The organism is Pseudobutyrivibrio sp. 49 (genome assembly GCF_900100545.1).
Lineage (GTDB): Bacteria > Bacillota > Clostridia > Lachnospirales > Lachnospiraceae > Pseudobutyrivibrio.
In genome coordinates, this window is the sequence record NZ_FNDP01000012.1 from 1 (window position 1) to 83,604 (window position 83,604).

Here is an 83,604-nt window from a genome sequence, read left to right on the forward strand (position 1 = left end):
GCTCGTTGCGACATCTGTAGCTTCAATTATTTCTGAATGAAGCTTAACTTCTTTAGCGATTGTGGTTGGGTCTTTTCCAAGTGCTGAACCAATGCTTTTAAATGTAGAACCGCATGTGATTTCTTGTTCAATATAAGTTCTGTCAGTAAGAGTTAAATGACGTTGTCTTTTCTTTTTGTTTGCCATAATTAATTCTCCCTGGCAGACAGATAACCACTTACAATCATGAATAATAAAAAATGCTTGTGCAAGACTAAATTCCAGTTTGAGAGAAAAAAAGCCCATAAAACCGGAATTTAAAATTTCACTTAAGGACAATTTTAACAATTTTAGCAATCTTTAAACCAAAATATAGGGTATATTTATGGACACCAACTTAGGTTACCCTGTACATAGTTACAGTTGACACAGGGAACCTATGGAGGTGTTTTTATGAAAGGATATGTTGTTTCAGAAGGTTATATGGGACTAGTTGATGGTGTATATGAGCTTTTTGCTACAGAAGATGAATACTATGAATATGTTGCTTAACTTTATTGTTCTATAAATTATCTTTACATCCAACTCAAACTACATAATAATATATTCATTGACAGTTCATGACAGGAGGGGCATAAAATGCAATCAGACAAAGATTTAGAGTGGGAGTTAACATCCTGCGAGCATATAGTGGAAGATGAGTATATTGATTTTAGAAAATGTGCATACAAGCTTCCAGATGGAACTATCTTCGAGCCATTCTATAATTATAGTAGAAGAGATTACGTTGTTATCGTTGCAACAGATGAAGACGGTAAATTCATTTGTGTAAAGCAGTTCCGCCACGGTATTAACAAGGTGACTGTTGAGTTTTGTGCCGGTGGACTTGAGAGACTTGATGGCAAAGAATATGGAAGCTGTAATGATCCAGCTCAGGTGGAAGATGCTTTGGAAGCGGCAAAGCGAGAACTGCTTGAAGAGACTGGCTATGCGTCAAATGATTGGAAATACATTTTCAGAGTTCCTTCCAATGCTACAATGGCAGACAACTATGCGAATATCTATGTGGCGAAGAATTGTCGTAAGGTTGCAGGGCAGAACCTTGATGATACAGAATTCCTGAACGTACATCTGTATACCAGACAGGAAATTGATAATCTGATTCAGTCAGGGGATTTTCCACAGATGTCCCACATACTTGCACTTTTGCTTTCGGAAAAATAAGGATTAAAAAAGCGGGTACCCTGTGGTATCCGCTTAAATTCTATATTTAATTCTATTATTTGTTGAAGGTATTAGGAGTCATATAAATTCCCCAGTTGGCAGACTGTGCATACATCTGATCTTCCTTCTGTTGAATACGCTCGCTTATACTCTCAATCAATTCTTTACTAATCCCTTCGGCCTTAAGGTCCTGGAATAAACTTACATCAAACATCACAGATCCCCTCCTTGCAAAAGTTATATATAAAGTAATTGCTTTGCTTTTTCTATAGTCATTATAACACCACAAATAGTTAAAGTGTGAAAGAACTGTGATTTAAATGTGAATTTTAAGACAAAAATAAACAACTGTCCGTGCATGACGAACAGTTGTAAAATTCATATCATTTGTTGTGGAATTAATTCAATGATGAAAGATAATCCTGAATAGCTGCAGTATCGATGTCATAGTACTCATATGTAGCATTCTCGGAAGCTGAATCCTGCACCTTTGTATATACTGAATATCCAACCCAACCTAAAATGGCAATTCCAATAACTGCAACAATTGCGAGGCTTAATACTTCCTCGATTTTTTTCTTTCTAAGTGTTGATCTACGATTCTTTTTATCTAATTTCTTCTGATCTACCTTCTGTTGACTCATTTCTTCTCCTATTTGTCAGGCCCTAGATTTTCCCATGGAAGACCCAACACAACTATAAAATATAGTAACGCAACAGATATGTATTTTCAAGGATTATCGAGTCTTCTTGAGAATAATCTCTATTAAAACACAATACGTTGTGATACACTTTTATTAGTGTATTTAGACTAGGATAACTATAGGTAAAAGGAGAGAATTAATGAGCAAAGCTGATGTGATTTTTAAGGCTATGTGCCGTGATATCTTGGAAAATGGTACTGATACAAAGGATGAAATTGTACGACCAATCTGGGAGGATACAGGTGAAAAAGCCTATACTATCAAGCAGTTTGGTGTTGTTAATAAATATGATTTAAGAGAGGAATTCCCAGCTCTTACTCTTAGAAAGACTGCCCTTAAGACTGCCATGGATGAGATTCTTTGGATCTATCAGCGCAAGTCAAACAATATCAAAGATTTAAAGGGCCACATTTGGGATGAATGGGCAGATGAAAATGGTTCTATCGGTACAGCATACGGTTATGTTGTAGGAGAAAAGTTCGAATTTAAGGGCGAAATGATTGATCAGATGGATTATGTCTTAAAGCAGCTTAAGGAGACACCTTATTCACGCCGCATCATGACTAATCTTTATCAGTTCCACGATTTGGCTACAGGCCATCTTGATCCATGCTGCTATTCAGCTACATATAATGTTACTAAGGACAAAAATTCAGATAAGCTTGTTTTAAACATGGTTTTAAATCAGCGTTCACAGGATATTCTTGCAGCTAACAACTGGAACGTGTGTCAGTATGCAATCCTTCTTATGATGGTTGCACAGGTTAATGATATGATTCCAGGTCAGCTTATCCATGTTATTGCAGATGCACACATCTATGACAGACACGTGGATATTATCAAGGAGCTCATCGAGCGCCCAGAGCTTCCAGCACCTACCGTTCGCCTCAATCCAGAAGTGAAGAATTTCTATGACTTCACCACAGATGACCTTATCGTAGAAGGCTACGAGGCTGGAGAACAAATACGTAATATACCTATAGCTGTTTAGGAGGACATATGAATTTAATAGTTGCAGTAGATAGAAACTGGGCAATTGGCAAGGATAATAAGCTTCTTGTGAGCATCCCAGATGATATGAAGTTTTTCCGTGAGACTACTACAGGAAAGGTGGTCGTCATGGGACGAAAGACACTTGAAAGCTTCCCAAATGGCAAGCCTCTTAAGAATCGCGTGAACATCGTGCTCACCCGTGATCCTAATTATCAGGTGAAGGATGCAATCGTTGTTCATTCGAAGGATGAGCTTGATAAGGAGCTTGCAAAATATAATTCCGATGATGTTTTTGTTATCGGTGGAGAGAGTATTTACAGAATGCTTCTTGATGATTGCAATCGAGCATTTGTTACATACATTGATTATGCATACGATGCAGATACATTCTTCCCAAATCTGGATGAAAAGCCAGAGTGGAAGCTTGCAGAGGAATCAGAAGAGCAGACATATTATGATATAGAGTTTTATTTCAGAGCATACACAAAATAGCAACCGCAAACCAGCACCTACAGTGAGGACATAATAATGGCATTGAATATTACAGGAAGAAAGTTGTTTGTTAAGGCGTTGAAGGAAGAGGGAGTAGACACTATTTTTGCCTATCCCGGAGGTATGATTACGGATATCGTGGACGAGCTATATAAGACCGAAGGAATCAGGGTCATTTTGGGTCGTCACGAGCAGGCTCTTGTACACGAGGCCGAAGGCTACGCAAGAGCTACGGGCAAGACTGCCGTCGTACTGGTCACCTCGGGTCCAGGAGCTACAAACACTATCACCGGTATTGCAGATGCTTATTATGACAGCATCCCTATGGTGATTTTCACAGGTCAGGTGCCACTTCATCTCATTGGAAACGATGCTTTCCAGGAGGTGGATATCGTCGGTATGACACGTTCCATTACAAAGTTTGGCGTGACAGTTCGTAACAGAGAGGATATGGGACGTTTGTTAAAGATGGGATTCCAGATTGCTTCCACAGGAAAGCCTGGTCCGGTTCTCATTGATATTCCAAAGGATATTCAGGTGACTTCTGGTTCTCCGGATTACCCAGATCATGTTGATATCAGAGGATATCATCCAAATGAAAATGTTCATATCGGTCAGCTTAAGAAAGCTTATAAGCTTTTAAAATCAGCAAAAAGACCTTTGATTATGGCAGGTGGCGGTGTGCGTATTTCAGGAGCAGAGAAAGAGCTTCAAGCCTTTGCTACAAAGATGAATATTCCTGTTACTACTACAGTAATGGGTAAAGGTGTTATGCCTGAGGACAGCCCACTTTACATCGGTAACTGTGGTATGCATGGTAGATTCGCTGCCAATAAGGCGGTCACAGAATGCGATGTGCTGTTTTCTATCGGTACTCGTTTTAACGACAGAATTACAGGCGACCTTGAGAAGTTTGCTCCAAAGGCGCAGATTGTTCATGTGGATATTGCATCTGCTTCAATCTCAAGAAACGTAGTAGTAGACGTTCCAGTTACAGCTGATGCAAAGATGGCGTTGGAGAGACTGGTTGAATATGCTGAGGAGATGGACACTGAGAAGTGGCTTGATATTATCAACAGATGGGAAACTGAGCATCCTCTTTCTATGCCAGTTCCAAAGGTTGGTATTTGTCCACAAACCATTTGCGAAGCAGTCAACATGGTTTTCTCAAATGCAAATATTGTAACGGATGTTGGCCAGCATCAGATGTGGGCCAGCCAGTTTATTAAGCTTAAAAAGGGACAGGAATTTATTACATCAGGTGGTCTTGGTACCATGGGATTTGGTTTCCCAGCAGCAATTGGAGCGGCTGTGGGCAATCCTAAAAAGCCAGTAGTATTGATTACTGGTGACGGTGGTTTCCAGATGAATATGCAGGAAATGGCTACAGCTATGACAGAAAAGATTCCTGTTGTTATATGTATATTTAATAATTCGAATCTTGGAATGGTTCGTCAGATGCAGCAGCTTTTCTATGGTAAGCGCTATGAGATTACCAATCTTGCAGCAGAGGATGGCAGCTATTATCCAGATTTCTTAAAATGGGCCGAGAGCTATGACTGTCTTGGAATCAGAGTTACAAATCCCGCAGACGTCGTTCCGGCACTAAAAAAGGCCAAAGCAAATAAAGAGGGTCCAACAGTTATCGATTTTATAGTTTCACCAGATGACTTAGTTCTTCCAATGGTTAAGAGTGGTACACCACTTTCAGACATGATACTTAAATAGCATTTACTGAGGTAGAGGACATGGAAAAGATGAAAAACAGATGGATAGCTTTATACGTTGAAAATCAGGTTGGTGTACTTGCAAAGGTTTCGGGGCTTTTTTCAGCAAAGTCATACAATCTTCAGACCCTTACAGTTGGCACTACAGAGAGAGAGGATGTTTCCAGAATGACCATCTCTGTAAAGGCTGACGATGTAACTTTTGAGCAGATTAAAAAGCAGTTGAATGCGATGGTGGAGGTTATAAAGGTCATTGATCTTACCACTATTCCAATTCATATGAAGGAGATTCTTTACGCTACAGTTTCTGGGCTTGATGTTACAGGAAAGACAGAGGCATTTCAGATTGCAGAGGTATTTGCCAGAGGTGGAAGCGTTAAGATTTGTGATATAGGAGGGGATTCTGTTCTATTTGAATGCACCCTTACAGAAAACAAAAATAATGAGCTGATTTCTCTACTTAAATCGAGATTTAAAAAAGTGCAAATCGTTCGCGGTGGAGCGGTTGCTGTGGAGGCTATCAGCCGTTCTAACAGGTAGGACAATATGGGGGAACGTTTTAAAAAGAGAATTGTATCTGTGTTGGCATTGGCAGTTGCGGTGTGCCTTTGCTTTAGTAGTTCGGTACAGGCTTCTCAGTCTGAAGTAGACAGACTGAAGGAAGAATCTAAGAACGCTACACAAAAGGTAGATGACATTAAAAATAAAAAAAAGCAGGCACAGGATTCAAAGGATCAGCTGCAGGGTCAGGCGGATAGTTTGGCTGGGCAGATTACAAGTCTTAATAATCAGATATCCACCGTAACAGGAGAAATATCTGAGACTGAACAGAATATAGCAGTGGTTGAAGCAGATTTGGAAACTTTGTCTGGTGAAATAGAAGAAATACAAAATTCACTGGATGTTCAAAAAAATGCAATGAAACTTCGTATAAAATATATGTACGAGAACAGGACTACAAATACTCTGGTGAATTTCGTGGAAAGTGGCTCCATGGCAGAGTTTTTGCAACGTTTGGAGTACATGGCTCAGATTACTGCTTATGATCAGAAAGCTATAAAGAAATTTGAAGCAACACAGCTTGATTTGGAAGAAAAGAAGGCAGAAGTAGAAGAAAAAAATAAACAGCTTAGTGCATATCAAGATACACTGATTTCGAAAAAAAGTCAGCTGGGTACATTGGTGGGCACCACCACCTCGGCGCTTAATACTACAAATGGTCAGATCGCTGATACGCAGGCTGCCATCGAGGAGCTTGAAAGGCAGCAGAAGGAAGCTGAGGAATACGAAAAGAAGATTCAAAAGCAGTATCGTGATGCTCAGTTGGCACTGGCCCAAAAACTGGCTGGTGAACATGGTGCATATTCAGGTGGATATAGCACAGACGATGAAGAGACATTATTACTTGCGGCATTGATTCAGGCAGAGGCAGATAATCAGGGAGCCGATGGAAGATTGGCGGTAGGCTCTGTTGTTATGAACCGTGTTGCAAGCTCAAAATTTCCAAATACAATTGCCGGAGTAATTTATTCTCCGGGCCAGTTTGCACCTGTTGCATCAGGACGTGTTGCTTTGATACTTGCCAACGGTCCAAACAGTGGTTGTCAATACGCTGCCGCTCAGGCAATTGCGGGAAATACTAATACTGACGCGTTGTTTTTCTTTACTGTAAGCTATGCTCAGAATCTTCACGACAGACAGGTTGCAGAAGGTAAGGAAGGATTCCTGGATAGAACAGAGGGTGTTACTATAAACGCTCACTATTTCTACAATTATAAATAGTCTGTAAATAGGCTATTTCATTGAAAAACTAGAACTAATAAGCTAGAATAAAATCCTAGCTTTGAAATTAAAGAATGTTTTAATTAATAATTAATAAGGAGGTCGCATATGGCAACACCACATAATGAAGCGAATAAAGGGGATTTTGCTAAGACAGTTCTCATGCCTGGAGATCCACTTCGTGCAAAGTTCGTAGCAGACAATTTTTTAGAGGATGTTAAGTGTGTAAACACAGTTCGTAACTGCCTTGGTTTCACAGGTACTTACAAGGGAGTTCCTGTATCTGTAATGGCTAGTGGAATGGGGATGCCTTCTATCGGTATTTATTCATACGAGCTTTTCGCATTTTATGATGTAGAAAATATTATCAGAATTGGTTCAGCAGGAAGCTACACAGATAAGCTTAATGTTCTTGATGTAGTTATTTCTGAGAGCGCATTCTCTGAGAGTACATTTGCTAAGTTTACAAACGGAGTAGAGGAGAAGACACTTTACCCAAGCAAGAAGATTAACGATATTGCTATTGCAAAGGCTAAGGAGCTTGGCATCAACGCAAAGGTTGCAAAGGTTCACTCTTCAGATCAGTTCTACACAGCACCAGAGATGGGCGGCTGGAAGGCTGTTAAAGAGCGTTGCGGTTGTGATTGCGTAGAGATGGAGAGCTTCGCTCTTTTCAATAATGCAAACATGCTTGGTAAGAATGCTACATGTATGCTTACAATTTCTGATTCATTTGTAACATCAGAGGAGATTCCAGCTGAGGAGCGTCAGAAGTCATTCACAGAGATGATGAAGCTTGCTCTTGAGACAGCTATTGCACTCTAATAACAATTAAAATTTCTAACACCTGGTAACATTAGTTACTGGGTGTTATTTTTTTACCTCAAAATAGTAAAGAAATTGTTAATAATCCATATATGAAAATTTTGTGAAATATGTTAGAATGTCTAACGTTATGAGAATAATTGGAAAATTCTTTCATATCTACTAGATATTTTCAATTCACTTGAAGGGGAGATTGATTTCCAGAAAATTAATACTAAATTTAATAAAGTTAGGTTCAATAGATGATACGCATTATTATACTCCTAGTTATATTAATACTGATTCTTCTTGGAATAGGCGGATACTTGGTTACACGCAAAAAGACCTCATATAAAGCAATAGGTGCGTTAGTAATATCAGCTTCATTAATCATTAGCATCTATGGAATATATTTTTACGTTAATAGTGTAAAAGCTTTAGAGAAAATAGCCAATCAGACTACTGAAGTAACTACTTACGGAATCTATGTATTAGGCGATTCCAAGATAAAAAATATCGACGATTTCAGTAATGAAAAAATAGGCGTTGCCAAGGATATTACAAACGAAGAGTTGTCAGAAACTCTGAAGGAGTATTCCTTTGATTTGAGTTCTTATGATAGTCAGTTGGATTTAATTGAAGGGCTTAAAAATAGAGAGTGTTTAGGCGCTGTCTTGAGTACATCTTACGTGAGTATGCTTGAGGAAAATGATGTTATTAAAGAACTAGGTGTGGAGCTTAGCTTACTGGATGAAGTAGACGTTTCAAAAGTAGTAGAGGCGTCAGCGGTAATCACACCTGAGGAACCATTTATTGTATATATCAGTGGTAAGGATACTTGGGGACATATTTCAGTGTCCAGTCGTTCTGATGTAAATATTCTTGCGGCAGTTAATCCTGAAAAGAAACATATCCTTCTTGTTTCCACCCCAAGAGATTATTATGTTCCACTTTCAATAGCTGATGGTGCCATGGATAAGCTTACTCACACAGGTATCTATGGAATAGATGTATCTAAAGACACAATGGAAATGCTTTATGGCTTGGATATAGACCATTATTTTAAAGTGAACTTTAGCGGCTTTGAAGGCTTGATTGATGCCATGGGTGGTATTACTGTCTGGTCCGATTACGATTTTGATGTAGAAAATATAAGACATTTTAGTAAGGGCGATAATCAGCTGACTGGACTAGAAGCCTTGGCTTTTGCCAGAGAAAGACATTCCTTCCCAAGGGGAGATATAGTCCGAGGCGAAAACCAAATGAATGTAATACAATCGGTTGTTCAGAAAATGACTTCTAAAAGTACATTGATGAATTATGCAGAGATTTTGAATAAATGCGATGGCACTTTCGCCACCGATATATCAACGGCTGAGATAGCGAATTTGGTTTCATATCAATTGTCAAATCCAGGAGAGTGGGAGATTGAGAAACTGAGTGTTGGGGGTACAGGCTCACACCAACATGTTTACTCACTTGGTAAGAAGTCTTATGTAATGAAACCAAATGAAGAAGATATAAATAACGCTAGAGAGAGAATTAGAGAAGTATTAGAGGAAGAGTAACGGGAGAAATATTTGTGAAAGCTTTAATCGTTTCGTCTGTTTATGGCTTTTTATCCAAATTTGAGAGACAAAATGTTGAGCTGTTGGAAGGGATGAACATCGAGGTTCTTTATGCCTCAAATTCTAAGAATGTTGTTTACGAAGATAATGATGATGTACTAAAGGAATTAGGGGTTAGATATCATGACATTCCAATTACGCAGTCACTAACAGATGTTAGGGCTAATATTAAGGCTACCATAGCCTTAAGAAAGCTTATTAAGAGAGAAAAAATCAATATTATTCATTGTCATACGCCAACAGGCGGTATGGTTGCAAGACTTGCATGTCTGGGAATCAAAGACGTGTATGTAATTTATACTGCTCATGGTTTTCACTTTTATAAGGGTGCATCAAAGCTGCGCAATCGTATTTATTATTTGGCAGAGTATTTTATGAGCAGAAATACAAATGCACTTGTGACGATTAATCATGAAGATGAGACAGCTGCTAAAACTATGCGTGCAGATTGTGTTTATCGCATTCCTGGTGAGGGGGTTGACTCAAAATATTATTGTCTTACCGATGAAGAAGACAAGATAAAAGAACGAATAAAGCTAGACATTAAAAAAGATGATTTCTTTGTAATTAGTGTTGGCGAAGTAAGAAAAAATAAAAACCAGAAAAAGATTATTGAGACTATACGATATTTTGAAAACAATAATCCTAATGGAATGAACATAGTATATGGAATTATTGGAAGTGGTAGTCAGGAACGGGCATTAAAGAAATATGTCAAAAAGTATCATCTTGAACACAGTGTTAGATTCTATGGTTACGAGGTTGATATAAGAAAGTTCCTTCGAGCTGCTGATGTCATGGTATTTCCATCTATCAGAGAGGGACTGGGAATGGCTCCTCTTGAAGCTATGTTTACAGGTCTTCCAGTAATTGCTTCAAGCAATAGAGGTTCAAAAGAATATATTAAAGACAAGAAAAATGGCTTGTTAGTATACGAAGATACGGTAGATGCATATGCTAAAGCGATTCAGCAGATGTATTTATATAAGCTAGAGCATAAAAAATACAACAGAGAGAATATTAGAGAATCAGTTACATCCTTTGAAAAATCAGAATCAGAAAAAGTTATGAGAAAGGTTTACGAAGATGCCTGCAGTAAGTGTAATGTTTCCGGTTTTTAATTGTGAAAAAGCATATTTGAAAAAAGCGGTTGAGTCTATTCTGCGTCAAACTTTCACGGATTTTGAGCTCATTATTTTTGACGATGGATCAGTTAATGACGTAAAGAAAGTTATTAGCGCTTATGCAAAAAAGGATTCAAGAATAGTATTTCTCAGAGAAGAAGAACATCATGGCCTGGCATATGGTCTTAACAGAATGGTGAAAGAGGCTAAAGGACAATATTTAGCTAGGATGGATGCAGATGATATCAGTGCTCCTGACAGATTAGAAAAAGAATTTAAATTTTTGGAGGCTCACCCTGAGTATGGATTTGTTGGGGGAAACCTGCTCCTGATGGATGATGATGACAGGGTGTATGGAAATCGAAAGTATCCTGAGAAGCCAGAGGAAAAAGACTTTCTGAAGTTCCAGCCATATGCTCATCCAACAATGATGTTCAGAAAGAGCATCTTAGAGATGGATAATCCATATGGAAGTGCAGAAAAGCCTCGCCGAGGTGAGGACTACGAGCTGCTTATGAATCTTACTGCTGCCGGAATACGAGGATACAATCTACAGGAGAATTTGCTTTACTACAGGGAGACAATAGCTAGCTATAAACGTAGAAGACTAACAGATCAGATGGCTGAAGTTACCATCAGATGGAATGGATTTAAGAAAATGGGATTGAATCCATGGCATGAAATTGGATATGTAATAAAGCCTATTGCGGTATGGATGGTTCCTGACAAAATTGCTTTTAATATCAGGAATAGTTCCAAGGGCTAAGGGAGTTTAGACTTTTGAAAGAGGATAAAGAAAAGCAGGTTGTTTTTCAAACTGGAAAGAATGTCTTTGCACCAGTATTAAATAGTTACGTTTTATATGTACTAACTGATGCAATGAGTAAGGGAATCAAAACCTTATATTTTTTGGCGAGAGATGCATACTTTGATTACCTGATAGCAGAAAAATATGTTAAAGAGTTTGATCTGGATATTCAATGTAAATATCTATATGTTTCAAGGTTATCACTTAGAATTCCTCTCTATCATTTAGATATTAATCAGGCATTATCATATATTACCTTAAGCGGTGTAGATGTTACGCCGACTAAGGTGATTAATCGTACTGGGCTTTCTTCACAGGATAAGCTCATAGAAAAAATAGCAGATTATCTTGGTGTAGAAAAAGATGAACAAATACCAAGACACAGGCTGGGGGAATTAAAAGATTTTTTAGCGGAAGATGATGAGTTCATAAATCTTCTTGTTGAGAATTCTAAAAAGGAGTTTTCCAAGGCCCTTAATTATCTTAAGGGAGAGGGACTAGGAACAAAAGAAAAAATAGCAGTTGTAGATAGTGGCTGGGTTGGTTCAATTCAGCAAAGCCTGAATGCTTTCCACAATTATCTTGGTGGAAAAGAGCCTTTAGAAGGATATTACTATGGCTTATACGAAATACCTTCTGGGGCTGAAGAGCAATATTATCATTCATTTTTGTTTGGACCAAGATCCAGATTAAAAAAGAAGGTAGCTTTTAATAATTGTCTGTTTGAGTGTGTTTTTTCTGCACCACACGGAATGACTACAGGATATAAGGGGGAAGAGGATAATTATGCTCCAATTTTATCCACTGTATCTAAAAGGCAAATTGACTATTTGAAGCAAATTGAAAAGCTTTTAAGGGATTATCAGTCTGAGGTTGTTAATAAGCACAACAGCTTTCAGGAGATATGTGGATTATTTAATAATCCTTCGGCTCAGAAAAATATAGAAAAAGAATTATTTAGATTCATGGCAAAACCTTCCTATGAGGAGGCTGAGGTGTTTGGAAAACTACATTTTTCAGATGATGTGATTGACTACAACAATGCGGTTTTGGCATCAAAGCTTTCTGAAAGAGATTTGATAGATAATCATTTTTTAGTGAGAGTTTTTCTTGAGTTGAGAGAGATGATTTTTGGACAAAGGTATGTTGTTAATATATCGGGGTGGTACGAGGGCTCAGTTATGCTTTACTCGAAACCATTCAGAAAGCACCATCATTTAACTGCATATAACCATTACAAATATTATATGCAATATAGTAAGCAAAGACGCTGGATAAAAGAGCGTGAAAGAAATGAGAGGACATAATGATATTAGGAAATAGGAAGAGGAGAAAAATAGCTGAAAATAAATCTTCTAGAGGCAATAAGTATTTTAAGGATTCGTTTGAAGTTGAAGATTTGAGTGAACTAAAGGAATCTGAAGAAGAAACAGTCATCTCTGTGCAAAATGTGACAATGAAATTTAGGGTTGCCACACAAAATGTATCTGGCATAAAGGAGTATTTTATACAACTTCTAAAAAGGAATATTACCTATAGAGAATTTAATGCATTAGATGATGTTAGTTTTGACGTCTATAAGGGCGAGGTAGTTGGAATTATTGGAACAAATGGTTCGGGTAAATCTACAATTCTCAAGATTGTTTCCGGTGTGTTGCGTCCTACCGATGGAACCGTAAAAGTTGATAGAAAAAAAGTTCAGCTTCTTACATTAGGTACAGGTTTTGATATGGAGCTTACAGGACGTGAGAATGTTTATTTGAACGGGGCTATAATCGGATATTCGCGTGAGTTTTTAGATGCACATTATGATGAAATAGTAGCCTTTGCTGAGCTTGAAGACTTTATGGATGAAAAAGTTAAAAATTATTCAAGTGGTATGGTGAGCCGTTTGGGATTTGCTATAGCAACAGCAGGTGATGCTGCTGAAATTTTAATTCTTGATGAAGTACTTTCTGTAGGTGATGAATTCTTCAGAAAGAAGTCACTTGCTCGTGTAAAGGAAATGATTCATGGCGGCAGCACAGTTCTTTTGGTAAGCCATAGTATGCCTACTATCAAGGAGAACTGTTCAAAGGTTGTATGGATAGAAAAAGGTAAGTTAAGAATGATAGGAAAGCCAGAGTTGGTTTGCAAGGCATATCAGCAGATGCGCGAAACACCTCAAACGACTTCAACTAAGGCTAGTGAGGTGTCCTAGTATGGAATATGGATTGAAGCAATATATCTTTGTAATACGAGAACTTACATCTAGAGAAATAAAGAGAAAATATTCCAGATCAGTATTAGGCATTCTTTGGAGCGTATTACAACCTTTGTTGTTTATGTTTGTTATGACAGCAGTTTTTAGCGGCTTTACTTTAAATGATATATCATACCCAGTTTATTATCTTACAGGATATACAACATGGTCTATGTTTAGTATTGCTACTACTACTGCCATGACAGCCTATGAAGATAATAAATTATTATTTCAAAAGACAAAGCTTCCTAGAGAGGTCTTTGTTCTTTCGCGTGATTATACGTCATTGGTAAATCTTGGATTTTCCTCAATAGCATTACTACTCGTGCTTATATTTTTCAAAGTTCAAATTAAATGGACGGTTGTTGTATTTTTTATAGATGTGATTTTTGAGTTGATTTTTACTATAGGTATTTCATTCCTACTAGCTACGATATATGTATTTTACAAGGATATAAAATTTATTTGGCAAAATATTATTGTTATGTTAGTTCATATGATTGCCATTTTTTATCCAATAGAGAGATATCCTGATTCTGTGAGAGAATTCACAGCACATAATCCTTTATTTATCTATCCGGATATAGCACGTAAAAGCATTATAAATGGAACATGTGAAGTGGACCAATTGATGGCGATGTTTATGTGGGCAATTGGGGCATTATTAATTGGTTTAATCATATTTAAGCTGGCAGAGAATAGCATTATTAAAAAAATATAGTGGGTGAAGTATGGAAAGAGTAAAACAATATTTTTTTGTTCTGCAGCAAATTGGATACAAAGAACAACGAAAAAAAAGTTCAGAGACTAATTTGGGAGTTGTTTGGAATGTGTTAAATCCACTGTTGTATATGGTGATTTTATCTACCTATTACAACAATATCATTATTCATGATATAGATAGATTCCCAGTTTTCGTTTTCACCGGAATCACAATTTACAATTTTTATAATTCTGCAACCAAGAGTGCGATGAAATCGCTAGTTAATAATAAAAATCTGTTGATAAAAACTAAATTACCTATTGAGGTGTTTGTAGTAAATAGCATTTACTCAGGCTTTAGGGAGTTTTTATTCTCCTCTATAGCGCTAATCCCAATATGTATATATTATCAAGTACACATAACCTGGAGAGTTATTTTTGTTATCCCTATATTAATTATTACCGCCAGTATTATAACTAGCATAGGAAGAATTCTAGCAATTTGTTATACGTTTTTTGGTGACATTGAGTACTTGTATTCTGTATTAATGTCCATGTTGGTATTTGTATCAGGTACATTTTTGCCGATGGCTAATTATCCGGAGAATATCAGATATATTTTGACGTATAACCCGATTTTCCTATCAATCTTTTTGTATAGAAATAATCTTATGTATGGACTACCTTCACATTGGTCTGTATGGGGCAAGTTTTTAGGTTGGTTTGTGGTGCTTCTGGTTTTATCTCGTCTTTTATTTGATAAAAAGAAGGACAGTTGTGTAAGCATGCTATGATTTCTAAAAAAATATTATTAGTAAGTTTTGAAATGACATACTCTGGTTCACCTGTTGCCACCCTAAAAATGGCACGGGTTTTGAGAAAAATGGGATACCAGGTTGATATTTGGACATTAAATGAGGGACCATTTGCAATTGAGTTTAGCCGGGATGGCTTTGAGGTTAAAAATATCAATTTCCCAGCAGATGCAGGTCAGGAATTAGAAGATCTGCTAAGTGAGTATAAGCTATGTATCTGTCATACAATTTTTTGCTCAGAGATAGCCTGCTACATTCAACGAATTGTTAACACCGTTTTGTATATTCATGAGGCAGGCAATATTAGTGACCTGATTGATGATTGTGATATTAATCTGGATGACTTTTTAAATATTAAAAGATATTGGTGTGTCAGCGAATACGCAAAAGAGAAGATATTAGAAAAATATAGTCTCAATAAACTGGATATTCTACCTAACTATGTAGATAGATATTTAGTGGATAGAAAACCACGCTCAGATACAAAGCTTAGATTATGTATCGCAGGAACAGTGGAATATCGCAAAGGTTTAGATGTTGTGGTAAAGGCCTTGGACTTATTGCCTGAGGAAAAACAGGAGTGTGTTGAGCTGCACGTAATTGGAAGAATTCCAGTGTGGGCAGAAAGCTATGCATCAGATAATTTGAATCACAAATGTATTCAATATCATGGTGAGATTCAGGATGTCAGTACACTGTTTGATTTATATGCATCAATGGACCTGTTCATTGTAGCTTCAAGAGATGAATCCTGTTCATTGGTGGCATTGGAGGCTGCCATGTTAAAAAAGCCATTATTAGTGACTGAAAACACAGGAGCTAAATATGTCCTTGATAATCCAAAAATGATTCTTAAAACAGAAGATGAACGTGAACTTGCAAATGGAATAATGAATTTCATGGAGAATCGGTCATTAATAAGCTATGAGGGGAATAAAAATTATAAAAGATATAAAAGAAAAGCATCCTTAAGGAATTATAAAAAACAGCTTAAACATAATATTTATAAAATAAAATTTTCATTATAGGGAGGATTTTGAAAAATGAATGAAAATGTAGAAATATCTATCGTTGTGCCAGTGTGTAATGTGGCTGCATATTTGGGAGAATGCCTGGATAGTATTTTAAATCAAACATTCAAGAACTTTGAGGCTATTTGCGTAAATGATGGTTCCACTGATAATTCACTTGATATTTTACGTGAATACGAGAAGAAGGATAAGCGAATTAAGGTTATAACCAAGGCAAATTCTGGATATGGAAATACCATGAATGTTGGTATGGATGCTGCACAGGGTAGATACATTTGTATCATCGAGTCAGATGATTATGTTGATAAGCATATGCTTGAGAGATTATTTGATTCTATTGAAAAGTACGATGCAGACGTAGTTAAATCTGACCATTATATCTTCTCTACAAAGAATGGAAAGAATAGAAGCACATTCCAGCCAGTATGTCCTGAGGAGTACTACAACAGAGTATTGAACGTTACAGTATGTCCTGAGATTTTCACATTCACAATGATGAACTGGACTGGCATATATAAGACAGAATATTTACGTGAGAATAACATTAGACATAACGAAACTCCTGGAGCTAGTTTTCAGGATAATGGATTTTGGTTTCAGGCAATATCTTTGGCTAGTAAAATTGTGTTCATTAATGAGGCATTCTACTACTACAGACAGGATAACCCAAATTCTTCTATCAACAATAAGAAGAAGGTTTTCTGCATTTGCGATGAGTACAAATTCATGCGTGAAATATTAGATAGTCACAAGGAGTTTGGCGAGGAAGTACATAAGCGTTTCTTTGAGAAGAAGCTCTTTAATTATCTGAACTCATACAACAGAGTGGCTATCGACTACAAGCTTGAGTTTTTAGAGCATATAAGTAAGGAATTTGAAGAAGATTTAAAGGACCCATTATTGAGAATTGAGTCTCTTGATCCATGGATTTTCATGCAGGTGAATCGTATTATTGACTCTCCAAAGTTATTTATGATTGAGGATTGTTCGGTTAGATATAGAGATAAATACAATGAGTGCCATGAAAAGCTTATGAAGATTAGAAATTCAGAAGAGTTTAAGAGAGGCATTAAAGTAAAAGAATTACTACATGTTAATTAATCGAAAAAAATAGAACGGAGAAATAAAGGTTATGGATAATGAAGTAATGGTTAATGAATCAAATGACGTAGAGAGTGAATACAATCCTGTAATATCAGTAATTATTCCTGTATACAACGCTGAGAAGTACGTAAAAAAATGTTTGGAAACTATTATAAACCAGTCATACTGGCATCTTGAAATCATCTGTGTTGATGATGGTTCTACTGATCATTCATTGGAGTTATTGGAGTTATTTGCCAAGAAGGATGACAGAATCAAAATTATTAAACAGAAGAACTCAGGGCCTGCTGCTGCCAGAAATGCTGCACTAAGAGAGGCTACTGGTGATTTCATTAGCTTTGTTGATGCAGATGATTATCTGGAATACAACGCATATGAGATTCTCATGAACAAGATAAAAGAAAATAATAGTTGGGATTTGGTTATTTTTGGTGGAAATGTTGTTGGCGAGCCTAATGATTACATTTCAGGAGTGTTAACTACACAGTACAGCGAGCATATTAATTGCAGACCAAGTGAAATAATCTTTAGAGAAAAGGCTGCCAAGCCATTCCTTTGGTTGCATTTAATCAAAAGAGAATTACTAACAAATCCTACAGAGTTGTTCTTTGATGAAACAATGAATTTGGGAGAGGATCAGATATTCCAATTCGGTTACGTGCCACGTGCTAAAAATGTTCTTGTTATTGAGGACAAGTTATACAACTACAGAATTACTAAAAATGCATCATTAATGCAGTTGTATAGCCACAGACGTGTTAAGAAAACTGAAATGCACTTTGAAATCATTCGAAAAGTCGTAAGTGAGTGGAAGGACATGGGCTACTATGATTCAAACAAGGATGAGCTTTGGACATGGGCTGTTAGTTTCATTTATTGGACTATCATAGATTTCCCTGTAGAGTATAGAAAAAAATATGCTCAGGAATTTGTGGACCTTTTTGAAAAGGAAAATCACGAGGGTGCTTATATCATTCTTGAATATGAGATTGACCATTACGATGAGATGCGTGAATGGACTCTAAACGATTATTCAGAAGAAAAAGAGTTAGCCAGATTAATAAAAAAGATTGAGCATGATAATTATGAGGTTCAGGAGACTCTTAAATCAAGAGCATTTAAGATTGGAAGAATATTAACACCTGAAAGCAAGCGCTTAGACTTGTCTGCTTTTTAATCGACACAGACGATACTAAGAAAAGAATGGAATGATATAAATGGATAAATCAATTATTAATGTAAAAAGAATAGATTGTACTGGCTGTGGGGCGTGTAAGGTCGCATGTCCTGTGGATGCCATCAAACTAGAGTATGACAACGATGGATTTTTATATCCAGTAGTAACTGACGCCTGCATTAATTGTGGTAAGTGCGCAAAGGCATGTCAGGTTATACATCCAGTGGAGAAATATCCTACACCTAAGGCATACGCATTTATGGCTACACAGCAGATTAGAGAAGTAAGCTCCTCAGGTGGATTATTCTCATTATTAGCTACTTATGTCATTGGTCAGGGTGGTGCAGTTTTTGGTGCAGTATATGGAGATGGATTTAAAAGCGTATACATGACAAAAGCTGAGACTATCGATGAGATTGCTCCAATGAGAGGTTCTAAGTATGTATTCTGTGAGACAAGAGATACATATAAGGAGGCAAAGGAGTTACTTGAAGCAGGACGTCAGGTACTTTATACAGGAACTCCTTGTGAAATCGCTGGATTGAGAACATATCTTGGCAAAGAATACGACAACTTATTATTAGTGGATTTTGTTTGCCACGCAGCAAATTCTGTTAAGGCTTATAAGGCATGGCTCAAGGAAATTACTGAAGGAAAAGAGCTTAAAAAGCTGGATTTCAGAGATAAGAATTTTTATAAGTGGTCAACGCCAGCTGTAGCATATTTTAAGGATGGAACAGTCAAGAAACAGCCATACAACGAATGCTTCTGGTACAACGGATTCCTTGAGGGTGTTATCAATAGAGATAATTGTGCTCATTGTGAGTACGCTTGTGCAGAACGTGTTTCAGACATCACCATGGGTGATGCATGGCAGGTTTCACGCATAAATAAAGATTATAGTGATGGTATAGGAACCTCTTTAGTTCTGGTAAATTCTGAAAAGGGTGAAGAGATATTCAATAAGATTCAGACAGAGTTAAAGAATATTATCACATTATGCGAAGAGATTCCATTGGAGGAAATCAGAAAGTATAACGGAAATATCAATTTCCCTCAGAAGCAGAGCCCAGCAAGAAAGTTCTTCTTCTCTCACTTAGATTCCATGGGTTATCACAATGCGTTATGGTATGGCAGAGGAAGAAGATGGGATTTCGGTCTTGTAGGCTGGTGGTTTGCATCAAATTACGGAAGTGCTCTCACATATTTTGCACTTGCAAAGGTGTTAGAGAAGATGGGCAAGGCTTCTATCTTTATTCCTATTCCAAAGCTGGATGGAACACCTTGGGATGATGATACAAAGAATGTTGAAGCCTTTATCGGAAAGCATTTTCGTATTGCTAAAAAGAGAGACAAAGAGCATATGCATGAAATGAATCATTTTTGTGATGCCTTCATGCTTGGCTCAGACCAGATGTGGAGAGAGTCTACAACAAAGCTTGTAGGACATACATTCTTCCTTGATTTCGTAGCTCAGGGAAAAAAGAAGATTGCATGTGCACCTTCATTTGGCGCTGGCAAATATTCAAAGGATGCCAACCTGAGAATGGAAGCATCTGTTTTGCTTGATAGCTTTGATGCTGTAAGTGTCAGAGAAACAAGTGGTGTAGATATTTGCAAAGAAGTGTTTGGCGTAGAGGCTCAGCAGATAATCGACCCAATTTTCTGGGTAGATACAGATGTATATGACGAAATTGCAGAGCAGTCAACAGTGAATGATCTTCCAGAGAAGTACCTGTTTTGCTATGTGCTTGATCCAAATGACGAGAAGGTTAAGATTGCAGAAAGAATTGCAGCAGAGCGTAATCTTGAGGTTATTACAATTCTTGGAATGCGCGAAGCTAAGTATACTCGTGATAAGTGGACTGTTGGAAGAATTATTGATAATGCTTCAGTGGAAGACTTCGTAAATGCGATTCGTAAATGCGAATATATGTTTACAGATTCACACCATGGTGTTTGCCTTGCAATCAAATACAATAAAAATTACGTTGCCATTGGAAATGTGGCAAGGGGCTTAGACCGATTTACCACTGTAGGTGGATTGTTAGGATTAAATGAAAGAATTATTTCTCTTCCAAATCAGGGAGAGGATGATGTAGTTGCACTTGCAGATATTGATTACGCACCTGTTAACGAAAAACTTTCATATGAGATTAACCGTGGAATAACATGGATGGACGAAGCTATAAAGCGACCAGTAAAACCAGAGACACCAATGTATTCAATGCTTCGACGTATAGTGTCTTTAGAGAAAGAAGTAGCGGCATTAAAAAACAGATAGGAGTGTAAGACAATGTACGATTATTTGATTGTAGGCTCAGGTCTTTTTGGAGCTGTATTTGCAAGACAGGCAACAGACGCAGGTAAGAAGGTTCTCGTTATTGATAAGAGACCTAATATAGCAGGTAATGTTTATACAGAGAAGATTGAGGGGATTCATGTGCACAAATATGGTGCACATATCTTCCACACAAACATGAAGCATGTTTGGGATTATGTTACTAAGTTTGCTACCTTCAATCGTTTCACTAATTCCCCTGTAGCAAACTATAAGGGAGAGCTTTATTCTCTTCCATTCAACATGTATACCTTCAACAAAATGTGGGGCGTGGTTACTCCTGAGGAGGCTGCAGCCAAGATTGAGGAGCAGAAAAAAGAGGCAGGAATCACAGAACCTAAAAATCTCGAGGAACAGGCTATTTCACTTGTAGGAACAGATATCTATGAGAAGCTTATCAAGGGATACACACAGAAACAGTGGGGACGTCCTTGCACAGAACTCCCAGCATTTATTATAAAGAGACTTCCTGTGAGACTTACTTTTGACAATAACTATTTCAACGCTCTTTATCAGGGAATTCCAGTAGGTGGATATACAAAGATGGTTGAGAACATGCTTGATGGTATTGAGGTTCGTCTCAATACAGATTACTTTGAGAACAAGGCAGAGCTCGATGCACTTGCAAAGAAGGTAGTCTACACAGGTCCTATTGATGCATATTATGATTTCAAGCTTGGTACACTTGAGTATCGTTCAGTCAGATTTGAAAATGAGACACTTGATAAGCCAAACTTCCAGGGTAATGCAGCAGTCAACTACACTGATGCAGAGACTCCATGGACAAGAATCATCGAGCACAAGTGGTTTGAGTTTGGAAAAGATGATGAAGGTAATGATATTCCTAAGACCATCATCAGCCGTGAATACAGCTCAGAATGGAAGCCAGGTGACGAGCCATACTATCCAGTTAATGATGAAAAGAATGGCAAATTATACCAGCAGTACAAAGAGCTTGCAGACAAGGAAGAAAAGGTTCTCTTTGGTGGTCGTTTAGGAGAGTATAAATACTACGATATGGATGCTGTAATCGATTCAGCATTAAAGTTCGCAGATAAAGAATTATAATGAGACTTAAAATATATAATGCATTAGTCAATAAACATATTGGTATCAAAAATCGATATCATGCCTTCCATGACAACTCGACTGGACTGGTTAAATTGTTGTCTTACTTTTATCTCCTTTGGCTAAATTTTGCATATTACTTTTTATTTATGCATTTCCTTGGGAAAGATGATAAGACCAAGACCTATGAGTACAAAAATGTGGAATATAAGACTTCTGAGATGGGACATTTCAAGAAGGAATTTCCATATATAACCGTCGAAAGTTTTGTGGAAAAGCTTTCAGGGTATGATGTGATTTCCTTTGATATTTTTGACACTTTGATATTCAGACCTTTTTCTGAACCAGCAGATTTGTTTTATTTGATTGGCTGCAGATTAGATTTCCTCAACTTCAAAGATCTTAGAGCGCGTGCTGAATATGAGGCAAGGATAATCAGAGCAGATAAACTGAAAAAGCAAAAGAAGTACGTTGATTATGAGATTGATATAAATGACATCTGGAATCGTATGTACGATATTACTGGTTTGGATGCAGCTAGAGGAAAGGCCATCGAAGAAGAGCTGGAATATGATCTTTGCTACGCTAATCCATTTATGCTTAAAGTTTTTAAGCGCCTTCAAGAAATGGGAAAGCGAATCGTTATTACTTCGGATATGTATTTGACCAAGGATTTCCTTATCAAGATGCTTGAGAAAAATGGTTATTCCGGATACGAGAATATTTTCATTTCCAACGAATATCATAAGAGCAAAAGTGACGGACGTCTTTATGAAGTGGTTAAGAAAAAGATGGGCGAGGATTTGTCTTATATCCATGTGGGCGATAACACTCACAGTGATATAAAGATGGCCCAGAAGAGTGGCTTCAAAACTCTGTATTATCCAAATGTAAACAGATCGACCTTACTATACAGGACCTTTGATATGTCACCTATTATAGGCGGAGCTTACAGAGGTATTGTAAATAATCGCATCTATTCTGCGACGGATGAAAAGGCCGCTTCTATGGAGTACGAATACGGATATATTTATGGTGGACTTTTTGCCATGGGCTATTGCTCTCATATTCATGAATATGCAAAGCTTTACAACATCGACAAGCTTCTTTTTTTATCACGTGATGGAGATACCTTAATGCAGGTATACGAAATGATGTATCCAGAAGAAAAGAAAGCAGGGAAGTTGGAGTATGCTTATTGGTCAAGAAAAGCAGCCACTATCCTTACTTTTGATTTGGATAAAAATGATTATTTCCGTCGATTCCTTTACCACAAGGTAAATCAGGATTATAAGCTTTCTGAAATATTATCTTCCATGGAATTGGATTCTTTGGCTGATAAAATTGAAGGCTATACCATCGGTAATAGAAAAGTAGACCTGATTGGCAAAGAAGGAAGAAAGATTAAACTTCACCTTGATGATGAGCTTACAGTTAAAAATGTGGAAGTTGTAAGAGTATTCCTTGAAGAGAATGCCAACAGAATCATTGCTCTTTATCAGCAAAGAGACAAGGCTGCAAGAAGATACTATGAGAAGATGCTTTCTGGCTCACAAAGGGCACTTCTTGTGGATATAGGCTGGGCAGGCAGTGGTGCCATAGCTATTCGCCGTTTGTGCCGCGAAAAGTGGGATATTCCTTGCGACATCGTAGGCATGATTGCGGGTACCAACACGGTTCATAATGCTGAACCTTATCAGACAGAAACCTTCCTTCAAACAGGCGTAATGAACGCTTATCTATATTCTCAGAGCTTTAATCGTGACCTGTTGAAAAAGCATGATCCGTCAAAGGAGTATAACGTTTTCTGGGAATTAATTCTTGGCTCTCCTACAAAGCAATTTAAGGGCTTTAAATTGTTGGAGAATGGTTCGATAGGTTATGATTTTGGAGATTACGATGATAATCTTGATGGCATAAAAGAAACCCAACAGGGAATCTTTGATTTTTGTAAAGACTACCTTGCCTCCTTTGGTTCACCAGAGAATGGTCTATATAAACAGCTGTATAGAATCAGCGGTAGAGATGCATATTCACCATTAATTGCTGCATCTGGAAACAAAGAAGTATATCTTAAAACTATACGAGATAAATTTAAATTGGAACCAAATGTCGTATAAAAATTTATCAACACCGTGTGTCAAATCGGACACATGGTGTTTTTTATATAAATGATACTAAATCGGTAGGAAAGCAACAGAAAATTTTCGTTTCTGAAAGTTCTGTTAAATATTTATTAATAGAAGGTTAATCTTTGGTATAACTACTGTGAACTTCCGTTTTTAAGCTATTTCACATGCTATTCTTTGTAAAAGAACTATTATTTATCCCCCTGTAGTTTGGGAGGAACAGGTTATGTGGAATAAGCTATTTAAAAAGAAAAATTTACGCTCATTATTAGGCGGTACTCTCATTGCAAGTATTATTATTTTTAGTGCGGTGGGAGCCATTAAAAGCTATCTTGATTCATCCTATTTACTTAGTATCAAGGAAGATGCTGTGCCTTTGGCAATGCAGGGAATTTACAAGTATTGTCCAACCAGCATAAACGGACAGGTACTGTATTGTTCTAATCAGGCGACGCCCGGAGAGGTAAAGGATGGCATATGCTTTAATGAAACTAAAGTCATGTCTACCACGGCAGGTTCGTGGGATTCTGTGCAGGTATGCGATCCCTCTGTTGTAGAAGGTAACTTTATTTATATGGGAAAACCGTATAAGTATTTGATGGCATATTTAGGCTGTGCCACATATGATTGCACCGCTAATGAAATTGGCTTTGCAGTATCAAATAATCTGGCAAGCTGGCGTAAAACTGGACGTGTAGTAGAAGCTATCAGAGATGGACACTGGGGCGTAGGTCAGCCATCGTTGATAAACTATAACGGTATAATTTATCTGTTCTATACCAGCGGAACTGTATCCCAGACCACAACCTTTGTAGAACAACTAGACTGCACTGATTTAGGAAATGTACAGCATCTTGGAAAGAAACAGATTACATGCAGCTATGACTTTATAAGCAACGCTGATTTTGCCTTTACAGATGATGCATTATATATGACCTGTGACACACATCCTTTCCCTGGTGGAGCTTTGAACTTTATATCTGGAACACAATCAGTTTATATGGCGCCATGGAATGGAACCTTCGAATCACTAGATAGCTTGGCATGGGATAGAATAGCATTGATTGGAGCAGAGACTACCGGTCATGGACGTAATCACAATGGCTGCTTCTCTAGAGATGGTTCGGGAAGACTGGCAGCAAGGGTATTATATGTATCAACAGCAGATGAGATAGGAACCTGGAGCCAAAATCTGTTTACTTACAGATTTACGGCGGTGGCCTTTTAAATGGCTTGTTAAGAATTTAACGTAAATTTTCATACGTATAGACACAATTTGGAAACCGTAGATATATACTGCGGTTTCCATTTTTGCGTAAAATCAAGGTTTTTTGATAATTATTTAACGAGCGGAGTGTGAGAATTGAACGAATAGAATTGATATATTCTGAAAATAACTTATTCTGTGATTATTCTGTGAAAATTTTTATTTGAAAATGTGTCTCACATATGATAAGATTTTACCATCGACGGCGTATTGAGGTTTATTTTTTTTGTCCGAGCTCGTTAAAAAATTAACAGTTTGAGCAGTGCTAAATTGTACAAAATGCACAAGCTGGTAATAAAAGGAGCTGAGATATTTAAAAGTAATGCCCGCAATCGACCGAAAACAAACAAAAAGTATTTCTTAAAAAGGAGAAAGAAAAACATGGAAAAAAAAGTAGTTATTGCTAGCGCATGTAGAACAGCCATTGGTACAATGGGCGGATCACTTAGCAACACTCCAGCAGCAGACTTAGGTGCTATCGTAATTAAGGAAGCAGTTAAGAGAGCTGGTATCAAGCCAGAGGACGTAGATCACGTATACATGGGTTGCGTTATCCAGGCAGGTCTTGGACAGAACGTTGCTCGTCAGGCTACATTAAAGGCTGGTCTTCCAAATGAAGTAACAGCAGTTACAACAAACGTTGTTTGTGGTTCTGGTCTTAACTGTGTTAACCAGGCAGCACAGATGATTATTGCAGGTGATGCAGACGTAGTAGTAGCAGGTGGTATGGAGAACATGTCATTAGCTCCATTCGCACTTCCAAATGGTCGTTATGGTTATAGAATGACATGGCCATCAAACAGCCAGGGTGCTTTAGTAGATACAATGGTAAAGGATGCTCTTTGGGATGCATACAATGATTACCATATGATTAAGACAGCTGATAACGTAGCTGAGCAGTGGAAGCTTACAAGAGAAGAGCTTGATGAGTTCGCTGTTAACTCTCAGAACAAGGCTTGCGCAGCTATCGAAGCTGGTGCATTCAAGGATGAGATTGTTCCTGTAGAAATCAAGAAGAAGAAGGAAACAATCGTATTCGATACAGACGAAGGCCCAAGACCTGGTACAACAATCGAAGGTCTTGCTAAGCTTAAGGCTCTTTATCCAGACGGAGTTGTTACAGCTGGTAATGCTTCAGGTATCAACGATGGTGCAGCTGCACTCGTAGTTATGTCTGAGGAGAAGGCTAAGGAGCTTGGTGTTAAGCCACTCGTTACATTCGTAGCTGGTGCTCTTGGCGGATGCGCTCCAGAGATCATGGGTGTTGGTCCTGTTCCAGCAACAAAGAAGGCTCTTGCTAAGGCTGGTCTTACAATCAATGATCTTGATGTATATGAGGCTAACGAGGCATTTGCAGCACAGTCTGTAGCAGTTGGTAAGGAGCTTGGCTTCGATCTTAACAAGCTCAATCCAAACGGTGGTGCTATCGCTCTTGGACATCCAGTTGGAGCTTCAGGTGCTCGTATCCTTGTAACTCTTATTTACGATATGATTCACAACCCAGAGTACAAGAAGGGTCTTGCTACTCTTTGCATCGGTGGTGGTATGGGATGTGCTACTATTATCGAGAAGTATGAAGGTTAATTTAGAAAGTATTTAATTTTAAATATACGGAGGACATTAAAATGAAGGTAGGCGTAATTGGCGCAGGTACAATGGGCCAGGGCATTGCTAAGGCATTCGCTCAGGTTGATGGCTATGAAGTAGCTCTTTGCGATATTAAGCAGGAGTGGGCTGAAGGCGGAAAAGACAAGATTGCTAAGGGTTATGCAAGACTTGTTGAAAAAGGAAAGATGGAGCAGGCAGCAGTAGATGCTATCCTCGCTAAGATCACACCAGGTCTCAAGGAGAACCTTTGCAAGGATTGTGACCTTATCGTTGAGGCTGCTTTCGAGAATATGGAAGTTAAGAAGACAACATTCAAGGAGCTTGATGAAATTGCTAAGCCAGAGTGCATCTTCGCTTCAAACACATCTTCACTTTCAATCACAGAGATTGGTAACGGTCTTAACCGTCCAATGATTGGTATGCACTTCTTCAACCCAGCTGACAGAATGAAGCTTGTTGAGGTTATCGCTGGTGTTAACACACCTGCTGAGACAGTAGATGCTATCAAGAAGATTTCTGAGGAGATCGGAAAGACTCCTGTACAGGTTAACGAGGCTGCTGGTTTCGTAGTAAACCGTATCCTTATCCCAATGATCAACGAAGCTGCTTTCATCAAGATGGAAGGTGTTTCTGATATCGCTGGTATCGATGCTGCTATGAAGCTCGGTGCTAACCACCCAATGGGACCACTTGAGCTCGGTGATTTCATCGGTCTTGATATCTGCCTTGCAATCATGGACGTTCTTTACAACGAGACAGGTGACAGCAAGTATCGTGCTTGCCCACTTCTTCGTAAGATGGTTCGTGGTGGTAACCTTGGATGCAAGTCTGGTAAGGGATTCTACGTATACAACGCAGATCGTACTAAGACAGCAGTAGATGCACAGTAATTAAAAAAAAGGAGATTCAGATCATGGATTTTACATTAGATAAGAAGCATGAGATGGCTAGACAGTTGTTCAGAGAGTTCGCTCAGAACGAAGTTAAGCCAATGGCTCAGGAAATTGATGAGACAGAGCAGTTCCCACGTGAAAACGTAGAGAAGATGATGAAGTACGGTTTCATGGGTATTCCAATTCCAAAGGAGTACGGCGGACAGGGCTGTGACGTTCTTACATACGTTATGTGCGTAGAGGAGCTTTCAAAGGTTTGCGGTACAACAGGTGTTATCGTTTCTGCACATACATCACTTTGCTGCGATCCTATCCTCACATACGGTACAGAGGAGCAGAAGCAGAAGTACTTAGTACCACTTGCAAGTGGTAAGAAGCTTGGTGCTTTTGCACTTACAGAGCCAGGTGCTGGTACAGATGCACAGGGCGCTCAGTGTAGAGCTGACGAAGATGGAGATTCTTGGGTACTTAACGGTTCTAAGTGCTTCATCACAAACGGTAAGGAAGCTGATGTTTACATCGTATTCGCTGTAACAGATATCGTTGAGGATGCTAAGGGACGTAAGTCTAAGAAGTTCTCAGCTTTCATCGTTGAGAAGGATACACCTGGATTTACATTCGGTACAAAGGAGAAGAAGATGGGTATCCGTGCTTCTTCTACATACGAGCTTATCTTCCAGGATTGCCGTATTCCAAAGGAGAACCTCCTCGGCGCAAGAGGCAAGGGCTTTGGTATCGCTATGCACACACTTGATGGTGGACGTATTGGTATCGCTGCTCAGGCACTTGGTATTGGCGAAGGTTCAATCGATGCAACAATCGAGTTCGTAAAGGAAAGAAAGCAGTTTGGTCGTCCAATCGCTGCATTCCAGAACACAGCATTCCAGCTTGCTGATATGAAGGCTCGTATGGATGCTGCTAAGTATCTTGTATACAACGCTGCTTGCACAAAGGACGTTTACACACAGGATCACAAGACAAGCTACTCTATCGAGGCAGCTGAGGCTAAGCTTTTCGCAGCTGAGGCAGCTATGGCTGTTACTACAAAGGCTGTACAGCTTCACGGTGGTTATGGTTATACAAGAGAGTACGATGTTGAGCGTATGATGCGTGATGCTAAGATCACAGAAATCTACGAAGGTACATCTGAGGTTCAGAGACTTGTTATCTCTGGCGCTATGCTTAAATAAGATTGTTTATTATCGTGTAAATAAAAGGAGATTAAATACATGAATATCGTAGTATGTATTAAACAGGTTCCTGACACAAAGGGCGGCGTAAAGTTTAACCCAGATGGAACTCTTGATAGAGCATCAATGCTCGCAATTATGAATCCAGATGATAAGGCAGGTCTTGAGGCTGCTCTTAGAATTAAGGATGAGACAGGCGCAAAGGTTACAGTTCTTACAATGGGACTTCCAAAGGCTGATGATATGCTCCGCGAAGCACTTGCTATGGGTGCTGATGAGGCAGTTCTTGTTACAGATAGACGCCTTGGTGGTGCTGATACTTGGGCTACATCTTCAACAGTTGCAGCAGCAGTTAAGAAGCTTGATTATGACCTCATTATCACAGGTCGTCAGGCTATCGATGGTGATACAGCTCAGGTTGGTCCACAGATCGCTGAGCACCTTGCACTTCCAGTTATCTCTTATGCAGAGGATATCAAGGTTGAAGGCAACAGCGTAATTGTTAAGCGTCAGTATGAAGACAGATATCATGAAGTAAAGGCTCAGATGCCATGTCTTATTACTGCACTTTCAGAGTTAAATGAGCCACGTTACATGACTCCAGGCGGCATCTTTGATGCATATGACAAGGAAGTTACTGTATGGGGCCGTGATGATCTTACAGATCTTGATGATGCTAACATCGGTCTTGCTGGTTCTCCAACAAAGATCGCTAAGGCTTCTGACAAGGTTCGTAAGGGAGCTGGCGAGAAGGTAGCTCTTGACCCTAAGGAGTCAGTAGAGTATATCATGAACAAGCTTAAAGAGAAGCATGTAATTTAATAAGAGGAGGCAAAAAGAATGTCATTAGAAGAATACAAGGGCGTAGCTATATTCGCTCAGCAGGTTGATAATAAACTTAGCTCAATTGCCTTCGAACTTATCGGCAAGGCACATGAGCTTGCAGCAGATTTAGGAACAGACGTTACAGCAGTTGTACTTGGTAAGGATATCGCAGGTCTTGCAGATAAGCTTGGCGAGTACGGTGCAGACAAGGTTGTTCTTATTGACGATCCAGCACTTGAAACATATCGTACAGAGCCATACGCACAGGCTCTTACAGCTTATATTAATGAGTACAAGCCAGAGATCATGCTCGTTGGTGCAACAGCAATCGGTCGTGATCTTGGTCCTACAGTTTCAGCTAGAGTTAAGACAGGTCTTACAGCTGACTGTACATCACTTGAGATTGGTGATTTCCCACTCGTAGCTAAGGAAGGACAGGAGCAGAAGCACAATCAGCTTCTTATGACTCGTCCAGCATTCGGTGGTAACACAATCGCTACAATCGCTTGCCCAGACAACCGTCCACAGATGGCTACAGTTCGTCCAGGTGTTATGCAGAAGCTTCCTAAGGAGGCTGGTAGAAAGGCTGAGGTTATCAACTTCAAGCCAGAGCTTAAGGAGAACAACAGATTCGTTGAGATCCTTAACATCGTTAAGAACGTTACAAACACAGTAGATATCATGGATGCTAAGATCCTTGTATCTGGTGGTCGTGGTGTTGGTTCTCCAGAGAACTTCAAGCTCCTTGAGGATCTTGCAGAGGTTCTTGGTGGAACAGTATCTTGCTCACGTGCCGTTGTAGATTCAGGCTGGAAGCCAAAGGATCTTCAGGTAGGTCAGACAGGTAAGACTGTACGTCCTAACGTATACTTTGCAATCGGTATCTCTGGTGCTATCCAGCATACAGCAGGTATGGAAGAGTCTGATATCATCATCGCTATCAACAAGGATGAGACAGCTCCTATCTTTGATGTAGCTGATTACGGTATCGTAGGAGATCTTAACAAGATTGTTCCAGCTCTTACAGAGGCTCTTAAGGCTGAGCTCGCTGCTCAGAACTAATTTCACGATTTATCGAGTTTACGAAGAAAAATCGTGAACCCCGACAATCCCTTCACCGAAGGTGAACTTAAAATGGGATTGTCTCTTAAAAAAAGGGGCAATATCTATTCTTAACAAAGATTAGATTTTTCCTATAATTTCTTTCTTTAATTTTTTTAGAGGCGGGTCCATTGGACTCGCCTTTAGTATTTATAAGTGGTAAAATCAACATATGAACAGTTCAAAAATCGATATGACTCATGGCCCTCTCTTGGGCAAATTAATTATCTTTACTATCCCTATTATTTTGTCAGGTGTGTTGCAGCTCCTTTTTAATGCAGCTGATGTAATTGTTGTGGGCCGTTTTGCGGGCGAAGCCAGTCTTGCAGCTGTAGGCTCTACTAATTCTTTAATAAATCTCATGACAAACCTGTTTATAGGTATGTCTGTTGGCGCTAATGTTTGCGCAGCCCAGTTTTTTGGTGCGGGACATTATGACGATGTAAAGAAAACAGTTCATACCAGCACTGCTTTTTCGTTAATTTGTGGTGTTGTTCTTATATTTATTGGTTTGTTTGGTGCAAAGCCAATGCTTACCATTATGGGCTCACCAGCTGATGTAATGTCTCTGGCGACTCTCTATGTTCGAATTTATTTCCTAGCTATGCCAGCTATAATGCTTTATAACTTTCTTGCGGCAATTCTTCGTTCAGCAGGAGATACTAAGCATCCACTTATCTTCCTTACTATAGCAGGCGTGATAAATGTTTTATTTAATCTTGTTTTAGTTATTGCGTTTAAGCTTGGTGTGGCAGGTGTTGCTATTGCTACAGTTACATCAAACTATATATCGTGCATCATGCTTGTGGGCTTCTTTAAAAAGCAGGAGGACGCCTTGAAGCTTGAATTTTCTAAGGTTAGCATAGATAAGAGAATATTAAATCGTATTATAAGAATTGGGCTACCTGCCGGAATTCAGGGCACGGTGTTCTCATTATCTAATGTTGTGATTCAGTCTGCTATAAATTCCTTTGGTACTGCTGTTATCGCAGGTTCATCTGCCGCAGCGAGCATAGAAGGATTTGTATATATTTCAATGAACTCAGTTTCTCAGACCACAGTTACCTTTGTAGGTCAAAACTATGGTGCTGGAGATGAAAAGAGAGTTAAAAAGGTTATATTTGAAAGCTTGGGAATAGTTACTGTAGTTGGATTAATTATGGGCAATTTGGCATATGGTTTCTCAGGGCCGCTTTTAGGGGTTTATACGGACAGCGCAGATGCCATAGCTGCTGGTACACTTCGTCTATTCTGGGTTTGCTGCCCATATTTTCTTTGTGGAGTCATGGATACACTTACAGGCGGACTCCGCGGCTTGGGCAATTCCACATTACCTATGATAGTCTCATTGCTTGGAGCTTGTGTCACAAGACTCATTTGGATAGCCACATATTTCCAGGTTCATCACACACAAAATGTTTTGTTCTTCTCATACCCTGGTAGCTGGCTACTGACTCTGACAGTCCACAGCATCTGCCTTACAATCCTGTATAAGAAGTGGGTACAGAAGAAGAATTCGGAAATTCGAATTTAGGAGGTTTTTACATGTATTGGAAGGAAATGCTTTCCGCTATCGCAAAGCCGGATAAAAACGCCAAAAGATATGAGCTTTCCACAGACTTTAAATATACAGGTCTGCAGGAATATCCGCGCCCTCAGATGCAGCGTAAATCCTATATAAATCTGAACGGTCAGTGGGATTATCGCATTATAGATGGCAAAGGGCAGGTGGTATGTGCCGGTCCTATAGAGGTTCCATTTTCTCCTGAAACAAGGCTTTCAGGGACAGAGAGGCATATCCTTCTTCCAGAAGAGACTCTTGAGTATACCAAGGTTTTTGATATTGATAAGATAAAGAATAATAAACATCTTCTGATTCATTTTGGAGCCGTTGATCAGGTGGCTCAGGTATTTCTTAATGGTATAAATCTTGGCATACATGAGGGAGGGTATACCTCCTTTACCTTTGACATTACTGATTATGTGGTGGAGGGAGATAATGAGCTGAAGGTAAAGGTTCGTGATTATACAGATAAGGTGGGTTATGCCCGTGGAAAACAGAGCCTTGAGCCATGCGGAATGTGGTACAGCGCCCAGAGTGGAATCTGGCAGACAGTATGGATGGAATGGGTGCCTGATGCTTACGTCAGCAAGATTCTCATTACGCCAGATATCGATAACGACAGACTCACACTGGAGCTTAAGGTTTCAGAGATGAAGGGACAGGTGAAGATAGATACATCAAATCCTGATTTAATAAAAGAGTTTAGCGTAGATAAGATAAGCGATGACAAACTGCTTGTGAGAATTGAACTAAACGATTATAAGCTTTGGACACCGGAAGATCCGCAGCTTTATTTCATAAATGTACACTATGGTAAAGATAGTTTTTCTACTTATTTTGCTATGAGGCATTTTGGAGTAGAGAAAGATGATAAGGCTATTCCACGTCTAAGTTTGAATCACAAGCCATTATTTATGAATGGAGTTTTGGACCAGGGATATTATCCAGAGAGTCTCATGACGCCACCTAGCGATGATGCAATGATTTATGATATCGAGACCATTAAGGGGCTTGGTTTTAATATGATTCGTAAGCATTGCAAGGTGGAGCCTATGCGTTGGTATTTCCACTGTGACAGACTTGGAATGATAGTGTGGCAGGATATTGTAAATGGCGGTACAAAGTACGATATGAACATGATTTGCAATATTCCTACAGTGGTGCGTCCATTTGGAAATACAAAGGATAAAAATCGACTTTTCTTGAGATTTACAGGGCGAAATACAGCAAAATCCAAGGAAGTTTGGCATAAAGAATGCAGAGAAATTATGGAGCAGCTGAGAAATGTTCCATCCCTGGGACAGTGGTGCCTTTTTAATGAAGGCTGGGGTCAGTTTGATGCTAATGATTGTCTGAAATTCGCGTTGAAATTTGATGATACAAGACCTATAGATGCTGCCTCAGGCTGGTTCCATGAGGGATGCGGAGATGTTTTCTCTGAACATAAATACTTCGAAGAGCTTAAGGTAAAGCTTGGTCAGCGACCTTATGTTATATCAGAATATGGAGGTTTCTCACTTAAGGTGGGAAATCATGTGACCAGAGATGTAGTATACGGTTATAAGAAATATAGTCATCAGAAGGATTTGCAGGATGCCTACAACGAATTGATGGCAAAAATAAAGTCCCTCGAATTTGAGGGACTTGCAGGTGCTGTGTTTACTCAGGCCACCGATATAGAGGATGAGGTCAACGGCCTCATTACTTACGATCGGAAGGTGCAAAAACTGTATTAAACCAGCTTTGTGGGAATGCCATTCCAAGAATGATTCCCATTACGATAGCACCAGCTGTCTTAAGTGTAGACAGACCTGACTGACTGAAGTTGTTCATGTCATTCATGATTAAATAGAATGAAGTATAGTAGATTCCTGCGCCGGGTACCAATGGGAAAATTCCTGATATAAGGTAAACGGTGACAGGATTCTTTCTTTTTGAGGCAATAGCTCTTGAAAAGAAGGTAAGGGCTAAAGAACCAACAACATTTCCAAGAGTAGGAGCGCCAAGTGCGTTGGAAATAATTGAATAGAAAATCCAACCGATGGCACCTGAAATACCACAATACCAAAGCTCAGAACGAGGAGCCGAGAAGACGATGGCAAAGGCAACCGTTGCCACCATGGCGACTACAAATTCAATAATATAATTAACGTACATATAAGAAGGCACCTCCTCCGCAAATCTGAACTATTGTGATAACAATACCTACGCCAACTGCGATACAGAAGGCAGTGAGGAGGGCGTCAATTAATCTTATTGAGCCTGAAAGATAATCGCTATTAATGAAGTCTCTGATACTGTTTGTAAGTGGAATACCAGGAACAAGCGGCATGATTCCGCCAATGATAATCTTATCGGAATGGATAGGAAGTCCTGTAAAAGCAAAGGCAAAGGCCAATACAGAAATAACTATACTTCCAAGAACATTAGTGACGGTTTTGGAATTGTTCATTCCTGCTTCAAAATGAAGGAATATGCGAAGTAGACATCCAACAATTGTAGCGATAACTCCGTCTAATGCAGTACCTCCAAAAAGGTATGCGAAGCCACCGCAGCCGATTCCTGTTGCAAGTATCATTACAGGAAGATTATAGCCAGGAAGTTTTTTGTATTCCGCAAGCTTTACCCAGGCATCTTCTATAGAAATGTTCTTTGCACAAACTTCTCTGCAAAGACTGTTAAGCGCTGCAATTCTTGCTAAGTGCATAGGGTACATAGGTACATGACGAATCATTGAGCTGGCATGCTCTGTCACCTCATCTGCACTGGCGAAAATTCCATTACTGAGAACGTAAACGTCACAGTCAGTAATATCATATGAATTTAAAATGGCAAGGACACTGTCCTCTACCCTGTAAACCTCTGCGCCATTTCGCAGGAGAATATCTCCTAATTCAACGGCAAAGGATAAGACTTTTTGTGTATCTGTCATAGTGTCTCCCTTAGAAATTATTTCTCAAAATGATTATGTATGAAATTTGTTTTTTTTTCAACACCGGTGGATAAATTTAACGATTGTGGATAACTTTGTGGGAAAAATTTGTTCGTTGATTTATGACTCACTTGGGTTGAAAAGATTGCTGAGACCTTGTGGTTTCTAGATTCAGGAGACAGAAGATTCAGATATTTAACACTTATTTGCGCACATGATTGAACTTGTCCTCAATTCAGAAAACATAATTGTGGATAATGTGGATAACTGACACTTTCAGTTGAATCAAAAAACAACTGCTGATTAGTCAGGGATATTAATATACCAGTAAAAAGATGTATCAATAAATATACGCAAAATTCGAAACGATTATGTTATACTATTCTGCGGATATTTTTCATATAAGATATGTAAATATATAATAAGTAATACAAAGTAGGAGGTCTAATAATGGCAGAGAATAGTTCATGTTCTTCAGCAAGCAGCTGCTCACGTGGCTCCTGTGAAGGATGCCCATCAGCAGAGGCAGCAAAGGCTGGAGTTAGAAATACAGCTTTTCTTGAGGCACCAAATGCTAATTCAAATATTAAGCATGTAATCGGTGTAGTTTCAGGTAAGGGTGGCGTTGGTAAGTCACTCATCACATCATCACTTGCAGGTGTTATGGCACGTGCTGGCTATAAGGTAGGTATCCTTGATGCCGATATCACTGGTCCATCTATTCCAAAGATGTTTGGTGTTCATGGTCCTGCAGCAGCAAGCGCAGAGGGCGAGATGCTTCCTGAGATTGCTGAGGATGGCACAAAGATTATGTCAGTAAACCTTATCCTTGATGATGAGGAGTCTCCAGTAGTATGGAGAGGTCCTGTTATCGCAGGTGTTGTAAAGCAGTTCTGGACAGACGTAGCATGGGGCGAGCTTGATTATCTCTTCGTAGATATGCCACCAGGAACAGGTGATGTTCCACTTACTTGCTTCCAGTCACTTCCAGTAGACGGTATCGTTATCGTTACAAGCCCACAGGAGCTTGTACAGATGATTGTAAAGAAGGCTTACAACATGGCTGATATGATGCATATCCCAGTTCTTGGTCTTGTAGAGAATTACTCTTACATCAAGTGTCCAGACTGCGGAAAGAAGATTGAAATCTTCGGTGAGAGTCATATCGATGAGGTTGCTGCTGGTCTTAATATCCCAGTTATTGGAAAGCTTCCAATGGATAGAGCATTTGCTACAGCAGCTGATGCAGGTCGTATCTTTGACGTAGAAAACGAGTACCTCGTTAGTGCGAAAGAGATATTAGAGAAATTATAAATTTAGATGAGCTGGTAGGAAACAAGCTCTTAGATTTCTCAAGCGAATCGTGTTAGATGAGCGGAGAAATACTAAGGCTTGTAGCCGTGACCAGCGGATTAAAGGAGAGAGAAAAATGGCACAGAATCCAGTAGTTACAATTGAGATGGAAAATGGCGATATCATGAAAGCTGAGCTTTATCCTGAGATCGCTCCAAACACAGTTAATAACTTTATCAGCCTTATCAACCACAACTTCTATGATGGTGTAATCTTCCACAGAGTTATCAATGGCTTTATGCTTCAGGGTGGAGATCCAGACGGGACAGGAATGGGTGGCCCAGGCTACTCTATCAAGGGTGAGTTCTCAAATAATGGTTTCAAGAATGACCTTAAGCACGAGCCAGGTGTTCTTTCAATGGCACGTACAATGATTCCTGATTCAGCAGGAAGCCAGTTCTTCATCATGCACAAGACAAGCCCACATCTTGATGGCGAGTACGCTGCATTCGGTAAGGTTATCGAGGGTATGGATGTTGTTAATAAGATTGCAGAGGTTCCTACAGATTGGTCAGATCGCCCAACAGAGGAGCAGAAGATGAAGAAGGTTACAGTTGAGACTTTCGGTGTTGAGTATCCAGAGCCAGAGACAGTATAATTCTATTTGCAATTTATAAAATATCATGGTATTATAACGGCACGCTTTTGGCGTGTCGTTTTTTTCGTTTTATATTCTATAAGTCATTCGACTGTGTTTCACAGGAGAAATATGAAATTTAATACTATTTTTTTATGCTGCACGGTATGGGCGGTAGCTGGAGTGTTGGCTATTGTTTTTGCTCTTATGGGAAGTCTTAAAGAAAAAAGAAAGCATTCAGTTAAGATGATTTATTTAAGGCAGTTTATATTAATGGCTCAAAGCGGTAAAACCTCGGGAGAAATCATTAAGGAGCTATACTATTTCTTTGTTGGTAATGAGCCAATGAGAAAAATTATGCTTAGGGCAATGAATATGCCAAATGTCAAAGGTCTGGATTATATTAATAGAAAAATCGGGTGTGATCCAATGAAGATTCTGCATGGGTTTCTGATAAAAAGGGAAGCGCAAAACAGAAGCAGACCACTGCCTTCGATTCCAGATGATATTATTCAATATTTCATTGATTTGACAGACCAGTGGGAGGAAGATTATCAGGAGACACTGCGTCTAAGGAGACAAAGAAAGATTAGAGGTACTCTTGAGATTTGCGCTTTCATGCTGGTGAATTATCATCTATATAGCTGGTTGAGAACGGATTTGAGTTTGTGGATATTTGCAATTGTAAACACCCTTGGTGTGGTTTTCTTTATTATTCTTGAAAATGAAAAGACCCAATCGCCATCCAGAGGAATACAGGGACTGTATCATCTGGCAAGTGGAATGGGTCTCATAATCAATATATTTACTGTTGTGTCTGGGTGGCTTGGGCAGGTAGCTTGATGCGAAGCTTTGTGATTCGCTTTTTTTCTACTGCAAGCACACGGATGATGGTGCCATCCTCGGAAACATAGGTCTCACCCACATTAGGGAAATGGTCGAAAGCACCTACTATGTAGCCGCCGATGGTATCGTAATCATCACTTGTAAAGCCCAGTGGAATCAGCTGGCATAAATCTTCTAGATTCATAGAGCCCAGCACCTGATATTCTCTGTCGCTGATTCTAACAAGAGGATCTTCCTCATCTTCATCATATTCATCACGGATTTCGCCTACGATTTCCTCCAGCAAATCTTCAAGTGTAATCATGCCAGAAAGCTCGCCGTATTCATCTAATACGATAGAAAGTGAAGCGGATTCTTCACGCATTTCATCGAAGAGGTCTGATACGTTTTTCATTTCATAGGTGAAGTAGGTATCTCTCAGATAATCTCTTACAGAGAAGTTATCTGAAGGGCCAACCCCAAGAAAATCCTTCATGTTGATGATACCCAGAACCTTATCGGTATCTGGCTCGCAGACAGGAATACGTGTATACATATCCTCTTTGAATACGGCCATCAGCTCATCATAAGTGATATCAGCATCCACCATTGTCATGTCGATTCGAGGAATCATAACCTCCTTGGCACATGCATCTGAGAAATCAAACACCTTGTGAATCATGGTGCGCTCATCCTGTTCAATGGCGCCACTTTCATGGCTTACATCTACCATGGTACGGATTTCTTCTTCAGTGATGGTCTCATCCTTGAAATCTGGGTCAATGCCAAAGAGCCGGATAAAAAGACCAGCAAGGAAATTAACGATGGCAATCACAGGAGTGAGTATCCACATGAGACCGCCTACTGCAGGTGCATATCTGAGGCTCAGCTTAGTGGAATTTAATGTAGCCAGAGACTTAGGAGTAATCTCACCAAAAATTAATATCAATAGAGTAAGAATTCCTGTGGCAATTCCAGCACCATAGTTGCCAAAAATTTGAATTGCAAGAGTGGTAGCAAGTGATGACGCTGACAGATTAACTATATTATTCCCAATAAGGATGGCAGAAAGCATCTTTTTGGGACGGTTAATAACGTTTAACACTCTAGAAGCTTTTTTGTCTCCATCATCAGCCATGGTCTTAATCTTAATTTTATTTACTGTTGTCAGAGCTGTTTCTGCTGATGAAAAGAACCCAGACAAGCCCAAAAGAATAAAAAGAATTATCAACTTAATTAACAAGTGAACATCCAAATGTAAAAATCCTCCTTAAAACACAAAGATAATATCTCTATTTGCGACATATTATAACACATAAGGATAGAAGTGGGGAAATTTACATGAACTGAATTTAATGCATATTTAGTATAGTATTTTCTCTTAAATTGCTTTAAAGTTATTATTAGATTTTTTTAGAGAGAAGAAGAGTTTATGAAGAAAAAACTGCTTATATTAGCATTAGCTATAGCTGCAACAGCCGGTTTTGCTGGATGCAGTAGGTACAATCAAAAAGAGATTGAGCTTAGAGACCAGGGCATAGCAGCCATGGATGAGGGTAGATATGAAGATGCCATTGCACTTTTTGATGAGGCCTTGGGGTGTTCCATTGGAACGGTGACAGACCTGGAGCTGGATGTAGATTATTTTAAGGCAGCAGCCCAGTTTAAGAATGGACAGTTTGAGGATGCAGCCACTACATATTCATACCTTATTAAATATGATGAGAAAAACTATAAGCCATATTTCTTAAGGGGCAGCATATATGCCAGCGAGGGAGAGATTGGTCAGGCTATCAAAGATTATGATGCTGCAGTAGCCATAGATGAGAAGAACTACTTACTTTACATAGAGATTTATGAAAACCTTAATGCTTTGGGATATACAAATCAGGGACTTGCCTATTTGAACAATGCTTTAGAGGTCACAGATAAATCTCCTGAAGCAAAATACTTTAAGGGTAGAATTTATTACATGCTTGGGCAGACAGCGGAGGCGGAGAAGCTTCTGAAGGAAGCCATCGAGAAGGATGTAATAGATGCAAAGCTTTATCTTGCCAAGATTTATCAGGACACTGGGGATTATGTTTCAGCCCAGGATCTTTTGGAAGAATATGCAGAATCCGATCAGGTAACAAGCGATGCTCTGGGGACACTTGGAGATATTGAATTATCCAGTGGCAATTATGACAATGCGCTGGGTTATTATGACGCTGGGTTGAGTCTCGATTCCATCGGCAATATGCCTCAGCTCATGAAAGGCAAGGCAGCAGCCCTTGAAAAGCTATACAGATTTGATGAAGCAAAAGAGGTTATAACACAATATCTTGAGTCTTATCCTAACGATGAGGAGGCAGCAAAAGAGTTAGTGTTCTTACAAACCAGGTAATTTTCTGAAAAGACGCACTACAATATGTGGTGTGTCTTTTTTGTGTTTAAATACTAAATATTGTGTGTGTTGAATCGTGATTCTACTTAGAAAATTATCAAAACTCAAAATCAATTTTAGGTAATTATGACGAAAAACACTATATATGGGTTTAATCATTGACCCACCACCCTATATTTTGTAAACTATAATCAGTCGAGAAAACCTTGGAAGAACGCTTTAGTTAGGACATCGGACAGGTTCATTGGGGAGTCCTTTTAGGGGAGATTTTAATATGAGAAAGGAATATTGGTGAGAAGAATTGTTTGAAGTTGTAAAAAGAGATGGGGAAATTGCAGAATTTAATTTAGGCAAGATTAATGATGCCATCGCAAAGGCATTTGAGGCTACTGGGAAGGAATACAACGACGATATAATTGGCTTACTATCACTTCGTGTTTCAGCAGATTTCCAGAGTAAAATCAAATCTGGCAAGATTTCTGTTGAGGATATCCAGGACTCTGTTGAGAACGTATTAGAGCAGACTGGATATACTGACGTTGCAAAGGCTTACATTCTATATAGAAAGCAGCGCGAAAAGATGCGTAACATGAAGTCTACCGTTCTCGATTACAAGAACGTTGTGGATAGCTATGTTAAGGTAGAAGACTGGCGTGTAAAAGAGAACTCTACAGTTACATATTCTGTAGGTGGTCTCATTTTATCTAACTCTGGTGCTATTACAGCTAATTACTGGCTTTCAGAGATTTATGATGAGGAAATCGCCAATGCTCACCGTAGTGCAGATATTCACATTCATGATCTTTCGATGCTTACAGGCTACTGTGCAGGCTGGTCATTAAAGCAGCTTATACAGGAAGGCCTTGGTGGCATCACAGGAAAGATTACATCAGCTCCTGCAAAGCACCTTTCAGTACTTTGCAATCAGATGGTAAACTTCCTTGGTATCATGCAGAATGAATGGGCAGGAGCACAGGCTTTCTCTTCATTTGATACTTACCTTGCGCCATTTGTTAAGACTGATAATCTTTCATATGAAGAAGTTAAGAAGTGCCTTGAGGCATTTATATATGGTGTAAACACACCTTCACGTTGGGGTACACAGGCTCCATTCTCAAACATCACTTTAGATTGGACAGTACCAAACGATCTTGCAGAGCTTCCAGCTATCGTAGGTGGCAAGGAGCAGGACTTCAAATACAAGGACTGCAAGAAGGAAATGGATATGGTCAACAAGGCATTCCTTGAGATTATGATTGAGGGTGATGCTAATGGACGTGGCTTCCAGTATCCTATTCCTACATATTCTATTACTCGTGATTTTGATTGGTCAGATACAGAGAACAATAGATTATTATTCGAAATGACAGCTAAGTATGGTACACCATACTTCAGCAATTATATTAATTCAGATATGGAGCCAAGCGATGTTCGTTCTATGTGCTGCCGTCTCCGTCTTGATCTTCGTGAGCTTCGCAAGAAGTCAGGTGGATTCTTCGGTTCAGGCGAAAGCACAGGTTCAGTAGGTGTTGTTACAATCAACCTTCCTCGTATTGCATATCAGGCAAAGGATGAGGCAGATTTCTATGCTCGCCTTGATAAGCTTATGGACATCAGCGCTCGTTCACTTAAGATTAAGCGTGGTGTTATCACAAAGCTTCTTGATGAGGGATTATATCCTTACACAAAGAGATACCTTGGTACATTTAACAATCACTTTTCTACAATCGGTCTTATCGGTATGAATGAAGTAGGTCTTAATGCTAACTGGCTTCGTGCAGATATGACTAGCGAGAAGACACAGCAGTTTGCAAAGGATGTTCTTAATCACATGCGTGAGCGTCTCTCTGATTATCAGGAGATGTACGGAGACCTTTACAATCTTGAGGCTACTCCAGCAGAGTCTACTACATACCGTTTTGCAAAGCATGACCGTGAGCAGTTCCCAGACATTATCACAGCTGGTAAGGAAGGCGATACACCATTCTATACAAACAGCTCACACATGCCAGTAGAATATACATCAGATATCTTTGATGCTCTTGAGGTTCAGGATGAGCTTCAGACACTTTATACATCAGGTACTGTATTCCACGCTTTCCTTGGCGAGAAGCTTCCTACATGGGAGTCAGCAGCAAACCTTGTTCGCAAGATTGCTGAGAACTACAGATTACCTTATTACACCTTGTCACCTACATACTCAGTATGTAAGGAGCATGGCTACATCTCTGGCGAGCACTACACATGCCCACACTGCGGAAAGCCAGCAGAGGTATACAGCCGTATCACAGGCTACTACCGTCCAGTACAGAACTGGAACGAAGGTAAGACACAGGAGTTCAAGAATCGTAAGCTTTACGATATCGCAGGTTCTGTATGCCGTCGTGCAGGAGAGCAGTATCAGGAGCGCGTAGCAAAGGAAATGCCTAAGGTTAATCTTGAGATTGTATCAGAGGAGCCAAAGACAGGTGTTAAGTATCTCTTCACTACAAAGACATGTCCAAACTGTGCACGTGCAAAGGAGATTCTTGAGGACGAGGAGTACATCCTTGTAGATGCTGAAGAGCAACAGGATCTTACAAAGAAGTATGGCGTTATGCAGGCACCTACACTTGTAGTTGTTAACGGAGATGACGTTAAGAGATATGCTAATGCAAGCAACATCCAGAAGTATGTTGATGAAAATTAGTCAATAAAATCGAGATAATACACAGGAGATGTGGCTATAATGCTACATCTCCTTTTTTGTGTGATTCTTATGTAGAAAACTCATGGCAATAAAACACGTTTTTTGGCAAGAAAGTCGGATTGACCCTCTTAGATAATCATGATAAATTATCATTTGTGATAAATTTGTGAAAAAAGTATGTCCTATATGCGGAAATGACACACAATTGAGCTTTTCGTATAATTTGTCACGAAGTATTGAGAAAGGGAAAATGATATTGAAAAGGCACTTCAAAATCGCCACGTTAAGACGGCTAGTGGCGTTGACGATGCTTTCGGCATTGTTATTTAGTAACACCGCCGTATACGCCGATACGGTCAGTGAAGGCGAGCCTTCACAAGAAGAAGTAGTAAGCGAAACAGGTAATACAGATAGTTTAAGTAGTACATCATCAAGTAATTCTAGCAATAATCTTAACAATACCGTTTCTGGTACAGACATCACAGAAGACAACAACAGTAATACTACAACAGAAGAAAATACAGATTCAGATTCATCTGAGAGAACAGTTTCTTTAGATCTCTCTGATGATGAAACTTCAGACACTCTTGATTTAGCTTCTATGCTCACAGAGAGCAAGACCAATAAGTCTAAGACAGAAAAGACTGAGGAAGAGAAGAAAAAGGAAGAGGAAGAGAAGAAGAAAAAAGAAGAGGAAGAGCGTAAGGCTCATGAATGGGACTGCTTCTGGGGCAACCACACATGGGAGAAGCAGGACGAGTTACATACCTTCACTTGGAGAGATGGCGTTCATTATCATGAGGATGTTTACAAATGTAAATATTGTTCAGAGGTAAAGTACGACAATCGCCAGCAATGCACCTTTGAAGGCGACTTCAAATATGATTCATGCTTCGATAATACTTGCAGAAATGGAAGATATTATCACATCGAGTCTAGAGCATGTACAGTGTGCCACGAGCAGAAAGAAACACAGTACGTAGAATGCTCAAGCGAAGAGCTTTCATATAAAAGCAAAGAGTCTCATAACCACGTGGTATCTGGTAAGTGCGCAGTATGCGAAAATGATTTCCACTATATAGAGAATTGTAATTTCGTTTCTGTAGAAGGAAATGAGAAGCTTAAGCGTTGCGATAAAGAGGGCTGTTTAAACTTCGAGGATTGCAGAGAATCTAAGCCAACTATTGACGCTGAAGGAACATTAGTATCTGGCGGTGCTGGCACATACGATGAGGATATCGACTGTGTAATCTTTGATGGTCAGATGCAGGTTAAGGTTACAGCTACAATCGAAGCTCTCAATGACGAGAAGCTCGAGGATGTTAAATCTGCACTTTGGGCAACACTTTGTGTTACATCAAATAAGAACACAGAATATATCAAGTTAGAGCCAACTTCCTTTTCAAAGGGCGTTGCTGTATTTAACTGGAAATCAGCAGAAACATATAGCAGCACAGCATATATCTCTGGTGTCGAGGTTGAGTATTCTCTCGGAGAGAAGCTTAAGGATGGCAGCAGAAGCGATGTACAGAGAACTGGTAATGATCACAAGGCTCTCAACTACATTCTTAGAAATGTAAGTGAAGATTGCGCTGTAGCTGATTTCACTAGCAAGGTTACTGGCGGAAATGGCTGGGAGCTTAACGCGTGTGATATCAACAAGACATGGTACTCAAAGAATGTTAATAAGGATGATTTAACAATCACTTATTCAGGCAGAACTGCAGCTCCTGTAAAGGCTGATACAGCTACAATCGAAGAGGTAGATGCTAACGGAAAGGCACTTTCTACTGCTAAGGTAAAGGCAACAGTTGAATCTAAGCCTAAGAAGGTAGTAGTTGGTCACTTCTTATTTATCATCCCTATTTACGACATTGTATATGAAAATACAATCAAGGGTGTTGTTCCAGCTGATAAGGATGGCGAGCACCTTTACAGAGTAAACTTTGAGGTACAGGGATATAAGTACCACTCAGTAGATATTCATACATATATTGATAATACAGCACCTACATATAAAGATGCTGAGTACAAGTCAGAGGCTAAGAGATTAAATGGCAAGTTCTTCAACAAGGCTGTAGAGTCTACAGTTAAGGTTGATGACGCTCATCTTAGCACATGCTCATACATTGAAGTATCTGGCGCAAAGTCATTCTTACAGAATGATGCAAAGAGCATTAGCCTTTGCACAGATAAAGAAGGCGTACACACAGTTACTGGTACTATCTATGATTTAGCAGGAAATAGCACAGAGATTAAGAACCAGAAAGAGTTCGTTATCGATACAACTGCTCCAAAATATGAGAAGCCAGTTTACACATCAAAGGCAGAGAGATTAAACGGAAAGTTCTATAACGAGGACGTAAAAGTTTCAGTAAAGGTTTCTGATTTATATCTTAGCCAGGAATCCTTCATCGAAGTATCAGGCAAGCAGGCAAACTTAGCAGAGGATGCTGATACAGTAGAGCTTGTTGTTAAAGAAGAAGGTGAGCATACAGTTATCGGTAAAATCTACGATTTAGCTGGAAACTGTACAGAGATTAAGGATCAGGACGAATTCATCATTGATAAGACTGCTCCAGTTCTTAAGATTACCTTTGATAATCATAATGCTAAGAACGAAAAGTACTATAAAGCAAACAGAACAGCTACATTCGTTTTCACTGATAAGTACATCGATGAGAAGGAAGCTAGCATGAGCTTTGTAAAGCTTAACGAAAAGGAAGGCAAAGCTACTGTTAATGAGATGAAGGGCTCAAACGGTAAGTACGAGGGCTCAATCGTATTTGACAACGATGGTTTCTACTCAATTGGTGATATTACATTAGTTGATAAGGCTGGTAACAAGTTTGTATTTGCTGAAGGTAGCGAGAAGGATTACAACGCTGAGTTCGTAATCGATAAGACAGCTCCTACATTAAAGATTACATTCGATAATAATACTCCTGATGAAGAACACCAGAAGTATTACAAGGCTGATAGAACAGCTACATTTGTTTTCGAGGATAGAAACATCGATAGCAAAGAAGCTAACATGAGCTATGTAAAGCTTAATGAAAAAGATGGTAAGGCTACAGTTAACGAGATGACTGGAGCTGATGGTAAGTACAAGGGTTCTATCGTATTCGATAAGGACGGTATTTACTCAATTGGTGAGCTTACCTTTGCTGATAAGGCAGGTAACGAGTTTACATTCACTGAGGGACATGACAAGAATTACAACGCTGAGTTCGTAATTGATAAAACTGTTCCAGAGATTAATGTTGAGTTTAACAATAACAACGCATTAAACGGCAACTACTTCAAGGCTGCACGTAAGGCTGAGATTACATTCACAGAGAAGAACTTCACAGCTGACCGTGTAACATACGAGAGAGTTAACGGTGACTTAAGTGTTCTTCCAGGTCTTCAGACATACTCAAATAAGGGTACTAGGAACACAACACATATCGACTTCGATAAGGATGGTCGCTATGGCTTCACACTCGTTTGCAAGGATATGGCTGGTAATGTTTCAGAGAAGTTCATTTCAGACGAGTTCGTAATTGATATGACTCTTCCAGAGATTGAGATTTCTGGTGTTGAGGATATGTCAGCAAACAATGGCAAGGTTGCTCCTGTAGTTGTTTCTAAGGACGCTAACCTTACAGATGCTTGTACAGAGATTTCCCTTGTTGGTTCAAACAACGGAAAGGTTACACCAAGCATTTCAAAGACAAATGGTACAGAGACATTTACATACTCATTTGCTGATATGGCACATGAGAAGCAGAATGACGACCTTTACACATTGTCAGTTAAGCTTACCGACCTTGCTGGTAATACAGTAGAGAAATCAGTTAAGTATTCACTTAACAGATTTGGTTCTATCTTCGTTCTTAGCGATGCAACAAAGGCTATGGTTGATGGTTACTATGTAACAAAGCCACAGGATGTTGTTATCACGGAGATTAACGTAGATAGCCTTACAAAGAAGGAAGTTTCAGTAGCTTTCGACGGTAGCGTTAAGGAGCTTAGAGAGGGGGCCTCATTTACAACAAATGACACTACAAACTCTAACGGATGGCATTCAATCAGCTACAACGTTGGCAAGGCAAACTTCAAAAAGGACGGTATTTACTCAGTAACAGTATTCTCTGAGGACAGAGCTTCTAACAAGCAGAGTAATCAGTCAAAGGATGCTGAGATTGAGTTCCTTCTTGATAAGACAGCACCAAGTGTTATCGTTTCAGGTCTTGAGGATGGTGGAATCTACGAAGAGGAGAGCCACGACTTCTCAGTAAACGTAACAGACACAATCGGTGTAACAGATATGAAGGTATTCTTAAATGACGAGAAGCTTGCTAGCTTCACAGCTGCAGAGCTCAATGAGAATGGTGGTACAGCAGTACTTACTATTCCTACAAAGGATGATTACCAGAAGGTAACAATCAAGTGTACAGACGTTGCAGGCAACGTTGCAAAGCTTGAGTACAACAACCTTCTTGTATCAGTTAAGGCTGAGGAGTTATTACTTGAGGACAACCTCACACCTACAGCTAAGCTTGATGCAGGTATTCCAGCAGTTGCATCTGCTCTTAGATCATCTAAGACTCTTGTAGCAGGAATCATTCTTATTATTGCAGCTTTTGGTTTAGCAGGAGCTACTGTTTATAAGAAGAAAAAGCACTAATTAAAATATTTTTGTTACTGCTCACGGTCAGATATTCTGACTGTGGGCGGTAGCAATTATTTAATAATTTGAACCAATAGCTGAGCCTTCAGTTATTAGCTGAGATTATTAATAATGTTATGAAATAAAAAGGAAGAGTAGGAGAAAAAAATGAAATTATTAAAGAGACTTTGTACATTCCTCGTTGCTATGGGGATTGCCTTAGCACCAGTAACACCTGTTGCAGCAGTAGACAGTGTCGTAGATGCAGAGACAGCTAAGCAGGGCGTTGTTCAGGTAAACACAGTTATCGTAGATGAGAATTCAGAAAAGCGTCTTGTTATCGGTGGTGCAGGATTCATCATCGGTGATGCAGAAGGCACTGAGTATGTTATTACAAGCAAGCACATTGTTAGCCCTGATCAGGAGACATTAGGTGCAGCATGCCAGTACTATGGATTAGTTAGCGGCAACGATACTTCTATCAACCTTAGAATTGCTACAGAGGTAGTTATCGAGGGGGACGTTGTATTAAACGCTTCTGTACTTACATCTAGCAACGAGCTTGATATGGTAGTGCTTCAGCTTCCACAGCCTATTTACACAAGAACACCACTTAAGCTTCTCACAAACAAGAAATATGACGTAAATAATCTTCCATATGGTGAAGAGGATGCTGTATATGCATTAGGTCTTCCAGAGATGGTTTCATATGAGTCAGAGACACAGTATTACTCTGATCAGCAGGTTCAGATGTCTTACGGTGAGATTAAGAGCCTTGGCATGTTCGAGGGTGTTCAGGTAGTAGAGAGTGATGCTGCTACAGATTTAAATAATTATGGTGGTCCACTTGTAGATCAGAACGGATATGTCATCGGAATGAATTTACCAATGCATGACGGTGAGAACAGCTGTGCTTTAGATTCTACAAAGATTGCAAAGATTTTAGATGGACTTGGAGTATCTTACTCTCAGGTAAACAGTGTTCCAAAGGACGAAGTAGAGGATGAGGAGACTGTTGAGGCTAAAGCTAAATTTAAACAGCCAGTAGCTACTCCAGCAGCAAAGTCTAACAAGGGCATTTCAGAGACAATGATAGTTGTAATCAGCCTTGTAGCTGTATTCGTCGTTGTATGTGGTGTGGCAGGTCTCATTCTTTTCTTTGTAAATAGAGATAAGAGTGATAGTGCAAAGCCAAAGAAGGAAAAGAAGGTATACAACGGTCCAGTTTTCGATATGGATACTACACCTAAGAGTTCAGTAAAGATGACTGCATCAAAGACTCCACAGCGCAATATGTTAAACATGGCTCAGCCTAAGACAGCTGCAAGTGATGAGACTACAATTCTTAGTGCAGTACCTTCAAACGATGGCGAGACATCATTACTTAGCGAGGAGCTTAACGTACCACAGAATCTTGGAACTCTTGTTAGAAAGAGAACATCTGAGAAGATTTCCCTTTCTAAGTCAGATTTCGTTATCGGTAAGGACGCTTTACATGCTGATTACTGCATCGAAAAGAACAGCTCAATCAGTAGAAAGCACGCCATGATTACAAGCGGAAGAAATGGTGCTTACATTCAGGATTGCAATTCAACAAACGGTACTTTCATCAATGGAACAAAGCTTGAGAGCGAGCGTGCCGTACTTTTAAATAATGGAGATATTATCAAGCTTTCAAATGAAGAGTTCGAGTATCTTGCATAGGAAATAAATTATGGGTTTTAAAGTAGATGCCTATTCAGATATAGGCACCAAAAAAAGTGTTAATCAGGATGCTTTGTTAATAAAACAGGCAAAGGCCGCAGGCTATGGGAATATCTGCATGGGTGTTCTCTGTGATGGCATGGGAGGTTTGTCATGTGGAGAAGTAGCAAGTTCAGCCTTTGTTAACAGGATGGACACTTGGTTCAAAACAGAGCTTCCACAGTTACTTTTAGATAGAAATATAACTGAGCCATTGAAGGGAACAGCTGATATTAGTTCTACAGGTCATCTCCTTACAAAGGTAGAGGGGCAGTGGAAAAAGGTTGTCACAGAAATGAATGACAGGCTCAAGGTTTACGGAAATGAGAACGGCATTCGCTTAGGTACAACTGTTGTAGCAATCATCATAGTCGGAGAAGAATACATGACTATGAATGTCGGAGATTCCAGAGCATATCGCTTCAATAAAAAGCAGCTTGCTCAGGTATCTCACGATCACAGCTACGTTCAGCAGCAGCTGGAGCTTGGCCGTATGACAGAGGCGGAGGCACTGGCAAGCGATAAGAAAAGCGTGCTTTTACAGTGCATAGGTGCTTCGGAAAGTGTTTCGCCAGATTTCTTCACAGGAAAAATAGAGAACAATATGAATTTCCTATTATGTTCAGATGGACTTTGGCGAAAGCTTGTAGAAAAAGAGATTATGGGCATCGCCCCACAACGTAACGGTATTAAGAAGTTGACCGAAATGGTTATGAAGCGTGGAGAGACAGACAATATTTCAGGTCTTATTATCTCCATTTAAGATTTAGAGTTATATGTTAGAAATTGGATCAGTAATTGATAATAAATACAAGATATTAAATAAAATTGGCCAGGGTGGAATGAGCGTTGTTTATTTGGCCATGAACGAAAGAGCCAATAAGCAGTGGGCTGTCAAAGAAATCCGTAAGGATGCAGCAGCTGCGTCAGAAATCAATATGGCCAGCATCAAGACAGAGACAGAGATGCTTAAGAATCTTTCCCACCCAAACCTTCCTAGCATCGTAGATATCATCGATCATGAGGATTCAATCCTTATCGTTATGGACTACGTGGAAGGTAATACACTTAGCAAGGCTGTTAATGAGCTTGGCCCTCAGCCACAGGAATATGTTATTGAGTGGGCAAAGCAGCTTTGTGATGTGCTCGGATATTTGCATTCGCAGAATCCACCTATCATCTACAGAGATTTAAAGCCGGGCAATATCATGCTTAAGCCAGACGGTACTATAGTCCTTATCGATTTTGGTACAGCCAGACAGTATAAGGAGGAGAATCTTGAGGATACTACATGTCTCGGTACCAGAGGCTATGCAGCACCAGAGCAGTTCGGCGGTCGTGGACAGACAGATGCCAGAACAGATATCTATTGCCTTGGCACTACTATGTATCATCTCGTCACAGGGATGAATCCTAGTGAGCCTCCATACGAAATCAGAAATATACGTTATTGGAACGAGTCTCTTTCAAAGGGATTAGAGCAGATTATCGCAAAGTGTACTCAGCTCGATCCAGAGAAACGTTACCAGAGTTGTAATGAGGTGCTTTATGCCCTTGAGCATTATGATGAGCTGGATGAGACCTACCGTAGAAAGGAAAGGGTAAAGCTAGGTATTTTCCTTACCACAGCTTTCCTTGCCATTGCATCAGGAATTGGTTCCTTATCATGCTACAGCTATGCTAAGCACGTGCAGCAGGTAAATCATGACAAGCTTTTAGAGGATGCCAGCCGTGGTGTTACAGCAGCGGATTCAAAGGAAGCGCTGATTAATTCCATCGCGGTATATCCATCACAGGTAGATTCCTACATCAACCTGATTGATAATGTTTATCTTGCAGATGAGAACTTCTCAGCAGATGAGGCAGCGGAGCTTCGTGAGATTCTTATCAGAACAAGTGGAAAGAACACTTACGAGCAGATTCTTGCTCAGGATGCTGATAGCTACAGTCTTTTTGCTTACAGACTTGGTCTTGCTTACTACTACAGCTACGAGGGTGAGGGTAACAAGCAGCAGTCAGCTTATTGGTTTAAAAAGGCAGCAGAAGGCAATCTTAACCCTAACCAGATGGAACGTGCTAAGCGTCTTGGAGCTATTGCAGAATACTATGTGAACTTAGGTGCTGTTGATAAGACAGGTGACAGCGAGGTTACATATAAGAACTATTGGGATGACTTAGTAGCCCTTTGTAAAGGTAATATCACCGAGTCCGATAATGCCAACACAGCACTTGCAATCTATAAGGAGATGGCATCTCAGATTTGTGTAAGTGCTAATCAGTTTAAGAAGGCAGGTGTGTCTACATCAGATATGCAGCTTCAGCTGATGAACATAGAAAAGCACGTTAAAGAAGATATTGATAGCGCTTCTGAAAAATCAGAGCGTGTTGTTGAATTGGAGCAGGAGCTTGCCACAAATATTGAAAAGGCAAAGCAGACTATTTCAATGTTAGAGTAGGTAGATTTATGAATTTACAAACAAACGTAGAAACAATTACAGAACAGACCCAGCTTTTTCAGGGTATAGCAATCATTTTGCTTGTGGTAGCAATAGCACTGTTTATAGCATCAATTGTTATCTTTATAGTATTCAATATCCCACATTCTTTCAGAGTTCTGACAGGAATGGGAATGAATAAAGAGATGAGTCGTGCAGCTTCTGGAGAAAGAAAAAGAGCTAAGGCAACACTTAGCTGGGGCAGCTCAGATAATCTTAATAAAAATGCAGCAATAAGCATTTCAAGTGCATTGAATAATGCCGAAGAGGATGCTACAACACTCCTTGCAGACGAAGAGACAACCCTACTAAGCAATGGAGATGACACTACAGTGTTGAACAGTGACGAGACAACAGTATTAGGCTGTGATGAAACAACAGTACTGGGCTGTGACGAGACAACTGTTTTAGACAGTGATGAAACAACAGTACTTACTGGAATAAATGATATTTTCCAAATGGAAGATGATATCAAGATTACAGGAAGTAACATGAATATTTAGGTTTTAGGAATACACAATGAACGCATTAATTGACAGGGGAATTATTAAGGAAATTGCTAGTGGCAACAACTTCGAGTACATCATCACAGGTGATGCGACTTTTGTTGATACAGACTACAAGGTATTACAGAGTCAGAGCAATGACATATTTGTTAAGTGCATGAAGATTACAAGAAATGGATTGGTTGATTTGTGCTATCTCGGTAACGACTACCGTACATTAGCAGGAATGTTGCCTGGCCTTTCTTTAGAAAATGCCAATACCATTGTGGCAGAAATCTTGTCATGCATCACAAAGGTAAAGACAAATGGTTTTCTTTCATGTCAGAGCATGGTGCTCGATAAAGAAAAGATTTTTGTTGATCCGAACACCATGAAGGTAAAGATGGTTTATGTACCTGTTAGTGAAAAATTGTTTTCCACAATGACAGAGTTTGAGGAACATCTTAATAACATTATCAACGAAATATCTCCTGATTTTGATATGGCCGACATTCCAGTGGTACCACAGCAAGTATATGTTAGCGGTAACACAGGCAATCTTTTGGGAGCAATGAAGCTCACAGCCTGTGATGCACCTTATCCATTTGAAATCCGTATTACAGAGGATGATGTGCTGATTGGTAAGAAAGCAGATTTGGTTGATAAGGTCATTGATTTTAACAGCGCCATAAGCCGCCGTCATTGTCGTGTGATAAAGCAAAACGGCACATTCTTCATTATGGATGAGGGAAGTGCAAATGGTACTTTTGTAAATAATGTCAGAGTTGAGATGGGACAAAAGCAGCCATTACAGCAGGGAGACATTGTACGCCTTGCAAATAGTGAATTTAGAGTGAATTAAAGGGGTGTAATATGGCAAATCCAAAGGTAATAATTGCGGATACAGATATTAATTATATTGCACCGCTTCAGTACAAATTTATTACTGATTACTTCAACAATATAGATTTAGAGATTATTACAGACAGACAGTATTTTGAAGATTATTTTTCAATGCCTCGAAATGCTGAAGTTCTTATTGTTTCAGAAGATTTATATAACCAATCAATTAAGCGTCATGACATCAAAAACGTATTTTTGATGTCAGAGCATATGGATGATGGAGCTACAGGCGATTTAAGTATCAATCGTCTTTACAAATACACAAGTATCATGGAAATCTTTAGCGAAATCGTGGCAAAGAGTTCCAAGGAGCTTGCTACAGGCGTAGTAGAGAAGAAGGAAACACAGGTGATACTTGTTACATCTGCATGCGGTGGGGTTGGTAAGACTACAGTGGCAATGGGAATTGCTGCCAGTCTTGCAGAAGGGTACCAGCGTGTTTTGTATATTAATGCAAGTATGCTTCAGAATTTCCAGTATCTTCTTGATAACGAAAGTCCAATTACGGGAATAGAGATGTATTCATCTTTGTATAACCCTACAGAGAATGTTTATCTAGATATAAAAAAGGAAATACGTCAGAACATATTCGACTATCTTCCAGAGTTTAAGGCAGCACTTCCATCTATTGGAATCGATTATTCAGTTTTCCTGAAAATCGCGTTATCTGCCAAGAAAAACAGAGATTATGACTTCATTATCATTGATGCAGATTCAATGTTTGATGAAGAGAAGCTCAATATGATAGATGCTGCAGACAAAGTTATTGTTGTGACAGACCAGTCAGTAAATTCAGTAAATGCAACAAATCATTTTGTTGCAAATGTAAATGGAGTGAATTCTGAGAAATACATATTTGTATGTAATCGTTTTGACAAGGATTCATTCAATGCATTGCTTGCAACAGAGGTTGTACCAAAGTTTGGTATTACTGAATATATCGCTGAAATTGAAACAAATTCATTCATTAAGCCTAGCGAGCTGGCTATGAATAACAGTCTCAGAAAAGTAGCATTTTTAACGATGTAAGGTGATTTGAAATGGATAATAAAGTAGTAGTTATCTTTAACAATTTAAGTAACAACGAAACAGCAGATTTGGAGATTCCAGTTGATATTACAGCAAACGATTTGGTAGTGGCACTAAACACAGCATATTCCCTTGGAATAGATATATCAGATCAGAAAAAATGTTATTTAAAGGCAGAGAATCCATTTGCTCTGCTGAAGGGAAGCAAAAGGCTTTCTGAATTTGGTGTTAGAAATGGTACAGTAATTAACTTTACTGAATAGGTTATACAAGATGGAATCTAATAGATATAGGATTATTTTATCAGGTAAAAGTTTTTATAAGGAAATAGAGATATCCCCTGACATTCAGACAATACGTGTTGGAACAGGTATCGAGAATGATGTTCGACTTAACAAAGAATATTTCTTTGAAGAGTTTGAGTTGGTCCTAACTAAAAAGGATAACTGGGCCTTGATTTGCTCAGATAATCTTTATATTAGTCAGGGGGATTCAAGAAAGCTTCTCACAAAAGAGTTTTCTCATGGTGATAATGCATCGATATGCTACCAGAGTTCAGGAATTGAGCTTTTTAATATAGAGCTGTTAATTGATTTTGACTATGAAAAGAAAAAATATGATTTGGCTATCGACTTATCAAATCAGCAGTCTGTATGTATCGGTGGCAGTGGTGATTGTCATGTAAGAATTAATGACGATTATATTGGTAATGACAGCATAATCATTGAAAAGACCAATAAAGGATATGTGGTTACTGACAGAAATACCAAGTATGGTGTACGTGTTGATGGGATTAAAATCAATTCACCAACAGTTTTGTCAGAGAATGATTTTGTATCCTTTGCATCTTTTGGAATGTGCTTAAAGGGAGATTTGCTTTATTGTGATTCTGAAAAGGTTGTTAATCTTAATTCAGTTTCCAGCAAAAAAGTTTCTTTAGATACAAACGAATTAAAGTATCCTAAATTTAACAGAAACCCACGATTTAAATCTGTTCTCCCAGAGGATGAGATTGAGATTCTTGATCCACCTGAGGCACCTCAGAAGCCAGAAGGAAACATTGTTCTTCAGCTTCTTCCAGCCATTCTAATGCTTGCTGTAACAGTAGTGTTGCGTGGCCTTATGGGAAATGGTGGCGGAGCATATGTATGGATTAGTGCTATTTCAATGACTATTGGTATTGTCACATCTGTAATCGGAATTATAAATGCCCGAAAAAAATATAAGACTGATACAGAAGAGCGATTAGCCAGCTACACTGAATACATTGAGAATAAAAAGGTCTACATCGAAGAGTGCAGATGTAATGAAGCAAAAATGCTCAATGATACCTATTACTCAATCGAAAAAGAGAAAGCTTTTGTAAGGGATTTTTCTGATTCGTTGTTCGACAGAACTACAAAGGATGAAGACTATTTAGTAGTTCGTTTGGGAAATGGTAACAAGGAGGCTGTTCAGAAATTAAGCATCAAAAAGAAGGAAGAATTAAACTGCACTGATGAGCTTCTGAAGGTTCCTACAGAGCTTCAGGCACAGTACAGGGATGTTCATAATGTTCCTATTACACTCGACCTAAAAAAGAACAATGCAGTTGGTGTAATTGGTAGCAGAGCCGACCTTAACACCTTCATCAAAACACTTACAACTGACCTGGCAGTAAGACAGTATTACACAGATACCAAACTTTTCTATGTTTTGGATGAAGAGGATGTTGAGGACTTTAAGTGGCTTAGATTTTTACCTCATGTAAAGAATGAACAGCTTAACATGAGAAACATAGTATATGACTCAGATAGCAGAAGTATTCTTTTCGACTTTTTATATAAGGAGTTATCAAGCAGGGAGGCGTCTGAGCAGACACATCCAAATTACGTAATCATGGTATATAGAGATAATGGAATTAAGAATCACCCTATCTCAAAATACATAGAGTACGCAAATATGGTTGGTGTTTCATTTATCTTCTTTGAGGAACATAAGGAGCTTCTTCCAAGTGGATGTAACAGTGTGGTTCAGCTTGAAGGCACACGCGGTATTGTTACTGATACAGAAGATAAAAACAATGTTGCTCGTTTTGAGTACGAGGTTGTCAATACAGGCGATGCAGCATTTATTTCAAATAAGCTTGCTCCAGTGTACTGTGAGGAGGTAAGCCTTGAAGGTTCACTTACAAAGAATATTACACTTTTCGAGCTTATGAATATCCTTAATGTTGAGGATATCAATTTAACAAAGAATTGGGATGAATCCCAGGTATATAAATCCATGGCAGCACCTCTTGGTGTGAAGTCAAAGAGTCAGGTGGTAAGCCTCGACTTAAATGAAAAGCAGCATGGTCCTCATGGTCTTGTTGCGGGAACAACAGGTTCTGGTAAATCAGAAATCCTGCAGTCATACATTCTTTCAATGGCTACACTTTTCCATCCATATGATGTTGGATTTGTAATCATCGATTTCAAGGGTGGTGGTATGGTAAATCAGTTTAAAAAACTTCCACATTTGATTGGTGCTATTACAAATATTGATGGTCGAGAGATTGACAGATCTCTTTCATCAATTAAGGCCGAGCTTAGAAAGAGACAGGCACTATTTGCAGAGCACGATGTAAACCACATTGATGCTTACATCAAGCTTTTTAAGAAGGGTGAGGCAAAGATTCCGCTTCCACATCTTATTCTTATAGTTGATGAGTTCGCGGAGCTTAAAATGGATCAGCCAGAGTTTATGAAGGAGCTTATTTCTGCGGCTCGTATTGGTCGAAGCCTCGGTGTTCATCTTATTCTTGCGACACAGAAGCCAAGCGGTGTAGTTGATGCACAGATTTGGTCAAACTCAAAGTTTAAGCTTTGTTTGAAGGTTCAGAATAAAGAGGATAGTAATGAAGTATTAAAGACTCCTGTTGCGGCCGAAATCAAAGAGCCTGGTCGTGCTTACTTACAGGTTGGTAATAACGAGATATTCGAATTATTCCAGTCTGCCTACAGTGGAGCACCTGCCACATTTGATGCAAGTGCACAGCAGAAGCCATTTACAGTATATTCGTTGGATTTGGCGGGCAAGCATACTCCTGTATACACACGCCAAAAGAGCAAGTCTAATGATGAGGCTGAGACACAGCTTGATGCAATTACAAATTACATTGCAGAATACTGTGAGGAAAACAATATTAACCGACTTCCTGGAATATGCCTTCCACCATTGGAAGAAACTATCGTATATACGGATTCAGAGAAGTCTCATAGTAATATCGATGTTGTTGTAGACCTTGGTATTTATGATGACCCAGATAATCAGTATCAGGGAGTTGCCCAGCTTAATATTTCAACTGGCAACACAATCATTATTGGTTCATCTCAGTATGGCAAGACAAATCTTTTACAGATGATTATAAGAGCCATAGCTACAAATTACAGACCATCTGAGGTCAATATGTACATTTTGGATTTCGCATCCATGGCACTTAATGTATTTGCGGATTTGAATCATGTAGGTGGCGTAATATCAGCAGCTGATGATGAAAAGCTTAAAAACTTTATCAGAATGATTTGTAAGGAAATGGCACGAAGAAAAGAAGTTTTTGCAGCCATGGGTATTACATCATTCTCTTCATACAAAGAGGCGGGAAATACAGACATTCCTCAGATTATCATCATGGTTGATAACTTCCTTGCACTTAAGGAGCTCTATGGTGAATATGAAGATGACATTATCAATATTTGCCGTGAGGGTGTAGCTTTAGGAATTAGTCTTATTTTTACATCCATCCAGACTTCTGGAATTAGTTACAAGTACATGAGCAATTTTGCTAACAGAATTTGCCTTTACTGTAACCAGAGTGATGAGTATAGCACTGTATTTGACAGATGTCGTATGTCACCTAAAAACGTTCCTGGTCGATGCTTATATTCTATTGATAAGACAATATATGAGCTCCAGACTTACCTTGCTTTTGAAGGAGAGAAGGAAATCGACAGAGTCCAGAAGATTAAAGAATTTATTACAGTTAGCAACTGCAATAATCCTAATGAAAGAGCAGTTAGAATTCCAGAGGTTCCTAATGTTCTTAATACAGAGTATGTTAAGGAAAATTACTTTGGTAACGGAAATTATATCCTTCCTGTTGGTATTGATTATGACAGCGTTGATTTTGTGGAGCTGGATCTTCTTAATACATACACAATGGGTATTACCGGACGAAAGGGTTATGGAAAGGCATCTCTTGCAAGGTACATTGTAAATTACCTCCAGAGAAATATCTTCAACTTTGAGTCGAAGGTATATGTAATTGATGGATTTGAGCAGAAGCTTAAGAACCTTTCTTCGATGGGAGTAGTTGAAAAATATACAGTTGATTTAAATGACTTCGAACTAATCCTTGAAGAAATCGAAGCAGAGCTCATAAGAAGAATGGATATGGTTAAGACATTGGGATTCGATGCTATTAATAATGAGCCACTTCTTATGGTTATGGTTCACAACAAAGAGATATTTGCCACTGATGGAATAAGCAAAGCGGCAGTTGAGACATATAAGCGAATCGTTAAGACATACAAAAACATGAAGTTGTTATTTGTATTCTCAGATGTAGAAAATGCATCAGGTGGATTTGGCGCTTCAGAAATGCTTAAGCAGACAAAGGAATTCAACATGATGATAGCAATGGAAGATATTGGTGCTATTAAGAATACTGATATTCCAACTGGAGCTGCAAGACAGTTTAAGAAACCTATTGAGACCGGCGATGCATATGTCATTAAGGGGCAGGATATTTCAAAAATTAAAATTGTTTATGATGGAGAATAATTATGGCAGAAAAAGGCACAAAAGCATGGGGGAATGATAATTCAGAAGGAAACCTCGAGTATCTTGATTCAAAAGCCTTTGGTGCAGCGATTGAAAAGTTTTCTAAAGGGGTCACCACCTACAACGATATAATCGAAGGAATCAAAACTACAACTAGTACTCTTCTGGAAAACTGGAAAGGTGAAGGCCGAACTCAGTTTGAAAAAGATTACAATGTTATTTTTCTTCAATTGAAGGATATAGGTGATATCTTATACGACCTGAGAGATGCATTAATATCAGCCCAGGCAGAATATGAAACTACAGATGATACATACGCAAAATCATTAACTTATAAATAAGACTACGAGGAGACAAAATGGGATTATCAGAATTATATGCTCAGCTCTCTCATCTCAATTCTAGAAAAAGAGAACTAGAATACGCTATTGGGATAAACAAAAAAAGGTTATCTGAAGTAGAGGCGATAAAAAAGAATTTAATATCATTTGTCAGTAGAAACTATACTGATGTTAACAGTTCAGCAGATGGAATCGACAGAACATTTCATGATGGTCTGGATGGTCCAGAGACAGTATACAAAATTCTTTTTACTAACAAGAGCTTATATGAGCAGGATAGTGCAGGTGACAGTAACTTATCTTCATGTGTGACAAATCTTACTACAGAAATAAAAAACACTACTGATAAGTTAGAACAGTTGAGACGTGAACTGGATAGTGTAAACTCATCTATTCGCACTACAGAAGCTGCAATAGCGGCAGAAAAAAGAAGGCTTGAAGAGGAAGCCAGAAGACAAAGGGAAGCTGAATTAGCGGCAGCTTCAAAAAGGGGTTAATAATGTCAGCATTAATAATTAATTACTCGGAATTAGCACACACTGAAAAACACGCCAGATCTGTGGTAGACAAAATAGATAACTACATTTCTGGTCTGACAAAGACAGGTACTAAATGTGGTTCTGTTACCGGAGGAAGTTCTTCAGCACTTACATCAGCTCAATACTATATTGATGCAAAGGTTGCTGTGCTAAACAAAAAAAAGGAAAGATACAACGATTACGCTAATCAGATTCATACATTCTCGGAAAATGCAAAGAGAATAGACAAGGAAGTAAAGACAGCCATAGTAAATGAACAGAAAAGCTTTCTTTCAGCACACGAAAATTTAAAGATAAATTCTGTCAAGGCAGCCTTTATCAATTTCCTAACAAGTATGAAGAATTTTTGCCCTGTATTTGATTTTATTGGAACCATGTTCCAAAAGGTCTTTGATAAAATCAAATCCATTCAAGAGGCAATACAGGAATGGTATTACTTACAGGGTGGTCGTGAAAAGCTAGCATTCTGGGGAGCTATAGCAGGTGCAATAGCGTTGATTCTCCTGGCAATAGCAGCATGGCCAGCAGAGATTGGAATAATTGCTATAGCAGGATTTATTGGTGCAGTTATAGCCGCCATAAATGGAATAGTTAATGTTATAACGTCCTATAAGGCATGGAAATCGGCAGAATCTGGTGATCCGTTATGGGCTAAGCGATATGGCAAGATGGATAAATTGAGTGATGTATTTAGAAGCAGAAATCATCATAATAAGTATCTTAATTTAATCTCGGATTGTGGTGCTGATTTAATCGATACAGTTGAATTTGTGTGTGATGCCATCGACATAGTTGGCACAATTAAGAATTTTGACTTCAAGGCAAATATTGAATGTATCCAGAGAGCCTTCAACAAAGAACATGGCTTATTAAAGTATATGTCAGTTACTAAGTGGAAGAGAGTAAAAACTGCCAACGGATTGGAATTAATACGCGATATTGATAAAGAAACTCATATTGCAAAAACAGAAATAACACTTAATTCATTCCTTCACGGAGCACGACAGGTACTAAGAAATGAAAAAGTTTATGATGATGCCAGCTCATTCACATGTGAAGCTCGTAGACTGGCTGGCTGGTATGATTCAAACGGACAAATCGGCCTTCGTACACTTTTATGTAAGAACTTTAAAGAAAATCTAGTATATGACTGGAAGTCATTAAAATATACAGTTAGCGGTGGATATAAGTTAAAGATTTGCGAATTTACTAATGACGTAAAGAGCTTCAAACATATTAATGACACAATATCAAGCGTCAAGAAGTTTACAAGCAGTGGAGATTTAATTAAGAATTCCAAAACATTAGGAAAAGGCATTAACACTGTCAAGAATACATATGAAACTATTGAAAAAATCTCTGTTGGCAAATACAAATTCAAGGAGACTATTATTAGTAATTTCCAGGAGGCAATTGGTTTCGATGGTTTAAAGAAACCAGCTGATAAGGTTGTAAAACTAAAGGGAAAAGCTGAAAAAATAATTAAAAATAGTGTAGCTTACGATTTATGTTTTGACTAAAGCGACACCAGTTATTAGAGGAAAAAGATGAATAAATATTATATTAATCAAAAAAACAAAAAATATTACCAGAAGATTTTTATAAAGAATTTCCCGGATTACAAATGGAAGACAGTAGTAGCAGATATATTCTTTTTACTTGCGATTATCGCCTTTTTAGCATTGCCTGTTATGTATATAGTTCTTACAGATTCGTTTGAAGTGGAAGTGTTAATAGAATTTCTTGGCGGTTCAGTAATTTTTGGATTAATTCCTTTCTTAATCGGATTGTTAATCAAGGACAAGACATTTAAGGATTTACTATGGAACACTGTGAATATTGACTACGAAAGCATTGAAATTACAGAAGACAGCATTATTCATACCTGGCATAGAAAAGGAGACCAGGCTGAGTCAATGCTTGAATACAATATTCACCATGATTATATCGAATCAGTGCATTTAGATAAGGCTTCTAAAATGCTAACAATAGTAGGTTCAGCTACTATCACACCATATGAGAATTATGCAGCCAAGCAGGTTAACAGCCAGTATCCAGCTTACTCAACATCATACAAAAATATAGAGCAGTTTTTCATTGCAGTAGATGATACCAAAAGTGAAGCTGAAATCATGAAGTTAATCAAAGCAGTAGCCGAGGAGAGATATTCTGAAACCTAAGAAGCTTTACAGGTTTATCCTTAGGATATTTAAGAGGTTTACAAAAATGCTTTTGAGAAAGAGAGGTTTTATATATGTCAAAAGCAGATTTTAATGAATACATGATTCAGGCCAAGTCATTACTTGGTGCTGAGAAGTATGAGGAGGCTTTAACTTATTTAGATAAAGCTGAGAAAGAAGAGAACATGGATGAAGAGCTTTACCTTACAAGAGGTATTGTTCTTGCCAACTTAAGCCGTTTTGACGAAGCAAAAGCTGAATTTGAAAAGGTACTTAAGCTAAAGAAAGATAATGGTTTGGCATTGTTCCATATGGGCAATATCGAGATCCTTATAGGCAACAGAGCACAGGGTATTGAATACTTTAATAATGCAATTGCTTATGGTTTTGATGATGCACAGGTATATTACAGCCTTGGTCTTATGCATGAGGAAGATGGAAATGATGAGCTTGCATTAAGAAATTATTCAAAAGCCATCTTAAAAGACCCAACAAGAGCTGATATAAGAATTAGAAAAGTTAGAACTCTTGTTAATAACAAGATGGAAAAGGAAGCCTTGTTCGCATTGGATGAGCTGATTTTATCTAATCCAGATGCTTTTGAAGGTTATCATATGAAATATTTACTTTTGGTTGACCAGAAGAAATATGATGATGCTGCAAAGGTAATTGAAGAAGCAATGACTCTTTTCCCTAAGGATACAGAGTTTGCTTTGGATAAGGCTTCACTTATGGTTGCCAAGGGAGATCTTGACGCTGCTTTGGCTTACATTGATCAGATAAAAGAAGAGATGGAAACTACTCCAGAGATACTTCACGGTATGGAGATGCAGAAGTCTCGTATCTATTCAGCTAAGGAAGATATGGGAAAGGTTGTTGAGCATCTTGAAAGTGCAAGACAAATCGCTTTAGAGAATAATGTTAATGATTTTGAGGAATCATATCTTCTTATGAACTGCTACGTTAGCCAGAAAGCATATGAAAAGGCAATCGAAGCAGCCAAGCATTTAAAAGAAGCTGAAGGACAGGATTATTATTCTTTAGCAGCACATTATTATGAGCCTTACGCTCTCAAGCAGATGGGAAAAACAGAAGGTGTTGACCAGATGTTTAATGATGCAATTGACTATTACAGAAGCGTAACATTGGAGAATCCATCAAACGTTGACGCATATGCATTTAGAATAATGTGTTTAAGAGAGATTAATAAATTTGATAAGGCACTTGAGTTAACTGACTATCTTGTCACAGTAGCAGACCAGTTGCCAGAAACACATGCACTTCGCGCTGCAATCCTTAATGATTTAGGAAGAACAAAGGAAGCAGAAGAAGAGAACAACAAATACCTTAGTATACAGGCTAACTTATAAAAGTAGTGGAGGGCAAAATGCTTTATATTGACAATGAAGCAATTCAAACTGCAAAAGACCAATATTACCAACATGAACTAGATATGGATGAATTAAAAGTCGATTTAGAAACAGCTATTACTGAGCTGCGAAAGTCGTGGAAGTCTGATGCAGGCGATAAGTTTTTTGAGAAATTTGACGATCAGTGGGTTAAGAATATGTCAGATTATATTGTAGTACTTCAACATATGCAGACTAATCTTAATACTGCAAAAACAAAATATCAGGATATTTACGATGAAGCTGGTCGATTAAATTTATAAATTATTATTTTTTATTTTTAGGAGGAACAAAAAATGGGACAGATTAGAATCACACCAGAAGAATTAAGAGAGGCTGCTAACTTCTTACAGCAGAAGCAGGAGGCTATCAACAGCGAGGTTAGCGAGTTAAAGTCAAAGGTTGACGAAGTTACAGGAAACTGGGAAGGTGCTGCACAGAGCCAGTTCGTAGAGTCATTCTTAAGCGATATGTATCCAATGTTACACGAGACAATGCCACAGATTATCGAAGGAATAGCTTCACAGATGAACGGTGCAGCTGATGCAATCGAGCAGGCTGACCAGGAAGTTGCTAACGCTTTCAAGGGCTAATATTTCCAGAGAAAGAGATTTTAAATGACTAATTATACTATCAATAGCAAAATATATATTCCACTTACCAAAGGACAATCCTTTATAAAGATCCTCTACAGAGGTGTCTTTGTCATGTACACACTAATCGTTCTATTCCAGACCTGGATTGAAGGATTTAGCTGGTACAGATGTCTTACACTTGTTATGGCTTATTGCATTGTAAAAAGTCTTTTTGCAAGATTTTCAGAAGGATATCAGCATACTTTGGCAGAGATGACTATTTCAGACAAGCTAATAGTAATAGACTATATTAATACTGCTTATAAAGGTGAACAGGCTTCCGTTAAGGTTGAAATTCCAGTTGACGGTGTTTCAGCTGTTGAATATAGTGAAGAACTTAGCGCATTGAGATTTGTTGGAAACATTCAAAAAAGTATCCCAGCTCAAAAGAGTCAGGAATCAGTGAATGACTGGGTTGTTTACATTCAGGAAGGTATTTCTGATATTATCAATTCAGTTGAAGAGATTACCTCTCTCAAGATAAATAAAGTGGATGATGTAATTGATTAGTAAGCTCTGTTATTTAGAGATAAAATCTAAGGGAACCTCTCGACGAAGAAGAGGTTCCCATTTTTTTACATGGTTATAAACTTATAATCATTCAATCCATTTTATTTTACATTTGACCAAATCTTATATTCTACGTTAGGATTTACACCCTTCTTTTCAAATAACTCGCTAACAGTTACGAAGGTGTAACCCTGATTTTTAAGACCTTCAATAATCTGTGGAAGTGCATCTACAGTCTGGCTGTTGCCCTGGAAATCGTGAAGGAGAATAATATCTCCATCCTTAGCTGAGCTAAGAACTGAGTTTACTCTCTGAGAAGCTGATGTGCTTGACTCCCAGTCGTTGTGCATGCTTCCCTGAATGAAAGGAAGGTCAATATTCTGATACATTGTGTTGTTTACAGCAATGTATGGAGGTCTGAAAAATTTAACATCTACGCCTACAGTGTTCTTGATAGCTGATGCTGTCCAGTCAATCTGATTTTTGATCTGGGAAGCATTCATTCTTGTCATGTCCTCGTGTGTGTATGAGTGGCATGCAAGCTCGCAGCCCATGTTTACCTGACGCTGCATGATAGCTCTTGTGTTTGAGTTAACATTCTGGCCAATAAGGAAGAATGTAGCCTTAACACCATACTTTTCAAGAACATCAAGAACCTGACTTGTAGTGCTGGAAGGACCATCATCAAATGTAAGTGCAATAAGCTTCTGGTTTGTTGTGTTTGTATTCTGATTGTTTCCTGTATTAGAAGAGCTGCTGTTTCCAGTTCCTGCTGCAGCACCTGCGCCGGCACCAGCTCCTGCTCCACCAATTGCAAGATAATCAAGATAAGCATCCCACTGACCATCATCAGCAGTAACCACAAGCTCTACAGTCTGATTACCAGTACCGTGGCTTACATTCTTGATTGTGTACTCTGCTGGGTAGTTATCTCCATAATAGAAAGTACCCTTGTTCTGGCCACCAATCTTCAAATCAACGCGAGCCATCTTGTTATTGTTAGAGCATCCGCGAAGTGTGAAATCGTGTGTGCCTGAAGCAAAGTACTGTGTATATTTAACTGCGTCATTATTAGCATAGAGGGCTACTCCGTTGAAAGGAGAAGAGATGTTGCCAGTGTACTGGCCACTCTTTGTCATGTTTTCGCACTGAACTACAGTTGCGCCAGAAGAAGCTCCTGTATTACCAGAGTTTCCAGAACCACCCTGGTTACCGCCCTGGTTTCCAGTGTTTCCACCTTGGTTACCGCCCTGGTTGCCAGAACTGCTAGAAGAACCACCGATTGTCATGTTGTTCTTATAAACGCTGGCAGAACCGCTACTCTGATATCCTTCGATATTCAATGCAGCTTCGTAAAGCTTACCGCATCTCATACCCATGTTTTCCCAAGCCTTAAAGTGCTCTGATACGCTAATTGTACCGCTGGTTCTCTTAGAGGTACGAACGCTAAAGTACTGTTTAAATGTAGTGTCACCCTGAATAGAAGGTGCGTTGTATCTAGTTGTTTCATAGACATCATATGTGCCGCCATCTACCTGGATCTGACCCTTTGGTGTTCCTCCTGGTGGACGCCATGTTCCCCAACTGTCTACGATGTAATACTCAACAAGCGGGTCTACAGTCCAGCCATAGACACAAAGATAAGAATTACCGTTAGGTCTGTAATCACAGCCGTAATCAAAGGTAATATTTCCTATCTGCTGATAAGTCTGTGTACTATCGAATTTTTTACCCTTTCGGAAAAGAGCATTGTTAATGTTGCTCCATGAACAATCGAACGTTCCCCCAGCGTTCAAAGTCATGCTAGTGTTTCCCGAATCTTTCCATAACTCATAGTCATACCCATCCTGGGTACCTGTCTTATTGTTGTAGATTGTGTCAGCTGCATGAACTGTCATAGATGGAACTACCATCGCAGCTGTCATAACAATCGCCAACAACGCCGCTGTTAATTTGTTTTTCACTAATTACCTCCTCACTTTTTCATATACATCGTTCGTTTATAACCATGTAATTATTTTAAGTGTAGAATATGCCACAAAAACGGGACAAATTATACTTAAATACCCGAAAGATTATATAAATGTTTCAGAAAAATTACAAGGATATTACACAAAAATAAATTAATTTAGAAAAAGCTAAAGAAAAATGAGATTTTTTTAGACGAAATTAAATCACATTTATACTTTAACTCGCTAAAGCGTTATGGTAAAATGTATGCATTAGTCGGACGATTATGTCGAACGGAATGTTATTGAGGAGGACTACTATGAAAAAGAAAATTATTTCAATGCTTATGATTATGACCATGGCAGCAGCATGCTTCGCTGGATGTGGCGGCAAGAAAGCAGAAGATAATGGCGCAGGTGCTGACACAGCTGCTGATGGAAAGGTATATAAGGTTGGTATTATTCAGTATGTTGATGATGCATCTCTTAATCAGATTGTAGACAATCTTGAGAAGGAGCTTGATGCTATCGCAGAGGAGAAGGGTGTAACATTTAACTACAAGGATTACTACTACAATGGTCAGGCTGATTCCACAACTATCAACCAGATTGTTACAGAGCTTATCAATGATGAGGTAGATGTACTTGTTCCAATCGCAACACCTACAGCGATGATTTGCCAGTCTGCTACAGAGGACAATCAGATTCCAGTTGTATTTGCAGCAGTATCTGATCCAGAGGGCGCAGGTCTTGTAGCTTCAAACGATGCACCAGGTGCCAACATCACTGGTACATCAGATGCTCTTAATACAGAAGCTATTCTTGATTTAATGCTCGAGCAGGATAGAGATTTACAGAAGGTTGGTCTTCTTTACGATAAGTCACAGGATTCTTCAACAGCTCCAATTAAGGCTGCTAAGGCATACCTTGAGAATGCAGGTATCGAGGTTGTTGAGAAGACTGGTACAACAAACGATGAGGTTATGCTGGCAGCAGATGCCCTTTGTGCAGATAAGGTTGGAGCAGTATTCACACCAACTGACAACACCATCATGACAGCTGAGCTTGCTATCTATGAGAAGTTCATCGATGCTGGAATTCCTCACTATTGTGGTGCTGATTCCTTTGCGCTCAATGGAGCTTACCTTGGATATGGTGTAAACTATGCAACACTTGGTTCTGAGACTGCAAAGATGGTTGCAGAGATTTTAGTGGATGGCAAGGAGCCAGCTACACTTGCTGTTAAGACTCTTGATAATGGTACAGCTACTGTTAACACAGAGACTGCTGCAGCACTTGATTTGGATTACGAAAAGCTTCGCGATATGTGCGATGGCTTCGTTGAAATCCAGACATCAAAGGAGTTCAAATAAATTATTAGGGGTTTAATGTAATGTCAGGTATTTTTACAATTTCGATTTTTCAGAGTGCTTTAGAACTAGGGTGTATTTACGCCCTAGTTGCTTTAGCACTTTTTATTTCTTTTACAATTCTTAACATCGCAGATTTGACCACAGATGGATGCTTTACATTAGGTTGTGCAGTAGGTGCTGTGGTTACTCTCGCAGGTCATCCATTCCTTGCACTTATAGCAGCAATGATATCTGGTGCTATGGCAGGTTTTATTACCGCATTTTTACAGACAAGACTTGGTGTGGAATCAATCTTAGCAGGTATTATCGTAAATACGGCTCTGTATACTATTAATATTGCCGTCATGGGATTCTCATCTCTTATTAATCTGTTCGGTTGCGATACTATTTTCTCACTTGGAAAAGATGGATTCGTAAATACGATATTTGGAGACTGGTACAAGGTTGTGACAGTAGCTCTTATTGTGGCTGTTATTGCATTGGCACTCTGGTGGTTCCTTGGAACTACACTTGGTATGTCTATTCGTGCTACAGGTGATAATGCGGAGATGGTAAAATCATCATCTATCAATCCTACCTTTACAATCACTGTAGGTCTTTGTCTTGCCAATTCACTTACTGGCCTTTCAGGCTGTCTCATTGCCCAGTATCAGAAGTCGGCAGATATCAATATCGGTACGGGTATGGTTACAATTGCGCTGGCTTCACTTATCATCGGCCAGACTCTTATTGGCAATAAGGGAAGTACAATCAGAAGAATCTTGGGAACTATCCTTGGTTCCGTTCTTTATAGATTTATCGTGGCAATCGCTCTTAGAATGAGTGTGCCAGCAGAGGCTTTAAAGCTTGTTTCTGCAATAATAGTTGCAGTTGCAATCGCAATGCCTTATGTTAGAAAGAAGGCAGCCCTCAAAAAGAGAGAGTTTGCTAACTATAGAGGTAACAGGGAGGTGAAGGACAATGCTTAAAATCGACAACATCTCAAAGACCTTCAATCCCGGCACCGTCAATGAAAAGGCGGCACTTACCAATCTTTCTTTAGATTTAAAGGATGGAGATTTTGCTACTATCGTTGGTTCAAACGGAGCAGGCAAATCTACCATGTTCAATGCCATTGCAGGTACCTTCATTGTTGATGAGGGAAATATTTATCTTGATGGGGAGGACATCACCTTTAAGAAGGAGCATGTTCGAAGCAAGGTTATAGGTCATCTTTTCCAGGATCCATTAAAGGGCACTGCGCCAAACATGACCATAGAGGAAAATATGGCATTGGCTTACTTACGTGCAAGCCATGCTTCAAGCCAGTATTTCTCACGAATCAGCGGCAAGGATAAAGCAAAGTTCAGAGAGCAGCTTTCACTTCTTGGTATGGGCCTTGAAGATAGAATGAAGCAGCCAGTTGGATTATTATCTGGTGGTCAGCGTCAGGCTCTTACACTTTTGATGGCTACATTTGTTACACCTAAGCTTTTGCTTTTGGATGAGCATACAGCAGCCCTTGATCCAGCCACAGCTGAAAAGGTGCTTGAGCTTACAAAGAATATTGTGGCAGAGCGTGGCATTACCTGTCTTATGGTTACCCACAATATGCATCAGGCACTTGACGTAGGAAACAGAACCCTTATGATGAATGCTGGACGAATTGTTTTCGATACTTCAGGCGAAGAGAGAGCAGGACTTACCGTAAATGATCTGCTTGAGAAGTTTAAGGTAGGCGCTGGAGAAGAATTAGATAATGACAGAGTACTTTTGTCTTAGTTTTTTGGGCAATTTAGCACTTTAATTCGATAAAGTATTGGTATACAATGTTAAAAGTTATTTCATACGAAAAATATTAGAACAATGAGGTTTTGATTATTATGAAGAAGGTAGTTAAATTCGGCGGTAGCTCACTTGCGGACGCCGGCCAGTTTAAGAAGGTTGGCGATATCATCCGCGCTGATGAGAATCGCGTGTTTGTAGTTCCATCTGCACCAGGTAAGCGCAACAGCAAGGACACAAAGGTTACAGACATGCTTATCGGTACCTATGAGGCTGCTAAGGCAGGCAAGGATGTTAAGGAGAATCTTAAAGCTATCAAGGCTCGTTACGACGAGATTATCACAGGTCTTGAGTTAAAGGATTTCTCACTTGATGAAGACTTCAAGGAAATTGCAGCTCAGATTAAAGAGGATTTATCACTTGATTATCTTGCAAGCCGTGGTGAGTATCTCAACGGAAAGATTATGGCTAAGTACTTAGGCTATGATTTCATCGATGCAAAGGACGTTATCTTCTTCAATGAAGAGGGAATGCTCAATTCCTACAAGACAGAAAAGACAATGGCTAAGGCTCTCGAGGAGCATCCACGTGCAGTTATCCCAGGCTTCTATGGTTGTGGCAAAGACGGAAAGGTAAAGACCTTCTCACGTGGTGGTTCTGATGTGACTGGTTCTATCGTGGCAGGTGCTGCAAAGGTTGATGTTTACGAGAACTGGACAGACGTTTCAGGCTTCTTGATTTGCGATCCACGTATCGTTAAGAATCCAGTAGGAATGCAGACAATCACATACCGTGAGCTTCGCGAGCTTTCATACATGGGCGCAGGTGTTCTTCACGAGGATGCTATTTTCCCAGTTCGTTCAGCAGGTATTCCTATCAATATTAAAAATACAAACAAGCCAGAGGATGATGGTACTTGGATTGTAGAGTCTACAGCTCAGAGAAATGAATACGTTATCACAGGTATCGCTGGTAAGAAGGGCTTCTGTACAGTACTTATCACAAAGTCACTTATGAACTCAGAGGTTGGTTTCTGCCGAAGAGCACTTCAGGCTTTCGAGGACAACGGAATCAGCATCGAGCACATGCCTTCAGGTATCGACACAATGACAGTTGTTGTTCATGAGGATGAGTTCATCAACAAGGAGCAGGCAGTAGTTTCTGCTATCCACCGTAACTGCTCACCAGATTCTATCGAGATTGAATCAGACCTTGCACTTATCGCAGTTGTAGGTCGTGGTATGAAGAGTACACGTGGTACTGCAGGTCGTATCTTCTCGGCCCTCAGCCATGCACATGTAAATGTACGAATGATTGATCAGGGCTCTTCCGAGTTGAACATCATCATCGGAGTTCAGAATGAAGATTTCGAGGCTGCTGTGAAAGCAATCTATGATATCTTTGTTCTTACAAAACTTTAAATAAAAATGTTAGCTCTAGTCCTAGACTAGAGCTAATTTTATGTTATACTATTCTAAGTTTAACGGAGGGTAATGTATGAGTCTCATCATTAAAAATGGCAGGGTGCTAAACCCACCTACAAATACAGACGAAATATTGGATATTAAGATAGACGGGAACATTATCTCAGCTGTTGAGGCTGAGATTGTTCCCGTCTCTTTTGATGAAGTAATTGATGCAGCGGGCTGCTACGTTATGCCAGGCTTCATCGATATGCATGTCCACTTCAGAGATCCAGGACAGACTGCAAAGGAAGATATCGAGACTGGTTCAAAGGCAGCAGCACGAGGCGGTGTCACCACAGTTCTTGCTATGCCAAATACAAAGCCTGTTGTGGATAATCCAGAGCTTGTGAAATATGTTCACGATAAGGGTGCTAAGGTAGGTCTTACACGAGTGCTTCAGGTAGGTTCTGTTACAAAGGGCATGGAAGGCAAGGAACTTTCTGATTTACAGGGGATGATTGATGCGGGAATCCCTGCTATTTCAGAGGATGGCAAATCTGTTATGGACTCAGGTCTTTACAGAGAGGCAATGAAGCTTGTTGCCACAGCTGGCGTGCCAGTGCTTGCTCACTGCGAGGATATCAATCTGGTGCAGGGGGGTGTTATGAACATGGGCGCTAAATCTGATGCCATGGGAGAGAAAGGTATCAGCAATGCTGTGGAAAACATCATTGAAGCCCGCGACATAATGTTGGCAGAGGAGACTGGTGCCACACTTCATCTGTGTCACTGTTCCACAAAGGAGAGCTACCAGATTTTAAAAGAGGCAAAGGAAGCAGGCATCAAGGTGTCCGGCGAGGTTTGCCCACATCATTTCACACTTACCGAGGATGACATTGTGCCAGGAGATGGCAATTACAAAATGAATCCTCCTGTTCGTACAAAGGAAGATAGAGAATTTCTTAGAAGAGGTTTGGCTGAGGGCGTTTTTGAGGTCATTTCTACAGACCATGCGCCACATACTGCCGAGGAGAAAGCTAAGGGCTTTGCTTCGCCATTTGGTATTGTCGGCCTTGAGACCTCTGCAAGTCTTACATACACAGAGCTTGTTTTATCAGGCCTGATTACACCACTTACAATGGCAGCTTATATGAGCAGCAATCCAGCTCGTATCTTGGGTCGCGACGATTTAGGAAACCTCGCGCCAGGAAAGGCAGCCGATATCACAATTTTTGACCCTACAATTTCATATGAGATTCATGCCGCTGATTTTGTTGGTAAATCTAAAAATATGCCTTACGAAGGCCGCAAGGTTCAGGGTAAGGTTGTTAAAACAATATATGGAGGAAGAGTAGTTTATTATGATTCAGAAGCTAATTAATCAAATCCAGGAAAAGAATGCGCCAATCGTTGTGGGACTTGATCCTACAATGAAATTAATGCCAAAGAGCTTAGTTGATAAATACATCAACGAGTACGGCCAGACCTTGGAAGCAGTGGGAGAAGCCATGTTTGACTACAACCGTCAGATTATGGATGCCTGCGCAGATTTAATTCCAGCAGTAAAGCCACAGATTGCCATGTACGAAAGCTACGGCATTCCTGGCATGATTGCATATAAGAAGACAGTTGATTACGCTAAGGAGCTTGGTCTTATCGTTATCGCTGACATCAAGCGTGGTGACATCGGTTCAACATCTACAGCCTATGCTCTTGGTCATCTTGGCTCAGTTCAGGTTGGCGATTACAAGTATCAGGGCTTCGATGCAGATATGGCTACTGTAAATCCTTACCTTGGCTCAGACGGTGTAAAGCCTTTCGTAGATGTTTGCAAGGAAGAGGACAAGGGTATTTTCGTACTTTGCAAGACTTCTAATCCATCATCAGGCGAGTTCCAGGACAGACTCATCGATGGCAGACCTCTCTACGAGCACATGGCTGAGAAGATTGAGGACTGGGGAATGGAGACAAGAGAAGGCTACTACTCAAATGTAGGTGCAGTTGTTGGCGCCACATATCCAGAGCAGGGCGCAAAGCTTCGTAAGCTCATGCCTCACGCATACATCCTCGTTCCTGGCTACGGTGCACAGGGCGGAAGAGGAAAAGACCTTGTACACTTCTTCAATGAAGATGGTCTTGGTGCTATCGTAAATTCCAGCCGTGGAATCATTGCAGCATATCAGCAGGAAAAGTACGCTTCCTTTGGAGAGGCAAATTTCGCAGGTGCCAGCCGTGCAGCAGTTGAAGATATGCTTGAAGACATCAGAGGAGCTTTGAAGTAATGAAGATAAAAGAAAAAGCAGTAGTATTATGGCAGGAGAAACTGGCCGAAGGCGTTTACAGCCTCACACTTGAAACAAGCATTGTTGACCATGCAATTCCGGGCCAGTTTATCAGCATTTTTTCAAATGATGGCAGCAAGCTGTTGCCACGTCCAATCAGCATCTGCGAAATCAACAAGGATTACGGCACACTTCGTGTGGTTTACCGTGTTGTTGGTGCAGGTACAGAGAAGTTCTCTCATCTCAAGATGGGAGATAAGATTGAGGTTATGGGACCTCTTGGAAATGGCTTCCCACTTGAGGGAAGAAACGCTATCGTTGTAGGCGGTGGTATCGGTGTACCCCCAATGCTTGAGCTTGCAAAGCAGCTACCAGGCACAGTCACAGCTGTTATGGGTTATCGCAACAATGATCTGTTTCTTACCGAGGAATTTGAAAAGGTAGTGGCAAATCTTTTCATTGCCACAGATGACGGCTCAGTAGGAATCCGCGGCACAGTTGTTGATGCCATGAGAGAAAACGATTTGGTGGCAGATGTAATCTATGCCTGCGGTCCAAAGCCAATGCTTCGCGCAGTGGCAGATTTTGCTTTAGAGAATCAGATTAGGTGCTACGTTTCTATGGAAGAGCGCATGGCATGTGGAGTCGGCGCATGCCTTGGTTGCGTTTGCAAGTCTAAGGAAGTGGACGACCATAGTCATGTTAATAATAAGAGGGTTTGTAAGGACGGCCCAGTATTCTTGTCAACGGAGGTGGTACTATAATGAACACTAAAGTTACCATTGCAGGAGTTGAGTTTCAGAATCCTATTATGGAGGCCTCAGGCACCTTCGGTTCAGGCATGGAGTACTCCGAATTTGTTGATTTAAATAAGCTTGGAGCAGTCGTTACAAAGGGTGTGGCAAATGTGCCATGGCCAGGCAATCCAACACCTCGTATCACTGAGGTTCGCTCAGGAATGCTTAATGCAATCGGTTTGCAGAACCCTGGTGTAGAGGTTTTCTGCGAGAGAGATTTAAAATTTCTTGAACAATATAAAAACACAAAAGTAGTGGTTAATGTTTGCGGTCATTCCGCCGAAGAATATATTGAAGTGGTAGAAAGATTAGCAGATGAGTCAAGGGTAGATATGTTGGAAATCAACATCTCTTGTCCTAACGTAAAAGAGGGCGGAATCGCCTTTGGACAGGACCCTAAAGCAGTTGAAGAAATCACTCGTCTTGTTAAGTCTCGTGCCAAGCAGCCAATCGTCATGAAGCTTTCGCCAAACGTTACCGACATTAAGGTTATGGCAAAGGCCGCAGAGGCTGGTGGCGCAGATGCTATTTCACTTATCAATACTCTTACAGGAATGAAAATCGATGTAGAACGTCAGAACTTTGTTCTCGCGAATAAGACCGGTGGCATGTCAGGTCCGGCAGTTCATCCAATTGCAGTTAGAATGGTTTACGAATGTGCAAACGCAGTATCAATTCCAATCATCGGAATGGGTGGAATCACTACATGGGAAGATGCAGTAGAAATGATGCTGGCAGGTGCCACAGCTGTCTCTGTAGGCACAGCAAATTTCTTCAACCCAACAGCTACACTGGATATCTTGTCAGGCATTGAAGACTACATGGTTCGCAAGAATATAGAAGACATCAATTCAATCATAGGTATTGTTAAGTAGGGAGGTAAGTCAGAAAGTACAGCTATAATCTGTCTGTGAAAAATGGTAAATTAAACATAGGGGTCTGCTTGTGAAAATTTTGGTAATGTACAATATATAGATAATTGTGTCGTAGTTCACGGATTGTGTCGCAATTCACCGAATGTTCAGACAATATACTCAGAATTATCCGTGACACATTAAAATCTATTTGCTACACTTTATGTACACTCACACAAAAATTATCTTATTTATAACGGTTTTACTTAGATTTTGAAAGGAGGGGAGCTGATGAAGTTCAAGAAGATAGGTGAGGACAAAATTCGTTGCGTCATCACCAAAGAAGAAATGGAACAGAACGGCATGGAGCTTGGAGATTTCGTCAGTGACCAGGAAAAGACCCAAAGCTTTATCAGGGATATTTTAGCAGAAGCGTGTGAGACCCTCGGAATAGAGACTCATGCTAAAGCATATAGCGTACAGATGACAGTTATGCCTCAGGGTGATGTAGCATTACTCATATCCCCAGATTCAAGTTCAGGACTTGCAACGGCTATTGAAGAATTAAAGAAACATCTTACAGGTTTACAGGAAACATTATCTACTACCAAAAAGGAACAGGCTGTTTCAGGTAGTACAGCAGATGTTCCAGTTCAGCCAGTACAAAAGCTTAGAGATGACAAGGATGAGATTACATCCCAGTATTTGGATACACCACTGTGGGCAATCCTTCCAAGCTTGGATGCATCCATTGAACTTTGCAAACACATTCCAAAGTTCTCAGGAATCCAGAGTGTGCTGTATCGTTACGGCGATGACTATTATGTAAAGCTCAACTTCGAGCTGACACGTCGCCAGATTTCAGCAGTCATTCTTGTTATTGCAGAATACGCCAGCCAGATGTTCACCGAAAGCTTCGATGGAGCCTTCCTCTTAGAACACGGCGATGTGATCTGCGAAGACTGCGTAAATGTACTGTCACAAATTTAAATATTGAATAATTCATAGGGATAGTCACTAGTGGCTATCCCCTTTTTTTATTTCACTCCTGCTTGCTACAGCATATCAGCCCAGTCGCGGCGTCAATGATGCCCTTCGGCGCTTCGCGTCATTGACTCCTCGCCTTTGCGCTGATATTTGGTAATCAAGCAGGGGTGAAAATGGGGCTGTGGCGATGCCACATCTGCTACTATGCATCCCAAATTGAGGTTTTGCTGTTTTGGGATGCATTAGAAATAAATTTTTTTGGAGCTATGTATCCCGAAATGCAGTTTTATTCTTTTGGGATGCATAAATCTAGGTATTTTTATAAAAATCCAAACATTTCTGAGTTGAAAATGCATCCCAGAGAAGCATTTCCTTGGTTTGGGATGCATTCACTAGCTAAATTATGCATCCCAAACAAGACTTTACTGATTTTGGGATGCATGAGGTCAAAAAAGTATGCATCCCATTTGCGACTTTTAGTTATTTGGGATGCATAGTAGTTGTTGTGGCTGTGCCACAGTCCCATTTTTATTTGAGCTTGTTTGACAACTATCTGCTAAAAGAGGCTCTGTCAGGGGGCGGCGGAGCCGAGCCGTCAGGCCTTGCCCTTGACTGGGGCTCTTGGCAGATAGAATAAGCAAAGCTCAAATAAAAAATAAAGTTTTAGCCAAGAAATTTACAAAGGAAATCCACAAACATTTTCGACACAAAGTAAAGAGGACGCCGGCGGGGCGTCCTCTTCAAAAAGGGAGAATAATGTTATGAAAAAAATGGTTCATCGCTTCTGTCTTGCGATGTAATTATAATACTAAGTTATTATGTTGGAACAATGATGAATATGTGAATAAAATTGTAAAAGAAAAAGATTATTTGTGAATTGCTTACCATTATTTTGGTGTGAGGGAATAGGGTAAATAATATAACTTTTGGGCATGAAAAAAGGACCTAAACGGTAGGTCCCTTTCATATCGTAAAACCCAAATACATTTATAACTCATATGCGCATATCTATCATGGTACCAGAAGTAGGGTAGACCAGACTTTCAAGTGATGGTGCATTCATATCGATGCCTTCAGTTAAAAGCTGCGCCTGTCCCTCCATGACATCTAAGGTCTTACCAAGCATTGCTGTCCCCACAGCGGTAAGTAACTTGTTTTGACTTAAACTCATAGAAAGCTCTGATATATCCATAATAAGCGCCTCCCCTAAAAAAGACTACGCTTTTTTAACTCACCTAAAATTCTACCATGACTTGTTCACAAATTGGTGCCAAACTGTGACAAAATTGTGAACAAACTGTGAATTATGGATAATATTGAACATTTAATAGCAAAATCTATCTGATATCAAAGGACGAGTTGAAAATTAGAGTGGATAACACGGAAAAATACCGAAATATTCATATTTTTTTCATTCTTGTTTCATATTTTACATATTTAAAAATTAGTCTAGAATTACTATAATTATAGTTACATTAGTATGATTTCATGGAGAAACTATGTCCTTATTAAACCTGAATCTTAGTGACCCTCTTATGAAGGCGCTGAAAGCTGTAAATTCAATAGCAGGAAAATCTTTGACTGAAGAAGATTTGCGAAGGCAGCGTTCAGCCATGGAACTGGCAGGTAGACTGGCGGCTCCAACAGGAGGTGTAACACTGGAACCATTTCAGGTGGGGGAGATACCATGTGAGTGGGTGAAGCCGGATTTGGCACATAACCCACAGTATGTGATTCTCTATGCACATGGAGGTGGTTACACCTGTGGCGGTTTGGCCTATGCCAGAATATTGGCAGCTAAGCTTGCTGTATCTACAGGCTTCTCCGTGGTTTCCTTTGAATACAGGCTTGCTCCGGAGAATAAGTTCCCGGCAGCCCTGGAGGATGGAAATCAGGTATGGGATTATCTAATAGAAAAAGGTTATAAGAATGACCGAATTCTTTTGGCAGGTGATTCTGCCGGTGGCAACCTGATGGTTTGCCTCACCCAGAGAATTCTGATGGAGGGAAATGACCCTCCAAGAATGTTGTTATTGTTTAGTCCATGGACTGACATGACGGCAAAATCAAAATCTTATCAACAGTATGATGGCAAGGATCCAATCCTCACAAAGCATTATGTAGAATCTGTGAGAGATGCAGTGATCGGAGAGGATGCAGAACCATCAGACCCAATATATTCGCCGCTTTTTGGTGAATTTAAGCATTTTCCACCTACGCTTGTGCAGGTTGGGAAAACGGAAATACTATACGAAGACAGTGCCTCCCTTGTGAAGCAGATTCAGAAGGTTGGGGGCAAAGCAAAACTGGACGTAGAAAAGGATGGATGGCATGTGTACCAGCAGATGCCTCTCCCAGTGGCAAGTCGTGCAATGCGCAGACTCGCAGACTATGTTTCAGATGAAATATATAAAAATTAAGTGAGCTGATAACTAACAAGCTCTTAGGTTTCTGAATGAAGCATTCTATTGCTGAATGAAGAAACACTAAGGCTTGTGAGTGTAATCAGCGGACTAAGAGGTTATATGGCAAGAGATAATTGGTATAAAGTTGATAATGTTGCGAAGGTCTTTCTAGCCACAGCGGCTAAGCGAGACACTCGAACCCTGAGGGTTAGCTGTACACTCTGGGAAGATATAGATCCAGAGCTTTTACAACAGGCTGTGGAGTCAGCGATTCAGCTTCGCCCACAGTTTCATGTGCGAATTCGTCGAGGTATTTTTTGGCACTACATGGAGGATACAGACCTTCAGCCTATAGTTGAAAAGGAGCATGGACGTGTTTGCCCATCTCTTTATCACCCGGGCAGAATGATGCTCCATTATAAAGTAACTTATTATCACAAAAGAATTAATCTTGACTTGTTCCATGCAATTTCAGATGGAACAGGAGCATTAGAGTTTCTAAATATTATTGTTTTTGATTATTTGAAGCTTAAATATCCTGATGAGCTTGAAGAGTTAAATATTCACTCAGGTGCGTCCTATGATGATTTGAATCAGGATAGTTATCGCCAGTTTTTTGGAAATTTATCTTTGAAAGCATCGGCTTTAAAGGTGGCTTATCATCCTAGTGGCTTGAAGCTTCCATATGATCAGCTTCAGTTCTTCGAGATTCAGGTGCCAACAGAGGATATTCTTCCAAAAGCTAAGGAAATCGGCGTTGGTATGACCAGCTACATTGGTGCAAAGCTTATGATGGCAATAAAAGAAGATATGCCTCCACGTAAAAAGCATATGCCAATCAATGTGTCTATGCCTGTAAATCTTAGAAATTATTATCCAAGTCAGACTTCAAGAAACTTTTTCAATAACGTAAATGTGGCACATACATTTACAGAAGAGATTTCCTTTGAAGATTTGGCAAAGGAATTTGACGGCAAGCTTAAGGAAAGCCTGACAGAAGAAAATATTAAAAAGCAGATGGATAACTTTGAGACCATGGAATACTTTATTCCGGTAAGAGCAGTGCCACTGTTTATTAAGCAGATGGTTGTGCGTTATGGTTCAAAGATTATGGATAAAAAGGTGTCAGTTGTTCTTTCAAATCTGGGAGTGCAGCGACCACCGGAGGAGCTTATTCCAAAGATTAAAAATTATAATGGTTTCTGTAGCTCATCAAATCTCTTTGTTGTTATGAGCAGCTACAACGGAAAGATGACCCTCGGAATCAGCTCACCATATTCAAATACTAAGGTAGTAAAAAGCTTCGTTAGAGGCCTCAGTGAGGAAGGCATGAAGATTACTGCTTATGCAACGGAGGTGATTCGCTAATGAAGAATTGTCCATATTGTAAGATTGATGTTGGAGGAAATTTAAAGAAATGCCCATTGTGCCAGAGCCGTCTGGTAGGTGAGGATGAGGAAAAATATTTCCCAACACAGTTAAGATTAAAGTTCCAGTCATTTTTCTTTAAGCTACAGCTATTCATTGTGTGTATAGTGATTATTTCCGCACTATGGCTGGATTACATATTCAAGCTTCCATTCGGAAAATATGGTGGATTCCATTGGAGCTTACTGATATTGATGTGGCTCTTTGCCTTTGAATTCAGTATCATTCATGTCTTTAAAAAGGGTATGGATGCCTCTAGAATCCTGTCCATAGTGGTGGTAATAGTAATGGCGATGGTAGCTGTTACAGCCTATTACTTTGGATATCTGATGTTTGTTTTATATTGGGTTATACCAATTATGGTTATGTGCACAATTGTTGCCAACTTTGTGCTGTGCATGGTGGATAAAAGTGGTAACGCGATGGTATATCTGTTGACAGATTTACTTGTGGGAATTATTCCATACTTTGTTTGCATAACATTAAAGAAGGATTGTCCAATCGAGTGGATGATTTGCTTACTTGTTAGTTTCATTATTTTTGTGGGAGCAATAATTTTTAAGGGGAGAGAAGTCGTTGGTGAAATCCAGCGAAGGCTGAGTGTTTAGGCGGATATTTTTGACAGCGTAAGTAGTGCTACTCGACGGAGGTTATTGCATGAATACCGGAGATAGAATACCTGATAAGAGAAAATATTTATTAGAGAACTTTGGAAGGGCAATGCAGGAAGGCTGGCTGGAGGTATACTATCAGCCTATCATCCGTGGCTCTAGTGGAAGAGTATGTGGTGAGGAAGCTCTTGTACGCTGGGACGACCCTGTCCTCGGTGTGCTTAATCCTGCTGAATTTATTCCTATTCTTGAATCTGTTAATTTGATTGACAGACTGGATCTTTATGTATTGGAGCAGGTTCTCGCAAAACTTGATAAATTTAAGGAAATGGGATTGTACAGAGTAGTTCATTCTGTAAATTTCTCTCAGATAGACTTTTTCTCTTCAGATATAGTAGCAGAGGTAAAACAGCGTGTGGATGCTTCATCGGTCCCGCCTTCACTTATAGCTATTGATGTTATTGAAAGCGCATGCAGTACAAGAGATGAGGCTGTTTTATCTAAGTTAGACCAGTTCCAAAAGCTTGGATTCCAGGTTTGGATGGATGACTATGGGAATGGAGATTTCTCTCCAATTCTTCTCCAGCAGATAAATTTTGATTTGCTGAAAATAAATATGAATCTTGTTAGTCAGGTTCGCACCAGTAAGAGCGCCAAGGTTATTATCACAGAGCTTGTAAGACTTGCGATGGCTCTTGGTATAGAGGTGGCAGCAGAGGGTGTTGAGGACGATGACGAGGCTGAGTTCTTAAAAGAGATTGGCTGTGTAAAGCTTCAGGGCTTCTATTATTGCAAGCCAGTATCTTTATCAGATATTTTGACCAGATATAAGAATGGTACACAGATAGGCTTTGAGAATCCAGATGAGCGTGAATACTATACAGCAGTTGGTCATGTCAGCCTGTATGACCTGGCTTTTACCAATAACGATGAAAATGGTATGGTAGATTACTTTGACACTCTGCCTATGGCCATTTTGCAGGTTAATTCCGAGGAGATTTCACTGCTTCGTTGTAATGCTAACTTTAGGAAATTCTTTCACGCAAACTTTACTGACAAGAGGGGTGTGACGACCTATCATTTTAAAGGCTCAGATAAATTAGTGGGCTTTTATGCAATGACAGAGGTGCGTCAGTGTGGTATAGACGGAAAAAGAAGGATTATTGATGAGCGTACTAAAAATGGAAAGACAGTTGAGTTGCTTATCAACAAGATTTCCGATGACCCTGTTACAGGTATGGCAGCTGTCGCTGTTGTAATTCTTTCTGTTACTGAAAGACCGGGAAACTTAGATGACTTGAGCTATAACTACATTGCAAGAGCTTTGGCTGAGGACTATATAAAGCTTTACTTTGTAGATATGGAAACGGACGAATATACCGAGTATGCTTCTGATGGTAAGAATCGAGACATAACAGCTATTAGACGTGGACAACAGTTCTTCGATGTGCCTGAAGATGAAAGATATAAATTTATCTATAAGGAAGACAGGGCAAGATTTATTGATTCGTTTACAAAAGAACAGATAACACATGATTTGAACAAATACGGAAAGTACACCATTACTTATAGGTCTCTAATGAATGGTGAACCTAAATATGTAAATCTTAAGGCGGTACGTGTAAGAACAGATAATAGGCATATAATTATCGGTATAAGTGATGTTGATGCTCAGACACGAGAGCAGGAGGCTTTCCAGAGAATAAAGGAGGAACGAATAACCTTTAATAGAATTGCTGCATTGTCCAGTGATTTTATAAATATTTATTGTGTGGATCCTAACACTGGATTCTATGAAATTTTCAAGATGAATCCTGAAAATATGCAATATGAGCTCGATCCAGAAGGTGGGGATTTCTTCAAAGATAGTAGAGAGAGATTTAAGGAAATTGTCTATGAAGAGGATGTAGATGCTCTTTTGAAAATCTTTACAAAGGAAAATATCATAGCATCCATCAAGGAACAAGGCCTATTTACCTACACATGCAGAGTTAAGAGGATTAACGGTGGTTTTAGATATGTAACTATGAAGACAGCCCTTTTGGAAGAGCTTGATGGTCCACATCTTATCTTTGGTCTTATCAATGTTGATGAGCAAGTTCGAAAGGAAAAAGAATACGCTGAAAAGGTTTCAGAAGCCGAGGATAAGGCTATTCGAGACGAGCTTACAGGTGTTAAAAATAAGCACGCTTATGCAATAGCCGAGGAAGAATTCAATGTTAGAATTGAGGCTAAAAGAGCAAATGACTTTGCACTGGTGGTATGCGATTTGAATGGTCTGAAGGATGTAAACGATAACTTCGGACATCAGACTGGAGACCAGTTTATCAAGGACGGCTGTAAGATAATTTGTACAGTATTTTCTCATAGTCCTGTATACAGAATCGGTGGCGATGAGTTTGTTGTTATAGTTCAAGGCGCAGATTATGGAAATCTTGACAAGCTTCTTGAAAACATGGAGAAGGTAAACAATCGAAATGCCAAGAAAAAAGAGGTTACCATAGCTGTTGGCGTTGCCAAGTTTGATGGACAAAGAGAGATGAGCGAGATTTTTGATGCTGCTGACGCTGAGATGTACCTTAATAAAAAGCGTATGAAAAAAGGTGAGCCGACACATCACGCTAGAGTAAACTTTTAGTCGGAAAAAATAGAATAAATACAAAAAGAACATCCTTCTTGTGATAAGGTTATGGTTTGCGAAAAAAACTTTATCAAGGGAGGATGTTCTTTTATGCAAAAGAGTATACAGTATTTTGGAGAAGTGTGCATTCAAAGATTTTTAGAAATACAAAAAGAGTTATATCAAAACCCAAAAGATTTAGCTGAGTTTATACTAAATGTTGAAAGTGAGGTAAGGAAACTGGGCCGTATTTTTATTGAAGAGACACTTGAGGAAATGGATCAACTTATACGTGAAAGTGATAAAAGAAAGAAACAT

Annotated in this window: 71 protein-coding genes and 1 pseudogene; 64 read left to right on the top strand and 8 right to left on the bottom strand. The window is 39.4% G+C overall.

Annotated elements, in window-relative coordinates:
* Positions 1 to 186: helix-turn-helix domain-containing protein (locus tag BLP54_RS15870; RefSeq protein ID WP_176754534.1), on the bottom strand; the 186-nt coding region annotated here is incomplete at its 3' end.
* Positions 187 to 618: 432 nt separating this feature from the next.
* Between BLP54_RS15870 and BLP54_RS10615 the strand changes: the two genes are divergently transcribed.
* Positions 619 to 1,203 (top strand): NUDIX hydrolase, encoded by a 585-nt coding sequence (locus tag BLP54_RS10615; protein ID WP_090169468.1) that lies wholly within the window; start codon positions 619 to 621, stop codon positions 1,201 to 1,203.
* A 55-nt stretch (positions 1,204 to 1,258) separates the two neighbouring features.
* Here BLP54_RS10615 and BLP54_RS15875 read toward each other — a convergent pair whose 3' ends face one another.
* Together BLP54_RS15875 and BLP54_RS10620 are read right to left on the bottom strand one after the other, a co-directional pair.
* A complete protein-coding gene (locus tag BLP54_RS15875; protein ID WP_176754535.1) occupies positions 1,259 to 1,417 on the bottom strand; it encodes a hypothetical protein in 159 nt (52 codons plus the stop codon).
* 184 nt (positions 1,418 to 1,601) lie between these two features.
* Positions 1,602 to 1,847 carry a hypothetical protein gene (locus BLP54_RS10620; RefSeq protein WP_090169470.1) on the bottom strand — a complete coding sequence of 82 codons (246 nt, stop codon included), beginning with the start codon at positions 1,845 to 1,847 and terminating at the stop codon, positions 1,602 to 1,604.
* Positions 1,848 to 2,046: 199 nt separating this feature from the next.
* On the opposite strand from BLP54_RS10620, the gene thyA reads away from it, so the two are divergent.
* The 27 genes from thyA to BLP54_RS10755 all read left to right on the top strand — a co-directional run bounded on the left by thyA (position 2,047) and on the right by BLP54_RS10755 (position 34,058).
* On the top strand, positions 2,047 to 2,898 hold the full coding sequence (gene thyA, locus BLP54_RS10625) for a thymidylate synthase (RefSeq protein ID WP_090169471.1): 852 nt from the start codon (positions 2,047 to 2,049) through the stop codon (positions 2,896 to 2,898).
* A gap of 8 nt (positions 2,899 to 2,906) precedes the next feature.
* Positions 2,907 to 3,392 (top strand): dihydrofolate reductase, encoded by a 486-nt coding sequence (locus BLP54_RS10630; protein ID WP_090169473.1) that lies wholly within the window; start codon positions 2,907 to 2,909, stop codon positions 3,390 to 3,392.
* Positions 3,393 to 3,428: 36 nt separating this feature from the next.
* The gene (gene ilvB / locus BLP54_RS10635) at positions 3,429 to 5,120 is read left to right on the top strand and encodes a biosynthetic-type acetolactate synthase large subunit (RefSeq protein WP_242870685.1); all 1,692 of its coding nucleotides are present in this window, start codon (positions 3,429 to 3,431) and stop codon (positions 5,118 to 5,120) included.
* Positions 5,121 to 5,149: 29 nt separating this feature from the next.
* Positions 5,150 to 5,659, top strand: a complete 510-nt coding sequence (ilvN, locus tag BLP54_RS10640; RefSeq protein WP_090169593.1) for an acetolactate synthase small subunit — start codon at positions 5,150 to 5,152, stop codon at positions 5,657 to 5,659.
* A 6-nt stretch (positions 5,660 to 5,665) separates the two neighbouring features.
* Positions 5,666 to 6,901: a cell wall hydrolase gene (locus BLP54_RS10645; protein WP_090169475.1), complete on the top strand. Its 1,236-nt coding sequence runs from the start codon at positions 5,666 to 5,668 to the stop codon at positions 6,899 to 6,901.
* 108 nt (positions 6,902 to 7,009) lie between these two features.
* Entirely contained in the window at positions 7,010 to 7,726 is a 717-nt protein-coding gene (deoD, locus tag BLP54_RS10650) for a purine-nucleoside phosphorylase (protein ID WP_090169477.1), read from the top strand.
* Between the two features lie 305 nt (positions 7,727 to 8,031).
* A complete protein-coding gene (locus BLP54_RS10655; protein ID WP_176754536.1) occupies positions 8,032 to 9,273 on the top strand; it encodes an LCP family protein in 1,242 nt (413 codons plus the stop codon).
* A 14-nt stretch (positions 9,274 to 9,287) separates the two neighbouring features.
* Positions 9,288 to 10,454, top strand: a complete 1,167-nt coding sequence (locus tag BLP54_RS10660; RefSeq protein ID WP_090169481.1) for a glycosyltransferase family 4 protein — start codon at positions 9,288 to 9,290, stop codon at positions 10,452 to 10,454.
* A 16-nt stretch (positions 10,455 to 10,470) separates the two neighbouring features.
* Positions 10,471 to 11,223 (top strand): glycosyltransferase, encoded by a 753-nt coding sequence (locus BLP54_RS10665; RefSeq protein WP_242870686.1) that lies wholly within the window; start codon positions 10,471 to 10,473, stop codon positions 11,221 to 11,223.
* A 14-nt stretch (positions 11,224 to 11,237) separates the two neighbouring features.
* Complete coding sequence (locus tag BLP54_RS10670; protein WP_090169484.1) at positions 11,238 to 12,572, top strand: hypothetical protein; 1,335 nt, start codon at positions 11,238 to 11,240, stop codon at positions 12,570 to 12,572.
* A gap of 149 nt (positions 12,573 to 12,721) precedes the next feature.
* Positions 12,722 to 13,465 (top strand): ABC transporter ATP-binding protein, encoded by a 744-nt coding sequence (locus BLP54_RS10675; RefSeq protein WP_090169595.1) that lies wholly within the window; start codon positions 12,722 to 12,724, stop codon positions 13,463 to 13,465.
* 1 nt (position 13,466) lies between these two features.
* Positions 13,467 to 14,228, top strand: coding sequence for an ABC transporter permease (locus tag BLP54_RS10680; RefSeq protein ID WP_090169486.1), 762 nt, complete (start codon positions 13,467 to 13,469; stop codon positions 14,226 to 14,228).
* 10 nt (positions 14,229 to 14,238) lie between these two features.
* A complete protein-coding gene (locus BLP54_RS10685; protein ID WP_090169488.1) occupies positions 14,239 to 15,003 on the top strand; it encodes an ABC transporter permease in 765 nt (254 codons plus the stop codon).
* Positions 15,000 to 16,052 (top strand): glycosyltransferase family 4 protein, encoded by a 1,053-nt coding sequence (locus tag BLP54_RS10690; RefSeq protein ID WP_090169490.1) that lies wholly within the window; start codon positions 15,000 to 15,002, stop codon positions 16,050 to 16,052. The genes BLP54_RS10685 and BLP54_RS10690 overlap by 4 nt, the downstream gene beginning before the upstream one ends.
* Before the next feature lie 15 nt (positions 16,053 to 16,067).
* Positions 16,068 to 17,156 carry a glycosyltransferase family 2 protein gene (locus tag BLP54_RS10695; protein WP_090169492.1) on the top strand — a complete coding sequence of 363 codons (1,089 nt, stop codon included), beginning with the start codon at positions 16,068 to 16,070 and terminating at the stop codon, positions 17,154 to 17,156.
* Positions 17,157 to 17,187: 31 nt separating this feature from the next.
* Complete coding sequence (locus tag BLP54_RS10700; protein ID WP_090169494.1) at positions 17,188 to 18,336, top strand: glycosyltransferase family 2 protein; 1,149 nt, start codon at positions 17,188 to 17,190, stop codon at positions 18,334 to 18,336.
* A gap of 40 nt (positions 18,337 to 18,376) precedes the next feature.
* Positions 18,377 to 20,620, top strand: coding sequence for a polysaccharide pyruvyl transferase family protein (locus BLP54_RS10705; protein ID WP_090169496.1), 2,244 nt, complete (start codon positions 18,377 to 18,379; stop codon positions 20,618 to 20,620).
* 12 nt (positions 20,621 to 20,632) lie between these two features.
* Positions 20,633 to 21,745, top strand: a complete 1,113-nt coding sequence (gene glf / locus BLP54_RS10710; RefSeq protein ID WP_090169498.1) for a UDP-galactopyranose mutase — start codon at positions 20,633 to 20,635, stop codon at positions 21,743 to 21,745.
* A gap of 200 nt (positions 21,746 to 21,945) precedes the next feature.
* A complete protein-coding gene (locus BLP54_RS10715; RefSeq protein ID WP_176754538.1) occupies positions 21,946 to 23,865 on the top strand; it encodes an HAD family hydrolase in 1,920 nt (639 codons plus the stop codon).
* A gap of 235 nt (positions 23,866 to 24,100) precedes the next feature.
* Positions 24,101 to 25,102: a glycoside hydrolase family protein gene (locus BLP54_RS10720; RefSeq protein WP_090169501.1), complete on the top strand. Its 1,002-nt coding sequence runs from the start codon at positions 24,101 to 24,103 to the stop codon at positions 25,100 to 25,102.
* 420 nt (positions 25,103 to 25,522) lie between these two features.
* Complete coding sequence (locus BLP54_RS10725; protein WP_090169503.1) at positions 25,523 to 26,725, top strand: acetyl-CoA C-acetyltransferase; 1,203 nt, start codon at positions 25,523 to 25,525, stop codon at positions 26,723 to 26,725.
* A 41-nt stretch (positions 26,726 to 26,766) separates the two neighbouring features.
* Positions 26,767 to 27,639: a 3-hydroxyacyl-CoA dehydrogenase NAD-binding domain-containing protein gene (locus BLP54_RS10730; RefSeq protein WP_090163742.1), complete on the top strand. Its 873-nt coding sequence runs from the start codon at positions 26,767 to 26,769 to the stop codon at positions 27,637 to 27,639.
* A 23-nt stretch (positions 27,640 to 27,662) separates the two neighbouring features.
* Complete coding sequence (locus BLP54_RS10735; protein ID WP_072918642.1) at positions 27,663 to 28,832, top strand: acyl-CoA dehydrogenase; 1,170 nt, start codon at positions 27,663 to 27,665, stop codon at positions 28,830 to 28,832.
* 39 nt (positions 28,833 to 28,871) lie between these two features.
* Positions 28,872 to 29,654, top strand: a complete 783-nt coding sequence (locus tag BLP54_RS10740; RefSeq protein ID WP_028246262.1) for an electron transfer flavoprotein subunit beta/FixA family protein — start codon at positions 28,872 to 28,874, stop codon at positions 29,652 to 29,654.
* 18 nt (positions 29,655 to 29,672) lie between these two features.
* Positions 29,673 to 30,719 (top strand): electron transfer flavoprotein subunit alpha/FixB family protein, encoded by a 1,047-nt coding sequence (locus BLP54_RS10745; protein ID WP_072918639.1) that lies wholly within the window; start codon positions 29,673 to 29,675, stop codon positions 30,717 to 30,719.
* A 211-nt stretch (positions 30,720 to 30,930) separates the two neighbouring features.
* The gene (locus BLP54_RS10750; protein ID WP_090169505.1) at positions 30,931 to 32,292 is read left to right on the top strand and encodes an MATE family efflux transporter; all 1,362 of its coding nucleotides are present in this window, start codon (positions 30,931 to 30,933) and stop codon (positions 32,290 to 32,292) included.
* Between the two features lie 11 nt (positions 32,293 to 32,303).
* The gene (locus BLP54_RS10755) at positions 32,304 to 34,058 is read left to right on the top strand and encodes a glycoside hydrolase family 2 protein (protein ID WP_090169507.1); all 1,755 of its coding nucleotides are present in this window, start codon (positions 32,304 to 32,306) and stop codon (positions 34,056 to 34,058) included.
* Here BLP54_RS10755 and BLP54_RS10760 read toward each other — a convergent pair.
* Positions 34,024 to 34,479 (bottom strand): threonine/serine exporter family protein, encoded by a 456-nt coding sequence (locus BLP54_RS10760; RefSeq protein WP_090169509.1) that lies wholly within the window; start codon positions 34,477 to 34,479, stop codon positions 34,024 to 34,026. The two genes, BLP54_RS10755 and BLP54_RS10760, sit on opposite strands and share 35 nt — an antisense overlap.
* Positions 34,469 to 35,254 carry a threonine/serine exporter family protein gene (locus tag BLP54_RS10765; RefSeq protein WP_090169511.1) on the bottom strand — a complete coding sequence of 262 codons (786 nt, stop codon included), beginning with the start codon at positions 35,252 to 35,254 and terminating at the stop codon, positions 34,469 to 34,471. The genes BLP54_RS10760 and BLP54_RS10765 overlap by 11 nt, the downstream gene beginning before the upstream one ends.
* A 450-nt stretch (positions 35,255 to 35,704) precedes the next feature.
* Between BLP54_RS10765 and BLP54_RS10770 the strand changes: the two genes are divergently transcribed.
* The 3 genes from BLP54_RS10770 to BLP54_RS10780 all read left to right on the top strand — a co-directional run bounded on the left by BLP54_RS10770 (position 35,705) and on the right by BLP54_RS10780 (position 38,027).
* Positions 35,705 to 36,568 carry an Mrp/NBP35 family ATP-binding protein gene (locus BLP54_RS10770; RefSeq protein WP_090169513.1) on the top strand — a complete coding sequence of 288 codons (864 nt, stop codon included), beginning with the start codon at positions 35,705 to 35,707 and terminating at the stop codon, positions 36,566 to 36,568.
* 115 nt (positions 36,569 to 36,683) lie between these two features.
* Positions 36,684 to 37,205 (top strand): peptidylprolyl isomerase, encoded by a 522-nt coding sequence (locus BLP54_RS10775; protein ID WP_090169515.1) that lies wholly within the window; start codon positions 36,684 to 36,686, stop codon positions 37,203 to 37,205.
* Between the two features lie 111 nt (positions 37,206 to 37,316).
* Entirely contained in the window at positions 37,317 to 38,027 is a 711-nt protein-coding gene (locus BLP54_RS10780) for a hypothetical protein (protein WP_090169517.1), read from the top strand.
* Here BLP54_RS10780 and BLP54_RS10785 read toward each other — a convergent pair.
* Complete coding sequence (locus BLP54_RS10785; protein WP_090169519.1) at positions 37,990 to 39,264, bottom strand: HlyC/CorC family transporter; 1,275 nt, start codon at positions 39,262 to 39,264, stop codon at positions 37,990 to 37,992. The two genes, BLP54_RS10780 and BLP54_RS10785, sit on opposite strands and share 38 nt — an antisense overlap.
* 177 nt (positions 39,265 to 39,441) lie before the next feature.
* Between BLP54_RS10785 and BLP54_RS10790 the strand changes: the two genes are divergently transcribed.
* The 19 genes from BLP54_RS10790 to BLP54_RS10880 all read left to right on the top strand — a co-directional run bounded on the left by BLP54_RS10790 (position 39,442) and on the right by BLP54_RS10880 (position 64,810).
* Positions 39,442 to 40,395: a tetratricopeptide repeat protein gene (locus tag BLP54_RS10790; RefSeq protein WP_090169521.1), complete on the top strand. Its 954-nt coding sequence runs from the start codon at positions 39,442 to 39,444 to the stop codon at positions 40,393 to 40,395.
* Between the two features lie 301 nt (positions 40,396 to 40,696).
* Complete coding sequence (locus tag BLP54_RS10795; protein WP_090169523.1) at positions 40,697 to 43,084, top strand: ribonucleoside triphosphate reductase; 2,388 nt, start codon at positions 40,697 to 40,699, stop codon at positions 43,082 to 43,084.
* A gap of 307 nt (positions 43,085 to 43,391) precedes the next feature.
* On the top strand, positions 43,392 to 47,756 hold the full coding sequence (locus tag BLP54_RS10800; RefSeq protein WP_143002016.1) for an Ig-like domain-containing protein: 4,365 nt from the start codon (positions 43,392 to 43,394) through the stop codon (positions 47,754 to 47,756).
* Positions 47,757 to 47,906: 150 nt separating this feature from the next.
* Positions 47,907 to 49,442, top strand: coding sequence for an FHA domain-containing protein (locus BLP54_RS10805; protein WP_090169527.1), 1,536 nt, complete (start codon positions 47,907 to 47,909; stop codon positions 49,440 to 49,442).
* Between the two features lie 10 nt (positions 49,443 to 49,452).
* Positions 49,453 to 50,244: a PP2C family protein-serine/threonine phosphatase gene (locus BLP54_RS10810; RefSeq protein ID WP_090169529.1), complete on the top strand. Its 792-nt coding sequence runs from the start codon at positions 49,453 to 49,455 to the stop codon at positions 50,242 to 50,244.
* Between the two features lie 13 nt (positions 50,245 to 50,257).
* Positions 50,258 to 51,937, top strand: coding sequence for a serine/threonine protein kinase (locus BLP54_RS10815; RefSeq protein ID WP_090169531.1), 1,680 nt, complete (start codon positions 50,258 to 50,260; stop codon positions 51,935 to 51,937).
* Positions 51,938 to 51,945: 8 nt separating this feature from the next.
* Entirely contained in the window at positions 51,946 to 52,479 is a 534-nt protein-coding gene (locus BLP54_RS10820) for a hypothetical protein (protein WP_090169532.1), read from the top strand.
* A gap of 16 nt (positions 52,480 to 52,495) precedes the next feature.
* Positions 52,496 to 53,323, top strand: coding sequence for an FHA domain-containing protein (locus BLP54_RS10825; protein ID WP_090169534.1), 828 nt, complete (start codon positions 52,496 to 52,498; stop codon positions 53,321 to 53,323).
* An 11-nt stretch (positions 53,324 to 53,334) separates the two neighbouring features.
* On the top strand, positions 53,335 to 54,393 hold the full coding sequence (locus BLP54_RS10830; protein WP_090169537.1) for an AAA family ATPase: 1,059 nt from the start codon (positions 53,335 to 53,337) through the stop codon (positions 54,391 to 54,393).
* 11 nt (positions 54,394 to 54,404) lie between these two features.
* Entirely contained in the window at positions 54,405 to 54,656 is a 252-nt protein-coding gene (locus BLP54_RS10835) for an EsaB/YukD family protein (RefSeq protein WP_090169539.1), read from the top strand.
* A 10-nt stretch (positions 54,657 to 54,666) separates the two neighbouring features.
* Entirely contained in the window at positions 54,667 to 59,196 is a 4,530-nt protein-coding gene (gene essC, locus BLP54_RS10840) for a type VII secretion protein EssC (protein WP_242870687.1), read from the top strand.
* Positions 59,197 to 59,198: 2 nt separating this feature from the next.
* Entirely contained in the window at positions 59,199 to 59,537 is a 339-nt protein-coding gene (locus BLP54_RS10845) for a WXG100 family type VII secretion target (protein ID WP_090169541.1), read from the top strand.
* 17 nt (positions 59,538 to 59,554) lie between these two features.
* A complete protein-coding gene (locus tag BLP54_RS10850) occupies positions 59,555 to 60,034 on the top strand; it encodes a hypothetical protein (protein WP_090169543.1) in 480 nt (159 codons plus the stop codon).
* 2 nt (positions 60,035 to 60,036) lie between these two features.
* A complete protein-coding gene (locus BLP54_RS10855; protein ID WP_090169544.1) occupies positions 60,037 to 61,596 on the top strand; it encodes a hypothetical protein in 1,560 nt (519 codons plus the stop codon).
* A gap of 27 nt (positions 61,597 to 61,623) precedes the next feature.
* A complete protein-coding gene (locus tag BLP54_RS10860; protein ID WP_090169546.1) occupies positions 61,624 to 62,256 on the top strand; it encodes a hypothetical protein in 633 nt (210 codons plus the stop codon).
* Between the two features lie 74 nt (positions 62,257 to 62,330).
* The gene (locus BLP54_RS10865; protein ID WP_090169548.1) at positions 62,331 to 63,626 is read left to right on the top strand and encodes a tetratricopeptide repeat protein; all 1,296 of its coding nucleotides are present in this window, start codon (positions 62,331 to 62,333) and stop codon (positions 63,624 to 63,626) included.
* A 17-nt stretch (positions 63,627 to 63,643) separates the two neighbouring features.
* Positions 63,644 to 63,928, top strand: coding sequence for a WXG100 family type VII secretion target (locus BLP54_RS10870; protein ID WP_090169550.1), 285 nt, complete (start codon positions 63,644 to 63,646; stop codon positions 63,926 to 63,928).
* A 33-nt stretch (positions 63,929 to 63,961) separates the two neighbouring features.
* Positions 63,962 to 64,258, top strand: coding sequence for a WXG100 family type VII secretion target (locus tag BLP54_RS10875; protein ID WP_090169552.1), 297 nt, complete (start codon positions 63,962 to 63,964; stop codon positions 64,256 to 64,258).
* A gap of 24 nt (positions 64,259 to 64,282) precedes the next feature.
* On the top strand, positions 64,283 to 64,810 hold the full coding sequence (locus tag BLP54_RS10880) for a hypothetical protein (RefSeq protein ID WP_090169554.1): 528 nt from the start codon (positions 64,283 to 64,285) through the stop codon (positions 64,808 to 64,810).
* A 101-nt stretch (positions 64,811 to 64,911) separates the two neighbouring features.
* Here the strand turns inward: BLP54_RS10880 and BLP54_RS16305 are convergent, their stop codons facing one another.
* Positions 64,912 to 66,774 (bottom strand): glycoside hydrolase family 11 protein, encoded by a 1,863-nt coding sequence (locus BLP54_RS16305; RefSeq protein ID WP_090169557.1) that lies wholly within the window; start codon positions 66,772 to 66,774, stop codon positions 64,912 to 64,914.
* Positions 66,775 to 67,079: 305 nt separating this feature from the next.
* On the opposite strand from BLP54_RS16305, the gene BLP54_RS10890 reads away from it, so the two are divergent.
* The 9 genes from BLP54_RS10890 to BLP54_RS10930 all read left to right on the top strand — a co-directional run bounded on the left by BLP54_RS10890 (position 67,080) and on the right by BLP54_RS10930 (position 76,225).
* Entirely contained in the window at positions 67,080 to 68,132 is a 1,053-nt protein-coding gene (locus BLP54_RS10890) for an ABC transporter substrate-binding protein (RefSeq protein WP_090169560.1), read from the top strand.
* A gap of 20 nt (positions 68,133 to 68,152) precedes the next feature.
* A complete protein-coding gene (locus tag BLP54_RS10895) occupies positions 68,153 to 69,100 on the top strand; it encodes an ABC transporter permease (protein ID WP_090169563.1) in 948 nt (315 codons plus the stop codon).
* Complete coding sequence (locus BLP54_RS10900; protein ID WP_090169566.1) at positions 69,093 to 69,893, top strand: ABC transporter ATP-binding protein; 801 nt, start codon at positions 69,093 to 69,095, stop codon at positions 69,891 to 69,893. Before BLP54_RS10895 ends, BLP54_RS10900 begins: the two co-directional genes overlap by 8 nt.
* A gap of 101 nt (positions 69,894 to 69,994) precedes the next feature.
* A complete protein-coding gene (locus BLP54_RS10905; RefSeq protein ID WP_090169568.1) occupies positions 69,995 to 71,317 on the top strand; it encodes an aspartate kinase in 1,323 nt (440 codons plus the stop codon).
* A gap of 76 nt (positions 71,318 to 71,393) precedes the next feature.
* Complete coding sequence (locus tag BLP54_RS10910) at positions 71,394 to 72,683, top strand: dihydroorotase (protein WP_090169569.1); 1,290 nt, start codon at positions 71,394 to 71,396, stop codon at positions 72,681 to 72,683.
* The gene (gene pyrF / locus BLP54_RS10915; RefSeq protein ID WP_090169572.1) at positions 72,664 to 73,584 is read left to right on the top strand and encodes an orotidine-5'-phosphate decarboxylase; all 921 of its coding nucleotides are present in this window, start codon (positions 72,664 to 72,666) and stop codon (positions 73,582 to 73,584) included. The genes BLP54_RS10910 and pyrF overlap by 20 nt, the downstream gene beginning before the upstream one ends.
* Positions 73,584 to 74,348: a dihydroorotate dehydrogenase electron transfer subunit gene (locus BLP54_RS10920; RefSeq protein ID WP_090169575.1), complete on the top strand. Its 765-nt coding sequence runs from the start codon at positions 73,584 to 73,586 to the stop codon at positions 74,346 to 74,348. The genes pyrF and BLP54_RS10920 overlap by 1 nt, the downstream gene beginning before the upstream one ends.
* Positions 74,348 to 75,256, top strand: coding sequence for a dihydroorotate dehydrogenase (locus tag BLP54_RS10925; RefSeq protein ID WP_176754539.1), 909 nt, complete (start codon positions 74,348 to 74,350; stop codon positions 75,254 to 75,256). Before BLP54_RS10920 ends, BLP54_RS10925 begins: the two co-directional genes overlap by 1 nt.
* Before the next feature lie 270 nt (positions 75,257 to 75,526).
* The gene (locus BLP54_RS10930; protein WP_090169580.1) at positions 75,527 to 76,225 is read left to right on the top strand and encodes an adaptor protein MecA; all 699 of its coding nucleotides are present in this window, start codon (positions 75,527 to 75,529) and stop codon (positions 76,223 to 76,225) included.
* Positions 76,226 to 77,216: 991 nt separating this feature from the next.
* Here BLP54_RS10930 and BLP54_RS10940 read toward each other — a convergent pair.
* Positions 77,217 to 77,414 carry a YjfB family protein gene (locus BLP54_RS10940; protein ID WP_072915921.1) on the bottom strand — a complete coding sequence of 66 codons (198 nt, stop codon included), beginning with the start codon at positions 77,412 to 77,414 and terminating at the stop codon, positions 77,217 to 77,219.
* A 307-nt stretch (positions 77,415 to 77,721) separates the two neighbouring features.
* Here BLP54_RS10940 and BLP54_RS10945 point away from each other — a divergent pair, with 307 nt between their 5' ends.
* The 5 genes and pseudogenes from BLP54_RS10945 to BLP54_RS10965 form a co-directional block, all read left to right on the top strand.
* Complete coding sequence (locus BLP54_RS10945; protein ID WP_242870688.1) at positions 77,722 to 78,642, top strand: alpha/beta hydrolase; 921 nt, start codon at positions 77,722 to 77,724, stop codon at positions 78,640 to 78,642.
* Between the two features lie 105 nt (positions 78,643 to 78,747).
* On the top strand, positions 78,748 to 79,995 hold the full coding sequence (locus BLP54_RS10950; RefSeq protein ID WP_090169584.1) for a condensation domain-containing protein: 1,248 nt from the start codon (positions 78,748 to 78,750) through the stop codon (positions 79,993 to 79,995).
* Entirely contained in the window at positions 79,995 to 80,663 is a 669-nt protein-coding gene (locus BLP54_RS10955; protein ID WP_090169586.1) for a DUF6320 domain-containing protein, read from the top strand. The genes BLP54_RS10950 and BLP54_RS10955 overlap by 1 nt, the downstream gene beginning before the upstream one ends.
* 49 nt (positions 80,664 to 80,712) lie before the next feature.
* On the top strand, positions 80,713 to 83,304 hold the full coding sequence (locus tag BLP54_RS10960) for a bifunctional diguanylate cyclase/phosphodiesterase (RefSeq protein WP_090169588.1): 2,592 nt from the start codon (positions 80,713 to 80,715) through the stop codon (positions 83,302 to 83,304).
* A gap of 93 nt (positions 83,305 to 83,397) precedes the next feature.
* Positions 83,398 to 83,604 (top strand): annotated as a pseudogene (locus BLP54_RS10965) (ISLre2 family transposase); the annotation flags it as partial.

Bases quoted from the DNA above. Each gene is read 5' to 3' on its own strand.
- BLP54_RS10615 (WP_090169468.1), top strand. From the start codon at position 619: ATGCAATCAGACAAAGATTTAGAGTGGGAGTTAACATCCTGCGAGCAT.
- BLP54_RS15875 (WP_176754535.1), bottom strand. From the start codon at position 1,417: ATGTTTGATGTAAGTTTATTCCAGGACCTTAAGGCCGAAGGGATTAGT.
- BLP54_RS10620 (WP_090169470.1), bottom strand. From the start codon at position 1,847: ATGAGTCAACAGAAGGTAGATCAGAAGAAATTAGATAAAAAGAATCGT.
- thyA (WP_090169471.1), top strand. From the start codon at position 2,047: ATGAGCAAAGCTGATGTGATTTTTAAGGCTATGTGCCGTGATATCTTG.
- BLP54_RS10630 (WP_090169473.1), top strand. From the start codon at position 2,907: ATGAATTTAATAGTTGCAGTAGATAGAAACTGGGCAATTGGCAAGGAT.
- ilvB (WP_242870685.1), top strand. From the start codon at position 3,429: ATGGCATTGAATATTACAGGAAGAAAGTTGTTTGTTAAGGCGTTGAAG.
- ilvN (WP_090169593.1), top strand. From the start codon at position 5,150: ATGAAAAACAGATGGATAGCTTTATACGTTGAAAATCAGGTTGGTGTA.
- BLP54_RS10645 (WP_090169475.1), top strand. From the start codon at position 5,666: ATGGGGGAACGTTTTAAAAAGAGAATTGTATCTGTGTTGGCATTGGCA.
- deoD (WP_090169477.1), top strand. From the start codon at position 7,010: ATGGCAACACCACATAATGAAGCGAATAAAGGGGATTTTGCTAAGACA.
- BLP54_RS10675 (WP_090169595.1), top strand. From the start codon at position 12,722: ATGAAATTTAGGGTTGCCACACAAAATGTATCTGGCATAAAGGAGTAT.
- BLP54_RS10680 (WP_090169486.1), top strand. From the start codon at position 13,467: ATGGAATATGGATTGAAGCAATATATCTTTGTAATACGAGAACTTACA.
- BLP54_RS10685 (WP_090169488.1), top strand. From the start codon at position 14,239: ATGGAAAGAGTAAAACAATATTTTTTTGTTCTGCAGCAAATTGGATAC.
- BLP54_RS10690 (WP_090169490.1), top strand. From the start codon at position 15,000: ATGATTTCTAAAAAAATATTATTAGTAAGTTTTGAAATGACATACTCT.
- BLP54_RS10695 (WP_090169492.1), top strand. From the start codon at position 16,068: ATGAATGAAAATGTAGAAATATCTATCGTTGTGCCAGTGTGTAATGTG.
- BLP54_RS10700 (WP_090169494.1), top strand. From the start codon at position 17,188: ATGGATAATGAAGTAATGGTTAATGAATCAAATGACGTAGAGAGTGAA.
- BLP54_RS10705 (WP_090169496.1), top strand. From the start codon at position 18,377: ATGGATAAATCAATTATTAATGTAAAAAGAATAGATTGTACTGGCTGT.
- glf (WP_090169498.1), top strand. From the start codon at position 20,633: ATGTACGATTATTTGATTGTAGGCTCAGGTCTTTTTGGAGCTGTATTT.
- BLP54_RS10720 (WP_090169501.1), top strand. From the start codon at position 24,101: ATGTGGAATAAGCTATTTAAAAAGAAAAATTTACGCTCATTATTAGGC.
- BLP54_RS10725 (WP_090169503.1), top strand. From the start codon at position 25,523: ATGGAAAAAAAAGTAGTTATTGCTAGCGCATGTAGAACAGCCATTGGT.
- BLP54_RS10730 (WP_090163742.1), top strand. From the start codon at position 26,767: ATGAAGGTAGGCGTAATTGGCGCAGGTACAATGGGCCAGGGCATTGCT.
- BLP54_RS10735 (WP_072918642.1), top strand. From the start codon at position 27,663: ATGGATTTTACATTAGATAAGAAGCATGAGATGGCTAGACAGTTGTTC.
- BLP54_RS10740 (WP_028246262.1), top strand. From the start codon at position 28,872: ATGAATATCGTAGTATGTATTAAACAGGTTCCTGACACAAAGGGCGGC.
- BLP54_RS10745 (WP_072918639.1), top strand. From the start codon at position 29,673: ATGTCATTAGAAGAATACAAGGGCGTAGCTATATTCGCTCAGCAGGTT.
- BLP54_RS10750 (WP_090169505.1), top strand. From the start codon at position 30,931: ATGAACAGTTCAAAAATCGATATGACTCATGGCCCTCTCTTGGGCAAA.
- BLP54_RS10755 (WP_090169507.1), top strand. From the start codon at position 32,304: ATGTATTGGAAGGAAATGCTTTCCGCTATCGCAAAGCCGGATAAAAAC.
- BLP54_RS10760 (WP_090169509.1), bottom strand. From the start codon at position 34,479: ATGTACGTTAATTATATTATTGAATTTGTAGTCGCCATGGTGGCAACG.
- BLP54_RS10765 (WP_090169511.1), bottom strand. From the start codon at position 35,254: ATGACAGATACACAAAAAGTCTTATCCTTTGCCGTTGAATTAGGAGAT.
- BLP54_RS10770 (WP_090169513.1), top strand. From the start codon at position 35,705: ATGGCAGAGAATAGTTCATGTTCTTCAGCAAGCAGCTGCTCACGTGGC.
- BLP54_RS10775 (WP_090169515.1), top strand. From the start codon at position 36,684: ATGGCACAGAATCCAGTAGTTACAATTGAGATGGAAAATGGCGATATC.
- BLP54_RS10780 (WP_090169517.1), top strand. From the start codon at position 37,317: ATGAAATTTAATACTATTTTTTTATGCTGCACGGTATGGGCGGTAGCT.
- BLP54_RS10790 (WP_090169521.1), top strand. From the start codon at position 39,442: ATGAAGAAAAAACTGCTTATATTAGCATTAGCTATAGCTGCAACAGCC.
- BLP54_RS10800 (WP_143002016.1), top strand. From the start codon at position 43,392: ATGCTTTCGGCATTGTTATTTAGTAACACCGCCGTATACGCCGATACG.
- BLP54_RS10805 (WP_090169527.1), top strand. From the start codon at position 47,907: ATGAAATTATTAAAGAGACTTTGTACATTCCTCGTTGCTATGGGGATT.
- BLP54_RS10810 (WP_090169529.1), top strand. From the start codon at position 49,453: ATGGGTTTTAAAGTAGATGCCTATTCAGATATAGGCACCAAAAAAAGT.
- BLP54_RS10815 (WP_090169531.1), top strand. From the start codon at position 50,258: ATGTTAGAAATTGGATCAGTAATTGATAATAAATACAAGATATTAAAT.
- BLP54_RS10820 (WP_090169532.1), top strand. From the start codon at position 51,946: ATGAATTTACAAACAAACGTAGAAACAATTACAGAACAGACCCAGCTT.
- BLP54_RS10825 (WP_090169534.1), top strand. From the start codon at position 52,496: ATGAACGCATTAATTGACAGGGGAATTATTAAGGAAATTGCTAGTGGC.
- BLP54_RS10830 (WP_090169537.1), top strand. From the start codon at position 53,335: ATGGCAAATCCAAAGGTAATAATTGCGGATACAGATATTAATTATATT.
- BLP54_RS10835 (WP_090169539.1), top strand. From the start codon at position 54,405: ATGGATAATAAAGTAGTAGTTATCTTTAACAATTTAAGTAACAACGAA.
- essC (WP_242870687.1), top strand. From the start codon at position 54,667: ATGGAATCTAATAGATATAGGATTATTTTATCAGGTAAAAGTTTTTAT.
- BLP54_RS10845 (WP_090169541.1), top strand. From the start codon at position 59,199: ATGGCAGAAAAAGGCACAAAAGCATGGGGGAATGATAATTCAGAAGGA.
- BLP54_RS10850 (WP_090169543.1), top strand. From the start codon at position 59,555: ATGGGATTATCAGAATTATATGCTCAGCTCTCTCATCTCAATTCTAGA.
- BLP54_RS10855 (WP_090169544.1), top strand. From the start codon at position 60,037: ATGTCAGCATTAATAATTAATTACTCGGAATTAGCACACACTGAAAAA.
- BLP54_RS10860 (WP_090169546.1), top strand. From the start codon at position 61,624: ATGAATAAATATTATATTAATCAAAAAAACAAAAAATATTACCAGAAG.
- BLP54_RS10865 (WP_090169548.1), top strand. From the start codon at position 62,331: ATGTCAAAAGCAGATTTTAATGAATACATGATTCAGGCCAAGTCATTA.
- BLP54_RS10870 (WP_090169550.1), top strand. From the start codon at position 63,644: ATGCTTTATATTGACAATGAAGCAATTCAAACTGCAAAAGACCAATAT.
- BLP54_RS10875 (WP_090169552.1), top strand. From the start codon at position 63,962: ATGGGACAGATTAGAATCACACCAGAAGAATTAAGAGAGGCTGCTAAC.
- BLP54_RS10880 (WP_090169554.1), top strand. From the start codon at position 64,283: ATGACTAATTATACTATCAATAGCAAAATATATATTCCACTTACCAAA.
- BLP54_RS10890 (WP_090169560.1), top strand. From the start codon at position 67,080: ATGAAAAAGAAAATTATTTCAATGCTTATGATTATGACCATGGCAGCA.
- BLP54_RS10895 (WP_090169563.1), top strand. From the start codon at position 68,153: ATGTCAGGTATTTTTACAATTTCGATTTTTCAGAGTGCTTTAGAACTA.
- BLP54_RS10900 (WP_090169566.1), top strand. From the start codon at position 69,093: ATGCTTAAAATCGACAACATCTCAAAGACCTTCAATCCCGGCACCGTC.
- BLP54_RS10905 (WP_090169568.1), top strand. From the start codon at position 69,995: ATGAAGAAGGTAGTTAAATTCGGCGGTAGCTCACTTGCGGACGCCGGC.
- BLP54_RS10910 (WP_090169569.1), top strand. From the start codon at position 71,394: ATGAGTCTCATCATTAAAAATGGCAGGGTGCTAAACCCACCTACAAAT.
- pyrF (WP_090169572.1), top strand. From the start codon at position 72,664: ATGATTCAGAAGCTAATTAATCAAATCCAGGAAAAGAATGCGCCAATC.
- BLP54_RS10920 (WP_090169575.1), top strand. From the start codon at position 73,584: ATGAAGATAAAAGAAAAAGCAGTAGTATTATGGCAGGAGAAACTGGCC.
- BLP54_RS10925 (WP_176754539.1), top strand. From the start codon at position 74,348: ATGAACACTAAAGTTACCATTGCAGGAGTTGAGTTTCAGAATCCTATT.
- BLP54_RS10930 (WP_090169580.1), top strand. From the start codon at position 75,527: ATGAAGTTCAAGAAGATAGGTGAGGACAAAATTCGTTGCGTCATCACC.
- BLP54_RS10940 (WP_072915921.1), bottom strand. From the start codon at position 77,414: ATGGATATATCAGAGCTTTCTATGAGTTTAAGTCAAAACAAGTTACTT.
- BLP54_RS10945 (WP_242870688.1), top strand. From the start codon at position 77,722: ATGTCCTTATTAAACCTGAATCTTAGTGACCCTCTTATGAAGGCGCTG.
- BLP54_RS10950 (WP_090169584.1), top strand. From the start codon at position 78,748: ATGGCAAGAGATAATTGGTATAAAGTTGATAATGTTGCGAAGGTCTTT.
- BLP54_RS10955 (WP_090169586.1), top strand. From the start codon at position 79,995: ATGAAGAATTGTCCATATTGTAAGATTGATGTTGGAGGAAATTTAAAG.
- BLP54_RS10960 (WP_090169588.1), top strand. From the start codon at position 80,713: ATGAATACCGGAGATAGAATACCTGATAAGAGAAAATATTTATTAGAG.